This is a genomic window from Proteus terrae (assembly GCF_003144325.1).
GTDB classification, from domain to species: domain Bacteria; phylum Pseudomonadota; class Gammaproteobacteria; order Enterobacterales; family Enterobacteriaceae; genus Proteus; species Proteus terrae.
In genome coordinates this window covers 173,015-288,357 of sequence record NZ_PENS01000006.1, presented here as the reverse complement: position 1 = coordinate 288,357, position 115,343 = coordinate 173,015, and the positions used below count along the sequence as shown (strand labels likewise).

102 protein-coding genes, 10 tRNA genes and 2 pseudogenes (1 of these 114 cut by a window edge) are annotated in these 115,343 nt (G+C 37.9%); 74 read left to right on the top strand and 40 right to left on the bottom strand.

Going from position 1 to position 115,343, the window contains the following annotated elements; all coding sequences use genetic code 11:
- The 6 genes from lepB to acpS all read left to right on the top strand — a co-directional run.
- A protein-coding gene (gene lepB, locus DK857_RS07610; RefSeq protein WP_109392972.1) for a signal peptidase I crosses the window boundary here: on the top strand, positions 1-42 show its final stretch. 930 nt of this gene lie to the left of the window's left edge; only the last 42 of its 972 coding nucleotides appear in the window; its start codon lies beyond the left edge, outside the window; its stop codon occupies positions 40-42.
- A 195-nt stretch (positions 43-237) separates the two neighbouring features.
- A complete protein-coding gene (gene rnc / locus DK857_RS07605; protein WP_069367822.1) occupies positions 238-918 on the top strand; it encodes a ribonuclease III in 681 nt (226 codons plus the stop codon).
- Positions 915-1,823 (top strand): GTPase Era, encoded by a 909-nt coding sequence (gene era / locus DK857_RS07600; RefSeq protein WP_109392973.1) that lies wholly within the window; start codon positions 915-917, stop codon positions 1,821-1,823. The genes rnc and era overlap by 4 nt, the downstream gene beginning before the upstream one ends.
- Positions 1,824-1,832: 9 nt before the next feature.
- On the top strand, positions 1,833-2,573 hold the full coding sequence (gene recO, locus DK857_RS07595) for a DNA repair protein RecO (protein WP_109392974.1): 741 nt from the start codon (positions 1,833-1,835) through the stop codon (positions 2,571-2,573).
- Positions 2,574-2,642: 69 nt separating this feature from the next.
- Positions 2,643-3,374: a pyridoxine 5'-phosphate synthase gene (gene pdxJ / locus DK857_RS07590; RefSeq protein ID WP_109401889.1), complete on the top strand. Its 732-nt coding sequence runs from the start codon at positions 2,643-2,645 to the stop codon at positions 3,372-3,374.
- Positions 3,374-3,754 carry a holo-ACP synthase gene (acpS, locus tag DK857_RS07585; RefSeq protein WP_098942282.1) on the top strand — a complete coding sequence of 127 codons (381 nt, stop codon included), beginning with the start codon at positions 3,374-3,376 and terminating at the stop codon, positions 3,752-3,754. The genes pdxJ and acpS overlap by 1 nt, the downstream gene beginning before the upstream one ends.
- A 41-nt stretch (positions 3,755-3,795) precedes the next feature.
- Here the strand turns inward: acpS and DK857_RS07580 are convergent, their stop codons facing one another.
- Both DK857_RS07580 and DK857_RS07575 read right to left on the bottom strand, forming a co-directional pair.
- The gene (locus DK857_RS07580) at positions 3,796-4,056 is read right to left on the bottom strand and encodes a YfhL family 4Fe-4S dicluster ferredoxin (RefSeq protein WP_075673672.1); all 261 of its coding nucleotides are present in this window, start codon (positions 4,054-4,056) and stop codon (positions 3,796-3,798) included.
- Positions 4,057-4,412: 356 nt separating this feature from the next.
- Positions 4,413-4,589: pseudogene (locus tag DK857_RS07575) on the bottom strand (type II toxin-antitoxin system HicA family toxin); the annotation flags it as partial.
- Positions 4,590-4,786: 197 nt separating this feature from the next.
- Between DK857_RS07575 and DK857_RS07570 the strand changes: the two are divergent.
- Together DK857_RS07570 and tadA are read left to right on the top strand one after the other, a co-directional pair.
- On the top strand, positions 4,787-5,422 hold the full coding sequence (locus DK857_RS07570; protein WP_109401888.1) for a LysE family translocator: 636 nt from the start codon (positions 4,787-4,789) through the stop codon (positions 5,420-5,422).
- 107 nt (positions 5,423-5,529) lie between these two features.
- Positions 5,530-6,060, top strand: coding sequence for a tRNA adenosine(34) deaminase TadA (gene tadA, locus DK857_RS07565; RefSeq protein WP_109392977.1), 531 nt, complete (start codon positions 5,530-5,532; stop codon positions 6,058-6,060).
- Between the two features lie 3 nt (positions 6,061-6,063).
- On the opposite strand, the gene DK857_RS07560 is transcribed toward tadA, so the two are convergent.
- The 6 genes from DK857_RS07560 to mltF form a co-directional block, all read right to left on the bottom strand.
- Positions 6,064-6,612, bottom strand: a complete 549-nt coding sequence (locus DK857_RS07560) for a fimbrial protein (protein ID WP_109392978.1) — start codon at positions 6,610-6,612, stop codon at positions 6,064-6,066.
- A complete protein-coding gene (locus DK857_RS07555; RefSeq protein WP_109392979.1) occupies positions 6,612-7,682 on the bottom strand; it encodes a fimbrial protein in 1,071 nt (356 codons plus the stop codon). The genes DK857_RS07560 and DK857_RS07555 overlap by 1 nt, the downstream gene beginning before the upstream one ends.
- A 25-nt stretch (positions 7,683-7,707) precedes the next feature.
- A complete protein-coding gene (locus DK857_RS07550) occupies positions 7,708-8,472 on the bottom strand; it encodes a fimbrial biogenesis chaperone (RefSeq protein WP_109392980.1) in 765 nt (254 codons plus the stop codon).
- Between the two features lie 30 nt (positions 8,473-8,502).
- Positions 8,503-10,989 (bottom strand): fimbria/pilus outer membrane usher protein, encoded by a 2,487-nt coding sequence (locus DK857_RS07545; RefSeq protein WP_109401887.1) that lies wholly within the window; start codon positions 10,987-10,989, stop codon positions 8,503-8,505.
- Between the two features lie 193 nt (positions 10,990-11,182).
- Positions 11,183-11,731, bottom strand: coding sequence for a fimbrial protein (locus DK857_RS07540; protein ID WP_109370973.1), 549 nt, complete (start codon positions 11,729-11,731; stop codon positions 11,183-11,185).
- An 812-nt stretch (positions 11,732-12,543) separates the two neighbouring features.
- The gene (gene mltF / locus DK857_RS07535) at positions 12,544-14,016 is read right to left on the bottom strand and encodes a membrane-bound lytic murein transglycosylase MltF (RefSeq protein ID WP_075670448.1); all 1,473 of its coding nucleotides are present in this window, start codon (positions 14,014-14,016) and stop codon (positions 12,544-12,546) included.
- A 264-nt stretch (positions 14,017-14,280) separates the two neighbouring features.
- On the opposite strand from mltF, the gene purL reads away from it, so the two are divergent.
- From purL to DK857_RS07500, 7 genes are all read left to right on the top strand, one after another.
- A complete protein-coding gene (purL, locus tag DK857_RS07530; RefSeq protein WP_109401886.1) occupies positions 14,281-18,171 on the top strand; it encodes a phosphoribosylformylglycinamidine synthase in 3,891 nt (1,296 codons plus the stop codon).
- A 691-nt stretch (positions 18,172-18,862) separates the two neighbouring features.
- Positions 18,863-20,311: a sensor histidine kinase gene (locus DK857_RS07525; protein WP_161711343.1), complete on the top strand. Its 1,449-nt coding sequence runs from the start codon at positions 18,863-18,865 to the stop codon at positions 20,309-20,311.
- On the top strand, positions 20,311-21,354 hold the full coding sequence (gene qseG / locus DK857_RS07520) for a two-component system QseEF-associated lipoprotein QseG (protein ID WP_227003134.1): 1,044 nt from the start codon (positions 20,311-20,313) through the stop codon (positions 21,352-21,354). Before DK857_RS07525 ends, qseG begins: the two co-directional genes overlap by 1 nt.
- Before the next feature lie 11 nt (positions 21,355-21,365).
- Complete coding sequence (gene glrR / locus DK857_RS07515) at positions 21,366-22,703, top strand: two-component system response regulator GlrR (protein WP_023581612.1); 1,338 nt, start codon at positions 21,366-21,368, stop codon at positions 22,701-22,703.
- A 73-nt stretch (positions 22,704-22,776) separates the two neighbouring features.
- Positions 22,777-24,393 carry an NAD+ synthase gene (locus DK857_RS07510; RefSeq protein WP_109392984.1) on the top strand — a complete coding sequence of 539 codons (1,617 nt, stop codon included), beginning with the start codon at positions 22,777-22,779 and terminating at the stop codon, positions 24,391-24,393.
- Positions 24,394-24,408: 15 nt separating this feature from the next.
- Positions 24,409-24,747: a nitrogen regulatory protein P-II gene (gene glnB, locus DK857_RS07505; RefSeq protein ID WP_109392985.1), complete on the top strand. Its 339-nt coding sequence runs from the start codon at positions 24,409-24,411 to the stop codon at positions 24,745-24,747.
- A 267-nt stretch (positions 24,748-25,014) separates the two neighbouring features.
- Complete coding sequence (locus DK857_RS07500) at positions 25,015-25,662, top strand: hypothetical protein (protein ID WP_109401885.1); 648 nt, start codon at positions 25,015-25,017, stop codon at positions 25,660-25,662.
- Between the two features lie 89 nt (positions 25,663-25,751).
- Here the strand turns inward: DK857_RS07500 and hmpA are convergent, their stop codons facing one another.
- A complete protein-coding gene (gene hmpA / locus DK857_RS07495) occupies positions 25,752-26,951 on the bottom strand; it encodes an NO-inducible flavohemoprotein (RefSeq protein ID WP_109401884.1) in 1,200 nt (399 codons plus the stop codon).
- A 366-nt stretch (positions 26,952-27,317) separates the two neighbouring features.
- On the opposite strand from hmpA, the gene glyA reads away from it, so the two are divergent.
- From glyA to DK857_RS07475, 4 genes are all read left to right on the top strand, one after another.
- Positions 27,318-28,571: a serine hydroxymethyltransferase gene (gene glyA / locus DK857_RS07490; protein ID WP_109392988.1), complete on the top strand. Its 1,254-nt coding sequence runs from the start codon at positions 27,318-27,320 to the stop codon at positions 28,569-28,571.
- A gap of 92 nt (positions 28,572-28,663) precedes the next feature.
- On the top strand, positions 28,664-29,818 hold the full coding sequence (locus DK857_RS07485; protein ID WP_167394832.1) for a 3-phenylpropionate MFS transporter: 1,155 nt from the start codon (positions 28,664-28,666) through the stop codon (positions 29,816-29,818).
- Positions 29,819-29,986: 168 nt separating this feature from the next.
- The gene (locus DK857_RS07480) at positions 29,987-31,255 is read left to right on the top strand and encodes a M24 family metallopeptidase (protein WP_109401904.1); all 1,269 of its coding nucleotides are present in this window, start codon (positions 29,987-29,989) and stop codon (positions 31,253-31,255) included.
- Positions 31,256-31,281: 26 nt separating this feature from the next.
- On the top strand, positions 31,282-31,953 hold the full coding sequence (locus tag DK857_RS07475; RefSeq protein ID WP_109401882.1) for a CerR family C-terminal domain-containing protein: 672 nt from the start codon (positions 31,282-31,284) through the stop codon (positions 31,951-31,953).
- A gap of 64 nt (positions 31,954-32,017) precedes the next feature.
- On the opposite strand, the gene suhB is transcribed toward DK857_RS07475, so the two are convergent.
- Positions 32,018-32,821: an inositol-1-monophosphatase gene (gene suhB / locus DK857_RS07470; protein WP_023581619.1), complete on the bottom strand. Its 804-nt coding sequence runs from the start codon at positions 32,819-32,821 to the stop codon at positions 32,018-32,020.
- 124 nt (positions 32,822-32,945) lie between these two features.
- On the opposite strand from suhB, the gene trmJ reads away from it, so the two are divergent.
- The 23 genes from trmJ (at position 32,946) to DK857_RS07355 (ending at position 59,325) form a co-directional block, all read left to right on the top strand.
- A complete protein-coding gene (gene trmJ / locus DK857_RS07465; RefSeq protein ID WP_088495051.1) occupies positions 32,946-33,674 on the top strand; it encodes a tRNA (cytosine(32)/uridine(32)-2'-O)-methyltransferase TrmJ in 729 nt (242 codons plus the stop codon).
- Positions 33,675-33,805: 131 nt separating this feature from the next.
- Complete coding sequence (gene iscR / locus DK857_RS07460; RefSeq protein WP_006533450.1) at positions 33,806-34,300, top strand: Fe-S cluster assembly transcriptional regulator IscR; 495 nt, start codon at positions 33,806-33,808, stop codon at positions 34,298-34,300.
- 68 nt (positions 34,301-34,368) lie between these two features.
- Positions 34,369-35,583, top strand: a complete 1,215-nt coding sequence (locus DK857_RS07455; RefSeq protein WP_072063243.1) for an IscS subfamily cysteine desulfurase — start codon at positions 34,369-34,371, stop codon at positions 35,581-35,583.
- Between the two features lie 24 nt (positions 35,584-35,607).
- Positions 35,608-35,994 (top strand): Fe-S cluster assembly scaffold IscU, encoded by a 387-nt coding sequence (iscU, locus tag DK857_RS07450; protein ID WP_023581622.1) that lies wholly within the window; start codon positions 35,608-35,610, stop codon positions 35,992-35,994.
- Between the two features lie 89 nt (positions 35,995-36,083).
- Entirely contained in the window at positions 36,084-36,407 is a 324-nt protein-coding gene (iscA, locus tag DK857_RS07445; protein ID WP_006533446.1) for an iron-sulfur cluster assembly protein IscA, read from the top strand.
- A gap of 48 nt (positions 36,408-36,455) precedes the next feature.
- Complete coding sequence (hscB, locus tag DK857_RS07440; protein WP_109392991.1) at positions 36,456-36,977, top strand: co-chaperone HscB; 522 nt, start codon at positions 36,456-36,458, stop codon at positions 36,975-36,977.
- A gap of 11 nt (positions 36,978-36,988) precedes the next feature.
- Positions 36,989-38,839, top strand: coding sequence for a Fe-S protein assembly chaperone HscA (gene hscA, locus DK857_RS07435; protein ID WP_109392992.1), 1,851 nt, complete (start codon positions 36,989-36,991; stop codon positions 38,837-38,839).
- Positions 38,840-38,841: 2 nt separating this feature from the next.
- On the top strand, positions 38,842-39,177 hold the full coding sequence (gene fdx, locus DK857_RS07430) for an ISC system 2Fe-2S type ferredoxin (protein ID WP_006533442.1): 336 nt from the start codon (positions 38,842-38,844) through the stop codon (positions 39,175-39,177).
- Between the two features lie 15 nt (positions 39,178-39,192).
- Complete coding sequence (gene iscX, locus DK857_RS07425; protein WP_006533441.1) at positions 39,193-39,387, top strand: Fe-S cluster assembly protein IscX; 195 nt, start codon at positions 39,193-39,195, stop codon at positions 39,385-39,387.
- 273 nt (positions 39,388-39,660) lie between these two features.
- The gene (gene pepB, locus DK857_RS07420; RefSeq protein WP_109392993.1) at positions 39,661-40,956 is read left to right on the top strand and encodes an aminopeptidase PepB; all 1,296 of its coding nucleotides are present in this window, start codon (positions 39,661-39,663) and stop codon (positions 40,954-40,956) included.
- Positions 40,957-40,983: 27 nt separating this feature from the next.
- A complete protein-coding gene (locus DK857_RS07415; protein ID WP_098942299.1) occupies positions 40,984-41,409 on the top strand; it encodes an enhanced serine sensitivity protein SseB C-terminal domain-containing protein in 426 nt (141 codons plus the stop codon).
- A gap of 294 nt (positions 41,410-41,703) precedes the next feature.
- Entirely contained in the window at positions 41,704-46,791 is a 5,088-nt protein-coding gene (locus DK857_RS07410; protein WP_455749988.1) for an alpha-2-macroglobulin family protein, read from the top strand.
- 48 nt (positions 46,792-46,839) lie between these two features.
- Positions 46,840-49,161 carry a peptidoglycan glycosyltransferase PbpC gene (gene pbpC, locus DK857_RS07405; protein ID WP_109401880.1) on the top strand — a complete coding sequence of 774 codons (2,322 nt, stop codon included), beginning with the start codon at positions 46,840-46,842 and terminating at the stop codon, positions 49,159-49,161.
- 345 nt (positions 49,162-49,506) lie between these two features.
- Positions 49,507-49,932: a nucleoside-diphosphate kinase gene (ndk, locus tag DK857_RS07400; protein ID WP_023581630.1), complete on the top strand. Its 426-nt coding sequence runs from the start codon at positions 49,507-49,509 to the stop codon at positions 49,930-49,932.
- A 156-nt stretch (positions 49,933-50,088) separates the two neighbouring features.
- The gene (locus DK857_RS07395; RefSeq protein ID WP_023581631.1) at positions 50,089-51,270 is read left to right on the top strand and encodes a bifunctional tRNA (adenosine(37)-C2)-methyltransferase TrmG/ribosomal RNA large subunit methyltransferase RlmN; all 1,182 of its coding nucleotides are present in this window, start codon (positions 50,089-50,091) and stop codon (positions 51,268-51,270) included.
- A gap of 88 nt (positions 51,271-51,358) precedes the next feature.
- On the top strand, positions 51,359-51,793 hold the full coding sequence (locus DK857_RS07390) for a hypothetical protein (protein ID WP_109401879.1): 435 nt from the start codon (positions 51,359-51,361) through the stop codon (positions 51,791-51,793).
- A gap of 74 nt (positions 51,794-51,867) precedes the next feature.
- Entirely contained in the window at positions 51,868-52,839 is a 972-nt protein-coding gene (rodZ, locus tag DK857_RS07385; protein WP_109392998.1) for a cytoskeleton protein RodZ, read from the top strand.
- Positions 52,840-52,885: 46 nt separating this feature from the next.
- Positions 52,886-54,007 carry a flavodoxin-dependent (E)-4-hydroxy-3-methylbut-2-enyl-diphosphate synthase gene (gene ispG, locus DK857_RS07380; protein ID WP_023581634.1) on the top strand — a complete coding sequence of 374 codons (1,122 nt, stop codon included), beginning with the start codon at positions 52,886-52,888 and terminating at the stop codon, positions 54,005-54,007.
- A 122-nt stretch (positions 54,008-54,129) separates the two neighbouring features.
- Complete coding sequence (gene hisS / locus DK857_RS07375; RefSeq protein WP_075670494.1) at positions 54,130-55,413, top strand: histidine--tRNA ligase; 1,284 nt, start codon at positions 54,130-54,132, stop codon at positions 55,411-55,413.
- Positions 55,414-55,423: 10 nt separating this feature from the next.
- Positions 55,424-56,044, top strand: coding sequence for a YfgM family protein (locus tag DK857_RS07370; RefSeq protein WP_109393000.1), 621 nt, complete (start codon positions 55,424-55,426; stop codon positions 56,042-56,044).
- A 14-nt stretch (positions 56,045-56,058) separates the two neighbouring features.
- The gene (bamB, locus tag DK857_RS07365) at positions 56,059-57,231 is read left to right on the top strand and encodes an outer membrane protein assembly factor BamB (protein ID WP_109393001.1); all 1,173 of its coding nucleotides are present in this window, start codon (positions 56,059-56,061) and stop codon (positions 57,229-57,231) included.
- A gap of 119 nt (positions 57,232-57,350) precedes the next feature.
- Positions 57,351-58,841 carry a ribosome biogenesis GTPase Der gene (gene der, locus DK857_RS07360; protein ID WP_098942308.1) on the top strand — a complete coding sequence of 497 codons (1,491 nt, stop codon included), beginning with the start codon at positions 57,351-57,353 and terminating at the stop codon, positions 58,839-58,841.
- A gap of 136 nt (positions 58,842-58,977) precedes the next feature.
- Positions 58,978-59,325: a hypothetical protein gene (locus DK857_RS07355; protein ID WP_227003133.1), complete on the top strand. Its 348-nt coding sequence runs from the start codon at positions 58,978-58,980 to the stop codon at positions 59,323-59,325.
- Between the two features lie 89 nt (positions 59,326-59,414).
- Here the strand turns inward: DK857_RS07355 and hemF are convergent, their stop codons facing one another.
- Positions 59,415-60,323, bottom strand: a complete 909-nt coding sequence (gene hemF, locus DK857_RS07350) for an oxygen-dependent coproporphyrinogen oxidase (protein ID WP_109393002.1) — start codon at positions 60,321-60,323, stop codon at positions 59,415-59,417.
- Between the two features lie 133 nt (positions 60,324-60,456).
- On the opposite strand from hemF, the gene DK857_RS07345 reads away from it, so the two are divergent.
- The 8 genes from DK857_RS07345 to cysM all read left to right on the top strand — a co-directional run bounded on the left by DK857_RS07345 (position 60,457) and on the right by cysM (position 67,976).
- Entirely contained in the window at positions 60,457-60,894 is a 438-nt protein-coding gene (locus DK857_RS07345) for a GNAT family acetyltransferase (RefSeq protein ID WP_109401878.1), read from the top strand.
- A 334-nt stretch (positions 60,895-61,228) separates the two neighbouring features.
- Positions 61,229-61,846: an RpoE-regulated lipoprotein gene (locus DK857_RS07340; protein ID WP_227003132.1), complete on the top strand. Its 618-nt coding sequence runs from the start codon at positions 61,229-61,231 to the stop codon at positions 61,844-61,846.
- 120 nt (positions 61,847-61,966) lie between these two features.
- Positions 61,967-62,863 carry a Dyp-type peroxidase gene (locus DK857_RS07335; RefSeq protein WP_109401877.1) on the top strand — a complete coding sequence of 299 codons (897 nt, stop codon included), beginning with the start codon at positions 61,967-61,969 and terminating at the stop codon, positions 62,861-62,863.
- A 237-nt stretch (positions 62,864-63,100) separates the two neighbouring features.
- A complete protein-coding gene (cysP, locus tag DK857_RS07330) occupies positions 63,101-64,120 on the top strand; it encodes a thiosulfate ABC transporter substrate-binding protein CysP (protein ID WP_109401876.1) in 1,020 nt (339 codons plus the stop codon).
- Complete coding sequence (cysT, locus tag DK857_RS07325) at positions 64,120-64,953, top strand: sulfate/thiosulfate ABC transporter permease CysT (protein ID WP_109393005.1); 834 nt, start codon at positions 64,120-64,122, stop codon at positions 64,951-64,953. Before cysP ends, cysT begins: the two co-directional genes overlap by 1 nt.
- Positions 64,953-65,795: a sulfate/thiosulfate ABC transporter permease CysW gene (cysW, locus tag DK857_RS07320; RefSeq protein ID WP_109393006.1), complete on the top strand. Its 843-nt coding sequence runs from the start codon at positions 64,953-64,955 to the stop codon at positions 65,793-65,795. The genes cysT and cysW overlap by 1 nt, the downstream gene beginning before the upstream one ends.
- Before the next feature lie 30 nt (positions 65,796-65,825).
- Entirely contained in the window at positions 65,826-66,914 is a 1,089-nt protein-coding gene (gene cysA, locus DK857_RS07315) for a sulfate/thiosulfate ABC transporter ATP-binding protein CysA (protein WP_109401875.1), read from the top strand.
- Positions 66,915-67,091: 177 nt separating this feature from the next.
- A complete protein-coding gene (cysM, locus tag DK857_RS07310; RefSeq protein ID WP_109393008.1) occupies positions 67,092-67,976 on the top strand; it encodes a cysteine synthase CysM in 885 nt (294 codons plus the stop codon).
- Between the two features lie 200 nt (positions 67,977-68,176).
- Here the strand turns inward: cysM and crr are convergent, their stop codons facing one another.
- The 4 genes from crr to cysK all read right to left on the bottom strand — a co-directional run bounded on the left by crr (position 68,177) and on the right by cysK (position 72,147).
- A complete protein-coding gene (crr, locus tag DK857_RS07305; protein ID WP_036935451.1) occupies positions 68,177-68,686 on the bottom strand; it encodes a PTS glucose transporter subunit IIA in 510 nt (169 codons plus the stop codon).
- A 49-nt stretch (positions 68,687-68,735) separates the two neighbouring features.
- Positions 68,736-70,463 carry a phosphoenolpyruvate-protein phosphotransferase PtsI gene (ptsI, locus tag DK857_RS07300; RefSeq protein ID WP_109393009.1) on the bottom strand — a complete coding sequence of 576 codons (1,728 nt, stop codon included), beginning with the start codon at positions 70,461-70,463 and terminating at the stop codon, positions 68,736-68,738.
- A 141-nt stretch (positions 70,464-70,604) separates the two neighbouring features.
- Entirely contained in the window at positions 70,605-70,862 is a 258-nt protein-coding gene (gene ptsH / locus DK857_RS07295; RefSeq protein WP_006533407.1) for a phosphocarrier protein Hpr, read from the bottom strand.
- Positions 70,863-71,193: 331 nt separating this feature from the next.
- Positions 71,194-72,147 carry a cysteine synthase A gene (cysK, locus tag DK857_RS07290; protein WP_109393010.1) on the bottom strand — a complete coding sequence of 318 codons (954 nt, stop codon included), beginning with the start codon at positions 72,145-72,147 and terminating at the stop codon, positions 71,194-71,196.
- Positions 72,148-72,382: 235 nt separating this feature from the next.
- On the opposite strand from cysK, the gene DK857_RS07285 reads away from it, so the two are divergent.
- Positions 72,383-72,913 (top strand): hypothetical protein, encoded by a 531-nt coding sequence (locus tag DK857_RS07285; protein WP_109401901.1) that lies wholly within the window; start codon positions 72,383-72,385, stop codon positions 72,911-72,913.
- A 112-nt stretch (positions 72,914-73,025) separates the two neighbouring features.
- Here the strand turns inward: DK857_RS07285 and cysZ are convergent, their stop codons facing one another.
- Positions 73,026-73,796: a sulfate transporter CysZ gene (gene cysZ / locus DK857_RS07280; protein WP_088495075.1), complete on the bottom strand. Its 771-nt coding sequence runs from the start codon at positions 73,794-73,796 to the stop codon at positions 73,026-73,028.
- Between the two features lie 223 nt (positions 73,797-74,019).
- Between cysZ and zipA the strand changes: the two genes are divergently transcribed.
- The 4 genes from zipA to DK857_RS07260 all read left to right on the top strand — a co-directional run bounded on the left by zipA (position 74,020) and on the right by DK857_RS07260 (position 78,928).
- Positions 74,020-75,048, top strand: coding sequence for a cell division protein ZipA (gene zipA / locus DK857_RS07275; protein ID WP_109401874.1), 1,029 nt, complete (start codon positions 74,020-74,022; stop codon positions 75,046-75,048).
- A gap of 57 nt (positions 75,049-75,105) precedes the next feature.
- Positions 75,106-77,133 (top strand): NAD-dependent DNA ligase LigA, encoded by a 2,028-nt coding sequence (gene ligA / locus DK857_RS07270; RefSeq protein WP_109401873.1) that lies wholly within the window; start codon positions 75,106-75,108, stop codon positions 77,131-77,133.
- Positions 77,134-77,361: 228 nt separating this feature from the next.
- Positions 77,362-78,546, top strand: a complete 1,185-nt coding sequence (locus tag DK857_RS07265; RefSeq protein ID WP_069367879.1) for a NupC/NupG family nucleoside CNT transporter — start codon at positions 77,362-77,364, stop codon at positions 78,544-78,546.
- Positions 78,547-78,712: 166 nt separating this feature from the next.
- On the top strand, positions 78,713-78,928 hold the full coding sequence (locus DK857_RS07260) for a DUF3820 family protein (RefSeq protein ID WP_023581656.1): 216 nt from the start codon (positions 78,713-78,715) through the stop codon (positions 78,926-78,928).
- Between the two features lie 2 nt (positions 78,929-78,930).
- On the opposite strand, the gene DK857_RS07255 is transcribed toward DK857_RS07260, so the two are convergent.
- A complete protein-coding gene (locus DK857_RS07255) occupies positions 78,931-79,371 on the bottom strand; it encodes a MarR family winged helix-turn-helix transcriptional regulator (protein WP_109393013.1) in 441 nt (146 codons plus the stop codon).
- A gap of 183 nt (positions 79,372-79,554) precedes the next feature.
- On the opposite strand from DK857_RS07255, the gene DK857_RS07250 reads away from it, so the two are divergent.
- Positions 79,555-80,307 carry an SDR family NAD(P)-dependent oxidoreductase gene (locus DK857_RS07250; RefSeq protein ID WP_109393087.1) on the top strand — a complete coding sequence of 251 codons (753 nt, stop codon included), beginning with the start codon at positions 79,555-79,557 and terminating at the stop codon, positions 80,305-80,307.
- A 68-nt stretch (positions 80,308-80,375) separates the two neighbouring features.
- On the opposite strand, the gene DK857_RS07245 is transcribed toward DK857_RS07250, so the two are convergent.
- The 3 genes from DK857_RS07245 to gltX form a co-directional block, all read right to left on the bottom strand.
- Positions 80,376-80,451, bottom strand: a tRNA-Ala gene (locus DK857_RS07245).
- Positions 80,452-80,478: 27 nt separating this feature from the next.
- Positions 80,479-80,554 (bottom strand) — tRNA-Ala (locus DK857_RS07240).
- A 157-nt stretch (positions 80,555-80,711) separates the two neighbouring features.
- Positions 80,712-82,130: a glutamate--tRNA ligase gene (gene gltX, locus DK857_RS07235; RefSeq protein WP_109393014.1), complete on the bottom strand. Its 1,419-nt coding sequence runs from the start codon at positions 82,128-82,130 to the stop codon at positions 80,712-80,714.
- A gap of 321 nt (positions 82,131-82,451) precedes the next feature.
- Here gltX and DK857_RS07230 point away from each other — a divergent pair.
- The 8 genes from DK857_RS07230 (at position 82,452) to DK857_RS07195 (ending at position 85,684) form a co-directional block, all read left to right on the top strand.
- A tRNA-Val gene (locus DK857_RS07230) sits at positions 82,452-82,527 on the top strand.
- 39 nt (positions 82,528-82,566) lie between these two features.
- Positions 82,567-82,642, top strand: a tRNA-Val gene (locus DK857_RS07225).
- A gap of 43 nt (positions 82,643-82,685) precedes the next feature.
- Positions 82,686-82,761: transfer RNA gene (locus tag DK857_RS07220), tRNA-Val, on the top strand.
- A gap of 41 nt (positions 82,762-82,802) precedes the next feature.
- Positions 82,803-82,878, top strand: a tRNA-Lys gene (locus tag DK857_RS07215).
- 38 nt (positions 82,879-82,916) lie between these two features.
- A tRNA-Lys gene (locus DK857_RS07210) sits at positions 82,917-82,992 on the top strand.
- Between the two features lie 40 nt (positions 82,993-83,032).
- Positions 83,033-83,108, top strand: a tRNA-Lys gene (locus DK857_RS07205).
- Between the two features lie 14 nt (positions 83,109-83,122).
- Positions 83,123-83,198, top strand: a tRNA-Val gene (locus tag DK857_RS07200).
- 2,183 nt (positions 83,199-85,381) lie between these two features.
- A complete protein-coding gene (locus DK857_RS07195; protein WP_109393015.1) occupies positions 85,382-85,684 on the top strand; it encodes a helix-turn-helix domain-containing protein in 303 nt (100 codons plus the stop codon).
- A gap of 597 nt (positions 85,685-86,281) precedes the next feature.
- Here DK857_RS07195 and DK857_RS07190 read toward each other — a convergent pair.
- From DK857_RS07190 to DK857_RS07165, 6 genes are all read right to left on the bottom strand, one after another.
- Positions 86,282-87,328 (bottom strand): ABC transporter substrate-binding protein, encoded by a 1,047-nt coding sequence (locus DK857_RS07190; RefSeq protein ID WP_109401872.1) that lies wholly within the window; start codon positions 87,326-87,328, stop codon positions 86,282-86,284.
- 12 nt (positions 87,329-87,340) lie between these two features.
- Positions 87,341-89,482 (bottom strand): TonB-dependent receptor, encoded by a 2,142-nt coding sequence (locus DK857_RS07185; RefSeq protein WP_227003131.1) that lies wholly within the window; start codon positions 89,480-89,482, stop codon positions 87,341-87,343.
- A 270-nt stretch (positions 89,483-89,752) separates the two neighbouring features.
- Complete coding sequence (phsC, locus tag DK857_RS07180) at positions 89,753-90,532, bottom strand: thiosulfate reductase cytochrome B subunit (RefSeq protein WP_109393018.1); 780 nt, start codon at positions 90,530-90,532, stop codon at positions 89,753-89,755.
- Positions 90,529-91,107 (bottom strand): 4Fe-4S dicluster domain-containing protein, encoded by a 579-nt coding sequence (locus DK857_RS07175; RefSeq protein WP_023581663.1) that lies wholly within the window; start codon positions 91,105-91,107, stop codon positions 90,529-90,531. Before DK857_RS07175 ends, phsC begins: the two co-directional genes overlap by 4 nt.
- A 14-nt stretch (positions 91,108-91,121) precedes the next feature.
- Positions 91,122-93,401, bottom strand: a complete 2,280-nt coding sequence (gene phsA, locus DK857_RS07170) for a thiosulfate reductase PhsA (protein WP_109401870.1) — start codon at positions 93,399-93,401, stop codon at positions 91,122-91,124.
- Positions 93,402-94,274: 873 nt separating this feature from the next.
- On the bottom strand, positions 94,275-95,078 hold the full coding sequence (locus DK857_RS07165) for a sulfite exporter TauE/SafE family protein (protein ID WP_109401869.1): 804 nt from the start codon (positions 95,076-95,078) through the stop codon (positions 94,275-94,277).
- Positions 95,079-95,182: 104 nt separating this feature from the next.
- Here DK857_RS07165 and DK857_RS07160 point away from each other — a divergent pair, with 104 nt between their 5' ends.
- From DK857_RS07160 to DK857_RS07150, 3 genes are all read left to right on the top strand, one after another.
- The gene (locus tag DK857_RS07160; RefSeq protein WP_109401868.1) at positions 95,183-95,959 is read left to right on the top strand and encodes an AraC family transcriptional regulator; all 777 of its coding nucleotides are present in this window, start codon (positions 95,183-95,185) and stop codon (positions 95,957-95,959) included.
- A gap of 195 nt (positions 95,960-96,154) precedes the next feature.
- Positions 96,155-96,229: transfer RNA gene (locus DK857_RS07155), tRNA-Arg, on the top strand.
- A gap of 164 nt (positions 96,230-96,393) precedes the next feature.
- Positions 96,394-97,560 (top strand): tyrosine-type recombinase/integrase, encoded by a 1,167-nt coding sequence (locus tag DK857_RS07150; protein ID WP_109401867.1) that lies wholly within the window; start codon positions 96,394-96,396, stop codon positions 97,558-97,560.
- Here DK857_RS07150 and DK857_RS07145 read toward each other — a convergent pair.
- From DK857_RS07145 to DK857_RS07100, 12 genes are all read right to left on the bottom strand, one after another.
- Positions 97,557-98,312 carry an LA2681 family HEPN domain-containing protein gene (locus DK857_RS07145; RefSeq protein ID WP_109401866.1) on the bottom strand — a complete coding sequence of 252 codons (756 nt, stop codon included), beginning with the start codon at positions 98,310-98,312 and terminating at the stop codon, positions 97,557-97,559. The genes DK857_RS07150 and DK857_RS07145 overlap by 4 nt on opposite strands.
- Positions 98,313-98,505: 193 nt before the next feature.
- Positions 98,506-99,129 carry a hypothetical protein gene (locus DK857_RS07140; RefSeq protein ID WP_109401865.1) on the bottom strand — a complete coding sequence of 208 codons (624 nt, stop codon included), beginning with the start codon at positions 99,127-99,129 and terminating at the stop codon, positions 98,506-98,508.
- A gap of 149 nt (positions 99,130-99,278) precedes the next feature.
- Positions 99,279-99,428, bottom strand: coding sequence for a hypothetical protein (locus tag DK857_RS19130; protein WP_157957599.1), 150 nt, complete (start codon positions 99,426-99,428; stop codon positions 99,279-99,281).
- A 316-nt stretch (positions 99,429-99,744) separates the two neighbouring features.
- Entirely contained in the window at positions 99,745-99,900 is a 156-nt protein-coding gene (locus DK857_RS19125) for a hypothetical protein (protein ID WP_157957598.1), read from the bottom strand.
- On the bottom strand, positions 99,890-100,117 hold the full coding sequence (locus tag DK857_RS07135; protein ID WP_227003130.1) for an ogr/Delta-like zinc finger family protein: 228 nt from the start codon (positions 100,115-100,117) through the stop codon (positions 99,890-99,892). The genes DK857_RS19125 and DK857_RS07135 overlap by 11 nt, the downstream gene beginning before the upstream one ends.
- Positions 100,118-100,404: 287 nt before the next feature.
- A complete protein-coding gene (locus DK857_RS07130; protein WP_109401864.1) occupies positions 100,405-103,107 on the bottom strand; it encodes a DUF927 domain-containing protein in 2,703 nt (900 codons plus the stop codon).
- Positions 103,104-103,334, bottom strand: a complete 231-nt coding sequence (locus DK857_RS07125; RefSeq protein ID WP_109401863.1) for a hypothetical protein — start codon at positions 103,332-103,334, stop codon at positions 103,104-103,106. Before DK857_RS07125 ends, DK857_RS07130 begins: the two co-directional genes overlap by 4 nt.
- A complete protein-coding gene (locus DK857_RS07120; protein WP_109401899.1) occupies positions 103,331-103,813 on the bottom strand; it encodes a host cell division inhibitor Icd-like protein in 483 nt (160 codons plus the stop codon). Before DK857_RS07120 ends, DK857_RS07125 begins: the two co-directional genes overlap by 4 nt.
- Before the next feature lie 88 nt (positions 103,814-103,901).
- Entirely contained in the window at positions 103,902-104,432 is a 531-nt protein-coding gene (locus tag DK857_RS07115; protein WP_109401862.1) for a GPO family capsid scaffolding protein, read from the bottom strand.
- Entirely contained in the window at positions 104,429-105,442 is a 1,014-nt protein-coding gene (locus tag DK857_RS07110) for a P2 family phage major capsid protein (RefSeq protein WP_109401861.1), read from the bottom strand. The genes DK857_RS07115 and DK857_RS07110 overlap by 4 nt, the downstream gene beginning before the upstream one ends.
- Positions 105,443-105,471: 29 nt before the next feature.
- Positions 105,472-106,329, bottom strand: coding sequence for a hypothetical protein (locus tag DK857_RS07105; RefSeq protein WP_109401860.1), 858 nt, complete (start codon positions 106,327-106,329; stop codon positions 105,472-105,474).
- Positions 106,319-106,549 (bottom strand): AlpA family transcriptional regulator, encoded by a 231-nt coding sequence (locus tag DK857_RS07100; protein ID WP_109401859.1) that lies wholly within the window; start codon positions 106,547-106,549, stop codon positions 106,319-106,321. The genes DK857_RS07105 and DK857_RS07100 overlap by 11 nt, the downstream gene beginning before the upstream one ends.
- Before the next feature lie 1,294 nt (positions 106,550-107,843).
- Here DK857_RS07100 and DK857_RS19565 point away from each other — a divergent pair.
- The 3 genes from DK857_RS19565 to DK857_RS07085 are packed head-to-tail and all read left to right on the top strand — an operon-like array spanning position 107,844 to position 110,233.
- The gene (locus DK857_RS19565; protein WP_227003136.1) at positions 107,844-108,092 is read left to right on the top strand and encodes a phage antirepressor N-terminal domain-containing protein; all 249 of its coding nucleotides are present in this window, start codon (positions 107,844-107,846) and stop codon (positions 108,090-108,092) included.
- 18 nt (positions 108,093-108,110) lie between these two features.
- A complete protein-coding gene (locus DK857_RS07090) occupies positions 108,111-109,970 on the top strand; it encodes a colicin-like bacteriocin tRNase domain-containing protein (protein WP_109401857.1) in 1,860 nt (619 codons plus the stop codon).
- Positions 109,970-110,233 carry an immunity protein gene (locus tag DK857_RS07085; RefSeq protein WP_075670550.1) on the top strand — a complete coding sequence of 88 codons (264 nt, stop codon included), beginning with the start codon at positions 109,970-109,972 and terminating at the stop codon, positions 110,231-110,233. The genes DK857_RS07090 and DK857_RS07085 overlap by 1 nt, the downstream gene beginning before the upstream one ends.
- Positions 110,234-110,235: 2 nt before the next feature.
- Here DK857_RS07085 and DK857_RS07080 read toward each other — a convergent pair.
- Positions 110,236-110,437 (bottom strand): annotated as a pseudogene (locus DK857_RS07080) (DNA polymerase III subunit theta).
- A gap of 322 nt (positions 110,438-110,759) precedes the next feature.
- Between DK857_RS07080 and DK857_RS07075 the strand changes: the two are divergent.
- From DK857_RS07075 to mlaA, 4 genes are all read left to right on the top strand, one after another.
- Positions 110,760-111,335 (top strand): fused DSP-PTPase phosphatase/NAD kinase-like protein, encoded by a 576-nt coding sequence (locus DK857_RS07075; protein WP_109401856.1) that lies wholly within the window; start codon positions 110,760-110,762, stop codon positions 111,333-111,335.
- 82 nt (positions 111,336-111,417) lie between these two features.
- Positions 111,418-111,600 carry a GDCCVxC domain-containing (seleno)protein gene (locus DK857_RS07070; protein WP_109401855.1) on the top strand — a complete coding sequence of 61 codons (183 nt, stop codon included), beginning with the start codon at positions 111,418-111,420 and terminating at the stop codon, positions 111,598-111,600.
- A gap of 296 nt (positions 111,601-111,896) precedes the next feature.
- Positions 111,897-112,793, top strand: coding sequence for an AAA family ATPase (locus DK857_RS07065; RefSeq protein ID WP_227003129.1), 897 nt, complete (start codon positions 111,897-111,899; stop codon positions 112,791-112,793).
- Positions 112,794-113,000: 207 nt separating this feature from the next.
- Positions 113,001-113,741: a phospholipid-binding lipoprotein MlaA gene (gene mlaA, locus DK857_RS07060; protein WP_075670556.1), complete on the top strand. Its 741-nt coding sequence runs from the start codon at positions 113,001-113,003 to the stop codon at positions 113,739-113,741.
- 84 nt (positions 113,742-113,825) lie between these two features.
- Here mlaA and fadL read toward each other — a convergent pair whose 3' ends face one another.
- Positions 113,826-115,181, bottom strand: a complete 1,356-nt coding sequence (gene fadL / locus DK857_RS07055; protein ID WP_109401854.1) for a long-chain fatty acid transporter FadL — start codon at positions 115,179-115,181, stop codon at positions 113,826-113,828.
- Between the last annotated feature and the right edge of the window lie 162 nt (positions 115,182-115,343).

Here is a 115,343-nt window from a genome sequence, read left to right as displayed (position 1 = left end):
CCAACAGGCGTTCGTTTTAGCCGTATCGGTGGCATTAAGTAATAATTAACAAAATAGCGACAGCATTCTTTCTTATCTAAGTGTAGAATATGTCGCTTCTTTAAATATGATTGGCCCTTGTTATTGGCAGGGGTCAGTGCAAACGCAACAGTTCTGTTATCCAACTCGATAATTTCTCGTTGTCTTAAACAGATTTGTTGCGTGTGCTTCAAATTAAGTTATGGAAATTGATCGCACATGAATACTTTATTAGTAAACCAGTTACAAAAGAAACTGGGCTATACTTTTACGCAAAATGAATTATTACTGCAGGCTTTAACGCATCGTAGTGCCAGCAGTAAACATAATGAACGTTTAGAATTTTTAGGTGATTCAATTCTAAGCTATGTGATTGCTAATGCACTTTATCATCGCTTTCCTCGTGTTGATGAAGGTGATATGAGCCGAATGAGAGCAACGCTTGTTCGTGGGAATACACTCGCTGAGTTAGCGCGTGAATTTGAACTAGGCGAATGTCTACGTTTAGGCCCAGGGGAGTTAAAAAGTGGCGGTTTTCGTCGTGAATCAATTTTAGCGGATACGGTGGAAGCTTTAATTGGTGCCATTTTCCTCGATAGTGATATTCAAAATATCGAAAAAATTATTTTAAATTGGTATGAAAATCGTTTGGCTGAAATCAGTCCGGGCGATAAGCAAAAAGATCCTAAAACTCGTTTGCAAGAGTATCTGCAAGGCCGTCATTTACCATTACCTTCTTATATTGTGGTACAGGTTCGTGGCGAAGCCCATGATCAAGAGTTTACGATCCATTGTCAGATAAGCGGTATCGAACAACCTGTCAAAGGGATGGGTACAAGCCGTCGTAAAGCTGAACAGGCCGCTGCTGAACAGGCATTAATACAACTGGAGCTTGAATGAGCGAAGAACAAACCTATTGCGGATTTATTGCGATAGTCGGTCGCCCAAATGTGGGAAAATCAACACTGCTGAACCAATTACTGGGGCAGAAAGTTTCTATTACATCACGTAAACCGCAAACTACGCGTCACCGTATCATGGGTATTGATACAGACGGTGCTTACCAAGCGATTTATGTGGATACACCGGGCTTACATATTGAAGAGAAGCGAGCCATCAACAGACTGATGAACCGTGCAGCAAGCAGTTCAATTGGTGATGTTGAATTGGTTATTTTCGTTGTTGAAGGCACCAACTGGACGCCTGACGATGAAATGGTATTAAATAAATTAAAATCATTACGTTGCCCTGTTTTATTAGCAATTAATAAAGTGGATAACGTGATTGACAAAACCAAGTTACTTCCACACATTGGCTTTTTAAGTCAACAAATGGATTTTCTTGATGTTGTACCAATCAGTGCTGAAAAAGACATGAATATCGATACGATCGCGAAAATCGTACGTAAATGTTTACCAGAAGCGACTCATCATTTCCCTGAAGATTATATTACTGATCGCTCTCAGCGTTTTATGGCGTCAGAAATTATTCGTGAGAAACTGATGCGCTTTTTAGGTGAAGAATTACCTTATTCTGTCACGGTTGAAATCGAACAATTCGTTACCAATGAGCGTGGTGGTTATGATATCCACGGATTAATTCTGGTTGAGCGTGAAGGCCAGAAGAAAATGGTTATTGGTAATAAAGGTGTGAAAATCAAGAAAATTGGTACTGAAGCCCGTATGGACATGGAAGACTTATTTGAAAACAAAGTTCACTTAGAACTTTGGGTGAAAGTCAAAGCTGGTTGGGCTGATGATGAACGTGCTTTACGTAGCCTTGGCTATGTGGACGATTTAAAGTAGGTAACTGAGGTGGATGGCTGGCAACGTGCATTTGTTATCCATGCTCGACCTTACAGTGAAACGAGTTTGTTACTCGATTTTTTCACTGAAAATGAAGGGCGAGTACGCATATTGTCGAAAGGTGCGCGAGGCCGTCGTTCACCCTTAAAAGGGGCACTTCAACCTTTTACTCCTTTGCTCATTCGTTGGAGTGGGCGAGGAGAAATAAAAACACTTCGTGATGCTGAACCTATCTCTTTAGCATTACCTCTGACAGGCTCTGTACTATACAGTGGCTTGTATCTCAATGAGTTATTATCTCGTGTTTTAGAAAATGGTACGTCTTATAGTGTACTTTTTTTTGAATACCTTTCCTGTTTGCAAATTCTTGCTGCTAGCGATACTACACCTGAAGCTGCACTGAGACGCTTTGAACTCGCGTTATTAACACAACTTGGCTATGGTTTAGATTTTTTGCATTGTGCGGGAAGTGGAGAGCCAGTTTCAGATTCGATGACTTATCGTTATCGAGAAGAAAAAGGCTTTATTGCGAGTTTAGTGGTTGATCATAATAGTTTTACTGGATTTGAATTAAAATCCTTAGCCAGTCGCGAATTTCCTACTGTTGAAACATTAAAAGCGGCGAAAAGGTTTACTCGAATGGCATTGAAGCCCTATTTAGGCGGAAAACCATTAAAAAGTAGAGAACTTTTTAGACAATTTGCCATTAAAAAAGCCCCAAAGAAAAGAGCATTGATGGCAGAACAGTAATATTGTCTTTTTCTTCTCTATGGAATGTGTAAACTAAGGTAATGCAACGTTATTTTTCAGGAGAAGAGCATGTCTGATATTCTACTTGGCGTTAATATTGACCATATCGCCACCCTTCGTAATGCCCGTGGCACAACTTATCCCGATCCTGTTCAAGCGGCTTTTATTGCAGAACAAGCTGGTGCTGATGGTATTACTATCCATTTACGTGAAGATAGACGTCATATTACTGATCGTGATTTAATGCTGATAAGCCAAACGGTTCAGACAAGATTAAATCTGGAAATGGCAGTCACTGAAGAGATGATCGAGATTGCTTGTCAAACTCAGCCTGATTTTTGCTGTTTGGTACCTGAAAAACGCCAAGAAGTGACAACAGAAGGTGGTTTAGATGTTGTTGGCAATGAAGATAAAGTTGCTGAGGCAATTAAACGCTTATCTTTAGCAGATATCAAAGTTTCTCTATTTATTGATCCTGACCATGAGCAAATTAACGCAGCCGACCGTGTTGGTGCGCCTTTTATTGAGATCCACACTGGCGCTTATGCTGATGCTGAAGATGAAATGGCTCAAGAAAAAGAGTTTGTCCGTATTCGTGATGCAGTTACTTATGCCGCATCTAAAGGTTTAAAAGTGAATGCAGGACATGGTCTGCACTATCACAACGTGCAACGTATTGCTGCATTACCTGAACTGTATGAACTGAATATTGGTCACGCTATTATTGGTAGAGCAGTATTTAGTGGGTTAGCGCCAGCGGTTGAAGAAATGAAACGCTTAATGCGAGAAGCGCGTCGCTAATGGCTATTGTTGGTTTAGGTATGGATATTGTCGAGATATCACGTATCGAAGAGATTATAGGGCGTTCTGGTGAACGCCTTGCTCGTCGTATTCTTACTGATACTGAATGGGAAATTTATCAATCCCATAAACAGCCAATACGTTTTTTAGCTAAGCGATTTGCAGTAAAAGAGGCAGCGGCAAAAGCATTAGGAACAGGTATTCGTTTAGGATTAGCTTTCAACCATTTTGAAGTGCGTAATGATGAGTTAGGTAAACCCACATTGCATTTTTTAGCGGTTGCAAAAGAGATGGCAGAGAAAGCGGGGATAAACTCTATTCACGTAACACTTGCTGATGAACAGCGTTATGCTTGTGCGACAGTTATTTTAGAAAAATAGCTCTCTTAGATTTATCACCCACAAAATCCATCGATTAAGGTTTAGATCTTATCTGCGTGGTGGATCAACACAAATTTTTCCCATAATTCATCTTGAGATTCAGTATGAGCAGGATCAGTGATGATCGTGTTAGTAATCGGACAAACCGATTGGCAAGTTGGTTTATCGTAATGTCCTACACATTCAGTGCAAAGATCAGGATTAATTTCATAAATTTCATCCCCCATTGAAATCGCATCATTTGGACACTCTGGTTCACACATATCGCAATTGATGCATTTCTTCGTAATTAGTAAAGCCATATCAGTCACTTAATATATAAATTATTAAATTTCAGTAACTTATATCTTGCACTTATATGTTACTCTTGGTCTTTTGCTTGCTTTCTATAATACATAGGTCACTTTTAAAGAGAATAAAGTGTTTATATAAAATAAATATACAAGCATATGCATAAAAATTGGGTTATTACGTCAAAAAAATCTCAAAACATATCAATAGAGAAAGGGAGATTATCATATACACTGAGTATTCTAAATATATGGTTTTGAAAGAGTGAAAATTAACATTTTTTAGGTGAATAAAAAAATGCCGCCTTTGCCTCTAAGCAAAGGTGGAATAAAGTTAATTGGAAATAAGTTCGTGGCGGGGGATTATATCCCCGCCGATTTTTTATGGATTTAACAGTGCCAATCGGTAAGTCTTTTTTGGGATGAGAAACAGGAAATGTTTTTTCTGTTATTGGAGACCACTAGATCTGATGGCTTCCTCCATTATGCCGTTTTAACTCATAATTTGCGGCTATGAACTCCTTTATCAGGTCAGCTGATCTCATATAACCTCCTAACCTAAAATCATTTCACACACATATACACAATGAGAGTTTTTTGTGACCTAATTTTTTCAATAAAACAATAAATAGGAGCATCTTTCTTTTTTTTCTACATGAAGGAAATAGTATTTTTTGTGGTATCCCGCACATCTAACACTCTGTTATTGATGTTAAATAATGCAATAAATAAGGGGTATGCTATGCCAACATTGTTCAATATGTGGACATTTGCGCTTTTGTCCTTGGGTTTGGTACTAACTCCAGGCCCTAATATGATTTATCTGATTTCACGCTCAATCTCTCAAGGGAAAAAAGCTGGATTTATTTCATTAATTGGTGTGGCTGTTGGCTATATTTTTTATATGTTATTAGCTGCATTTGGTATTACAGCTATTTTTATGGCTGTGCCTTATGCTTACGATACATTAAAAATTTGTGGTGCTATTTATCTTTTTTATATTGCTTGGCAATCTATTAAACCCGGTGGACGCTCTATCTTTCATCCCCAAAAATTACTTTCAGGTAATACAACAAAGCTCTTTGTAATGGGCTTTATCACTAATCTGCTAAATCCTAAAATTGCATTAATGTACTTATCACTGTTACCTCAATTTATTAGCCTTCCAAATGGCAGTGTTTTAAATCAATCATTAGTGCTAGGTAGCATTCAAATTATTATTAGCATTGTAGTAAATGCATTGATTGTTATTGCTGCGGGTTCTATTGCAGGATTCTTTATGCAAAGGCCTCGTTGGGCATTGGTTCAACGTTGGTTTATGGCGACAATCTTAGGCACTTTAGCTGTCAAATTAGCCACAGAAGCTCGCGTAAACTAAAGTTTCATCTTGCTATCTTTGTCATAAACAATTCAAGACAATCTCTTTAGTTATCAATAGAAAACAGGGTACAATATCCCGCTATATGATAATGAAGAGATATCCTTGTGAATAAAGTTAAAGATGATATTTATTGGATGCATAAAGCGATTGAGCAAGCGCAAAAAGCACAAGAAATCGGTGAAATACCAGTGGGCGCAGTATTAGTCGTTGATAATAAAATCATTGCTAAAGGATGGAATCATTCAATTATCGATAACGATCCCACTGCACACGCTGAGATTATGGCGTTACGCAAAGGGGGAAAGCATTTACAAAATTATCGCCTACTCGATGCAACTCTTTATATTACTCTTGAGCCTTGTGTGATGTGTGCGGGAGCGATTGTTCATAGTCGGGTAAAACGCGTGGTTTATGGTGCCTCAGATTTAAAAACAGGTGCGGCTGGTTCATTTATTGATATCTTGCAGCATCCCGGGATGAACCATAAAGTTGAGATAACTTCAGGTGTATTAGGTGAAGAATGTTCGCAGCTTTTAAGTCAGTTTTTTAAAATGAGAAGGGCTGAAAAGAAACAGCTTAAAAAGCAAAAAAACAGTCCAGCCATAATCAATACTGAAACAGCAATAAAAGAATAATATTTACTGATAATTAAGGGTATACGTTGCTTGGGCTTGGAAAGGGCCTGTTAGTAAAGTTTGATTTTTTAGTGCAGAGGGCGATGCCTCAACATACGTCATAAAATTAAATTGAATACGTTTATTATTAAGAAGTCGAGTTGAGCTCGGTTTTTTTAATTGAATAACATTGTGTTGAACATCTGTAAATACAATCCCGATACTTTTAGGATCTTCAGATCCTGTGCCGACAACAGCAAGATGATTGGGCATTGTAGGATGTTCTTTTCCATCTAGCGTAATCGTGACGCTTCTATAAATGTCCTGACTGCAATTTTCTAAACTAATACTAAAAGCAACGGGTTCACTTTTTTGAAAGGTATAGAGATCTTTGGCAGATATCTGTTTAAAATCGATTACTTTATTTTCATCACCAGCAACAATGGTACAACCATGCGCAACCACAACACCTTTAAATTCCATATCACCGCCAATAAGCTCTGTCACAGCAAAGGCAGAAGGTGAAAGTAATAATAAAAGAGAAATAGCCGATTTTATTATTGAGTTTTTCATTACATAAACTCCGCAACTAATGTGGCATGTGCTGAAAACTCACCTTCTGTAATTTTGCTCCCTGCCTTTGCAATAGGAGCAGCAGTAACTTCCCAATTACCTTTAAAATTATTCAGCTTCCCAACAGAGAAATATTGATTAGGTGGCACAATCGTTCCTGATTTGTCTCTTAAAACAATACCTAGATTTGTTCTATCTACAGGTCCTGTTGTACCAAGATAATTAGGGTTAAAGCTAGCAACACCTGAGCTTCCTGTTTGAATTTTAAACATAATTCGACTGTTAGGATTAGTAAAACTACCACCTTCACATTTTATTGGAATATTGCGAGTGATCTTGTAGTTTTGACCATTCAAATAGTCAGAAGTATTACCGACATTGCCAAAATCAAAGGTAATTGGAGAGCCATTATTAAATGTGCATTTATCTTCAGTGGTTAGTATTCCAGAGCTAATCACTAATTTTGAAATTGGTTCCGGGCCATACTCTCGATATAAGCCATTGCCCACACGGGCATACATTTGAGCTACAGCTTGCCCTGTTAATGAAACCCCATTAATAATCGGTTTTTTTAGACGAAATACTAATACACCGCTACTTCCTGATGACATGTTGGGTTTTGGTGATTCAGGAACGCGACAACCTTGTTGCCCATTTCGATTGTTAGGTTTTTCAATAAAAGGAACAGTAGGAAGTGATTCAGGACCCCAAATAGAAAACTTGATCTGAACATCAACGTATTCATTAAGTTCATAGTAATTATTGCCTAAATAGCGTAGGTCAGAATTCGCCATATAATAAGTGCGAGAATTAGGAACTAAGGGATCTTTAGGGCAATAAACTGTCGCTAAATATCTATCAGGTAAAGAGAAATTTACTCTGGCAGTTTCACCTGGTCTGTTATTAGGAAATGTTGCGTTATTTAACTCAACTCTAAAGATATTAGGGCCACCAACGGTACGAACCTCACCATGAATGTATGCGGAAGCAACAATTGGAGTACATAACATTGCGCCAGTAAAAAGTAATCTTAGCGTATTGAAATAAAAATTTGCTGTCGTTAATTTCATTTTATTCCTACCGGCGTCAAGTTAATTAGTATTTGGGTTGTTGTTCTTTTGGTGCCGCTGTACAGCTATTTTGTTGGCAAACAAATTTTAATTCTGGATGTCCACCGTAGTCATTTACATACATCATGTAAAATTGATTGACGCCATTGGTTTTAACTGGAATTTCCAGTGATGATTTAGGTGCAACCATTAATCCGGGGAATGTGGTTAACTTATCGCTATCTTCACCATTCAATTTATTGGAAAGACCAATAATAGTGATGTAGTAAGGTGTAGGATTTTCGGCAATAAATTGATTACCTTGTTTTTTAAATACCAACTGGTCTTGCCAAATCATGCCCGGTTTTTCAGGAATAATGGCAGTTGGGCGGTAGAATAATTTAATGCGAGACTGCATTGCCATTTGTAGCACGTTAGCTTGTTTTGGTGCTGGTGGGATTTCACGCACATTTAAATAGAACAGTGATTCTCTGTCTTGTGGTAAAAGTCCAACTTCTGCTGTTTTGGTTATTCTAACAACCCCTTTTTGATCACCATCAAGACGCTGTAAAGGTGGCAATGCCACTAAAGGAGAGGCAATTTTTTGACCGTGTTCATTTTCAACCCATGATTGAGCTAAAAAAGGAATGTCAGGGCTAGTATTTTTTAGATTTACGCTAGCTGAATTCTCGTTGCCTGTTAATACAATACGAGTTCTATCTAATGACACGCCCGCTTGAGTTGTACTCACTATGCTGAGTGCAATTAATGAGCCACAAAAAAGCGTTTTGAGTGTGTTGAATGAGTTCATACAATTATCTCTAGTAATTCATTTTGTTCATTAAAATCCCTGACATAATAACAACTCACGTTTTAGTGGATCGTTAATTGCCGCTGGAATTGTAATCGTACACTGGGTTTTACCACCCCAAATCACGTTTAAGGATTCATTAAGGTTAACACCGGCGATATAAACTAAACCATCTTCCATCACCATTCCCATATTTTCACCGTTTTTATTGGTGACTTCGGCACCAAATGGCGGGTATTTTTGATCGGTAGTTTGTAAGATAGCCATTAGGCGCTCACCTTGGCGAACAGGGAATTTATAGTATCCAATCGCGCCTTCAGTTAATGTTGCAGAAGTAATGGCTTTGTGTGTTTCAATATCTGAATCCATTTTATCAACATCAATACGAGCATCAACATTGTTATAACTAGTTAAGTCAGTTAATACCCCTATACCAAATAGATTTGTAGTCGTACTTTGATTATTAAATGGTACGCCTGAAACTCCGCCTGTATCAACCATCATGCGGGCAGTACTTGATGTCATGCTACTACTATGTAATGCAGCACCATGGCGCGTTGCAGTAAATCCGCCTTTAACTGTTGCTCCCACTGCAATGTAATTATCTTGTTGATAGCTTGCATTGGCGTTAATTTCTGCATATTGCGAACGATGTTGATAATAACCATCAGTATTGGCTTTATTGTCTGAGCTTAAACCTGCACGGACACGCCAAAGATTATTATAATTGCTATTATCAGAATAAGAGGCCATTTGGTTAACTTTACCGTTACTATCTTGTAAGCTATAACCAATGCTTTTACCGCTTCCTAACGGAACTGAAATATTGAAAGAAATACTATCATCAGTATTTCCCTTATGCTGAGTACGGAATGCAGATAAGTTAGTATTAATCTGTTCTATACCCATAATAGAAAAATTCCGGCTTACAGTAACACCATATTGCTCTTGTGTATTTTTATCCCAATAGTTTTGGTGTCGATAAGAGAGGTAAAGTGTTGTCGATTTTTCAATATCATCAGCCCAAAAAGTTTTGTTACCTGTAATGGTATACATCTCTTTTTCATAACCATTGTTATTAATATCGTTATAACGCTCATCTATATATTGAGAGAAAGATCGGAATGTTTTCTCTGAAAATCGGTAACCTGCAAAAGTAATCGTACTATGGTATTCATCGAATGTTTTAGCGTAGTTCAGTTTGAATGACATCCCGTTGATATTCTCATTATCATAAGTTTTGCTATAAGACTGAGTAATATCACCTGAGAGTGTACCTAAACGACCCATATCGTGACCTAATCCTAATGACCAAGCATTGTAATCTTTAGCCGTCAACAAAACCCCGCCATACAGCGACCATGTGTTGTTCATACCCCATGAAAAATCACCTTGATAAAAAATAGGGCCTTGCATTTTATGGTTATTGAGCGATGACTGACCCATTGATGTGTTATAACGCACAGAGCCAGGACGCGTCATATAAGGTAGATTGGCGGTCTGTACTTGGAATTCGTTTACCTTACCGTTTTGCTCTTCGACTCTAACATTTAATTGACCTTGTACTGTGTCTTGTAAATGTTTAATAGCAAAAGGGCCCGCAGGTACTGTGGTTTCATAAATTAAGCGGCCATTTTGAGTTACTGTCACTTTAGCATTGGTGTTTGCGATGCCGTGGATTTCAGGTGCATAACCTTGTAAAGAAGGTGGCAACATTCTTTCATCACTTTGTATATTGGCACCGGTAAAACGGAAACTATCAAAAACTTGAGAGTTTAAATAAGTTTCACCCAGCGTTAGTTTTGCTGCTTGGTTAGGTAATGGTTTATAGGCGTAAATCTGATTCCAATCAAAGCTATTATTTGATGAATATTCAGATGAATAGTTTCCTTGATATTCAGCACGTAGTCGCCATTCACCAAAGTTAATTCCAGCCTGTCCATAACCTGTTAATGAGTTGTTATTATTGCCTTTATTCGGACGAGTTGATGTACCCGTTAAGGTATAGTCAACTAATAACCCAGATACACCTGGATCCCACAATTCAGGGGGTGTCCAATCGGTATCTTCATATTTCATTAATGAACGAGGCATAACAATATCAAGAATACCGCCATCATTTTTGATGGAGATACCCGGTAATTGACTAATATCGAAACAATCTGGCGAGATTTCTTCGATAAATTTTTGATTTTCTTCGTTAACTGTTAACTTTTTTAGAAGAGTAGGGTCAATACAGGCAATGGAGTAATTGGGTTTAACTTCAATATAATTAATGTTTTGGCGAGGAAAGTCACGGTCATTTATACGGATATCTAAGTAGTACATACCCGGAATAATGTAATTAGAGGTTGCAAAACGAGATAAATCGACATTATCTCTGTCTTCGGCATCTAGCATATGAATGTTAAATTCCACAGAATCATCTTGCTCGGCTTGAGCGAAAAACGCTAAGCACAATAGCAAAATGGCACAAATGTTTTTCCATATTGTGCTGTGAAAAAAAGAAATTAACATGAATAAACGCCTAATTATTAATTAAATAAAAACTAATTAAATAAAAACTAATTAAATAATGAATATTTATTTAATTAGTTTTTATTTTATTCTTATTAAATTGAAGTGTTTTATCAAATTTAACGCAGAGGAAGTCCTCTGCGTTAATGCAGTAATTAATCTATTATTTAATTAATTTAAATAAATAAAACGATTACTGATAATCAACTTGGAAGTTGATGACGGCTTGGAATTCACCTGGAGTTACAGTAGCGTCTGCTGATTCAGCTTGAACATAAGCAACGAATGGGATCTTAGAAACACCATTAACTAATTGTACAGGTGTTGTTGCTGTGTTCCATTTTACTGACTTGCTGCCTGCATCCATTAAGCCAATACCTGCGCCAGAAGCTGAGCCAGATACGAAAGATGCTAAGTCTTTATTTGTTGCATTAACAACGCTTGGTGTATAGCTAACAGTAGCTGTTTTTGCTACGGTAGTATCACAATCTTGTAATTCGATATCTTTTTTAACGTTACCTGCTTTCTGCATATTTGCTAATGCAGAAGTTGGGATTTCACTGAAATCAACAATAACAGGACTTGAAGAAGCTGCTAATCCACAAGCTGAATTAACAATTTCACCTTTTAATTGAATTTCGCCTTTAGTTGCGCCAACTTTTGGTGCAGAAGTTTCAGCAGTTGCAACAGAATTAATACCAAATACTAAAGCAGCAGCTAAAGCAATTTTACTCAGTTTCATTATAGATAATCCCTTGAAGATCGTGCGTATTATTATTTATAGAAAAATAATATTAATGTCGGAATATAAAAATTGATTTGCATTATATTTCGAGTTGTTTCGAATAATGACTGGTTTATATGATATCAACAAAGGCGCTCTATTTGATATAACATTTTGTTGATTTCCTCAATTTTCATATTTAATCTTGCCTATTCCATATTAATAGAGTTTTATGTAGATTTATTCTTTTTATTACTCAATTTATGGGTGAAAAAGTTTATCAGGCAGATAAATTTAATAGACAATATAATTAACATTACTTTAACTTTACAAAAAGTAATGTTATTAACATTAGGTTAAGAAAATTAATAAAATCAATTATAGATTATCATAATATATATAATTCAATAAGTTAGATGTTAACAAAGACCTATTTAGGTTAATTCTTATTGCAAAAAAAGTTCCTCCAAAAATTATAATCATAAAATGAATAATAACTAATGAGATAATTCCTACGTATTTAAGTTAATTTTTTCTTATATTTCACTTATTCTGATAGTCTTAAAATGACTAGTTGGATCGTTTTAAATACAATTTACTCATTAGCTGAGTGTTTTAGCTAATGAGTGTTACATTTTTTAACACATGTGTTTTTCCTATTTTGGATAAAAAGTAGGATGAAAAAATGTAACAATTTTTAATATTAAGAAAATATTAATTTGGGGGTTGCTTTAATGGTTGGAGCGATTTTTTTGAATAGTAGAAAGAAAATAAATAAGCCTCTGTAAAAGAGGCTAGGTTGTTTAATAGACTGTTTTTAATTACAAAAATTATTGATAAGCCATATCTTGAGTTAATGACAATGATGATCTTTCTTGTTCTTCATCGTTATCACTCTCTTTATCTTTAGATAATATTTTGTTTTTGCTCTCTTTAGCTTGAAGGTAACCGACAAGGCTGAGCTGATATCGTCGAATGTTTTCAACGTAGCGATAAGCCTCATGGCCTCTGGCATAGCCGTAAGGGAGGTCAGCATAATATTTCTTTTGGCTAAGTAGAGGTAATCTTGATTTTACATCTAACCAACTGTCAGGATCGGCATTTTGTTGCTCAGTAAGCCTTCTGGCATCAAGCATATGACCAAATCCCATATTATATGCCGCTAATGCAAACCAAATTCTTTCATCTTCAGGAATAGAATCGGGTAAGCGCGAAAGAAGATGTTTAAGGTATTGCGCTCCTCCTCGAACACTCTCTTCAGGATCAAGCCTATCAGTAACGCCCATACTTGATGCAGTAGGGCGAGTCAACATCATCAATCCTCTAACACCCGTTGGTGATGTAGCATGAGGATCCCAATGTGATTCTTGCCATGCCATCGCTGCCAATAAGCGCCAATCGAAGGTATCTGCATACTTTTCAAAAAGAGGCTGATAATTTGGCAAAATAGAATCTATCGCTGTAATAAAAGAGATAGTATCGAAGTAATCAAACGAACCAACATGGCCAAAATACTTTTCTTCAAGTCTTGCTAATACATCTTCTTGAGATAATTGATTAAAGTAATCGAGCATCGCTGCATATAAGCTATTATCTTCACCATCTGGCAGATACCATGTTAATGGACGGCTTTCAGTGACTTCAAATCCTACGGCAACATTAGGATGAATGCGCTGTTGTACTGCAACACTGATTGAGTCTGCTAATACATAGGTTATTTTGCCTTCCGATAATGCTTCTAGCAGTTGTGAGGTTGTCTGATTATCTGATTCTTCCCATTCAAGCTCGGGATATTGCGTTTCTTTTAATGTTCGCAATAAACTTGCATGAGCAGAGCCAGCAGTGACAACAAGGCGCCCATCTAACGCATCAAAGCTACGTGGTCTTAATGTCCCTTTACGGTAAATAAGCTGTTGAGAAACTGAAAAGTAAGCAGGGCCACTGCGTGTCGTTTCTAATCTTTCTTTATTGTAAAGTAATCCGGCGGCGATAAAGTCAGCTTTATTATTCTCCAGATCATCAAACATTTGGTTGATATTTGTCCGCATATTAACGACAAGTTTCACGCCTAGGTAATCTGCAAAGCGCTTCACTAATTCATAATCGAAACCTACGGGGTCCTTTTTATCGTTCATCGTTATCAATGGTGAAGGTATCGTACTAATTCTTAACTCACCACGAGATAAAATCTTATTTATCTGCGCTTTTTGCCTATCCGGCCATGTAATATTCAACGCGATAATAGCCGCTGAAAAGAGCGCTATGATAACGATAACGAAATAGTTTATCCTTATATTATTCAATAGGTTGGTTCTCGTTAACGTTGTTTATTGTTGTGTGTAAAACAGTCATTTTAACATGGATAAATTTCCAGTAATCGAGCATTTTGCTTAACATATTGGCAAGACGCAACTTGATTACACCAATTAATCATTAAAACACTCTAAGTCAAATGCCGTTATTTTGTTCACGCAAACGGTTTCGTCTGAGCAGTTATTCTATTATACTAGGCGCGTTTCCCCTGAATGATTGATCAGGTTAGCTGCTAAAAGAGAGAACTCAATACTATGGAAATCCTGCGTGGCTCCCCCGCTTTATCCGCGTTTCGTATTAATAAATTACTCACTCTATGTCAGGAAAATGATCTTCCTGTACAAGGTATATACGCGGAATTTGTCCATTTCGCGAAAGTGGAAGGGCAGTTATCTGAAGATGATCAAATTAAATTACGTCAACTATTGCATTATGGGCCTTCATTAACAGAACATGAGCCTGTTGGGGAAATGCGAGTTGTTACGCCTCGCCCAGGAACAATTTCACCTTGGTCTTCTAAAGCAACAGATATTGCACATAACTGTGGTTTAGCCAAGGTGGTTAGAATTGAACGTGGTATCGCCTACTTTATTGAATGCGGTACGATGACAGACACTCAATGGCAACAACTTTATGGTTTTATTCATGATCGAATGATGGAAACCATCTTCTTAAATTATCAAGATGTAAATGCACTTTTTGCTGAGCAAACTCCAGCGCCACTAAAAACTATTGATGTGCTTGCAAAAGGCAAAGATGCATTAGCAAAAGCGAATATCGAAATGGGGTTAGCACTTGCAGACGATGAGGTTGATTACTTAGTCGATGCGTTTAACCGCTTACACCGTAATCCAACAGATGTTGAGCTTTACATGTTTGCACAAGCTAACTCTGAACACTGTCGCCACAAAATATTTAATGCTGATTGGATTATTGATGGTAAGGCTCAAGATAAATCATTATTCAAAATGATTAAAAATACATTTGAGCAAACACCAGACTATGTCATGTCAGCTTATAAAGATAATGCAGCAGTAATGGAAGGCTCTGTAGCGGGTCGTTTTTATCCTGATACAGAAAAGGGGCATTATCACTATCACCAAGAACCTGTACATATCTTGATGAAAGTAGAAACACACAACCATCCAACGGCTATTTCACCTTGGCCAGGTGCGGCAACAGGTTCTGGTGGTGAAATTCGAGATGAAGGTGCAACTGGACGTGGTGCAAAACCTAAAGCAGGTCTAGTTGGATTTTCAGTTTCTAACCTGCGTATTCCCGGATTTGAGCAGCCTTGGGAAGAAGATTTTGGTAAGCCAGAGCGCATTGTTAATGCATTAGACATTATGACTGAAGGCCCATTAGGTGGTGCTGCATTTAATAATGAGTTTGGTCGCCCTGCATTACTAGGCTATTTCAGAACCTATGAAGAACAAGTTAATAGCCACAATGGTGTTGAAATTCGCGGTTACCATAAACCAATTATGCTTGCAGGTGGTATTGGTAATATTCGTGAAGATCACGTACAAAAAGGTGAAATCACGGTTGGCGCTAAGTTGATTGTACTTGGCGGGCCTTCAATGAACATCGGTCTAGGAGGTGGTGCTGCTTCTTCTATGACATCCGGTCAATCAGATGCGGATTTAGATTTCGCCTCTGTTCAGCGTGATAACCCAGAGATGGAACGCCGTTGCCAAGAAGTTATCGACCGTTGTTGGCAATTAGGTGACGATAACCCGATCTTATTTATTCATGACGTTGGTGCTGGTGGTCTTTCTAATGCTATGCCCGAATTAGTCAATGATGGTGGTCGTGGTGGTCGTTTTGAATTACGTGATGTTCTTAATGATGAGCCGGGTATGAGCCCACTTGAGATCTGGTGTAATGAATCTCAAGAACGTTATGTGTTAGCGGTATCGCCAGAAAAAATGCCTCTATTTGATGCTTTATGTCAACGTGAAAGAGCGCCTTATGCCGTTATTGGTGAAGCAACGCAAGAGCGTGAATTAGTCTTAAACGATACACACTTTGATAATAAACCGATTGATATGCCATTAGACATATTATTAGGTAAAGCACCTAAAATGTTGCGTGATGTAAAATCACTGAAAACAGAAGGCGAATATCTCTCTCGTAAAGATATCGATTTAAAAGATGCAGTTTATCGTGTTCTTCATTTACCTGCCGTTGCTGAAAAAACCTTCTTAATTACTATTGGTGACCGCACTGTAACGGGTATGGTCGCGCGTGATCAGATGGTTGGTCCTTGGCAAATTCCTGTTGCTAACTGTGCTGTTACCACAGCAACATTAGATAGCTATTATGGCGAAGCGATGTCCATTGGTGAACGAGCACCGATCGCACTGTTAGATTTTGCTGCATCAGCACGTATGGCTGTTGGTGAAGCACTAACGAATATGGCAGGTTGTGATGTAGAAGCACTTAATCGTATTAAGCTTTCCGCTAACTGGATGTCAGCAGCTGGTCATCCTGGTGAAGATGCAGGTTTATATGACGCAGTAAAAGCCATTGGTGAAGAGTTATGTCCAGAGTTAGGCATTACTATTCCTGTGGGCAAAGATTCGATGTCAATGAAGACGCGCTGGCAAGATAAAGATGGAAAAACTAAAGAGGTTACTTCTCCGTTGTCTTTAGTTATTACGGCATTCTCTCGTGTTGAAGATGTGCGTAAAACAGTAACACCAGAATTATCAACACAAGCAGGAAACCGCTTGTATTTGATTGATTTGGGCAATGGTCATAACGCATTAGGTGCAACGGCACTAGCACAAGTTTATCGTCAATTAGGCCAAAAAGCTGCAGACCTTCGTGATGTTGAGCAGTTGAAACAGTTCTTCAATGTGATGCAACAATTAGTTAATGATGGAAAATTGTTGGCCTATCACGATCGCTCTGATGGTGGATTATTTGTCACACTCGCTGAAATGGCATTTACAGGTCATTGTGGCTTACACGTTGATATCAGCGCTTATGACGAAGATATTTTAGCGGGACTCTTTAACGAAGAGCTAGGTGGTGTAATCCAAATTAGTGCTGAACATCAAGAGGCTGTAGAAGCATTATTTGCTGAATATGGTTTATCGGATTGTTTACATTATTTAGGCCAAGCAACAGAAAATGACGCCATTATTATCCAAAGCCGTGAAACCGAAGTTTACAATGAAAAGCGTAGCACATTACGTCTTTGGTGGGCTGAAACAACATGGCAAATGCAACGCTTACGTGATAATCCTGAGTGTGCAGATGAAGAGCATCAGGCAAAACAAGATCTCAACGATCCAGGTTTAAATGTGAATTTAACCTTTGATCCAAATGAAGATATTGCAGCTCCTTATATTGCAACAGGAAGTCGTCCTCGTATTGCAGTATTAAGAGAGCAAGGTGTTAACTCTCATGTTGAAATGGCGGCTGCTTTCGACAGAGCTGGTTTTGATGCTATCGACGTTCATATGAGCGATTTGCATTCCGCCCGACGTTCACTGAGTGATTTTGATGTGTTGGTGGCTTGTGGTGGATTCTCGTACGGTGACGTATTAGGTGCTGGCGAAGGTTGGGCGAAGTCTATTTTATTTAATTCTCGTTTACGGGATGAGTTTGCTCAATTCTTTGAACGCCAAGATACTTTATCTCTTGGTGTCTGTAATGGTTGCCAAATGATGTCAACATTATCAGAGCTTATTCCGGGTGCAGATTTATGGCCTCGTTTTGTTCGCAACCGCTCTGAGCGTTTTGAGGCGCGCTTTAGTTTAGTGAAAGTGACAGAGAGTCCATCATTATTGTTACAAGGTATGGTGGGTTCACAAATGCCTATTGCTGTTTCTCATGGTGAAGGTTTTGCTGAATTCCGTAATGCTGAGCAATTAGCACAATTAGAAGCTCAAAATTTAGTGGGATTACGTTTTGTGGATCACTACGGTAATCCAACAGAACAATATCCATTAAATCCTAATGGCTCTGTAAAAGGGATCACCGCTGTCACTACAAAAGATGGTCGTTCAACCATTATGATGCCTCACCCAGAACGTGTGTTTAGAACTGTTAGTAATTCTTGGCATCCAGATAACTGGGGGGAAGACAGTCCTTGGATGCGTTTATTCCGCAATGCAAGAAAACAATTTGATTAATCAAATGTAACACTACCTTAGTGATAAACACATAAAGCCTCTACATTGCTAGAGGCTTTATTTTATTGATAATAAAAGAATTATTTTTTGTTGTGTAAAAAAGACGACACCTATTGTTTTTGATGTCTCTTTTTGGCGACATTTAATTAATTGAAATATAAGTAATTATTAAATTTAGGGTAACTCTGTCTGGATATGGAGACAGCTTGGTTGTTTTATAACTAGATAAAAAAGAGCTATAAATAAAATATTAGATGTGTGTTTTTATTTTTTGTTATTTTTCAATTTGTTAGATTTGTTTTTTAAAAGTTGGCACGCCTTGTGCATTATATAAATCAGTTGCTCATTCAACTTTTTATGTCGGTCCACAATATGGGTGGGAACATACCACATAAGCCAGGAATGACGCCAGAGTAAGGTGCCTACCGTCCAACATCATGATACTCGTCTTCGGACCTTATCAAACACAGGGCGACACGTGGAGTGAGGCACCACCTTCATTCTCTTTTAGAGAAAAAAGAGATGAAATATTGACGAGCGGAATATCTCAATAAGATATTCCGCTCTCCCACTTCTAGAGCCTGTCAAATTTCCTCGTCTGTGTTTGTTCTCTATGCCTGATTTTCCCAATGTCGGACTTTTTTCTTGTTATCAAGTCATGTAGCATCGCATTACTCTAATAGGTGTTGAGATGATTTCATTGAAAAAGTGGCGTATTTTCCCTCGTTCTTTAAGACAGCTCGTGATAATGGCATTTTGGATGGTGCTATTACCTTTGCTTGTACTTGCTTATCAGGCTTATCAAAGTCTTGATCAACTAAGTAATCAGGCGGCTATTACTAATAAAAATGCACTTGCAGATACTGAACGTAGTGAAGTGATGCGAAATCTAGCGATTGAAATGGAAGGAAACTATCGTCGATATTGTGTTTTACGGGATAAAACCGATGATGATATGTATCAGCAACGCTACCAGCAATACACCAAACTCTTCTCGACATTACAACAAACCATTATTTCTCTTTCTGCCTCTAAAGAAGCGAATGTGCTTAATACTTCTCTTGAAAAATTAAAATCCATTCAATGCGAAAGTAGCGAACCAACAAAAGAGATGCAACAAGCCCTAGAACAGTTCTCTTATGCCAATAACCGTATTGTTGTATTAACTAAAGAGATTATTTTTAGCCGTGGCGAACAACTCCAGATGGCAATCGCTGAGAAAGGGCGCTATTTCGGTTGGCAAAGTCTTATCGTTTTTGTTTTTAGCCTGATCCTCATTGCGTTATTTACTCGAATGATTATTGGCCCTGTTAAAGGGATCGAAAAGATGATTAATCGATTAGGTGAAGGTCGAACACTTAGTAATAATTTAGATACTTTCCAAGGGCCACGAGAACTACGTTCATTAGCACAACGTATTATTTGGTTAAGTGAGCGTTTAGCATGGCTTGAATCGCAACGTCATGAATTTTTGCGTCATATTTCTCATGAGTTGAAAACACCGTTAGCCAGTATGCGAGAAGGTACGGAATTATTAGCTGATGAAGTTGCGGGCCCTTTAACTCTTGATCAAAAAGAAGTCGTTTCAATTCTCGATAATAGCAGTAAGCAGTTACAGTTATTAATTGAACAACTACTTGATTATAATCGTAAACTATCTGAAGTTCCTCAACAAATCGAAGAGATTAATTTGACTCAATTAGTGAATGATGTGGTGTTAGCCCACAGTTTACCTGCGAGAGCTAAAGATATTAAAACGATAATTTCGCTTAATCTAACCACTTGTCGAGCAGAAGCAACATTATTATCACGAGTTATCGACAATCTCTACTCGAATGCGGTGCACTATGGTGCTGAATCAGGTAATATCTGGATCTCCAGTTATCAAGTTGAACAGAAAATAGTTATTGATATAGCCAATAAAGGAACACCTATTCCTGAATCTGAACAAAAAATGATTTTTGAACCCTTTTTCCAAGGGTCTTTGCTACGCAAAGGAGCTGTAAAAGGAAGTGGTTTAGGTTTAAGTATTGCTCATGACTGCATCAAGAGAATGGAAGGTGAATTAAGTGTTGTTCCTTCTGACTATGCCGATGTCTGTTTTCGTATTGAATTACCGCTACTTTCTGAGATTAAATAATGCATATCAGGTCACAAAAACAAGCATCTCCTCATCATGAGTATAAAAAAATAAATAAGAAGATGCTTGGTATTGAATTGTTATCTATGGCCCCTGCATCAACTAGAAAAATCGCATTAAATTGGAAGCAGTGTTTCTTGTTTATTATGTTTCCACTGGTCCTTTCTGGGTGTACACCAAAGTCGCTAACGGAGGCACAAGAGCCAGAGCCAGAAATCCCCGTTGTTAAACAAAAAACGATTGATTATCGTTGGGCTGAATGTAAAACATTAAGCTCATTTTATGATGAAGGCATCAATAACGCACTTTATTGGTTACGAGCCATTGAATGTACAAACCGCATAATGACGACGGAAGCACAACGCCAAGCAAACAGTGTTGTTGTTACTGGGTGGGATGATGCATTTTATAAAAGTATTTTATTAGAGCGTGCTGGAATGACGATTGCCGATCGTCGAACACAATTAGTGTTATTAGAAAGCTATAAATTACAATTTCCGAGTTCTGTGCGAGTTCTATTATCGACATGGATTGAGAACCAAACGCTCATTCTCTCTTTAGCGGAAGAAAAGAATCGTTATCGTCGTTTAACTACAGAAACAGATAATAAAATTGATGCGCTAAGAAAAGAGAATAATGCATTACAGCATGAACTAAGTATTACACTGAAAAAGCTTGAAAGCCTTACCCAAATTGAACGGCAGTTATCGAATAGAAAACAGAGTGGCTCTGTTGATTCGCTATCGCAAAATGAAGATTTAGCGGAAAGTGCAACAGCAGCATCTGCGGAAACAGAAAAAGTGAATGCAAATAAACCTGTTACCGAAAAAACTATTACTGAAAAACCAATTGTTGAAAAACCTGTTTCGACGCAATCGATAACAGAGAAGCCAAAGGGTGAGGAAAAACAACCTTCTGCGACAGCGGTTAAACCAGAGCCTTCAAAACCAGAATCTACGAAATCCGAGGCGATAAAACCAGAGCCAGTCAAAACTAACACTGACACACAAAGCTCAAAACCGACTGAAGCAGGATCTAAATAAGGAGAATGTGCATGGCTGGCCATAAATCAGCAAATCTTTTACTTGTCGATGACGATCCTGGGTTATTAAAATTACTTGGTATGCGATTAACAAGTGAAGGTTTCCATATCTTCACTGCTGAAAGTGGACAAGAAGCACTAAAACTTCTCTTAAAAGAAAAAATAGACCTTGTTATCAGTGATCTCCGAATGGATGAAATGGACGGTATGGCGCTGTTTGCTGAGATACAACGCCAACAGCCCGGTATGCCGGTGATCATTCTCACAGCACATGGCTCTATTCCTGATGCCGTGGCTGCAACGCAGCAAGGTGTATTTAGCTTCTTAACTAAACCTGTTGATAGAGACGCACTTTATAAAGCGATTGATGAAGCGCTGGAACTTGTAACTATTGTTTCAGATGAAGAGTGGTCAAAAGATATCGTGACACGTAGCCCACAAATGCTACGTTTATTAGAGCAAGCAAAGCTAGTTGCTCAATCTGATGTCAGCGTGCTTATTAATGGTCAAAGTGGTACAGGTAAAGAAGTCCTTGCTCAAGCCATTCATCGCGCAAGCCCTAGGGCGAAAAAACCCTTTATTGCCATTAACTGTGGTGCCTTACCTGAGCAACTTTTAGAATCTGAACTATTTGGTCATGCGAAAGGTGCTTTTACAGGAGCAGTGAGTAGTCGTGAAGGGTTATTTCAGGCAGCCGAAGGTGGCACACTATTTTTAGATGAAATTGGCGACATGCCAATGGCATTGCAAGTTAAATTATTGCGTGTTTTACAAGAGCGAAAAGTTCGCCCATTAGGCAGTAATCGCGATATTGATATTGATGTACGTATCCTTTCTGCAACACATCGTGATTTACCTAAAGCGATGGAACGTAATGAATTTCGTGAAGATCTGTTCTATCGTTTAAATGTGGTTAATTTACGTATTCCTACATTAAGTGAGAGAGCTGAAGATATTCCTATTCTTGCTAATCATTTATTGAGAGAGTCTGCTAAACGCCATAAACCTTTTGTTCGAAGCTTTTCAACTGATGCGATGAAATGCTTAATGACAGCAAGTTGGCCGGGTAATGTGCGTCAATTGGTTAACGTTATTGAGCAATGTGTTGCGTTAACAACAGCCCCTGTGATTAGTGAAGCGCTTGTAACACAGGCCTTACAAGGTGAAAATACGGCTCTGCCCACATTTGCAGAAGCAAGAGGACATTTTGAAATGACCTATTTGAGAAAGCTTTTGCAAATGACAAAAGGCAATGTGACTCAAGCTGCACGTATGGCTGGGCGCAATCGAACTGAGTTTTATAAATTGTTATCTCGCCATGAGCTAGATGCGAATGATTTTAAAGAATAACCTTTGCAGATAACGAATATATTTTTAAACTAACTTTCTTTTTATGCGGAAGATAGCGGAGAGACTAATATTTATGAGTCGAAAACTAAAACTCGCCATGGCTCAACTTAATTGGGTTGTTGGTGATATTGAAGGTAACTGCGAACGCATGTTATCTACCGTTAAAGCACAAGAAGAGGCCGATCTGGTCATGTTTTCTGAGCTGGCTTTATGCGGTTACTCTCCTGAAGATCTGCTATTTCGTCCTGATTTCCAACAGCGTTGTGAAACACAACTTACGCGTTTAGAACAAGCAAGCAAAAAAATAGCGATTGTTGTTGGACATCCTTGGTGGCAAAACGGCAAAATTTATAACGCACTTTCATTTTTCTATAAAGGTGAATTACAAGCGCGTTATTTCAAACAGCAATTACCTAATTATGGTGTGTTTGATGAGAAGCGTTATTTCCAACAAGGAAATGAGCGTTGTGTGGTACCGTTTAAAGGTTATCACCTAGGTTTGTTAATTTGTGAAGATATCTGGATCAATGAACCTATTGATGCATTAAAACAAGCGGGTGCTGATCTCGTTCTATCTATTAATGCTTCACCTTATAATCGTGAAAAACCTCATGTTCGTACACAGCTAATTAAAGAACATTGCCAAAGAACACACCTTCCAGTGATCTATCTTAACCAAATTGGTGGTCAGGATGAGTTGGTATTTGATGGTTGTTCAAAAGTATTTGATGAACGGGGGGCTATTACACATCGTTTAGCTGCATTTGATGAACAGACTGCTATTGTTGAATTCGACGAATTAAACATTATTCCAATGGCAGATCCTGCTCCGGAACTTTCACCTTTAGCGCAAGTTTATCAAGCATTAGTGCTTGCAACACGTGATTACGTCACTAAGAACGGTTTTAAAGGGGCAATTCTAGGGTTATCTGGTGGTATTGATTCTGGGTTAACCGTTGCTATCGCAGCTGATGCCTTAGGCAAAGAGAGTGTTCAGGCTGTTATGATGCCATTTCGTTATACTTCAGAAATGAGTATTCATGACGCTAAAGAACAAGCCGATTTATTAGGTGTTGAGTTTGATACGGTTTCTATTGAACCTATGTTTGATGCTTTCATGGCGCAGCTTGCACCTATGTTTAAAGATACTGCCGCAGATACTACAGAAGAAAATCTACAAGCACGTTGCCGCGCTGTTATTTTAATGGCAATGTCGAATAAACGCCGTCGTTTAGTGTTAACTACAAGCAATAAAAGCGAATCAGCTGTGGGTTATTCCACATTGTATGGTGATATGGCTGGTGGTTTTGATGTACTAAAAGATGTGCCTAAAACATTGGTTTTTGAGCTTTCTAAATATCGTAATACGCTTTCGCCGGCTATTCCTCAACGCGTTATTGATAGACCGCCATCAGCAGAACTTGCACCGGGACAAACAGACCAAGATAATTTGCCTCCTTATGATATTTTGGATGCGATCCTTGAGGGCTATGTTGAGCAAGATAAATCTGTATCTGATTTAGTTGAGGCTGGATTTGATGAAGCGACAGTCCGTAAAGTGATAAAATTAGTCGATATTAATGAATACAAGCGACGTCAAGCCCCTGTTGGGCCACGTATTACAAGTCGTAATTTTGGTAAAGATCGCAGATACCCAATTACAAGCGGTTTTGGTCGCCACAACTGGTAATAGCAGGATAATACGATGAAAAAAATTGAAGCGATAATTAAGCCGTTTAAATTAGATGATGTAAGAGAAGCACTCGGCGAAGTGGGTATCACGGGAATGACCGTAACAGAAGTAAAAGGTTTTGGTCGTCAAAAAGGGCATACTGAACTTTACCGTGGTGCGGAATACATGGTCGATTTTTTACCTAAAGTAAAAATTGAAATTGTTGTTGCTGACGAAATTGTTGAAACCTGTGTAGATACAATTATGACAACAGCACAAACAGGTAAAATTGGTGACGGTAAGATTTTTGTTTTTGATGTGAATCGTGTTATTCGTATTCGTACTGGCGAGCAAGACGAAGAAGCTATTTAATTATTGTTCAAACTTAAGCTAAATAGTTACATTATTTATTTTTATTAAAGCCTGATATTTTTTAATCAAAATATCGGGCTTTTTCATTTTATTGCGCATAATTAATTTTTTTATGTTTTACCTAAAATGCTATTTATATCTTATGCAAGTCTATTGATGATTATTAACAATTTATTTTACTATTTTTTATAAATTTTAAGGCACAAAATGTTATTCAATAACTTTTAAGTAAAGTTATTATCATCGACATTAAAAAATTATTAAGGTATGGGCAAAATAATGTTTAATTATTTATTAAAGCGTCTTGCTTTATTTTTATGTGCAGCAGTGTTAATCGCCATCACTACGGGGTTTATTTTTCTTGATATTTTGGTTTTTGATAATGGTATTTCTGAAACGTCAGTAACTGAATTAGGTCAAGAAATCATCGTCGCCATTATTTGCTTATTCTTTTTTATTAAAGCATGTCAAAACAGTGAACAACGGGGAGCGTTCACGCTTATTATGGGCTTTTTCTTGTGTATTTTAATTCGTGAGTTAGATGGCGTTTTTGATCAGATTGCTCACGGTTCTTGGGTTTGGTTTGCTCTAACGGTGACATTTATTTGTATTGCTATCGCAATTAGAGAAGGTAAGAGAACGTTAAAAGGCTTAATTCACTTTATTACTCATCCAAGCCATGGGATGTTAGTTGCTGGCCTATTATGTGTTTTACTGTTCTCTCGTCTATTTGGTATGGGAATACTTTGGCATAAATTATTGGGTGAGGATTATAATCGCGCCGTTAAAAATATGGTGGAAGAGGGCAGTGAACTATTTGGTTATACGCTCTGTTTAGTTAGTGTTATTTGGTACGGTTTTTCTGCTAAATATCATGTTATTCCTGCTGCGATTGAAAATAAATATCGATCATAAGAAGGCAGTGAAATAACCAAGAAAAGCGCTGATAAATATAATCAGCGCTTTTTTGTTTAATTTAAAATTGAACGTTAATGAAGGTATTTTTATTGTAAGTCTTGTGTAATAACAGCATGAGGACCAAAACATTCATAATGAAGTTTTTCACTATTAATACCTAGTTCAATAAGTTGTTTAGCAATAGATTGCATAAAAGGTAAGGGGCCACAAAAATAGAAATGCATATCAGGAATCGTTAGCCAATCTTCAACTTGTTTTAATGTCATTAAGCCTTCGAATTGATAATCTTTATTTTGTACATCTTCAGTGCGTGGCACGCGATACCATATCGCTTGTTGGTAGTGTGAAAGTTGATTGCCAGCTTGATTAACTTCATCTTTAAACGCATGGACACCACCATGTTCAGCCGCATGTAACCAATTAATATTAGCTTGATGAGCTGAAAGCGTGTGCAACATAGACAGCATTGGTGTTAAACCCACACCTGCTGAAATTAAAGTTACTGGTGTTGTTGGTGATATATCTAAATAGAAATCGCCCCCTGGTGTGGCAACTTGTAAAGTATCACCTTCTTGAATATAGTCATGAAGAAAATTCGATAAAATACCTTTCTCTTCGCGTTTTACTGCAATGCGATAGGTTTTATTATTTGAGGATTGAGTTAATGAATATTGACGTATTTCTTGATTTTCAAGACGCTCATGACGGATATAAAGGCTTAAATATTGGCCGGATCGATAAGGAGTAACAGCGAGTCCATCTTCAGGCTCTAATTCAAAACTGGTAATGACATCACTTTGTTTTATTTTATGTTTAACTTTAAAGTTCCGTAATCCTCTCCAACCCCCGTTTGTTTGTTCTTTTTGCTGATAAATTTGCTCTTCACGATTGATAAAGACATCTGCCAATACTTGATAAGCGGCACCCCAAGCATCTAATACTTCTTGCCCAGGACTAAACATCTCATCAATTGTTGCTAATAAATTTTCACCAACGATGGGATAGTGCTCAGGAAGAATATTTAAACTGACATGTTTTTGTGCAATTTTCTCAACGGCAGGCAATATAGTGGCTAAGTTTTCAATATTCGTCGCATAAGCGCAAATCGCATTAAATAGGGCTTCGCGTTGTGCACCACTGCTTTGATGGCTCATGGTGAAAATATCTTTTAATTCTGGATGGCGAGAGAACATTCGGTCATAAAAGTGGGCGGTTAATGCAGGGCCTGTTTTAGCAATGAGGGGAATGGTCGATTTAATTGTCGCGATAGTTTGTGCATCTAACATAATTGCTCCTGAAAAATTTTCAGTTTATTGTGAATTTTTATAAATTGCATTTTATATGCAACTTATCTCTTTTTGATTATTTTGTAAATCCCTGATTTTATTTTTTAACAAAAAATCTCAATTCTTAGCGAATGATGCGGGGTGTTTGCAAAATAAGGCGAGATGTGCCTCAAAAAGGGAAATAAGCACAGGATAAAATGAGGTTGTTAAAAAGTAATAATATGCTGTTATAGTTGGATGGCAAACGATTGCGTATTTTTTCATTAGGGGCTATCTCAATGAAGAAAAAGAGTTTACACTGTATGCCATTCTTTCTCCCGCATGGGAGTTTGTCTTTAGTGAAGTTAGCTGAGTCAGGAGATGTGAATGTTAAAACGTGAAATGAATATTGCTGATTACGATCCAGAATTATGGAATGCAATGGAAGGTGAAGTGACTCGTCAAGAAGAGCACATCGAACTTATTGCTTCTGAAAACTATACCAGTCCTCGTGTTATGCAGGCGCAGGGATCTCAGCTGACAAATAAATATGCTGAAGGCTATCCGGGTAAACGTTACTATGGCGGTTGTGAGTATGTGGATGTTGTAGAGCAACTGGCTATCGATCGTGCAAAAGAATTATTTGGTGCAGATTACGCTAACGTACAGCCTCACTCAGGCTCTCAAGCGAATGCGGCTGTCTATATGGCATTGTTAAAACCAGGTGATACCGTTTTAGGTATGAACTTAGCACAAGGTGGTCACTTAACTCATGGTTCACCAGTTAACTTCTCTGGTAAACTGTATAATATCGTACCTTACGGTATTGATGAATCAGGTAAAATTGATTACGAAGACATCGCTATTCAAGCTAAAAAACATCAACCAAAAATGATCATTGGCGGATTCTCTGCTTATTCTGGTATGGTTGACTGGGCTAAAATGCGCGAAATCGCAGACAGTATTGGTGCATTCTTATTTGTTGATATGGCACACGTTGCGGGTATGGTTGCAGCAGGTGTTTATCCTAACCCTGTTCCTCATGCACATGTTGTTACAACAACAACCCATAAAACCTTAGCAGGTCCACGAGGTGGTCTTATCCTTGCTAAAGGTGGCGATGAAGAGTTTTATAAAAAACTGAACTCTGCTGTATTCCCAGGCTCTCAAGGTGGCCCTTTAATGCATGTTATTGCAGGTAAAGCGGTTGCATTAAAAGAAGCTATGGAGCCAGGATTTAAAGTTTATCAGCAACAAGTTGCTAAAAACTCGAAAGCAATGGTAGAAGTTTTCTTAGATCGCGGTTATAAAGTAGTGTCTGGCGGAACTGAAAACCACCTGTTTTTATTAGATTTAGTTGATAAAGATATTACAGGTAAAGATGCAGATGCTGCACTGGGTCGTGCAAATATCACTGTTAACAAAAACAGCGTACCAAATGATCCACGTAGCCCATTTGTAACTTCTGGGGTTCGTATCGGTTCTCCAGCGATTACACGTCGTGGTTTTAAAGAAGCGGAAGCTCGTGAATTAGCCGGTTGGATGTGTGATGTCCTTGATAATATCAATGATGAAGCGAACATTGAGAAAGTGAAACAAAAAGTCTTGGATATCTGCGCTAAATTTCCAGTTTACGCATAAGTTTGTAACGATATAATAAAACCCGTTGTACAAGCCCGCTTCGAGAACTTGTTCTTGGCGGGTTTTTTTGCATCTTAAAAATGGGGGATTGGATGGTTATTCCATCAACATTGTGGCTTGCCTTAGATTATTTTACCTATTTCTTTTCATACGGCATCTTTTTACCCTTTTGGTCCATATGGCTAAAAGGAGAGGGCGTCGATCCGGCAATGATAGGTCTGTTATTAGGTGTAGGTTTAACCGCACGTTTTGTTGGTAGCCTAATTTTAACGCCTGCGGTAAAGGATCCGTCAAAACTTATCACTGCATTGAGGTTGTTTGCTTTTCTCTCATTACTTTTTACTGTTGCATTTATGATGGGTAGCCATTGGGCATGGTTATTCTTTGTGATGACAGGATTTAACGTTTTCTTTTCACCGATGGTGCCTTTAGGGGATTCTCTAGCTGGAACGTGGCAAAAACAGTTTCCTTTAGACTATGGGAAAATCCGCGTTTGGGGCTCAATTGCTTTTATTATTAGCTCATCATTGCTAGGTGTTTTAATTGATGTTTTTGGGCATCCCATTATTCTTTATGGATTGATTGCCAGTACTTTTGCACTATTTCTAACATCTATGCTCCGCCCTAAAGTTATGCCACAGGGTAAAGTAAAAAAAGCAGAACACAGCAATGTATCCTTTATGAAACTCATTTCAGATGGACCAGTTTGGCGTTTTCTGTTGTGTGTCTCTTTACTGCAAGGTGCGCACGCTGCTTATTATGGTTTTAGTGCACTTTATTGGGAAAAAGCAGGGTATGACACCGCAACAATCGGCTATCTTTGGTCATTAGGTGTGGTTTCAGAGGTGGTTGTTTTTATGTTGAGCCACCGCTTATTCCGTCGCTGGAGCGCAAGAAATCTGCTCTTACTTTCCGCTTTTGCTGGGCTTCTACGTTGGGGATTAATGGGGAGTTTTACCGCATTACCCGCGCTTATTGTTGTTCAAATCTTACATAGTGGTACGTTTACGGTGTGCCATTTAGCGGCAATGCGCTTTATTAGCGCACGTCAAGAGCACGAAATTATTCGTCTACAAGCGGTATATTCGGCTTTAGCGATGGGCGGAAGTATTGCGATCATGACTATTGTCTCTGGTTGGTTGTATGAAAAACTTCCTAATCAAGAGTCGTTGATCTTCTGGTTAATGGCAGCATTAACGATCCCTGCTATGTTTATTAGACCAAGAGTACAACCTCAAAATACCTAATTCCTCTATTTCATAAAAATTAAGATCTGTAATGTTCTTTGATATTACAGATCTTTTTCTTTTCTCCTTTAAAATGCGCATTTTTTGATCAAGCAAATAATTGACCATTCTAAATATTAGGTTTAGATTTAATTCATTCAAATGAATGAATGTGGAAAAGGTATTATTATGAGCAATAAATCGGTGATCCCAGCCAGTTTTTCTTTACAAGAAAGAGACAGACGCTGGCAGTTAGCTAGAGATATTATGAAAGATAATCAGTTAGATACATTGATTGTCTATGGTGATAGAGAATCCGCCGCACCAGCGCCATTTTGTATTGACCACTATTTTACAAATGACCGACTAGGGTCGGTTGTTATTTTTCATGAAGATAAAAAACCATTGATAGTCACTTTTGCACCAATGATGATCGCTGATCACATGCAGGCAAAACTACGTGGTGATTTACAGTGGATTGATGAAAACAATCTTGTTGTAGGAAAAACAGGGCGTAATATTGCTCAATTACTGAAAGAAATGGGGGTGCAACAAAATGCACATATTGGTGTTATTGGCTTAGAGCCTTATCCTCCATTCTATTTTGATGGTGCAATGCCATTTAATACTCTAAACGGTATTAAGGATGCATTCCCTTATGCGAAATTTAGCTGTGTTTATCGTGATTTCTTTAAACGTGCATCCGTTAAAAGTGAAGAAGAACTGACATATGTAAGATATGCTGCTGCTATTGGTGAAGCAATGAGTGAAGCAATGCGCGTCACAACCAGACCAGGGGCGACAGAAGCCGATCTTGCGGCAGCTATTACTGCAACTTGCTTATCCAGAGGTGGGTTTACGGCTGAAATTCTAATGGGATCAGGCTCTGAATATATCGGTTGGGGTCCTCCAGCTTGGCAATATCGCTCACAAGCACCACGTGAAATTCAAATGGGCGACATTGTATTATCAGAAATTTTCGCTTTATATGGAATGTATGAAACACAACACCAAGCCGCTGTTGCAGTGGGTAAAATTCATGAGAATTTAGAAAAAGCCGCTTTGGTTGCTCGAGAATGTTATGAAATAGGTGTTGAGCATTTAAAAGCGGGCGTTACTTTTGGTGAAGTGGTTGATTTAATGGAAAAACCATTATTACAATCAGGAGGATGGCATGTGCATCCACTTATCCATAGCATCAATCCTTATGGACCTATTGGTTTTGGTACTGCTCCGGGTATCGAATCATTACCATTGGCGAGTCGTTATAAACAAATTGAACGATTACCAAATCCAGGTCGAGAGCTTGTATTACAAGAAGGTATGACGTTTGCGTTTGAGCCTAACTGTGGCTTTGGTCATCACTTATGTAACTTAGGTGGTACGGTTGTAGTTGGTAAAAGTAAAGGGATTGAGTTAAATTCAAACTCAACACAATTAATGCGGGCTGATTTATAAGCCTAATAATAAATAGTTAATAAATAATGAAAAACACCAGTAAAACCGCGATAAGTACAGAACAGACTCAAGAAAAGTTAGTACAAGAAGGTATTAAGCTTTTTGCACTACATGGAATTAGTGGGTTGAGAACGAGACAACTTGCGCAGGATGCTGGTGTTAATCAATCAGCAATTCCTTATCATTTTGGTGGAAAACTAGGCGTTTATACCGCCGTTATTCAATATATTGCGACAGAATTAGCGTCAGAAATTCATTTTGACCAATTTGATAATAGGCTTCAGTTTTTATTAAAAGAAAATAAGTTAGATCGTGAATTACTTGCTTCTCTGATCTCTTTATTAGTCACGGGATTAACGCGCGCTTTATTAGCACCTGAACGTCATTATTACAGTCAGTTGATTTTACGTGAGCAATTGGAACCAACTGAAAATTATGAGTTGATTTATCATAACTTAATTGAGCCTTTTCATTTGCGGCTCTCTCATCTCATCGAATTAATCGATAAAAAGAGTGATACATTAACTACTACTATTCGTGCTCATGCAGTTATTGGGCAAATACTTGGGTTTGTGATCGCAAGAAAAGCATTTTTATTACGTATTGATAAACAAGAAATGACATCGCAATTATTAGATAAAATAGCCCAAGAAATTAGCCAATTATCAGTAAATGCACTATTAACGATAAATCAGTAGGCAATAAAAAAGACCATAATATTATGGTCTTTTTCTCTTATATTTTTTATTCGTATCAACGAAATTAACGTTTTAATGCGTCTGTCAATTCACTACGAATTTCAGCTAATAGTGCTCTGACAACGCGTGGGTTACCTGCAACGATATTACCTGTTTGTAGGTAGCCATGATTACCAGTAAAGTCAGAAACGATAGCACCTGCTTCACGAGCGATTAATTCGCCACCTAAGAAATCCCAAGGTTTTAAGCCAATCTCAAAGAAACCATCAACACGGCCTGCTGCAACATAAGCTAAATCTAAAGCCGCTGAACCTGTGCGACGGAAATCAGCACAAGGTACAAACAGTTTGCCTAACATATTCATGTAAGCGGCTGAATGTTGCTTACTTTTGAATGGGAAACCAGTCGCAAGAACAGCACCATCTAAATCGCGAGCGTTAGAGCCACGTAGACGATAACCATTTAACTGCGCACCTTGACCACGAACAGCTGAGAATAATTCGTTACGCATAGGATCGTAAACAACAGCCACTTCAGTACGGCCTTTAATGCGTACAGCAATAGAAACAGAGAAGTGTGGAAGACGTTTGATGAAGTTAGTAGTGCCATCAAGTGGATCAATAACCCATTGTATGTCGTGATCTTCACCGAGTAACTCGCCACTTTCTTCCGTAATGATGGTGTGTTTTGGATAAGATTTACGGATGATTTCAATGATTGCTTGTTCCGCGTCACGGTCAACGTTAGTGACAAAATCATTGGTACCTTTCTGATTAGTTTCTACAGATTCAGGGTTTTCGTAATTTTTGGCGATTAAATTACCAGCCTTACGTGCGGCACGTATGGCAATATTCAGCATCGGATGCATGGTTATCTTCCACAAGATGTTAAAGAACGGGGATAAAAAACGTGCGAGAGTATAACAGGCATTCGTGTTTCTGGCTACAATTGTGATAAAATAGATGGATCACAAAGCAATTAACAAGAAATCAATGTTAGAAAATATTCGCATCATCCTTGTAGAAACCTCGCATACAGGCAATATGGGCTCTACAGCTCGTGCCATGAAAACCATGGGATTAACCAATCTTTATTTTGTTAATCCAAAAGAAAAACCAGATTCACATTCTATTGCCCTATCTGCAGGTGCAAGTGATGTTATTGGCAATGCACATATTGTTAATAGTATCGATGAAGCGATTGAAGGCTGTGGTTTAGTCATAGGAACAAGTGCCCGTAGCCGTACACTTTCTTGGCCAATGCTTGCACCTCGTGAATGTGGTGAACGTTGTGTTATGGAAGCTAAAAATAAGCCTGTTGCTGTTATTTTTGGTCGCGAGCGCACGGGCTTAACCAATGAAGAATTACAAAAATGTGATTTTCATCTATATGTTCCGACTAATCCAGAATATGGTTCTTTAAATTTAGCAATGGCAGTTCAGCTTGTTAGTTATGAAATTCGTATGGCAGCACTTGCCCAAGAAGAAAAACAAGAGGAAAATAGCCCATCAGAGATTGATTATCCACCAGCAGACGATATAGAACGTTTTTACGTTCACTTAGAGCAGGTGCTTAATGAATCTGGCTTTATTCGTCCTAAACATCCGGGACAAGTGATGAGCCGTTTACGCCGTCTATTTACGCGTGCACGTCCAGAAACACAAGAGCTTCATATCTTACGTGGTATCCTAACGTCAGTTGAGAAATGGGCTAAGAAATAGAGGGCAAAGTTGATTAACTTAAGTCAACTTTTGGCTGAGTATAATACTTGACTAAAACACTCGGATAAATAGTTGACTAAATTACTCGGGAATGACACAATTTGATTATTGTTCACCACGGAGTATTTGTTATGAGACTGACATCAAAAGGGCGTTACGCAGTTACTGCAATGCTTGATGTTGCATTGCATTCACAGCAAGGCCCTGTCCCCCTCGCTGATATTTCAGAGCGTCAAGGGATTTCCCTTTCTTATCTTGAGCAGCTTTTCTCACGTTTGCGCAAAAATGAATTAGTCGCAAGTGTTCGTGGTCCTGGAGGCGGTTATTTATTAGGCCGTGATGCAGGGCAAATTTTTGTTGCTCAAGTTATTTCTGCGGTTGATGAATCTGTCGATGCTACCCGTTGTCAGGGTAACAAAGAAGGTTGTCAAGGTGGCGATCGTTGCCTGACTCATACTTTGTGGCGTGATTTAAGTGATCGTATAACCAGTTTCCTAAGCAGTATCAGCCTTGAAGAGTTAGTTAATAACGAAGAGGTTATGGATGTCGCCGATCGTCAAGACAATGAAAAACGCCATGCTATCAATGGCCGTTTACAAGAAACCATTGTTAATATGCGAGTTTAACGGCGCTCTCTAGGTAGGCAAAAACAAAATTATTAAAGAAGATCCGTCGTCTTTGGAGTTAGTGAGCAATGAAATTACCCATTTATCTAGATTATTCAGCAACCACTCCTGTTGATCCACGAGTTGCTGAAAAAATGATGCAATGCCTGACTATTGATGGCATTTTTGGTAACCCAGCCTCTCGTTCACACCGTTTTGGTTGGCAAGCAGAAGAAGCTATTGATATTGCACGTAATCAGATCGCTGATTTAATCGGTGCAGATCCTCGTGAAATCGTATTCACATCAGGCGCGACTGAAGCTGATAACCTCGCACTAAAAGGTGTTGCTAACTTTTACCAGAAAAAAGGTAAGCACATCATCACTTCTAAAACCGAACATAAAGCCATTTTAGACACTTGTCGTCAACTTGAGCGTGAAGGTTTTGAAGTCACTTATTTAGCACCAAAAAGTGATGGTCTGATTGACCTGAAAGAGCTTGAAGAAGCGATGCGTGAAGATACTATTTTAGTTTCTATCATGCATGTAAATAACGAAATTGGTGTTGTACAAGATATTGCTGCTATCGGTGAATTATGCCGTAGCAAAGGTATTATTTACCACGTAGACGCAACACAAAGTGTTGGTAAATTACCGATTGATCTTTCTAAGTTAAAAGTTGATTTACTTTCTCTTTCTGCACATAAAGTTTACGGTCCTATGGGTATCGGTGCACTTTATGTTCGTCGTAAACCACGTATTCGTTTAGAAGCACAAATGCATGGTGGCGGACATGAGCGTGGTATGCGTTCAGGCACATTAGCCGTTCACCAAATTGTGGGCATGGGCGAAGCTTACCGTATTTTGAAAGAAGAAATGGCTGATGAAACTAAACGCTTAAACGAACTACGTTTACGTTTATGGAATGGCATTAAAGATATCGAAGAAGTTTATATCAACGGTTCTTTAGAACACACTGCGCCAAACATTCTTAATGTGAGCTTCAACTATGTTGAAGGTGAATCATTAATGATGGCACTGAAAGATCTTGCTGTCTCTTCAGGCTCAGCCTGTACTTCAGCAAGTTTAGAACCTTCTTATGTACTGCGTGCGTTAGGTTTAACTGATGAACTTGCACACAGTTCTATTCGCTTCTCACTGGGTCGTTTCACCACAGAAGAAGAAATAGATTATGCAATTGAACAAATACACAGTGCGATTGGTCGCTTACGTGATCTTTCTCCACTTTGGGATATGCATAAACAAGGTGTTGATATCAACAGTATCGAATGGTCTCACCATTAATCAGACGTTTTCAGGAGTTAAATCATGGCTTATAGCGATAAAGTAATTGATCATTATGAAAACCCTCGTAATGTGGGATCATTTGATAATAATGACCCTACTGTAGGGAGTGGTATGGTTGGCGCACCTGCTTGTGGTGACGTTATGAAACTGCAAATCAAAGTTGACGATAATGGCGTAATTGAAGATGCGCGTTTTAAAACTTATGGTTGTGGTTCCGCAATTGCATCAAGTTCACTGGTAACAGAATGGATGAAAGGCAAAACATTAGATGAAGCCGAATCTATTAAGAACACAGCAATTGCAGAAGAATTAGAATTACCACCAGTGAAAATTCACTGTTCAATTCTTGCAGAAGATGCAATAAAAGCAGCGATTGCAGACTATAAAAGCAAACGCCAAGGCAAGTAATTGTCTTTTATAATAAAAAAATAAAATATTGGCGGATGCTGAAACTTTTTTTCAGTATCCGCTTTCGTTCTTTATGAGTGAGGTGTGCCATGTCAATTTCCCTTACAGAATCCGCCGCTAATCGTGTTCGCTCTTTCCTGTCTAACCGTGGAAAAGGTGAAGGTTTACGTTTAGGCGTAAGAACATCCGGTTGTTCTGGAATGGCTTATGTTCTTGAGTTTGCTGATGTCATCAATGACGAAGATACTGTTTTTGAAGACAAAGGTGTGAAAGTTATCGTTGATGGTAAAAGCATGGTCTATTTAGATGGAACAGAGCTTGATTTCGTCAAAGAAGGATTAAACGAAGGCTTTAAATTTAACAACCCAAATGTATCGAATGAGTGTGGTTGTGGTGAAAGCTTCACTGTGTAATTTGTGTTAAAACACAGTATTAACGTTAATTAATCCAAGAGTAGATGTATGGACTATTTCACACTATTAGGCATGCCTAATCGTTTCGATATTGATAAACAGCAACTTGCTACACGTTATCAAGATATGCAGCGTCAATATCACCCAGATCGTTTTGCAGGTCAGTCTGAAAAAGAACAGGCTCAAGCAATCTCGCTTGCTTCAACCATCAATCAGGCTTATCAGACCTTAAAAAATCCACTCTCAAGAGCTGAATACATGCTCTCATTACACGGTATCGATATTGCTAATGAGCAACAAACGATGCACGATACTGCTTTTTTAATGGAGCAACTCACATTACGTGAAGAGCTGGATAACATCGAACATAGTGCTGAAGCCGAAAGTTTGTTAACCGACTTTTCTGCGCGTTTAGAAAAAATGTACATAGTACGCCATGATGAAATGGTTAAAACGCTAGAGGATCAAACTTGGGATGTTGCTGCAGATAATGTGAGAAAATTACGTTTTCTCGCGAAATTAAAAGAGCAAGTAGAACAACTTGAAGAACGCTTGTTTGATGGTTTTTAAGGGAAATAGTTATGTCATTATTACAAATTAGTGAACCAGGTCAAACGCCTGCACCGCATCAACGCCGGCTCGCAGCGGGTATTGATTTAGGTACGACACACTCATTAGTTGCCACTGTGCGTAGTGGGCAAGCCGAAGCGCTTTCTGACAGCGAAGGTCGCTATTTATTGCCATCTGTCGTGCAGTATCAAGTTGATAATATCAATGTTGGCTGGAATGCTAAAAAAGAAGCAGAAAAAGATCCTGCAAACACGATAAGCTCAATTAAAAGAATGGTGGGTCGCTCACTGAGTGATGTGACAAGCCGTTACCCAAATCTTCCTTATCATTTTCATGAAAATGACAATGGTTTACCACTGATCAAAACAGCGGCAGGTATCGTTGATCCTATTCAAGTCTCTTCTGACATCTTAAAAACATTGGCTGAGCGTGCAACGCAATCATTAGGTGGAGAACTTGATGGTGTAGTTGTCACAGTACCTGCTTATTTCGATGATGCTCAACGTCAAGGCACAAAAGAAGCCGCTCGCCGCGCTGGTTTGCATGTTTTACGTTTATTAAACGAACCTACAGCAGCCGCTATTGCTTATGGCCTAGATTCAGGAAAAGAAGGCACCATCGTTGTTTATGACTTAGGTGGTGGTACTTTTGATATCTCTGTTCTTCGTTTAACTAAAGGTGTTTTTGAAGTCTTAGCGACTGGCGGTGATACTGCGTTAGGTGGCGATGATTTTGATATGATGCTGGCAGATTGGATAAGAGAACGTGCCGGTTTTGGACATCAGAAAGACGCTGTATTACAACGTCAATTACTGGATGTTGCATCAGAAACTAAAATTGCACTGAGTGATAACGATGTTGCAGATATCAACATTAATGGATGGAAAGGTGAGATCACGCGTGCTGAGTTTGAATCATTAATTCAATCATTAGTGAAGCGTACACTATTATCTGTTCGCCGGGCCTTAAAAGACGCAGATGTCGAAATAGATGAAGTTTTAGAAGTGGTTATGGTTGGTGGTTCAACGCGTGTACCATTGGTTCGTCAAATGGTTGGTGATTATTTTAAACGTGAACCTTTAACCTCTATCGATCCAGATAAAGTGGTTGCCATTGGTGCTTCAATCCAAGCTGATATTTTGGTGGGTAATAAACCTGATAGCGAAATGCTATTACTGGATGTTATTCCTCTTTCTCTTGGTCTTGAAACAATGGGGGGATTAGTTGAGAAAGTGATCCCTCGCAATACCACTATTCCTGTTGCTAGAGCGCAGGAGTTTACGACATTCAAAGATGGTCAAACCGCAATGAGTGTTCACGTCGTTCAAGGTGAGCGTGAAATGGTGAGCGATTGCCGTTCTCTTGCTCGTTTTACACTGCGTGGAATTCCGCCAATGGCTGCTGGTGGCGCACATATTCGTGTCACATTCCAAGTTGATGCTGATGGCTTACTCAGTGTTAGTGCAATGGAAAAATCAACGGGTGTTGAAGCCTCAGTACAGGTCAAGCCTTCTTATGGTCTTAGTGATACTGAAATCGCTAAGATGATCCAATCTTCGATGGAAAATGCCCAAGAAGATTTACAAGCTCGTCGTTTAGCCGAGCAAAAAGTCGAAGCAGCTCGTGTGTTAGAAAGTTTAACCGCAGCATTAGAAGAAGATGCTCATCTGTTAAATGAAGATGAGAAAATGGCTATCGACAAAGTTGTAGATACCTTAATAGAGAGCGTTGAAGGAACAGATCCTGTTGCTATTGAAAACGCGATTAAACTACTGGATAAGCAAACTCAGGATTTTGCAGCGCGTCGTATGGATTCATCTATTCGACAAGCGTTGGCAGGTCATTCTGTGGATGAGATATAACTATGCCTAAAATTGTATTTTTACCCCATAGCACACTGTGCCCTGAAGGTGCTGTTGTTGACGCAACAGAAGGTGAGTCTATTCTAGATGTCGCATTACGCAATGGTATCGAGATTGAACATGCTTGTGAAATGTCTTGTGCATGTACAACTTGTCACTGTGTAGTGCGTGAAGGTTTTGATTCACTCGAAGAGAGCTCTGAGCTTGAAGACGACATGTTAGATAAAGCATGGGGTTTAGAGCCAGAAAGTCGCTTAAGCTGCCAAGCAAAAGTGACTGACGAAGATTTAGTTGTTGAGATCCCTAAATATTCGATTAACCACGCAAGAGAGCATTAATTTTAGGAGTCGAGTATGAAATGGAGTGACACGCGTGAAATAGGGGAAGCGTTATTTGATCTTTACCCTGACACTGATCCTAAAACAGTACGCTTTACTGATATGCATCAGTGGATTTGTGATTTAGAAGATTTTGATGATGATCCACAGAAATCTAATGAAAAAATTCTTGAGGCTATTTTACTTGTTTGGCTTGATGAATTTGAATAATTGACGACATCGTAAATTTAAAAGACTGGCTTATTGCCGGTCTTTTTGCATTATGACCTTTTACCTTGTCACTGATTTAAAAATAACCATAAAGTTGGTAGTAGAGATATTTTGTTATGCGATCTTCTTCGAGGAATATCATGTAAATACGGAAGATCACTGGATGATAATGGTGACCTCTTGGTTTTTGCAGTAAATTGATCACGCTAAACGCTAAATATCTGGTAGTCTGAATAGGTTAACTGCCACCAGTAATAATAAGTGAGACAATAAATGAATAAACAAATTATGCCTATCATGCTGTCAAATGAACCAGCTGCTGCATGTTGGGGTGAAAAAGCACTAATTAGCACTAGCGAAACCGGCATGACAATCCACTTAACGGAGGAAAACCGTTTAGGCGCTATTCAGCGTGGTGGACGTAAAGTTGATGGTCAAGGCATTCGTAATGTTGCACTTGTTGGCGACGGCTGGGATTTAGAACGTAGTTGGGCTTTCTGGTTAGGTTTTAGGGCACCTAAAGGCGCTCGTTCAATCGAATGGCCACAATTAAATGATGCAGATAAACACGAACTAGAATCACGTATTCGCATTGTTGATTGGGTTAGAGATACTATCAATACACCTGCTGAAGAATTAGGACCAGAACAACTAGCACAACGTACAGTTGATCTTTTCTGTGGTCTTGATAAAGAAGATATTAGCTATAAGATCACCAAAGGTGTTGATCTACGCGATCAAAACTATGCAGGTATCTATACAGTAGGTCGCGGTTCTTCTCGTGATCCAGTCTATTTAGCGTTAGATTTCAATCCAACCAAAGATAGCAATGCCCCTGTATTTGCTTGCTTAGTCGGTAAAGGTATTACTTTTGACTCAGGTGGTTATAGCATCAAACCTTCATCATCCATGAATTCAATGAAAGCTGATATGGGTGGTGCAGCAACGTTAGCGGGTGCTTTGGCATTAGCGGTTACTCGTGGTTTAAATAAGCGCGTAAAATTACTTCTCTGTATTGCAGATAACATGGTTAGCGGTAATGCCTTTAAATTAGGTGATATTATCCGTTACCGTAATGGTAAATCAGTTGAAATCATGAATACCGATGCTGAAGGCCGTTTAGTTTTAGCGGATGGTTTAATTGATGCAAGCAATATTGCACCAGAATTGATTATCGATGCAGCAACATTAACAGGTGCTGCTAAAGTTGCAGTAGGTAATGATTACCACTCTGTATTGAGCTTTGATGATAAATTGGCAGCAGAGTTACTGACTAGTGCTGAACAAGAAAATGAATTGTTCTGGCGTCTACCATTAGCGGATTTCCATCGTAGCCAATTACCTTCTAGTTTTGCTGATTTAAACAATATCGCTGCACCTTCTCATACTGCGGGTGCAAGTACAGCCGCTGCATTCTTATCGCACTTTGTAACTAACTACAAAAAAGGTTGGGTTCATATCGATTGTTCTGCAACGTACAGAAAATCTTCTGTAGAGCAATGGGCAGCAGGCGCGACGGGTTACGGTGTGCGTTCTATCGCGAATCTGTTATTAGCAAAAGCAAAATAATAAACGTTATTTGATTTGGAGTTTGTAATGGGTGTATCTGAACAATTTGAGACACAAGAAATTGTTTCTGTTGAAGGTTCTTCTTTAAAGTTAAGCGTTCTAGAACCACAACCTGAAAAATTAACAACCGCACTTAGCGAGTTCTTTGGTGAGCATAAACCGATCCGCCGTGCCTTTATTGTTAATGCTCAGGAGCAAGATAATGAAGAGTCGTTTTATCTTATTGGTTTAGAGATAACAGGTGAAGAAGAGGTGATTGCACAGATACTCCCACAAGCGGCTGAATCAGCTTTTGAATATTTAGAAGAAGGGCAATCTCTAGATTTTTGCTTTGTGGATAAAGATGAAAAAGGTGTAAGTCATTTTATGATCCACCACGTATCACCTTTTTATCAACGCAAACTTGGGGGATTCTTAAGAAAAGGTATCCCAATAGTTAATCTGGATAGTTAATTTAGCCCTCTAAATTTAGGCGATATCTCATCAGATATCGCTTTTTTTTATCCTATAATAGAGAATTGACTAAATTAGCAAATTGTTTGCATTTTTATATAATGCTTTGTTTTAGATAAACTTTGTTTTTAAAGTAAAAATAAGGCGATTTTGTATAGTAAATTATTTTGTTTTACGCGATAAAAAATAGCTTATCTCGTTATTTTTTATCTTATTAGAATGAAGAAATACATATATTATCTCTGCCTGCATAAAACATCGCATTATTCAGGGGTTGAATTAAAGGAAATGGATATGAACCAAAACCAGTTTAGACAATATACAGAAAAGAGAGGTTATCGTTGGAGCTCTCTTGCTGTTGTATTGGCATCAGCATTAGCTCTTACAGGTTGTGATGATAAAGCGGATGAAAATGCACCATCTGCTGATAAGACACAAAATACACCAGTTGCCGAGCAAAAAGACACTGCTCAGAGCACATCAGGCACCGCGACTCAAACAAGCGAAAAACTTGCAGTTACAACAAAAACGAATAACGAAACTGCATTAAAAAGCAAAGAAGTCCGTGATGAGTTGGCAATGCGTTTTGCAGGCAAAGAAGTCACCGTATTAGATGCATCAGAGTTACAACGTGATGGTGCGAGTACTATGGTTGTGACTTTCTCTGTGCCGCTTGATCCTGACCAAAAGTTTGATGATGTTATTCATCTTGTTGATACCAAAAAAGGGAAGTTAGAAGGTGCGTGGGAGTTATCGGATAACTTAATGGAACTGCGTTTCCGCCATTTACCTCCATCAACAGAATTAAACTTAACGATTGATGAAAAAATCAAAGGTATTAATGAACGTACATTAACGACACCTTTTAGCCAGAAATTAACGACAGAAGAAATTTTCCCATCTGTTGGTTTCACTAGTAAAGGATCGTTACTACCACTTGAAGCGGCTGAAGGCCTACCGATTATTGCGCTAAATGTGGGGCAAGTTGATGTAAACTTTTTCCGCGTTAAAGATGAGCAACTAGCTCAATTCTTAACGCAATGGGAAAGCCGTTCTAATATTAACTATTGGGAATCAGATGAGTTTCTATCCCAAGCTGATTTGGTTTATACCGGTCGTTTCGAATTAAACACAGAAACAAATACCCGTGAAAACGTATTGTTACCGCTAAAATCGATAGATGCCTTGAAAAAAGAGGGTGCCTACATTGCAGTTATGCAACAAGCGGGTAAATACTCTTATACAGTGCCAGCAACGGTATTCACATTTAGTGATATCGGGCTGTCAATGCACAGTTATCTCGATACGTTAGATATCTTTACCCAATCACTTAAAAATGGCTCAGCGTTAGATAAAGTAGAAATTCGTCTGTTAGATGAAAAAGGCGGCTTGATTTCTAAAGCGCAAACCGATAGCCAAGGGCATGCCACACTTGAGAAGAGTGATAAAGCACGTTTATTAATGGCTATTCGTGATGGGCAAACCAGTATGATTGATTTGCGTAAACCTGCGCTTGATCTTTCTGAGTTTGATATTGGTGGGCCACAAGGTTATAGCAAACAATTTTTTGCTTTTGGTCCTCGTGATCTCTATCGCCCCGGTGAAACATTAATCGTTAATGCATTGCTACGTGATGGTGATGGTAATCCTATTAAAGAGCAGCCTGTTAAAGTCGATCTACTTAAAACAGACGGGCAAGTTTCTCGTAGTCTTGTTTGGCAACCAGAGAATGGTCTTTACCAATTAAAATTAGTTATTCCTGCTGATGAAAATACTGGTACACGTACCTTACGTTTTGATGTAGGCGATGGTACTCCTCGTTTCTATGAGTTTCAGGTCGAAGATTTTATGCCAGAACGTATGGCATTAGAAATCACGGGTATGAAGGGGATTATACTAAGCGGTCATGACGCTTACTTTGACATTAAAGGTCGCTATCTTTATGGCGCACCAGCTGCCGATAATCGTTTACAAGGGCAAGTTTTCTTAAAAGCCTCTCGTGAAGCTGTCAGTAAATTACCGGGCTATGAATTTGGTACTGTAAAAGATGAAAACTTCAGCCGTTTACTGGATGAGTTTGAACTTAATTTAGACTCTGATGGTGAGGGTGGAGTGAATGTTGATAGTGAACGCTATGAAGAGCTGAAATCACCTATCAATATTATTTTACAAGCAAGCTTACTTGAAGCTGGCGGACGCCCTGTTACACGTCGCTATCAACAAGCTGTTTGGCCTGCTACTCATCTTGCTGGTATTCGCCCAGTCTTCCCTAAAAAAGAAGTCTATGACTATCGTACGGACAAATATAAATCAGGTTACAGCGTTGATGAAAATTCAATGGCTGAATTTGAAATTGTCTATACAGACCAAGATGGTAAGAAACTACCTGCTAATGATCTTAAAGTGAAGTTTATCTATGAACGTCATGATTATTACTGGCGTTGGTCTAGTTCGAATGGTTGGGAATCTGGCTATAACGAAAAAGATCTTCAAATGGATGAGCAAACAATCAAGATTGCAAAAGATGGCACTGCAAAAGTGGCATTTCCTGTTGAATGGGGTTCTTATCGTATCGAAGTTGTCGATCCTAAAACAGAACTAGTTAGTAGCCTACGTTTCTGGGCGGGTTATTCTTGGATGGATAACACCGGCGGAACAGGTGCGGTAAGACCAGACCAAGTTAAGCTTAAACTGGATAAAGAAGGTTATTTACCGGGTGAAAAAGTTAAGTTAAATATTGTTGCACCTCATCCGGGTAAAGGTTATGTATTACTAGAATCAAGTAATGGGCCTTTATGGTGGCAGGAAATTGATGTGCCAGAAAAAGGGCTTGATGTTGAAGTACCTATTAATAAAGAGTGGGCAAGACACGATCTCTATCTGACTTCTGTTGTCGTAAGACCGGGAGATACGTCAAAACAAGCGACAGTAAAACGTGCTGTGGGTATTTTGCATTTACCATTGCAGGATAAAAACCGTCGTATTGATATCTCACTTGATGCACCTGAAAAAATTCGCCCTAACCAAGATTTAAAAATCCGCATTAAAGCGAATCCAGTTGCAGGTCAACCATTACCTGAAAATATTAATGTATTAGTTTCTGCGGTTGATACTGGTGTATTAAACATCACAGAGTATAAAACGCCGGATCCTTACGATGCTTTCTTTGGTCGTAAACGTTACAGCATCGACCAATATGATGTTTACGGGCAATTAATTGAAGGGCAAGGGCGTTTAGCTAATTTGCGCTTTGGTGGTGATGGTGGTGAAGCTGCTGCATTATCTCGTGGTGGTAAAAAACCATTAACTGATGTGCAAATCATTGCCCAACAAACGGCTCCAGTAAAATTAAATGCACAAGGTGAAGGTGAAGTTTCTTTACCTATTCCTGAGTTTAATGGTGAAGTTCGTTTAATGGCACAAGCTTGGACTGCAGATAAATTTGGTAGCCAAGAAGGTAAAGTTGTTATTGCAGCACCATTAGTCACTCAGCTTTCATTACCTCGCTTTATGGCTGGTGGTGATAATGCACTTTTATCTTTAGATTTAACTAATCTAACGGATGATGCGCAATCTATTACCTTAAACTATACCGCTTCAGGTTTGGTGGGATTAGATGGCGCTGAAAGCAAAACTGTTTCGCTAACGAAAGGTGAACGTACTCAAGTTCAAATTCCAGTAAAAGCGAAACATGGTTTTGGGCAAGGTGAATTCTCACTGTCTATTTATGGTATTAAAGTACCAGGTGAAGAGATTAAACCTTACCACAATACATGGAATATTGGTGTTCGCCCTGCATTCCCAGCAGAAACTATTCACTATGCAAGTACATTGCAAGATGGTGATACTTGGCGTTTACCATCAGAAATTTTAAGTCGCTTTAATAGCTCAACGCTTGAAGGTGAATTATTACTGACAAGTCGTCCTCCGTTGCAGGTGGCGCGTTATGTTAGAGAGCTGTTTGCTTATCCTTATGGTTGTTTAGAACAAACAGTCAGTGGGCTTTATCCTTCACTGTATTCAACAGAAAAAGAGTTGAAACAGTTGGGAATTAAAACGCAAACTGATGCTGATAGAAAATTAGCTATCGAGAAAGGGATTGCTCATCTACTGACGATGCAAAAATCAGAAGGTGGATTCTCTTTATGGGATCAGGGTGGACGTGAAGAATATTGGTTAACTGCGTATGCAACCGACTTCTTATTCCGTGCATCACAACAAGGTTACTCAGTTCCTGCTGATTCATTAAAACGTGCGAACGATCGTTTATTACGTTATTTACAAGATAAAAACTTAGTTAACTATGAATATGTAGTTAACCAAGATGCAGCGCGATTCTCAGCAAGGGCTTATGCTGCGTTAGTATTAGCAAATCAGCAAAAAGCACCTTTAGGTGAATTACGTCGTCTCTATCTTGAGCGTAATCAAGCAGGAAGTGGCTTAGCTTTAGTTCAGTTAGGTATCGCATTAAAATTAATGGGTGATAGCAGCCGCGCTGAAAGCTTGATTGCTGAAGGTGTGACAACAACACGTAAATATAATTATGGATTGGGTGATTATGGTAGCACCATTCGTGACCAAGCATTAATTATTGCATTGTTAAGTGAAAATAACCTTGAAACACAATCTCGTGATGCAAGTGTGATTGCACTATCTGATAACTTAACTAGCCGTGAATGGTTCTCAACCCAAGAAAGTAACTCATTATACCTTGCTGGACGCTTCTTTATTAATATGGCGGAACAGCCTTGGGAAGTTGCTGTTAATCGTCAAGTCCCTGCAATCAGTAGCGATCGAGCAGTCAATGAGACATTAACATCAGCACAATTACAAGAAGGCTTAGAGCTAAATAACCGTGGTGGTGCCGCGATTTATTCTCGTATGAATATCGTGGGTTATCCGAAAGTTGCTCCTGCTCCTTATAGTAATGTATTAAATGTTCATCGTAGTTACTATGATTTGAAAGGAAACCGCGTTCATCCTAATCGCTTACAAAGTGGTGAAATGCTGGTGGTTAAACTGGAAGTTTCTGCTGATAGAGACGTACCTGATGCATTAGTTGTTGATTTATTACCAGCAGGTCTGGAAATCGAAAACCAAAACTTAGCATCAAGTAGTGCAAGCTTAAGTGATAGTGCGGCAGACTTGCAGGAATTTATCGACGATATGGGACAAGCCAATATCAAACACCTCGAATATCGTGATGATAGATTTGTTGCCGCTATCTCTGTTGATAAATATCGCCCAACAACATTGCTCTATTTAGCAAGAGCCGTAACACCGGGTAGCTATCAAGTACCACCACCACAAGTTGAATCTATGTATGTACCTTACTGGCGTGCAATAGGATCAACAGAAGCTAAGATTGACGTTGTTCCTTAAGTCTTGTAGCCCTTTCTTCGGAAAGGGCTTTTTCCTTTGAGTGAATGAATGAAACTAGGATATAAACGGCTTATTGCTGTTATCATTATTTTTTTGCTAGCAACACCTATTTTAGTCTGGATCGCAGATAAAATTTGTCCCCTCCCTGATCCTGAACCTCAAATTGCGACTATTGTTACAGCGCAAGATGGTACACCTCTTTGGCGCTTTGCCGATAAAGAAGGGGTATGGCGTTATCATGTCAAACTCACTGATGTCTCTCCTGAATATTTAGAAGCCTTAATTACTTATGAAGATCGCTGGTTTTATCAACATCCCGGTGTTAATCCGATGGCGATATTACGTGCAGCATGGCAAAACTTAAGTTCAGGAAGAATTGTGTCAGGCGGAAGTACGCTATCAATGCAAGTGGCTCGCCTTGTTGATCCTCACTCTCGTACTTTAGGGGGGAAAATCAAACAGCTTTGGCGCACCTTGCAATTAGAGTGGTATTACTCAAAAGATGAAATTCTGGAGATTTACCTCAATAGAGCACCCTTTGGCGGCACGTTAGAAGGTATTGGTGCGGCAAGCTGGGCTTATTTAGGTAAGTCACCCGCTGATTTATCTGCGGGAGAAGCGACTTTGATGGCGGTATTACCACAAGCGCCAAGCCGTTTACGACCAGATAGATATCCTGAACGCGCTCAAGCTGCACGGGATAAAGTATTAGATAGACTGGCAGAATATCTAATATGGCCACAAGAAAAAGTTGATGAAATTAAGGAAGAGCAGGTTTTATTAGCACCAAGGCAAACACCACAATTAGCACCATTGCTGGCTCGTCGTATGTATAACGAAAAGCGAGAACCTGTTATTACAACAACGATTGATATCAATATTCAACGACAGCTCGAAGATATTGCGAATCAATGGAAGTATCAATTAGCGGATAAAACATCCTTAGCTATCTTAGTTGTTGATCATACGGATATGAGTGTGAAAGGGTATGTCGGCTCTGCTGATTTTAATGATAATTCGCGCTTTGGTCATGTTGATATGATCAGTGCATGGCGCTCGCCGGGTTCAACATTAAAGCCATTTATTTATGCACTTGCATTAGATGAAGGACTTATTCATGCAGAATCGCTTTTACAAGATGTTCCTCGTCGATTTGATAATTATCGTCCTGGTAATTTTGACTCCGATTTTAATGGAGCCGTCAGTGCCAGTGAAGCATTAAGTCGCTCTCTGAATCTGCCAGCGGTACAACTTATTGAAGTGTATGGTGCAAAGAAATTTGCAGCAAAATTACGTCATAATCATCTTGAAATGCGCTTTCCTTATGGTTCAGAGCCAAACTTAGCACTGATCTTAGGAGGAACTGCGACGCGAATGGATGAGCTTGTTTCTGCCTTTAGCGCATTAGCAAGGCAAGGAAAAACAGCACCGTTACGTTTTAAACCGGAACAAATAATAGAAGACCGAGTATTGATGTCACAAGGAGCAGCATGGATTATTAGACGTATCTTAGCCGGAGAAGCCAGACCTCGTCCAGATAGCGCAATTTCGCCTGTTGTTCCTTTGGCTTGGAAAACAGGTACAAGTTATGGCTATCGTGATGCATGGTCTATTGGTGTGAATGCACGCTATACCATAGGTGTTTGGGTAGGTAGACCTGATGGAACACCTGTTGCAGGACAGTTTGGTTTTGCGACAGCAGTTCCTATTATGAATCAGGTCAATAACTTATTAACGGGCTACTTCTATCAAAATAAGCAAAGACCACCAACAGATTTACGCCCTAACAGTGTAACGGCAGCCACTATTTGTTGGCCGACAGGTAAGGCATTACCAAAAGAAGATAGCAACTGTAGAGTCAGTCGTCGAAGCTGGATCTTAGATAATACCATTCCACCAACTTTGTTAAATGATAGCCAAGAAGGTATTTTGGGGATCAACGAAAAAATTTGGTTAGATAATGAAGGCAAACGCACAGGGCCTAATTGCCCTAATGCAGAGTTAAAAGATATCGCCTTGTGGCCGATAGCATTAGAAGCATGGTTGCCTGAGAAAGAACGCAGAGCAAAACGACTGCCACCGATTTCTGAAACTTGTCCGCCAATTAAAGAAGATATTATTCCTCTGTTTATCTCGGGTATTCGTGCAGGTGATTTATTAAGACCATTACCTGGCGAAACTACTCTTGAAATAACTGTTTCTACACAAGGTGGAAGTGGTATGCAATGGTGGTTTTTAAATGGTGAGCAAATAGGTAAGACAGAAAACGGAGAAACATTCTCTTATTTATTAGAGAAACGAGGTAAATACCAACTTTCAGTGCTTGATCTAAGTGGTCAAACGGATATGGTTAATTTTATATTTCGTTAAACTAAAACGATAAAATAAACGAGAACTGAGTGATTTTTCACTAAATTAGTTTTTTCGATAAAGATAAAGAGACTATTTATCGTGTTTCATTTCGGTTCTTTTTTTATTCTTATTTTCAAGTTTGAACATGGAAACCGTCAAAAATGTGATTAGATCGATAATTTATAACTTTTTTGCCACAGTTTTTTAAAAAAAAAGGATATTCAATCTGTGCAATTCATTTTTATCCTCCTATAATCGAGCCCTATTTTTTGCAGGGAATGCGGTTTTTGATTCGTTTTTCCATGATCTGCGATAAAAGAGATAACAAAAGTTATCATTAATAAAATAATTTAGAGGTAAGACATGGCTATTCAGCGCACATTTTCTATTATCAAACCAAACGCAGTGAAAAAAAATGTTATCGGTGCTATCTATCACCGTTTTGAAAGCGCAGGCTTTAGCATCATTGGTGCTAAAATGTTGCATTTAACGCGCGAACAAGCTGAAGGCTTTTATGAAGAACACAAAGGCCGTCCTTTCTTTGACGGTTTAGTTGAATTTATGACTTCGGGCCCAATCATGGTTCAAGTGTTAGAAGGTGAAAACGCGATCCAACGTCACCGTGATCTGATGGGTGCAACTAATCCAGACAACGCATTAGCGGGTACATTACGTGCTGACTACGCTGATAGCTTTACTGAAAATGCGGTACATGGTTCAGATTCAGAAGCTTCTGCTGCTCGCGAAATTGCATACTTCTTCACTGAAAACGAAGTTTGCGCGCGCTAATTTATTAGCATCTCTACGCGAAAAACAGTACAATGCGACGCCCTGTTTGATAATTAACAGGGCGTTTTTTATTATTGTTTAATTATACAAATATATAAGTATCCCATTAGCATCAATGCTAATGCAGGCCGCATAGTGTAACAACGAGGCAATGTCATGACCCAATCTACCACCCCAGCGCCAAGCGCTTCTGTCGCTGTTTCTAAAGAAAATACTGTGAATCAAAAAACTAAAATTAATCTGTTAGATTTAAATCGTAAACAGATGCGTGAGCTTTTTGTCTCTATGGGCGAAAAACCTTTCCGTGCTGACCAAATTATGAAGTGGATGTACCACTACTGTTATGACGATTTTGATCAAATGACAGATATCAACAAGGTGTTACGCAATAAATTAAAAGAAATTGCTGAAATTAAAGCACCTGAAGTTTCTGAAGAACAACGTTCAACAGATGGCACGATTAAATGGGCAATTAAAGTTGGCGATCAACAAGTAGAAACTGTGTATATCCCAGAAGATGATCGCGCAACATTATGTGTTTCTTCACAAGTTGGTTGTGCTTTAGAGTGCAAGTTCTGTTCAACTGCGCAGCAAGGCTTTAACCGTAACTTGAAAGTATCTGAAATTATTGGGCAAGTTTGGCGTGCAGCTAAAATTATTGGCTCATTAAAAGAGACAGGCCGTCGTCCTATTACTAACGTTGTTATGATGGGAATGGGTGAGCCATTACTGAATTTAAATAATGTTATTCCAGCACTTGAAATCATGATGGATGATTTCGGTTTTGGTCTATCTAAACGTCGTGTTACTGTTTCTACATCAGGTGTTGTACCTGCATTAGATAAACTAGGTGATGCAGTTGATGTGGCTTTAGCCATTTCATTACATGCACCAACAGATGAAATTCGTGATGAGATCGTTCCAATAAACAAGAAATATAATATTGAAATGTTTCTTGAAGGTGTTCGCCGTTATATTGCTAAATCAAACGCGAACCAAGGGCGAGTGACTATTGAGTACGTCATGCTTGATCATATAAATGACAGCACAGATCAAGCTCATCAATTAGCTGAACTTTTAAAAGACACGCCATGTAAAATTAACTTAATTCCATGGAACCCGTTCCCGGGTGCGCCATACGGACGTAGTTCTAATAGCCGAATTGACCGTTTCTCTAAAGTATTAATGGAATATGGCTTTACGACAATTGTACGTAAAACGCGTGGCGATGATATTGATGCGGCTTGTGGGCAATTAGCGGGTGATGTTATTGACCGTACAAAACGCACACTGAAAAAACGCCAACAAGGTGAACTAATTTCAGTAAAAGCAGTCTGATACAGTTGGATATCTCTTTCTTTGTGAGGTGTATTACACAATTTCAATGTAAAGAGAACAAGGATGAATTTATTTAAGGAATATAACGATGATAAGGATATTATCAGTAGTTATAACTATTGGCTTGATGTTATTGACACTAGGTTGTCAATCATCAGCCAATCAAGAGCGTGTTGCAGTGTCTACACGTTTACAATTAGGTGATGCTTATTTAGCTGAAAGACAATATCAAATAGCACAATATCATTTCCAAAAAGTGTTATCGGTGATGCCAAATCACTCCGATGCAAATTTAGGAATGGCGTTAACATCGCAGTTATTGGGAAATTCTATTCAAGCGTTAGATTATTACAAAATAGCGATGAACTCGAAGCCAGTAAATGTTAATGTATTAAGGCTTTATGGTAATTTCCTTTGTGAACAAAAACTATTAAACAATAATAGTGTGTTAATTGAGGATATACCGCCAGATTATTTGGTCTGTCAGCAAAGTGATAATAAAATATCAAAAAATTCGCGGTGATACGTTAAGGTACTTTGTGCTTTTGCGAGTTCATCAATGTTAAACATCCAATAGCCACAGTGCCTAGATTGCTAATGAATACTGAAAACAAAACCGAAGAAGTGAAATTAACAGCAGGTCAACTTTTACGCCAGGCACGAGAAAAGGTGGGGCTAACACAACAAACTGTTGCTGATCGACTTTGTTTGAAGTTATCGACAGTTCGCGAAATTGAAACAGACTCAGTTTCTTCTGATATTGCACCAACATTTTTACGCGGATACATGCGTTCTTACGCTAAGTTAGTTGGCGTTCCTGAAAAAGATATCCTTGGTTTTATCGACCAGCAAGCTCCTGTCAAACAAATTAGAATGACAACCACACAAAATTACTCATTAGGCAAACGTCATAAAAAACGTGAAGGTTGGCTGATGAAACTCACATGGGTGATTCTGATTGTTATGGTTGCTTTTGTGGGGGTTTGGTGGTGGCAAGGTCATCAGGCTGATCAACAAGAATTAGTCTCTATGGCTTCTCAAGACATAGGGCAAAATAGTACTCAAGAAAACACCAACACGATAGATTCTCCTTTAGCAGCCACCTTAGATAATACGTCAACATCTGAAGGTGATAATTTACAAGTACCTGCGTCGCCATTAGTTGATAATCAGACGAATAATGTTGCTATATCACCAACGACTGAAACGACGTCACCAGCATCAACAGAAGTGAGAACGGTTCCATTACCCGTATCACCTCTAACAACATCAACAACTTCTCGTGCAAATTCAGCACAAGAAGCTACCTCATCAGAAGCAACTGCTATTGCGAATCAATTGGTTCTTATGTTTGATGGTGAATGTTGGTTAGAAATTCGTAATGCTCAAAATAAAGTCTTATTTAATGGTATTAAGAAAGCGGGTGATCGTTTGGAATTTGATGGTGAGCAACCTTATAAACTAAAAATAGGCGCCCCTTCTGTTACTCGCTTACAGTTTAATGGTGAATCAGTTGATTTAAGCCGTTTTACTGGAAAAATAGCAAAAATAACAGTACCGAGCGCTTAATCTGACACACATTTGAGCAAGCATGGAAGCATGGGAGAATTAATCAATGCATAAAGAATCACCTATTATTCGTCGCAAATCGACACGAATTTATGTGGGTAATGTACCTATTGGCGATGGGGCTCCTATCGCGGTACAGTCGATGACGAATACACGAACGACAGACGTAGAAGCGACTGTTCGCCAGATAAAATCACTGGAACGTGTTGGGGTTGATATTGTTCGTGTTTCTGTACCAACAATGGATGCTGCGGAAGCATTCAAGTTAATTAAGCAGCAAGTTAATGTACCTTTAGTTGCTGATATTCACTTTGATTACCGTATCGCATTAAAAGTCGCTGAATATGGTGTTGATTGTTTACGCATCAATCCAGGTAATATTGGTAGTGAAGAACGTATTCGCCAAGTTGTTGATTGTGCTCGTCACAACAATATTCCTATTCGTATTGGTGTAAACGGTGGTTCGCTTGAAAAAGATATTCAAGAGAAATACGGCGAGCCGACACCAGAAGCGTTAGTTGAATCAGCCATGCGTCATGTGGATATTCTAGATAGACTAAATTTCGAACAGTTTAAAGTCAGTGTAAAAGCTTCTGATGTTTTTCTTGCCGTTGATTCATACCGCTTGTTAGCGAAAAAAATAGATCAACCACTGCATCTTGGGATCACCGAAGCTGGTGGTGCAAGAGCAGGATCGGTTAAATCAGCGATTGGTCTTGGGATCTTATTATCAGAAGGTATCGGCGATACATTAAGGATCTCATTAGCTGCAGATCCGGTTGAAGAAGTTAAAGTTGGTTTTGATATCTTAAAATCATTACGCATTCGCTCTCGCGGAATTAACTTTATTGCTTGCCCAACGTGTTCACGTCAAGAATTTGATGTCATTGGAACAGTCAATGAATTAGAGCAGCGTCTGGAAGATATCATCACACCTATGGATGTTTCTATTATTGGCTGTGTGGTTAATGGACCAGGTGAAGCTGAAGTTTCAACGTTAGGTGTAACGGGCGCTAAAACACGTAGTGGTTTTTATGAAGATGGCGTGAGACAAAAAGAGCGTCTTGATAACGTTAATATGATTGATTTATTAGAAGCGAAAATTCGCGCTAAGGCATCAATGCTTGATGACAGTATGCGTATAAATATAAATCAATTGGACAAATAATACTCAAAAAACTGGCTCATTAATCAATGAGCCAGTTTTACTATTGATTTCACATTGAATACTGATTGATTTCGCTTCTATAATCAGCCTAACAATCAATTAATAACTATTAGAGAAGAAAAGTGGCACAAAAAATCCAAGCCATTCGTGGTATGAACGACTATCTACCTGCTGACACTCGTGTATGGCAGAAAATTGAAAATACGCTAAAACAAATTTTAGCGGGTTACGGCTTTAGTGAAATCAGAACACCTATCGTAGAGCATACCCCTCTATTTCAGCGAGCAATTGGTGAAGTGACCGATGTTGTTGAAAAAGAAATGTATACTTTTACCGATCGCGGTGAAGATGCCCAAAGCCTGACATTACGCCCAGAAAATACAGCGGGTTGTGTTCGTGCGGGTATTGAGCATGGTTTACTTTATAACCAAGAACAACGTTTATGGTATTTGGGGCCAATGTTCCGCTATGAGCGTCCTCAAAAAGGTCGTTATCGTCAATTCCATCAGTTAGGTGCAGAAGTGTTTGGTCTACAAGGTCCAGATATTGATGCGGAATTAATTATGTTAACTGCGCGCTGGTGGAAAGCGTTAGGTATCGCAGAGCACGTAACATTAGAACTTAACTCTATTGGTTCATTAGAAGCGCGTGCTAATTACCGTGAAGCATTAGTGGCTTTCTTAGAACAGCATGTTGATAAGCTAGATGAAGACTGCAAACGTCGTATGTATTCTAACCCATTACGTGTTTTAGACTCAAAAAATCCAGAAATTCAGACTTTATTGAATGATGCTCCTGAACTTTTCGATTATCTTGATGACGAATCAAGAGCGCACTTTGATGGTCTTTGTGCACTACTTGACGCTGTTGGTATTACATACCGTGTTAATCAGCGTTTAGTTCGAGGTTTAGATTATTATAACCGTACTGTTTTTGAGTGGGTTACTAGTGCATTAGGTTCGCAAGGAACAGTGTGTGCTGGTGGCCGTTATGATGGTCTTGTAAAGCAACTTGGTGGACATCCAACACCAGCTGTAGGTTTTGCAATGGGTATGGAGCGCATGATCTTATTGGTTCAAGCGGTTAACCCTGAATTTGTTGCAGACACCAATGTGGCTGATGTTTATCTTGCCTCATTTGGCGATAAGAGCCAAAGCGCAGCGTTAATGCTGGCTGAAGAAATTCGTGATCAATTACCAACATTACGTTTAATGACGAATCACGGTAATGGTAACTTTAAAAAGCAGTTAGGGCGAGCTGATAAACAAGGCGCTAAAATTGCGCTGATTTTAGGCGAAGATGAAATTAATGCCGGCACTGTTGCAGTGAAAGATTTGCGTTCAGGGGAACAAACAATCGTTGCTCGCAATGAGCTCGCTCAGCAATTGACTCTGTTATTAGGTTAAGGAGAGACTTGTGGAAGTTTATAGCACCGAAAACGAACAAGTTGATGCAATTAAACAGTTCTTTAAAAACTACGGCTTAACTATCGTTTTAGCCGCTGTTATTGGTTTTGGTGGTGTGTTTGGTTGGAAATACTGGCAATCGCATCAATCTAATCGTCTGCAAGAAAGTGCGGGTGCTTTTGCAACTGTCAGTGAGGCACTTGCTAAGCCTACACCTGAAAATATTGCATTAGCTGAAAAATTTGTTACTGATACGAATGATATCTATGGCGCTTTAGCTTCATTAGAGCTTGCCCAAATCGCTATCGATGCTAATGATTTAGTTACCGGTGAACGTCATCTAACTAATGCTGTGGCAAAAGTAAAAAATGACGCATTTGCAGATATGCTTAATCTTCGTTTAGCTCGCGTACAATTAGCATTAGATAAAACAGATGTTGCTTTAGTTTCGTTAGAGCAAGTGAAAGGCAAAGCATGGAATGGAATGAAAAATTATATCCGTGGTGATGTCTTAGCGAAAAAAGGCGATAACGCAGGTGCAGCAACCGCTTATCGTAGCGCATTAACCGATGAAAATGCGGGTGCTATTCGTTCACTGGTTGAACTTAAACTCAATAATTTATCCAATTAAAGGGATCTTCAGACATGCAACTGCGTAAAACTCTCCTGGTTGGTCTACTAGCATCTGCTTTGTTGGCAGGATGTTCTAGTGAACAGGATAATGTGACAATGTCTCCATTGCCTGAGGTGCAGAGCCAATTTACACCTAAAGCGGTTTGGGACAAATCAGTTGGAAATGGTATTGGTAAATACTATTCTCACTTGTCACCTACATGGGATGGCGCAGTTGTTTATGTCGCTGATCGCCATGGTTTAGTTAAAGCATTAGAGGTAGAAACAGGTAAAGAGCTTTGGTCACAAGATCTCTCTATTAAAACAGGTTTTCTTTCATCCAATGAGTCTGCATTACTTTCTGGTGGATTAACCGTTTCAGGTACTCGCGTTTTTGTGGGAACTGAGAAGGCGAAAGTATATGCACTGAACATTGAGGATGGCTCTATTGATTGGGAAGCAGATGTTGCTGGTGAAGCCATTTCAAAACCTGTTGTGAGTGATGGTTTAGTACTTATTCATACCAGTAATGGCATGTTGCAAGGACTCGATTTATTAACGGGTGAAATTTCGTGGACTATTAACTTAGATACTCCATCATTATCTCTGCGTGGTGAGTCTGCTCCTGCTGTCGCTTATGGTGCAGCTATCATTGGTGCAGATAATGGTCGCGTCAGTGCAGTTGTTCTTTCTCAAGGACAATTAATTTGGCAACAAAATATTTCACAAATTAAAGGCTCTACTGAAATTAGCCGATTAAATGATGTGGATATCACACCAATCATTGATGAAAATACCGTTTATGCAATGGCGTATAACGGTAATTTAGTTAGCCTTGATATGCGTTCAGGACAAATCCTTTGGAAACGTGATTTAGGCTCAGTCAATGATATGGTGCTGTTAGGTGATAATCTTTACCTTGTTGACCAAAATGACCGAGTTTTATCTGTTCGTAAATCTGATGGTGTGACATTATGGACACAAGAAGATTTATTGCATCGTAATTTAACTGCACCAGCTATTTTTGATGGCTATTTAGTGGTTGGCGATGCAGAAGGTTATCTCCATTGGATTGATACCAACACAGGTAAATTTATTGCACAAAACCAAGTGAACAGTTCAGGTTTGTTAAGTCGCCCTCAAGCGGTACAAGATAAACTGATGATCCAAGCTCGTGACGGTAAGCTTTATCTTTATAGTCGGTAATTAATTGCTGACAAATCTATTTATTTTACGGCTCCTTTAAAGGAGCCGTTTCGTCTTTTTAGTAATTACATGTAAAATACAATCAGGTTCGTGATTGTATTTTTATGAGGCATCAAAAAATGATACCCGTTATTGCCTTAGTAGGGCGCCCTAACGTGGGTAAATCCACGTTATTTAATCGACTAACACGCACAAGAGACGCATTAGTTGCTGATTTTCCAGGCCTCACCCGTGACCGTAAATATGGCCGAGCAGAGTTAGAAGGCGAAGAATTTATTATTATTGATACCGGTGGTATTGATGGTGCTGAAGAGGGTGTTGAAACCCATATGGCATCACAATCGCTACAGGCTATTCAAGAAGCTGACATCGTACTGTTTTTAGTTGATGCACGTGCGGGTTTGATGCCCGCAGACCAAGGTATTGCAAAACACCTTCGTGGTGTTGAGAAAAAAACGTATTTAGTTGCGAATAAAACTGACGGTATCGATATTGATACTGCATTAGCTGATTTTTATTCTTTAGGTTTAGGTGAGATCTTCCCTATCGCGGCATCCCATGGTCGTGGTGTTGCTCAATTGATTGAACAAGCACTATTACCAATTACAGGTAAAGTGGTGGAAGAAGAGCTAGAGCTAACTGAAGAAGAAGAGAATGCGGCTTATTGGGCTGCCTTAGAAGCAGAACAAGAAGCACAAGCATTAGAAGAGGAAGAAGACGACTTCGATCCTTCTACATTACCAGTAAAATTAGCGATTGTTGGTCGTCCTAATGTTGGGAAATCAACACTGACAAACCGTATGCTTGGTGAAGACCGTGTGGTTGTTTACGATATGCCGGGTACAACGCGTGATAGTATCTATATCCCAATGGAACGTGATGAGAAAGAATATATCATCATTGATACTGCGGGTGTTCGTAAACGCGGTAAAGTAAAAGAAACAGTAGAAAAATTCTCTGTTATCAAAACGCTACAAGCTATTGAAGATTCTAACGTTGCATTACTGGTTATTGATGCTCGTGAAGGTATTTCAGATCAGGATCTTTCATTATTAGGTTATATTCTGAATGCTGGCCGCTCATTAGTTATTGCTGTCAATAAATGGGATGGAATGACACAAGACGATCGCGAACAAGTTAAAGCAATGCTTGATCTTAAATTGGGCTTTGTTGACTTTGCGCGTGTTCACTTTATTTCTGCATTACATGGTAGTGGCGTGGGTAATCTTTTTGAATCTATTCAAGAGGCTTATGTCTGTGCAACGCGTCGCGTAGGGACTTCTATGCTGACTCGTATCATGAAGATGGCAGAAGATGATCATCAGCCACCGATTGTCCGTGGACGTCGCGTAAAAATGAAATATGCACACGCCGGCGGTTATAATCCACCAGTTGTGGTTATCCATGGTAATCAGGTAACTGATTTACCAGATAGCTATAAGCGCTATTTGATGAACTATTTCCGTCGTACTCTGCAAGTTATGGGTACGCCGATCCGTATTCAATTTAAAGAGGGTGAAAACCCTTATGCGGATAAGAAAAATAAATTAACACAATCTCAGTTGCGTAAACGTAAGCGTTTAATGTCACATTTGAAGAAATCGAAATAAGATAATTAAATTTCTTATTTAAATGAAAAGCCACATTTTTATGTGGCTTTTTTATATTTCATAAAAGCTTAATTTAATTTTTTAAATAATAATTTAAAATGTAATTAATCCCTATTCGTATTAATGAGCTATTACTTTGAAAAAAACAATTATCATTATATCAATTTTAATGCTTTCTGCTTGTGCAACATCCGAAAAATGGGAAGCAAACACCAGCACACCATCTCCTTTAGATATCGCTAAAAATATGTGTATGCAAGAAGCCAATACGCGATATCCTGCGAGATATGTGGCTTCAAGTCAGCCTTCTTTTGCTCCAATGAAAATAAATGGTAAAGATATTCCAAATTCAGGGGCTGGGACATCTTTTTCTTCAGATGCGAATGAATGGCAGCGTAGGGATTATTTTAATACCTGTATGAGAGGAGAAGGCTGGGAAAATAAAAATAAAGTTACAGGGGTATTGGCGTTTTTGTTTAATTAATTTTAGAAAATTTTTGTCATTAAACCTGTAGTTTTACTTCAATAAAACCACACTTATAATGTGGCTTTATCGTTAATGATTTATTTTCTCTACACCCACTCTTTTTGGATCAAAAAGTCACTGTATAACTTTGCTTCTGGGGTATTTGGTTCAGGGGAGTAATCATATTCAAAACGGACTAAAGGTGGCATAGACATTAAGATTGACTCTGTTCTACCGCCACTTTGCAAACCAAATAATGTACCTCTATCCCAGACTAAATTGAATTCAACATAACGACCACGGCGGTAGAGTTGGAATTGGCGTTCACGCTCACTCCAAGGCATTGATTTCCGCTTTTCAACAATAGGTAAATAGGCATCAAGATAACCAAGTCCTACATGTTGGACAAACTCGAAACAGTGGTCAAAATCAGGGGTATTTAAATCATCAAAGAAAAGACCACCTACACCACGAGGTTCATTGCGGTGTTTAATATAAAAGTAATCATCACACCATTTTTTATAACGAGGGTAATAATCCTCACTGAAAGGTGTACAAACTGATTTAGCAACCTTATGCCAATGAATGACGTCCTCTTCAAATCCATAATAAGGGGTTAAGTCAAAACCACCACCAAACCACCATACAGGCTCCTCACCGTCTTTTTCAGCAATAAAAAAACGGACATTGGCATGAGAAGTCGGAATATAAGGATTAAGAGGGTGAATAACTAAGGAAACACCCATTGCTTGAAAACGGCGTCCCGCCAATTCAGGACGATGTGCCGTGGCAGATTTTGGTAATGTGTCGCCATAAACATGCGAAAAATTAACACCAGCTTGTTCAAAAAGAGCACCATTGGTTAAAACGCGAGTACGACCGCCACCTCCTTCTTTTCTTTCCCAGTTATCTTGCTGAAAAGTGGCTTTTTGGTCTATGTTTTCAAGAGAGTGACAAATCGTATCTTGTAGTGATAAGAAAAACTCTTTAACGCGATGAATATCAGGTAAATTCATAATAACCTACAATTTTTATCATATTTATTAAAAATAGAACTCCATATTGTCTATGTTCTCATTTTCAAGTTGATTCATAAACCAAACAAGCGATAATAAATTCAGATTTATATGACCGATAATGGGCAAAACCATGGAAATACGTGTATTTCGCCAAGATGATTTTGAGGCAATTATTACACTTTGGGAGCGTTGCGATTTGATATCGCCTGATAACGATCCTGAAATTGATATTGAAAGAAAATTAAACCACTCACCCGATTTATTTCTGATAGCAGAAGTGGCTGGTGAGATTGTGGGTACTGTGATGGGAGGCTACGATGGTCATCGTGGCTCTTTATACTATTTAGGCGTTCACCCAGACTTTCGAGGAAGAGGCATTGCGAATGCATTGATTTCTCGATTAGAGAAAAAGCTAATAGCGAAAGGGTGTCCTCAAATTACATTAGTTGTACCAGAAGAAAATGATGCAACAATTTGTATGTTTGAGAAGTTGTTGTATGAAGATCAAAACCAAGAAAGCACAACTTATACTAAGCGATTAATTGTTGATCAGGATTTTGATCTTTAATTGTATTTAAAGCCCCTGATATCTTTAGGGGTTATTTCTCTTTTTTTCTATTTATCTCTTTTTTCTTTGTTTCTATTCTTACCTTTGTACCCCTCATTTTATGCGTAAAATCTGATATTACCTTTTCTGTGGAACAAAATGTTCTGTTAATGGTCGTAACTAGGCTTTCTTTTCATGTGGTTATCTAAGATCAAATCAGTAGATATTTTGTTATGCTGACTTAGTGCGACTGTTTTAGCCTGATGATTGAGGTGATACAAAGAGTAAGATAAGGTGTGTTTAATACCTCAGTATCTATTTTAATGTGTGACGAAGAAGTTTAACGGAGAAACAAATGATGCCTAAGTTTTGGTTACCCTTGTGTTTAAGCGCAAGTGTTTTGCTATTAAGTGGCTGTTCATCCATGGGAGGAATGTCTTTTTCTGCATTAAATCCGATGAATTGGTTTTCAAATAATACGCTAACTGTTTCTGCCAATGGATTAGGTAATATCACCAATTCGACAAAAATAACAGAAAGTGAAATAAAAAATGAGCTAGGCGGTAGCTTCAATTATCGTGAAGGTATGGAGATGCAAGGTAGTGATATTATTGTTGTCATCCAAGCTCTCGAAGATAAGAACGTTCAAGTGGCTTTCTATGGCAAAGAGAAAGGTACTGTTGAAAAAATAGAAGTCTTTGATGCCAAAGCAACGACGGATTGGGGCACAACGATGGGTACACCATTTAAAGATATCTATAAAAAAGCATTTGGTGCATGTAGCAAAGGCCCTAAAGATGAAAAACAGAGAACTATTTTATGCCAATCCGCAGAAGCGAAATCAGTGAGTTATGTCTTTAGTGGTCAATGGGATGGCCCTGATGGATTAATGCCACCTGATGAAGTTTTAGCTAACTGGACATTAACGCAAATTATTTGGCAGAACAAATCACCTTCACGCTATTCCTTATAAAATAAGGAAGATTTTATAATTAGACTGCCCGATTTTTGTTAAAAGGCAAATCTTCAGGAAAAAATATTCGATATAATCTGCATCATTCTAGGTGTTTTGATTATTGATTAGGAAAGCAATATGTCTCATGCACAAAGTGGCATTTTAGTCGCACATAGTAAATTTGGTCTTTTTATCGAAGCAATGGTCATAGGTGAATTAGAAGCTTTGCGTGAAGGATGCCAGAAATTCATGCAATCATTATCTGATTTACAAAAGCAATTTCCTGATGCATCGCTAGGCGCAGTTGTTGCATTTGGCTCTGATCTTTGGAAAAAACTTTCCGATGAAAATAGCGCACCAGAACTGAAACCTTTTCGCCCTTTAGGCAAAGGTTTAGCGCCTGCAACACAGCGTGATCTTCTGATTCATATTCAATCTATGCGTCATGATGTCAATTTCTCATTAGCACAAGCGGCAATTGCAGCCTTTGGTGATGCAATCAAAGTTGAAGAAGAAATCCATGGTTTCCGTTGGATAGAAGAACGTGATTTAAGTGGTTTTATTGATGGTACAGAAAATCCACAAGATGATGAGCGTTATGGTGTTGCACTGATTAATGATGGTATTGATGCTGGTGGTAGTTATGTTTTAGTTCAACGTTATGAGCACAATCTGAAGAAATGGGCTCGTTTTAGTGAATCAGATCAAGAAAAAATGATCGGTCGTACTAAAAAAGACAGTGTTGAACTTGATGAATCTGAACGAAATGTCACATCTCACGTTTCTCGTGTTGTGATTGAAGAAGATGGTGAAGAATTAGCCATTCTACGTCACAGCCTACCTTACGGTACAGCAAGCGGTAAACATGGTTTATATTTTTTAGCTTACTGTGGTCGTTTATATAATATCGAACAACAACTATTGAGTATGTTTGGTGAATTAGATGGCAAACATGATGATCTCTTACGTATGAGTAAACCTGTAACAGGAAGTTATTACTTCGCACCTTCTTATGAAGTATTAAAAGCGCTGTAATCATTATCTCGTGCTAAATACGTTTTTATTAATGAAATGCCTGCTTTAAATGCGGGCATTTTTGTCTGAATTTTTTTCACGTTAATAACAATCGATGTAAATTTAATTAATTAGCCTGAGTTTTATTCAGTTTTGATAACTTATAGTTATATCAAATAACAAAAGCTAACTACACTGTTATAAATAAAGTCGATAGAGTAACCATTAGAACAAAACTTACAATGATGGGTACTTTTGATGAAGAAAAACACAATTAGAACCTTTGCATTACAAGCAACCGCAGCATTGTCTTTGGTTGTTAGTAGTTATGCTGGAGCTGCTCAATTACTTAATAGCTCTTACGATATCGCAAGAGAGTTATTTACACAGCTAAATAGCGATTTTAAAACGCAATGGGATGCTCAACATCCTGATGATAAAGTCACCATCAAACAATCACATGCAGGCTCATCTAAGCAGGCACTTGCAATATTACAAGGTTTACCCGCAGATGTAGTGACCTATAACCAAGTTACAGATGTGCAAATTCTGCATGATAAAGGCAAATTAATTCCTGCTGATTGGCAACAACGCCTTCCTAATAATAGCTCACCTTATTATTCCACTATGGCGTATTTAGTACGCAAAGGAAATCCAAAGAACATTACTTCATGGGAAGATTTAACACGTGAAGATATCAAAGTGGTTTTCCCTAATCCTAAAACCTCTGGCAATGGTCGCTACACTTATTTAGCGGCGTGGGGTGCTTTCGAAAAAGCTTATGGTAATGATGAGAAGACACAGGAAGCGATGAAGAAATTCCTCAAGAATGTTGAGGTATTTGATACAGGAGGACGTGGCGCCACAACCTCTTTTATTGAGCGTGGGCTTGGGGATGTGCTAATCAGTTTTGAATCCGAAGTTAATAATATTCGCCAGCAATATGGTGAAGATGAATATCAAGTTATTGTGCCACCTGTAGATATTCTAGCTGAGTTTCCAGTCGCTTGGATTGATAAAAATGTGCAACGTAATGATACAGAAACATTGGCAAAAGCTTACCTCAATTATTTATACAGTCCTAAAGCACAAGAGATCATCACGCAATTTAATTATCGCGTAAATGATAAAGCGGTCATGGCGCAAAAATCCGCACAGTTCCCAGCAACATCATTATTTACGATTGAAGAGGTATTTGGTGACTGGAATAACGTGATGAAAACACATTTCACGACAGATGGCATACTTGATAAGTTGTTAGCGCAAGGACGTCAATAATGTTTACTACAGCCAGCAAACGGGTATTACCAGGATTTGGATTAAGTTTAGGTGGAACACTGTTTTACACCTGCTTGATCTTACTGTTACCAATGAGTGCGCTGGTTGTACAACTTTCTGATATGAGTTGGCCTCAGTATTGGGCGGTGATAACGCATCCCCAAATTGTGGCTGCTTATAAAGTCACATTACTCGCAGCAGGCGTTGCCAGTATTTTTAATGCAGTTTTCGGTATGTTGCTTGCGTGGATCATTACTCGTTACCGTTTTCCAGGTAGACAACTGCTTGATGGTTTAATGGATTTACCTTTTGCTTTGCCTACGGCTGTTGCTGGCCTCACGCTTGCGACGCTTTTTTCAACACAAGGCTGGTACGGTTTTGTATTGGATAAATTTGATATCAAAGTTATTAATACATGGATTGGGATAGCTGTTGCGATGGCTTTTACCAGTTTACCTTTTGTTGTAAGAACCGTTCAGCCAGTGCTTGAAGAATTAGGCCCTGAGTATGAAGAAGCTGCTGAAACGCTAGGAGCAAGTCGTTGGCAAACATTTCGTAAGGTTGTATTACCTGAGTTATCACCAGCACTAATAGCGGGAACCGCACTCTCTTTTACACGCAGTTTAGGTGAGTTTGGTGCTGTTATTTTTATTGCTGGCAATATTGCATGGCAAACAGAAGTTGTTTCCTTGATGATTTTTATTCGATTACAAGAATTTGATTATCCTGCGGCAAGTGCTGTTGCTTCTGTGATTTTACTTGTTTCATTAGTCTTACTGTTTTCAATTAATGGATTGCAAAGCCGATTTGGCCAACGGTTGAGGGGGCATTGATGTCAGATATTATGCAACAACGCTCTGTTGATTGTCGTAAAATTGATTGGGTGAAGTGGGGATTAATCCTTACCGGTGTTGTGTTATCCATTTTATTTTTAGTTGTGCCTATTGCGTGGATCTTTATGACCGCGTTTTCAAAAGGTATTGAAATATTTACTGAGAACTTATTGGACAGCGATATGTTACATGCTGTCTGGTTAACCGTACTCATCGCGTTAATCACCGTACCTGTCAATATGTTGTTTGGTGTCAGCATGGCATGGCTCGTCACACGTTTTCGTTTCCCGGGGCGCCAGCTATTAATGACATTGATTGATATTCCATTTGCAGTGTCTCCAGTGGTTGCTGGATTACTTTATCTGCTTTTTTACGGTAGCAATGGATGGGCAGGGCAATGGTTATCTCAGTTTGATATCCAACTTATGTTCTCATGGCCAGGAATGGTATTAGTTACGGTATTTGTCACTTGTCCTTTTGTGGTGAGAGAACTGGTGCCCGTGATGATGAGCCAAGGCAGTCAAGAAGATGAAGCCGCCGTGTTATTGGGAGCGAGCGGTTGGAAAATGTTTTGGCGAGTGACGTTACCAAATATTCGCTGGGCATTGTTATATGGCGTGGTATTAACCAACGCTAGGGCCATCGGTGAATTTGGTGCAGTTTCTGTGGTCTCTGGTGCTATTCGTGGCGAAACCTATTCACTACCGTTACAAGTTGAATTACTGCATCAAGATTACAATACCGTTGGGGCATTTACTGCGGCTGCATTACTCGCCATGATGGCGATATTCACCTTAATGTTTAAAAGTGCATTGCAATGGCATTTAGCTCGTCAGCAATGACATCATATTTTCACAAAGTAGAGGCAAAATATGAGTATTGAAATTAATAGTGTCACAAAATATTTTGATCGCACTGAAGTGTTGCATGATGTCAACCTTGATGTAGCCTCAGGTGAAATGGTGGCGCTGTTAGGGCCTTCAGGATCAGGTAAAACAACGCTTTTGCGTATTATTGCAGGCCTTGAACATCAAACCCAAGGAAGTATTTGTTTTGAGGGGCAAGATGTTAGTCGATTACATGCTCGGGATCGCAAAGTTGGTTTTGTTTTTCAGCACTATGCGCTGTTTCGCCATATGACTGTATTTGAGAATATCGCTTTTGGTCTAACGGTATTGCCTCGACGAGAGCGTCCTAACAAAGAAGCTATTTATAAAAAAGTGCAGCAGTTGTTAGAGATGATCCAATTACCTCATTTAGCGCAACGTTATCCAGCACAATTATCTGGTGGACAAAAACAGCGTGTCGCTTTAGCAAGAGCTTTGGCTGTCGAACCTCAAATCTTATTACTCGATGAGCCTTTTGGCGCTTTAGATGCCAAGGTAAGAACGGAATTACGCCGTTGGTTACGTGAATTGCATGAAGAGCTTAAATTTACCAGTGTCTTTGTTACTCATGATCAACAAGAAGCAATGGAAGTGGCTGATCGCATTGTGATTATGGGAAATGGTAAAATAGAGCAAGTAGGTACACCACAAGAAGTATGGCAATCACCAAAAAGTCGCTTTGTTTTAGAGTTTTTAGGTGATGTGAATCATCTACAAGGCGAAATTAATGGCGCTCAATTACAGATTGGCGGATATCACTTGCCATTATCGGTGACACCGCTTTATCAAGGTTCAGTAGATGTGTTTTTACGTCCTTGGGAAATAGCATTAAGTGTACATGCCAATAGTGTTTGCCGATTGCCTGTTAAGGTTATTGAGGTCTCACCAAAAGGGCATTATTGGCAGTTGATTTTACAGCCATTAGGATGGAGTGAAGCACCGATTACTGCAGTCTGGAATGATATTTCTTCGGCTCCAACAAAAGGAAATACCTATTATATGGGAGGTGCTCAAGCCCGTTTATATACGGGGGATACTACCTTAAATACGGTGTCGTTAGCCTATACCGCCTAATTTTATTATTAATCTATCATTTCATTTCGCGATTTTTCACCCATGCTTATTTTGGCATGGGTATTTTAGTTTCTATGAAAACAAAGAGACTTGTCGAATTACGTTAATATTATTGCGTTAATAAGTTAAATGTGATTTCTTCATTAATACAGACAAACAAATGAGCAGGAACTTATTGTGGCAGGGTTAGAACAATTTATTGGTAATACACCATTAGTAAAACTACAACGACTTACACAAGAGGTAGATGCTGAAATCTGGGTTAAGCTTGAAGGCAATAATCCCGCAGGTTCAGTAAAAGACAGAGCTGCATTATCGATGATAGAACAAGCGGAATTACGCGGTGAGATAAAACCGGGTGATACGCTGATAGAAGCAACCAGTGGTAATACAGGTATTGCCTTGGCGATGATTGCAGCGGTAAAAGGTTACCGTTTAAAGCTGTTAATGCCTGAAAATATGAGTAAAGAGCGTCAAGCATCAATGCAAGCTTATGGCGCAGAGTTGATTTTAGTGAGTCGTGAAGTCGGTATGGAAGGTGCGCGAGATCTCGCACAACAGATGGAACAACGGGGCGAAGGTAAGGTATTAGACCAATTTAATAACCCAGATAATCCAAGGGCTCATTTTATTTCCACTGGCCCTGAAATTTGGCAACAAACACAAGGTCGTATTACGCATTTTGTTTCGAGTATGGGAACAACAGGGACGATCACTGGTGTGGGTAGTTATTTAAAAACACAATCTGATAGCGTGCAAATTATTGGTCTTCAGCCTGAGGAAAAAAGTCAGATCCCAGGTATTCGTCGTTGGTCACCGGCTTATTTGCCGGGAATCTTTAAAAAAGAGCTGGTGGATAGTGTGATAGATATGTCACAAACCGAAGCAGAATCAACAATGCGCCTTTTAGCCAGACAAGAGGGTATCTTCTGTGGAGTAAGCTCTGGAGGAGCTGTTGCTGGCGCTCTGCGCGTTGCAAGAGAGAATCCTGGTGCGGTGATTGTTGCGATTGTTTGTGATAGGGGGGATCGTTATTTGTCGACAGGCGTTTACTCGTCATAATTTAAGTTGTAGCGTTGTTGACTGCGCTCATTCGCACTAGTCACATACTTGAGTATGTGACTAGCGACTTGTTCCCTTGTCGCCTAGCTACATCTTGAATTATTTAGAGTCTTTGGTCTTTGGTCTTTGGTCTTGGGGTTTTGAGTATAAAAAAACCGCCACATATGGGTGGCGGTTTAAATAGAGAACTTTACAGAAAATTATTTTTTAATCTGAATTATAACGGTTTCACCAACAGTAACTGGGCCTGTCATTTTGGTTAAACCTTGGATTTCATCCATATTAGAGATAACAACTGGCGTTAGAACTGATTTTGCTTTTTCTTCTAAGACAGCCAAGTCAAATTCTAAAATAGTATCACCGACTTTTACTTGCTGACCTTCTTCAGCGATACGTTTAAACCCTTCACCTTTCAGTTCAACAGTGTCGATACCGAAGTGGACAAATAACTCGATACCGTTGTCAGACTCAATAGAGAAAGCATGGTTAGTCTCGAAAATTTTACCGATAGTACCATCGACTGGCGCAACAATTTTATTACCAGCAGGTTTGATAGCAATACCGTCACCTACGATTTTTTCAGCGAAAACAACATCAGGAACATCTTCGATATTGACGATTTCACCAGAAAGTGGTGCAACAATATCAATCGTGCCACTGCCTTTCTTTTCCTCTGAAACCAGTGATTTTAATTTATCAAACAGACCCATGAATCTTCTCCTAATTATTGTAGTTGGGACCGGGCTCTGGCTAATGCGATTAGCACAGTGTCTTTTCTTTAGTAAAAGTTTCTACTAAGTCCATCAATTCTTTTGCAGTTGGCTGAGCAAGTGCTTGTTCTGCCAGTGCTTTAGCATCATCGTAATTCGCATTACGGATCACTTTTTTGATGCGAGGAATTGAAATAGCACTCATACTAAACTCATCTAATCCCATGCCGAGAAGGAGCAATGTTGCTCGTTCATCTCCAGCAAGTTCACCACACATTCCAGTCCATTTACCTTCTGCATGTGATGCATCAATCACCTGTTTAATCAGGTTGAGTACTGCAGGTGACATTGGATTATATAGATGAGATATCAGCTCATTTCCACGGTCTACAGCCAGAGTATATTGTGTTAGATCGTTAGTCCCAATACTAAAAAAGTCAACTTCTTTTGCCATATGACGAGCCATTACTGCTGCGGCTGGGGTTTCTACCATCACACCGACTTCAATAGATTCATCAAAAGCTTTCTTTTCTTCACGAAGCTGGCTTTTCAGTATCTCAAGTTCTGCTTTCAATGCACGGATCTCTTCAACAGAGATAATCATTGGAAACATAATGCGTAGTTTACCAAAAGCAGATGCTCTTAAGATAGCACGTAATTGCGAATGAAGGATCTCTTTACGGTCAAGACAAATACGAATTGCACGCCAACCTAAGAATGGGTTCTCTTCTTTTGGTAGGTTCATGTAAGGTAAGTCTTTATCACCGCCAATATCCATAGTACGAATAATGACCGCAGGACTTCCAACAGCTTCTGCTACCGCTTTATAGGCTTGGAATTGCTCATCTTCTGTTGGTAAAGAGTCTCTATCCATAAATAAGAATTCGGTACGATACAGACCAACACCTTCAGCACCGTTACGTTCAGCACCAGCAACATCTCGAACTGTACCAATATTAGCGCAAACTTCGACTTGATGCCCATCAAGTGTAATAGCAGGTAAATCTTTGAGTTTTGCTAATTCTTCTTTTTCGTGCAGGTACTCTTCTTTGATAGCTTTTAATGTTTCTAGTTCCTCATCTGATGGATTAATAATGATTTTGTTATTAATCGCATCAAGAACGAGATAATCGTCTTTTTTAATGGTTTGTGTCGCATTAGATGTTCCCACAATCGCTGGAATTTCTAATGAACGAGCCATGATAGAAGTGTGAGATGTTCTACCACCTAAGTCAGTGATAAAACCTAATACGTTGTCTAAGCTTAATTGTGCAGTTTCAGAAGGGGTAAGGTCAGTTGCAACTAAAATCACTTTTTCTGAGATAGCGCTTAAATCGATAATTGGCATCTCTAAGATATTGCGCATTAAGCGTTTACCAATATCGCGAACATCAGCAGCACGTTCTTTTAGGTATTCATCGTCTAATGCTTCTAATGCAGTTGCTTGATCTTCAATAACAGATTGAACTGCAGCTTCAGCGGTTTTTTTGTCGCTTTTGATGAGAGTAACAATTTCTTGTTCTAACTCTTCATCTTCTAGCAACATGATATGGCCTTCAAAAATTTCGGCTTTATCCGCACCAAGGTTCTTTTCTGCACGCTCTTTAATGATTTCTAGTTGTTGTGCAGATTTGTTACGACCGTCTTTAAAGCGTTCGATTTGATTCTCAATCTCATCACTTTGGATCTTACGTTGGCTAATGATGATAGGTTCTTCTTTGAGGAGAAGGGTTTGACCAAATGCGATACCGGGTGATGCTAAAATTCCTGAAATCATAATTTATCCTACGACTTGCTGGTGATAATCTTAAAAGAATAGGATTGCAAAATACTGTTGTTTTAAAATCATCATTGAGATTATTAATCTCCCCTGAATAGTTTCAGGGGAATAAGTACTGTGTTAAAGCTTAATCGCGAATTACTCTAATTCCGCCATTAATTTTACTAACGCTTCAACAGCTTGTTTTTCATCTTCGCCTTCAGCAGAGATAGTCACTACAGTACCTTGGGTTAAGCCTAAAGTTTGTAATTTGAAAAGGCTCTTAGCGCTGGCAGATTTACCGCTAGAGATAAGTGTGATATCAGAAGAGAATGTTTTGGCTTCTTTTACAAATTGTGCCGCAGGACGAGTATGTAAGCCGTTTGGTGCTGTAATAGTAACTTCTTGCTGGTACATAGGATTTTTTCCTTTTATAACTCAATTGTTCACATTAAGTCAGGACTTAGTAAGTGTAGATGAATTTGTCCTGCTTTGCGTAGCAATATCAGATAATATTAAGTCGTAAAGCGTCATCTGATAAAAATAGTGTTCAGAAAGATAAAAGAGTTTGTTTTTGTCATCTCGGTTATTTTCTGATTAATTTCGACCTTCGAAATAATTAATTGATTAAATACTAAACTCGAAGAAATAAATCACCTGTCTGGATGACAAACTTTGATCTCTACCACAAAAAAAGCACCATTTAGGTGCTTTTTTAATAAATATTTTACAATTGAGATGACGGGATTTAGCTGTCAGAAATATCAGCAAAAAGTGGGGTGCTTAAATAACGCTCACCTGATGAAGGCAAAATAACCACGATTTCTTTGTTTGCAAATTCTGGCTCTTTTGCGAGTTTTACTGCTGCTGCAATCGCTGCACCAGAAGAAATGCCTGCGAGAATACCTTCTTTAGTCATTAGTTCACGAGCTGTATCAAAGGCTTCTTCGTTAGTGATTTGAATAACACGATCCAGTAACGATAAATCTAGGTTTTCAGGAATAAAACCAGCACCAATACCTTGGATTTTATGTGGACCTGGTTTAATTTCTTCACCAGCTAAGGCTTGTGTAATAACAGGGGAGCCTGTAGGTTCAACCGCAACCATTGTTACCGCTTTACCTTGAGTCTTTTTCAAATAGCGACCAATACCCGTAATTGTACCACCAGTACCAACGCCAGCAATAACCGCAGCCACTTCACCATCTGTATCATTCCAGATCTCTGGGCCTGTGGTTTTTTCATGGATTTCAGGGTTAGCTGGGTTGCTAAATTGTTGTAGTAAAAGAAAACGCTTAGGATCGCTATCGCGAATTTCATTGGCTTTATCAATGGCACCTTTCATGCCTTTAGCGCCTTCAGTCAGCACTAAATTAGCGCCCAATGCTTTGAGTAATTTACGACGTTCTACACTCATGGTATCTGGCATGGTCAGTGTTAATTTGTAGCCACGAGCCGCTGCAACATAAGCAAGAGCAATCCCTGTATTACCACTGGTAGGTTCTACAAGTTCAACGCCTTCTTTAAGAATACCTTTCTTTTCTGCATCCCAAATCATGTTGGCACCGATACGGCATTTTACACTGAAGCTTGGGTTACGAGATTCCACTTTAGCCAGAATGTTACCATTTCCGAAATGCTTTAAGCGAATTAAGGGAGTGTGTCCAATAGTTTGCGAGTTGTCTTCGAAAATCTTGCTCATTTTTATCCTCGGTACATGATTTTTATAAGGTCAGATGAAAATACCATACGCCATCAAGCTAAAGATGGAAATAAGCTTTATGAATATACTTATAACTTTTTCATCTTTTTATTCCAAAAGGTTCTAATCAAGAGTCAGTGAGACGATTCACAAATTAATAAATCAAGAGATGTACAGTATATTGATGGCTGATAATCTATTTTTAACTACATTTATTGCAAATACAGGGGTCATAATGGAAACCATTGAAGAGTTGATTAGCGTACTTGAACTCGCTGTACCTGAATTAGACGCGCAAGCTTTGCGTGAAAATTTACCCGAGTCAGATGCTCAAGAAGATGTCCTTAATTGGTTATATGAATCACTCTCAGCTCAAGGATTAATGGACTATGTGGAGTGGACAGAATATTTTGGTGATATTCCGGATCTAAAATCGTTAGAGCATATCTCTTTGCCTGAATCACCGAGTGCATTGATTTTATCTCAAGTTGAAAATATTGATTGGGATGAGGTGAGTGTAGACCCTTATATGTTGCCTTATGAATTGCCTTATCTTGAATATATTAACCACTTTTTGACAGATAAAGAATTACGATTAGTGGATCTCACACCATTTGAAAATGCTTATATTTTCTGTATTCGAGATGATGAAGAAATTATGGAAAAATTAGATGGTGCATTAAATATTTTTGAAATGGGCATTAATGAGCGTGAGCCAATGGATAGGGAAGAAACGAAAGACTATATACGCTCATTAATTGAGTAATGCACTCATAACTAAATAAACCAAACTACAATTTAGAAAAAAACGATAAAATAAAACCCCGTCTTAATAAAACGGGGTTTTTCTCATTTATCAATAAGTCGTTAAATTAAATTTACCACTGTCCATCTTGTACATGCTGTTTACGATAACGATCGCACCACATTGCGGTTGCACCACAAATTGCAACCGGCATGATGACTAAATTTAGAATAGGGATCATAGTAAAAATATTAATAACCATACCAAATTGAAGATTATTCCATTTGTCTTGTTTCAGCGAAGATTTCATCGCTGCAAATGAAATTTTATGGTTATCAAATGGGAAGTCATTATATTGAATTGCCATCATCCAAGCACCAAAAGCAAACCATAAAACAGGGGCAACAGTTTGTCCGATAGCAGGAATAAAATAGAGCAATAACAAGACAATAGCACGAGGCAAATAATAAGCTATTTTAGTTAGCTCACGTTTTAAAATACGTGGAACATCCTTCAATATACCTGCAACGCCCGTATCTGGTGGTGCAATGCCAGTTATTTGACCTTCTAACTTTTCAGCCAACAATCCATTAAATGGGGAAGCAATAATATTGGCTAAAGTACTAAAGAAATAAGTAAACACTAATAAAATAAAAATAACGGATAATGGCCAGATTAAATAACTCAGCCACTGCAACCAATCCGGGACTTTTTCCATCATCCAATTGACCATGCCACCTATTTGACCATATAACCACCAAAAGGCACTTCCGAGAATAATAATATTGGCAAGTAGGGGTAAGATAACAAAACGTTTTAGCCCTTTGCGTGTGATTAAACGCCAACCAAGAGCAAAATAATGAAATCCATTTAAATTTTTATTCGTTTCTGTCAAATTTGTCATACTTCCTATTCTCTCCAATGAGGGCAAGCTAGTATCATATAGGGAGATAATCAGCCTTACTAGTCATGAATTGTCTAAAAAATGCGCATAAGAGATTGATGTGTGTATCTTTGTGACAAGAAAATTAAGTATTGGCTTGCACTTATGAGCATTGGCAAATACTCTTAGTAAAAAGTAATATTTGCCAACGTGGCTATTAAACCTCAAGACAACAGAGATAGAAATGATGCAGCAAAATTTGCGTCTGATATTAATCGTTGTTGGTGCGATTTTAATCATAGCTTTGTTATTACACGGCTTATGGATTGGTCGAAAAGAGCGTTCTAAGCTTTTCCGTAATCGCCCAGTAAAACGTCAGAAACAGAATTATCAGTCAGATGAGAACGATGACGAACCGCAATACGCTGAGGTTAGTCATCAGACATCAACTTTATCCTCTACTGAAAAGCGGGAGAGTGAGCCACCGATAAAATCGGAGCCTCTGCATGAACCTGAAATTTCAGTGGCTGATAGAGATCCATTAATGTCTGAACCCCAAACAAAAGGGAGCTCTCACGATACTTCATTACAGCAAGAGCCTAGTCTTGGTGTTTTTGATGTGATTGAAAAAGAGCCTGAACCCATTGTTAGGGATGAGCCAAAACAAGCACCTGCGGCTAATGTTACTAGTGAAATAAAATCACATGTTAATACAGTAAGCCCATCAGCGAGTTTTGAGCCTTCAATTTCAGAGACTGGAGCTCACGTGACTCCTGTTGAAACTGAGGTTACGCATGATGCACCAGTTGAAGAGCCTAAAGCTGAATCAGCTTCGCAAGCAACAGAAGCGGAGAAAGAACTGGTTATTGTTTTAAATGTAAGTGCACATCATGGACAAATGTTAGATGGTGAGTTATTGATGCAAAGTATCATTCAGGCTGGATTCCAGTTTGGTGAAATGAATATTTTCCATCGCCATCTTAATCCAACAGCGAATGGTCCTGTTTTGTTTAGTTTAGCGAATATGGTGAAACCGGGAACATTTAACATTGATACTATGGCTGAATTAACCACACCTGGCGTATCTATGTTTATGATGGTGCCATCTTATGGTGATGCTAATCAAAACTTCAAATTGATGTTACTTACGGCTCAGCGTATAGCATCTGATGTAGGTGGTGTTGTGCTAGATGATGAACGTAAACTCTTAACGCCACAAAGAATCGAGCTTTATAAATCTAGGATCCGCAGGACGCTGGATTTAAATCAATAGCTTTTGTCTGTAAAAAAAGCCCCCGCTTGCGGGGGTTTTTCTTCTTTGGTGATAATCATGAATAAAAACACTCAACAAAAAATTGATAAACTTCGCATTACTCTACGTCACCATGAATATCTCTATCATGTCATGGACGCACCTGAAATACCTGATGCTGAATACGATCGCTTAATGAATGAGCTAAAAGCATTAGAAGCGGAACACCCTGAATTAATTACTTCTGATTCTCCAACACAGCGGGTCGGCGCCTTACCCCTGACAGCATTTGAGCAAGTCAGACATGAAATTCCAATGCTCTCTTTGGATAATGCTTTTGATGAAACAAGCTATCTGGCTTTCGATAAGCGTTTACGTGATCGTTTAAAGAATAGTGAAGAGATCACTTTCTGCTGTGAATTAAAATTAGATGGATTGGCAGTCAGTTTACTTTATGAAAATGGAGTATTAGTACAAGCTGCAACGCGTGGTGATGGTACTACAGGGGAAAATATCACCGAGAATGTGAGAACAATTAAGGCTATTCCACTGCGCTTATACGGTGAAGATATCCCTGCTCGCATTGAAATTCGTGGCGAAGTTTTTATGAATGAAAAAGGCTTTGAATATTTAAACGAGGAAGCGCGACGTACAGGTGGAAAAGTTTTTGCTAACCCTCGTAATGCCGCAGCTGGCTCATTAAGACAGCTTGATCCTCGTATTACAGCAAAACGTCCATTAACCTTTTTCTGTTATGGTGTTGGTGTACTCGAAGGTGGCGAATTGCCAACAAGCCACTATGAGCGCCTACAGCAATTTAAAAAATGGGGATTACCCGTTAGCGATGCTGTAAAACTTTGCACTGGTAGAAAAGCAGTCCTTGATTTTTATCACCATGTAGAAGAAATTCGCCCTAATTTAGGTTTTGATATTGATGGTGTTGTTATCAAAGTTGATGATATTGCACTGCAAGAAGAACTGGGTTTTGTATCAAGAGCACCACGTTGGGCTATTGCTTATAAATTCCAAGCTCAAGAGCAAATGACGATTATCAAAGATGTTGAATTCCAAGTAGGGCGTACTGGTGCTATTACACCTGTTGCACGTTTAGAGCCTGTTCAAGTCGCGGGGGTGGTTGTGAGTAATGCAACGTTACACAATGCTGATGAAATTGAACGCTTAGGGATACGCATTGGCGATACCGTGGTTATTCGCCGAGCCGGTGATGTTATTCCTCAGGTTGTCAGTGTGATTGAAGAAAAACGTCCTGATGATGCTCAAGAAATTATCTTTCCGACACATTGCCCTATTTGTGATTCTGATGTTGAGCGCATTGAAGGTGAAGCTGTTGCACGTTGTACTGGTGGTTTAATTTGTGGCGCGCAACGTAAAGAAGCACTTAAACATTTTGTTTCACGTCGAGCCATGGATGTAGATGGAATGGGCGATAAAATTATTGACCAACTGGTTGATAAAGAATACGTCAAAACGCCAGCTGACCTTTTCCGTTTAGATGAAAAAATTCTGTCTGGTTTAGAGCGAATGGGTGAAAAATCAGCTAAAAAATTGATCGCAGCTTTAGATAAGGCTAAATCAACAACATTTGCACGTTTTATTTATGCATTGGGTATTCGAGAAGTCGGTGAAGCAACAGCAAGTGGATTAACAACACATTTCTCAACACTTGATGCATTACGAAATGCAGATGTTGAAGCACTAAAATCTGTTCCTGATGTGGGCGATGTTGTGGCTAAGCATGTCGTTAATTTCTTCCAAGAAGAACACAATAGAACGGTTATTGATCAATTGATCAATGATGCCGGTATTACATGGCAAGCGCCTGTTATTGTGACTCATGAAGCGGGTGATAATCCTTTTGCGGGTAAAACTGTTGTGTTAACTGGATCGCTTTCACAGTTAACGCGTGATGAAGCAAAAGATAGATTAGCTGCATTAGGTGCAAAAGTGAGCGGAAGTGTTTCTAAAAAAACCGATATGGTGATTGCTGGTGAAGCAGCAGGCTCTAAGTTAGTGAAAGCTAACGAATTAGGGATAACCGTTATCGATGAAGATGAAATGATACGATTACTTGATCAATCGAAATAATCATTCTACTATTTAATAAATGCTACTGGGAAAACCTTCTCAGTGGCATTTTTACTTAAGCTAAATTTACATTTAATGTTTCTTAAGTAACTCACAAAGTGTGATCAACCTATCTTATTTAATAAATAGTGTGTATGCGGTTTCATGAGATTGTGACAATAGTCACATCCTAATGTTACGCGTTACATAAAATGCTCTACAAGATTTATTTTTATTTTTGGAGCATGCATGTCCTCTATCATTCACTTCGTTTTAGCACTCGCCGTTATTGGCGCATTAGCTTTCGTTGCGAGTAACAATCGCAAAGGGATCCGTCTGCGTTATATCGTGCAGTTATTAGTTATTGAAATCGCATTAGCATGGTTCTTCCTCAACTCTGATGTTGGTGAAGGCTTTGTTCGTGGCTTCGCTGGATTATTTGATCACTTATTAGGTTATGCCGCACAAGGTACTGAATTCGTATTCGGTGGCATGATGAAAGGTGGTTTAGCATTCTTCTTCCTGAATGTCTTATGTCCAATTATCTTTATTTCTGCATTAATTGGTATTCTTCAACATATCAAAGTATTACCTTTCGTGATCCGCATTATCGGTACTGTGCTTTCTAAAGTGAACGGTATGGGAAAACTGGAATCATTCAACGCAGTGAGCTCACTAGTTCTTGGTCAATCAGAGAACTTTATTGCCTATAAAGATGTATTAGGCAAAATGTCTCAGCGTCGTATGTACACCATGGCTGCAACAGCAATGTCGACAGTATCAATGTCGATTGTTGGTGCATACATGACAATGTTAGATCCAAAATACGTTGTTGCTGCTCTAGTACTGAATATGTTCAGTACCTTTATCGTCCTTTCTGTGATTAACCCATACTCTGTTGAAAATGAAGAAGAGATCCAAATGGGTAATCTGCATGAAGGTCAAAGCTTCTTTGAAATGTTAGGTGAATACATCTTAGCAGGTTTCAAAGTTGCATTAATCGTTGCTGCAATGCTGATTGGTTTCATTGCATTAATCGCTGCTGTGAATGCGATTTTCAGCATGATTTTCGGTATTAGCTTCCAAGATTGCTTAGGTTACGTTTTCTATCCATTAGCATGGGTAATTGGTGTACCAGAGCAAGATGCATTACGTGTTGGTAGTGTTATGGCAACTAAATTAGTGTCTAACGAATTCGTTGCAATGGGTAGCTTACAAGATATCGCTGCGGAAATTTCACCGCGCTCTGTAGGTATCTTATCTGTATTCTTAGTTTCATTTGCTAACTTTTCTTCAATCGGAATTGTTGCTGGTGCGATTAAAGGTCTAAACGAAGTACAAGGTAACGTTGTTTCTCGTTTCGGTCTAAAATTACTGTTCGGTTCTACATTAGTTAGCTTCTTATCGGCAGCTATCGCAGGTTTGTTTGTTTAATCTTTGAAGATAAAACAGATGGCATGTGAATAAAATAACAATGTAAACAGAGTCACTTGTTAATCAAGTAACAGAAAATCAAGCAGTACCTCTGGGTACTGCTTTTTTTATCTTTAATTTACCCTATAATCAGTTTTATCCCTCCAATGACGACGTGGTAGAGAACATGTTAGAGAAACAGCACCTTATCGATATAGCAAACACACAAATGCCATTTGGCAAGTACAAAGGACGTATGCTGGTTGATTTACCTGAAGAGTATCTATTGTGGTTTGCAAAGAAAGGCGAGTTTCCTGAAGGTAAGCTTGGTCAACTCATGGAGATGACCTTAGCAATTAAAATTGAAGGTTTAGAAGGGTTATTAAAACCATTAAAGCGGTGATGTTAATCATTATCCATAGCTGATTTATCAGGTGCTAATGCATTAATGATTTTCTGACTTAATTCAATAAATAATGTTTGCTCTCCGAGTGTTAAGCATTCACTTATTTTCTCAGCATTTTGTTTTCGACCTAATGCCGCTCTTGCTAGAAAAGCGTGACCCTCATCAGTTAAATGAGTAATAAGCTCACGCTTGTCTTTTTCAGAACGATACTGCGCAATAAATCCTAAGGATTTTAATCCTCGCATAAATTTCGATAAATTCTGTCTTGAAATCGCCAATGAATTACTTAATTGAGAAGGGGTTAAGTCACCTCGTAAGCGCAATAATTCTAAAATATCATATTGACCCCAAGTGACTTGTTCTGGGGTATAACGAGTTCGTTGCGCGACTAATGTGCATTGTAATAATGACAATGCGTTTTCTAATTCACACTTCTCCATAAATACGCTATCTCATAAATTATGTTAACTAAAGTTAATATTATCAGGTCATTCATTGCGAATAAACTTTATATTGATTAACTAAAGTTAATTAAATAAGATGATGTATAGTTAACTTTGGTTAACTACTTTATGGTTGGCCGATAAAACTTGACGCAGTTGATAAGAGGTGAAGTCGAAATGATGGACTATTTTAAAGATAAAGTGATTTTAGTCACAGGAGCAAGTACAGGTGTGGGTGAAGGTATTGCACAATTGCTATTCCAACGTGGTGCAACGGTTTTCATTACTGGTCGGCATTTAGAGGAAATAACAAAAACAGCACGTTCAATTGATATAACGGGCAAAAAAGTTATCGCTTTGCAGGCGGATATGACCTCATTTTCTCAAGTTGAAAAAATGATTGAAACTATTATCGCTCAAGTTGGAGCATTACATGGTTTAGTTAATAATGCAGGGATCACGGGACCTCATAATACATCTATTGTCGATTATGAGATTGAAGATTGGAAGGCAGTCATTGATACGGACATTAATGGCGTATTTTATGGTTTGAAATATGGCATACCTGCAATATTAAAAAGTGGGGGAGGGAGTATTGTGAATCTTTCTTCATCTAATGGCATTGTGGGGATTGCGGGTATTTCAGCATATACAGCAGCTAAACATGCCGTATTAGGGATCACTCGTTCAGCTGCACTTGAGTTTGCAGACAAAGGAATAAGGATCAATGCAATTGGGCCTGGCTATGTCGATACACCAAGAATGCAAATGCTACCCGATGAAGTACGTGAATGGATGGCAAATACACATCCAATGAAACGAATGGCAACCAGAGAAGAAGTCGCTAAAACGGTTGCATTTTTACTTTCAGATGAAAGCAGTTTCTCAACAGGGGCATTTTATGCCATTGATGGGGGTTATACAGCACAATAAAAATAAATAAAGAGGGAGGAGTCGAAAACAAAAAATCCTGAAGATTTCTCTTCAGGATCTTAAAATTCTGGTGGAGCTAAACGGGATCGAACCGTTGACCTCTTGCATGCCATGCAAGCGCTCTCCCAACTGAGCTATAACCCCACATATTGGATTGTTCTAGAAGTATATTGGTGGAGCTAAGCGGGATCGAACCGCTGACCTCTTGCATGCCATGCAAGCGCTCTCCCAACTGAGCTATAGCCCCAACATACTGGAACGGGCTTGATAATAGGCAACAAGCACAATACTGTCAATCAGTTAATCTCACATTATTTATTGATTGCTGAAAAAGAGTACAAAAAAAAGATACATTTCCTACTTTAGGAATGTATCTTTCTTAATAAGCAAGATTAACGAGTAAATTAAGCTTGTTTTTCTCTTTCAGTAATAAAGTCTAATGCTTTATTAATGCGCGCAACGCTACGAGTCTTACCAATAGCGTGAACGGTAACATCTAAGCCAGGAGATTGACCTGCGCCTGTTACAGCAACACGTAATGGCATACCTACTTTACCCATACCCACTTCCAATTCATTAGCGGTATCTTGAATTGCTTGGTGAACATTTTCAGCTGTCCACTCTGTAATTGCTGATAATTTATCGCGAACGACTTCTAATGGTTGACGAGCAACTGGACGTAAATGTTTTTTCGCTGCTGTTTCTTCAAAGGTGTCAAAATCAATATAGAAGTAATGGCAACTTTCAGCCATCTCTTTTAATGTTTTGCAACGTTCGCCTAATAATTTGATCAGCTCAACTAATGATGGGCCATTACTGGTATCAATATTTTGTTGTTTGACATGCCAATCCAAATGAACAGCAACTTTCTCTGCTGGCAGTGTATTGATGTAGTGATGGTTTAACCAAAGCAGTTTATCAGTATTAAACGCACTTGCTGATTTACTGATAGCTTCTAAAGTGAAATGCTCAATCATTTCATCAATAGTAAAGATCTCTTGGTCACCGTGAGACCAGCCTAAACGAACTAAGTAGTTTAATAATGCTTCCGGTAAATAGCCGTCATCACGATATTGCATTACGCTGACCGCGTTATAACGTTTAGAAAGTTTTTTACCATCATCACCTAAAATCATTGATACGTGAGCATATTCAGGCACAGGTGCACCTAATGCTTTGAGAATATTGATTTGGCGAGGCGTGTTGTTGATATGATCTTCACCACGAATAACGTGAGTGATTTCCATATCCCAGTCATCAATAACAACACAGAAGTTATAAGTTGGAGAACCATCAGTACGACGAATAATCAGATCGTCAAGCTCTTGGTTACTAAATTCAATTGGACCACGAATTTTGTCATCAAAAATGACAGAACCTTCTTGTGGGTTTAAGAAACGCACAACATGAGGTTCATCAGCGCTGTGATTATGGTTACCACCACGGCAACAACCATCGTAACGAGGTTTTTCACCTTTCGCCATTTGATCTTCGCGCAGTTGCTCTAAACGCTCTTTAGAGCAATAGCAACGGTATGCAGTACCCGCAGATAGCATTTGATCAATCACTTGGTTATAGCGTTCGAAGCGTTTAGTCTGATAATAAGGACCTTCATCCCAATTCAGATTTAACCAATTCATACCGTCCATGATTGCATCGATGGCTGGCTGTGTAGAACGTTCTAAGTCGGTATCTTCTATACGCAGTACAAATTCGCCCTTATTGTGACGGCTATATAACCAGGAATAAAGTGCGGTACGCGCACCACCAACATGTAGATAGCCAGTAGGACTTGGTGCAAAACGGGTTTTTATTTTACTCATTGGGATTGCCTTTGTACGTCTTACTTATATATAGATAAGTAATCGTGATTATCAAAAAAACGAAATGGTTGCCTTATTTTATCACTGGATGCTAATTCCTCAATGCCATTAAGCTTTTAACAGAGATAAAATTTTCAAATTAATGATTTTTTGTTTGACGAAGAGTATCCGTGGGATTACTTTGGTTAATTGCTGTGTCACTTATGGTGCTAAAAAAAGCATCTTGACTAAAAATAAAACGAACGATCATTTTCACGATAAAAAACTGATAAAAATCGTTGACTCATAGCGCAGTATCCCTATAATGCACCCCATCACGACGGGCGGTTAGCTCAGTTGGTAGAGCATCTCCCTTACAAGGAGGAGGTCGTTGGTTCGAGCCCAATACCGCCCACCATTATTTTCGTTGTGATAAGTTGTATGATTTAGTGTAATTGGGCGGTTAGCTCAGTTGGTAGAGCATCTCCCTTACAAGGAGGAGGTCGTTGGTTCGAGCCCAATACCGCCCACCAATTACATTAAAGCGTGGTAGTGAGAATTTAGTCATCATGAAGTGGGCGGTTAGCTCAGTTGGTAGAGCATCTCCCTTACAAGGAGGAGGTCGTTGGTTCGAGCCCAATACCGCCCACCACTTCATTCGGTTATTTCGCGCAATATCACACAGTTAGGTATGGGTCGTTAGCTCAGTCGGTAGAGCAGTTGACTTTTAATCAATTGGTCGGGCGTTCGAATCGCCCACGACCCACCATCCCTAAAAATACAACATAAAGTAGTGAACATTGTGACGGGTCGTTAGCTCAGTCGGTAGAGCAGTTGACTTTTAATCAATTGGTCGGGCGTTCGAATCGCCCACGACCCACCATTCACAAAGCTACTTACAGATTTACGCAAAATTATTAAATGGGTCGTTAGCTCAGTCGGTAGAGCAGTTGACTTTTAATCAATTGGTCGGGCGTTCGAATCGCCCACGACCCACCATTTAATAATAAAGCGGGCGGTTAGCTCAGTTGGTAGAGCATCTCCCTTACAAGGAGGAGGTCGTTGGTTCGAGCCCAATACCGCCCACCACTTCTTTATCTCTTCGTTGTACCTCCTTATTTACTTCCCTAGTATTTTTCTAAAAGAATTAATAATAGTTATTTGGTTTCTAATACCTGCGCTATTGCTGCTAGTTGCATTCTTTGAGCCTTAATCTTGTTCTTTGTGTGTACTGTTCTATTACGTTGCTCGTTGCTTCACTTATGGCTACATATCCCTATAGACATGCTTTCCTTGTCCCTTATATTGGCATTATCTCTTTATCCTCACTTAGCTACTTATTTTGTTCCCTTGGAGCTCTTAGTTTCTAAGATTGCTTTAACTTATTATTGCATTGTGCTTGTTGTGAAGAAGACTCATAAGTCAGTTTCTTTATTACGCTTTTTTACATCCTGTCATATTTTTACCATTTAAATGGGGCCACTTAAAAAAAGAAAAGGTTCTTCTACTGTTAAGTCAATCATTTTAGATGAGGGATTGCGCTCAGTAGAAAATATGTATCTATTATTGAACGGGAGGAAAGTTTTGATCTGAAAATATTAAAAAAATTACTCTAATTGAAAAAGAAAGATCTACTCCTTTTGAGTGTAGATATAGGAATTTTCAATTTTTTAATAAAATTAAATAACCTTAGGCGTACTGTGATAAATTATTTTTTCATTTTTTATGAGCAATATCTCTCATAAAATGAGCAAGTTAAAACATTTTGAGTCAGAATTGAAAAATATGTGGCACTCATTTTTTAAGAAAAAATACAGAAGATTAAAAGATAAAAATTGGGCTTTATAGTTAATCTTTCTTACTTTTTATAAATCATTGATCGTGCTAATAAGAATAAAGATTAAATATAATGATGTTTTATCTTCTTTTTTGAAGGGATGATATAGCAAGGGATTTTGCATAACTGTTTGATTTAAAATAAAATAAATTCAAAATTTGATATTTATCAATCTTTACATCATAATGAACTAGATAGTAAATGATATAAAGCAAAAAGAACTTATTTCATCAGTAATTGATTTGTCCTGAAGTGGTTAATTTCATTTTTTACGAAAAATAGAGAAATTTGTGCATTTAGCAGGAATATAAATTATATAAAAATATTAATGTTTATTTTCTCCTAAGAATAACTCTTATATGGAGTACGTGTAATTACTTAGGATGTAAAAAGATTAATTTTTGTTTTTTTTAACAAAATTAGATCATACTAAAGTTGATATTTAACAGCTCATTTCTTTGTGAATTTAACTTAAGATGTGATTATTGTTCTGTTTTTATAACGTGCCAAATGCGCGTATTTGAGTGAAAAAGAAAGAATAGTATTACATGGTCATAAAAAGAACGTTTTTTATAATAATACGCTTAGCCTTCAAATAACCTACTGATAAAACAAAAATATTTATATTAAGACTTACTTTTTTTCTATTTCATAAAGAAGATTTTTAATCTAATTGAAAATTAAAATAAGTTATTCATTAATAAAAATTCAAAAAAAATGAGTAATTAAATCTATTATCTATTTATTCTAGAGTAATAAAGAATTGTGGATCTTGAAATATATTTAGTTGAAAGAGTAAGGGTTTATGCTTATATAAATTAATTAACAAATGTTTAAAATGTGATTCATATCTATTTTTCAGTGTAATTAATGTAAGTTTTTGATATAAAAACATAATGTTGGCTTATTTGTAAACTAATCAGATTTCATTGATATTACTTAAGCAATTTAATAAAAATAAGAAAATCGTTACCTTTAGGAGGTTAATTTATTATTTTAAATAAATTAGACTGATATAAGTTGATTTATTTTTGCACAACTCAAACAATCACACTTTAAATTAAGCTTGTACTAGATGAAAATTCTAATTAATGAGTAAAGTTTAAGAAAAAAAAAGCGTAATTTTATAAGTAAAATATTTTAACTATATGAAAACAAAGGGTATATAGTGCTCTCCTAGGTATTGTTAACTAGTATGAGTAAATCATTGTACTTGCACTGTCTTTTTTTGACTAGTTGAAAGTATTTAAATGCGTAGTATATTATTTACATATGATAAGTCATGTTATGAATTGTAATATTTCTTATCTACTAAAAATAATATTTTATTAAAACAAAAAGGTGTCCTCGATAATATATAGTTTTACATATTATTGCGCGGGAACACACCATTATAAATTAGATATCAATCAAAGTGAAAAGCGAGAACAATATTATGAGTAGCAAGTATCCAGTCGCTTATGCAGTTGGACAAAAAATTAAGTCATTAAGAAAATCTCAAGGTTATACTGTATTTCAGTTAGCAAAAGAGATTGATATTAGTGAACAACAGTTATTTCGTTATGAGCGTGGTGTAAACCGTATTGATATTGATTGCTTAGTTAGAGTACTTGAAGTACTAGGCGTTAATATTGGTAGCTTCTTTGAAGAAGTTACAGGTGGAATGACTCAAGAAACTGAGCATAATGAACAACATATTCCAGCTCATTTCGATAGCAAGGCTCTTTCTATCTTCTAATAATATTCTTAAATTAGAAAGTAACTCATTTTAGAATAACTAAACTGAGTAAGATAATTCTTATATGTAGGCGTTTCTCTTTAACTAGTTAATAATAAGAATTTTCTTAATAGATGATATAAAGCCTCTATATGAAATAAATGCCCTTATTAGGGCATTTTATGTTTATAGGGAATGATAATTTTTATTTTTCACAAAAAAAAGAATAATTATATTGCATATGAACCGAGACTTTCATGCTCGGAGAAATATATTCTCGTATTTATTTGTATGATAAAAAACAGCTAATCAATGCTTGCTTAGAATAAGCTATTCATAAAATTACCACTTATATTACCTACCATGATTTTACCTCTTGATAACATTTTTGAAGCTATTAAACCTATGACTTATGCGTTTCATACCAATAAATTCGAAAAGAGTGAATCCTAATATGATAAAAGCAAAATGTGTGCATTGGTGAAAATGTGTTATCAGATCAAAATTTACGTATTTATCATTAAATGACTATGTATAGAGAACGAGTGGTAATATCAAAATAGAAGTAGTATGGGTTATTGTTACCTCTTCATCGTAAATATGAAGAGGCGGTAACAATTAGTCTTTGAGGGGGTTAAGAATATGTTTGAGCTGCTGATCGGTGAGGGTGATATTAAAAAATGTTTTATAAAATTGTTGAGTCTCTTTAGAGATATCAATATGCTTTGTTTGTTCTGGATATAAAACAGTCGCTAACCATAAAAATTGTAAAGCTTCCTCTGTAGTTTCACGGCACCACCAAAATAAGCCTTTAGGGTTTGTGTAAACTCGGCCTTCACGTACGGCAGTGATGGATTGCCATTCAGGTGTATTCTTAATGATTTCAGTATCTCTTGCATACATAGTGACAATGACATCAGGATTGGCATGAATAACTTGTTCTAAGGAAACATCACCAGCTCGGCTTGGTACATTATCAAACCAATGTTCTGCAACGTTAACACCGCCTGCAAGTGTTATCCAATCATGATTTAACGAAGGTGCGCCAGATGTTCTTAATGGCGAACCAAAAGCATGATAGACCTTCATTGGTTTATTGGTGCTTATCTCGTTTACCGCACTTTTTACAAGTTCTTTATTTCGCTGAAAGTAAGCTAAATAATCTTTTGCTAATTGGTGACTACTTGAACCTAAAATCTCACCAGTGATCAACGTTCTTTCTAACAATGCATCCATTGAACCTGATTTTAATAATGCAACACTGATCCTTGCATTTTTTAGCTCTGTCATTTGTGCATCAGATAGTTTTCCTGTTGCAAAAAAGATTTGAGGCTGGCTAACAATTAATGTTTCGATATTCAGTGTGTCATTATTACCTTTACTAGAAATTGAAGCCGTTTTTATAGCGGGAACAATCTCGGTAAAAAAGGGAATAGTTTTGACTAAATCGGTTGTGGAAACAATTTTATCTCCAGCACCAAGCATAGCAAGTATCGCATTTTGAGCATTCCAACTCGTGGCGACTCTTTCGGGGGAGTCAGGAATAGTAATGGATTGATTTTGATAATATTGAACAACTCGTTGTGCTTGTACATTAAAGGAGATACTGAGAGCCGAAGCTCCCAGTAACGCAATGCACAGAGTTTTGAAAAAAACTTTATACATTTCGTTTTCCTCTTAGAGCTCAATGCTTACAGAAGCGGAAACTTGGCGAGGTGTACCTAAGAAAGCATTTGCTCCCCCAATTGCGCCATTTTGGTTACCAGAGAAAATAGATGCCCAATAATGCTCATTAGTCGCGTTATCTAAATTGAGGCGGAAAGTGGTTTTCCTATCCCAATATTGTGTTTGATAACGCGCACCCAGATCGAGTGTGGTATAGGCTTTTGCCCACATCGTATTGGTGGTATTTGCTGCGCGTTTACCTGTGTAGTGAACATTGGCGCTATAGATAACATTTGGCAAGGTAGGGTAATGGTATTCAGCTAATAAATTAGCTTGATATTTTGGTACACCTACAACGTCTTTATCTTGTGTTTGAGGATTTCCTGTGTTGGTTAAAGTAGGATCTAACCAAGTCATGCTACTAAAAACGAAAAGCTCATCAGTGACTTTTCCGTTAGCGATAAGCTCTAACCCACGGTTACGTTGTTTACCTTGTTCTTTAAAGATATTGTCGTTACCCACATAGGCAAAAGGGCGCTCTAATTGGAAAATAACCGCATTTAAATTAAGATCGCCAATTTGTGATTTAATCCCCATTTCCCATTGTTCGCTACGATAAGGTTTTAGTGCTTCATTTTTGTTGTCGGCAGTGTTTGGTGCTGAATCCCCTTCTTCTAATGAATCAGCATAAGAAACATAAGTCATCACTTCAGGAATAGGCTTAAACATTAATGCGACAGCAGGACTTAATCCATTTTCGGTGTGATTTCCACCACCAGCACGATAAGACGTTTCTTTGATCCAGTTTTGGCTTAGCGATCCCATTACTGACCATTGAGGATTAAAGGTAATGGTGTCACCTAGAGTAAAGGATTGAACTTGTGAGCGACTGTTTTTAGTACGAGCAGAGCCAGTGTAAAAGCCTTCATGAGAAGGATCATCGTAACGATGTGGATTATTAATATCTTGAGTTGGTAATGTGAATTTTTGATCATCACCATTTGCGCCATAAATATCCCAACGATAACCGCTAGTGGCGAGAATTAAATCATGAGATAGTGCGCCAGTCATCACATGACCATTAACATTGACAGAATTGCTTAAAACAGTAAAACGACCATAAGTTGTCGGTACTGATAACGTTGGTGTAAATTGCTTACCATCATGACTTAATTGGTTAGAAACAGAACGGAATCCGCGATCAGCCGTTTGATAACCAATTGCTACACTGATTTGCCAATCTTCGTTAAAATCATGTTTTAGTCGGCTACTTACTGTTCTGGTATGAAGATCAACGCCGGCAAAAGCTTGACCATAGCCAGCTTTAGTTGGATCTGGTGCATCGGGTAATGCACTAACTTTTGGTCCATAAGAGAATGCACCAGGGTAACCCATTTTTTTAAACCAATAATCACTAAAATTCACTTCTAACACAGTATCAGACGAGATATTCCAATCAAATGTGGTACTGATTAGCTGGCGACGTGTTTTGCTACCTGTGACGTAACCTTTACCTTCATCATGCATTAGATTAATGCGATAACCAAAAGTGTTGTTATCATCAATAAAACCACCTAAATCAAGATGGCCTTTAAATTGGTTATCATTGACATAAGTTGCATTAAGTGACGTTAAGCGTTTTAAAGTTGGACGTTTTTGTGTGAAATTGAATTGCCCACTTGGGCTTGCTGGTCCATAAAGTGAACCTGTTAGACCATTGATAATATCTACACGCTCAAGCATTTCGATAGGAAAGGCTGTAGTAGAAATAATATTCATACCATCTAAACGAGAGTTAGCAACAACATTGCCCTGCATTCCGCGGTTTTGAGGACGGCCAACATCCATACCGCCACGTGCTTGCATTTGAGAAGAGGCATTATATTTTAAGATATCTGCAACACTAGTGACTTGTTGATTTTCAATCATAGATTGAGTAAAAGTATTTGTTGTATAAGGGGTATCTAACCATTTTTTCTCGCCTAATGGCCCCATATCAACTTCACGAGTAACAAATCCCGCACCTGCTTCACTATTATTTACTGGTTGTGCAGTAACGACGATTTTTTCAGCATTATCAGCGGCTACACTTGCTGATACAGCTAATGTTTGTGCTATAGCACAAGCTATTGTCGAAATGATAAATTTCTTCACGATAGATTCCCAAAATGTATTTTTTAGTTATATAAACCCATCGATATTAAAAAATTTATATAACGATATATATCGCGAATGCAATGTATATCATTGTATAAAATTATATATAACGAGGGTGGGCGCCGACTATACACCGAATAACATGTAAATAAAATGATATATTTGCTAATAATAAAATTATGAAATTGTTTCTGAATTTAGATCAAAAAATGCCCGCTTAAGCGGGCATTTGAGGAAATGGATCGTAACAGAAGGGATCTTGAGAAATTAATGCTCTGTTTTTTCTGTTATTGAACTATGATCATCATGTTTTTGGTGACGGTGATGACCATCGATCATACTGCGGAATGTTTGAGTAAAAGTGTCACCCAGTGTACATAAGTAGAAGTGCGCACAAATAAACATTAATGCCACGATCCCTAATACTAAGTGTGCTTTTAGCATCCAATAGCCTTCACCAAGTACTTCAGGATATAAACATAATAATCCAGTAACCAATAACAGCGGCACTAAACCAAACATCACACCTAAGTAAGCGAGTTGTTGAAGAGGGTTAAACTTGTCAGTTTCAGTTGCTGCAAAAGGATGAGGTTCGCCTTTCATTATGCCATAAAGATAAAAGCGAGCTTGTTTGATGCAACGACCAATTAGCCCACTAAATCTTACTTTGTAATGTACACCATTACTAGTTGTTAGATTGATAAGGATAAAACCAATCCAAAATGCAATCAGTACAAAGCCACAGATCTTATGTAATAGCACCATTGAAGTGACATTACCGATAGAGAAGTGCCCTAAAAATCCACTTAATAGTAATAGGATAAACAGTAAAGCATTACCCCAGTGCCAAAAACGAATTGCTTTAGAGTATAAATAAACGCGTTCTTCTTCATAATGACCAGAATGTTTTGGTGCAAGGGCATAGCGTAGTAAGCCATGAATAACTAATACTGCTATCATAGCAACAATTAATAAACCAGCTGCCATTAACCATACAGGCCAATAATCTGGCGTATAATGGAGTTCTGCTCCCCAGATACTAGTCATGCTTTATCTCCCTGATGGATTTCTTTACGACGGAATAAACTTGGTTTTCCGACATTATCTAATTGGTATTGATAAACGGATTTTTGTTTGATCCAAGCCTGAATTTCAGGTGAGTCAATGCGACCAAAAGCAAGTGCATCTGTTGGGCATACCGATACACATGCAGGTAATTCACCTTCAGCTAATCGAGTATCAGAACAGAAGTTACATTTATCTGCGATATGCGTCATTGGGTTGATATAACGAACATGGTAAGGGCAAGCACCAACACAGTAATCGCAGCCGATACACAGCTCTTTTTTCACCTGAACGATACCATTCTCATCAATAAAAGAGGCACCAGTAGGGCAAACAGAAACACAAGGTGCATCTTCACAATGCTGGCAAGAAACACGGAAAAATTGGTAATGTGGATTACCCGCTTCGTCGTCATGAGGGCCTTGAATTTGGACTTGAAGCCGGCTAAATCCTTCAGGAATGTCATTGATGACTTTACACGCAACAGTACAAGCTTGGCAGCCAATACAACGTTTCTCATCATGTAACATGACAAATTGTTTATCATTATTGTTCATTGTTATTTTTTTCCTTAAGCCCGACTAATTCTGACACCTGATGTATGCACATCAGTACCTGATACAGGACTAATTTCATGAGGTAATAAGTTGCCACAGTGAACGCCTGTTGTAGTCGCTGCTGTTCTCGCACCTGCTTTTGCACCTGATCCCATATAAACAAATACAGTGTCAGGGCGAATGCCTTCCGTTATCAAAGCATGTGCTTTTTCTTTGCCTATACTGTTTTCCAGAATGATTTCATCACCATGTTTAATTCCATGGTTTTTAGCTGTTTCAGGGTGAAGCCAAACAGGGTTTTCCCACATTAATTCAGCTAATAACGGTACATATTGTGTTGCACCATTAGTATGAACGGCGACTTTACCTTGTATAAAATAAAGCTCGTTTTTTTCTTTTAATGGGAAGTTGTGGAAGCGTGGAATACCGTAGTTTTCTAAACGGCTTTCTAATTCTTCAGAGTAGATTTCAATTAAGCCACTTGGTGATTTAAAGGAGAGGGCTTTTTCCATTGTATTGTTGCTATCAACATGCTTAATTGCATCTGGATATTGCTCAACAAAGGCTTTTACATAAGAAGGTTCGCGTAATAACAGTGGAATACCATAAGAGATATAGCCTTTTTTATGCATCTCTTTATAAAGTTCTTCACTACCATTAACTTGATAAAGCTGTCTTACTCCCATATTTTCCCAAGGGAAACAGGCTTCTAATCCTAATGCTTTACCTAATTCCATCCAAATTAACCAACTTGGTTTAGTATCACCAATCGGTTCGACAACTTGCTGGCGTAATGCATAAGCTGGGTTTAACCCTGAAACATCAGCAACTTCTTCATCACGTTCTAAATAGGTACATTCAGGTAAAAGATAATCGGCATAAGCGGCACTTTCACTTAAATACACATCACAGCTAACAATTAAGTCTAATTTCTGTGCGGCTTTCTCTAGATCAGGACGACAACTCACTGTTTGGAATGGGTTATGACGAGACATAATCCATGCTCGTGTTTGATACGGCACGCCTTCTAATGTTGAATCGATAATTGATTGAACAATACCGCCACCTTTATTGATGTACTTAAATTGAGGAGCTGTAGCATCAATACGTTTTGCGGTAATTTCAGGCATACCTTTAACGCTTGGTTTCGCTAATTCAGGCGCAACATTAATACCTGCTAATTTATTGTATTTTGTCGCTGCTTTTTTCTGATACATACCGCCTTCACGTTCAATGTTGCCAAGTAACGCATTGAAGGTGAAGATCATTCTACGCATATTAATTTCTTCTTTATTAAAGGTTGCGCGGTGACCTGGCATAATCAGTGCGTGAGGTGCTTTTGCTGCAATCTCACGAGCAATACGAACAATATCTTTAGCTGGAACATCAGAATGTGCTTGAGCCCATTCAGGGGTTGTGTCTTGTAGAACCTCTTTTAATTGTGGGAAACCTACCGTAAATTTCTCAATAAACGCTTTATCGTAGAGATCTTCTTTAATTAAGATATGGCACATTGCCATTAGAACTGGCAGATCGCCGCCAGGACGGATTGCGAACCACTCATCTGCTTTACTTGAAACAACTGATAAACGAGGATCAAAACTGACTAATTTTGCACCACGCTCTTGCGCTGTCATTAACTCATGTGTTTCAGCAACTTCAATGCCTTCATAAAGGTTGTGACCAAAAGAGAGAATATATTTAGAGTTCGCTAAATCCATCTTAAGATCGCCACCCATCATAACGGATGCTGCAATGGCTTTGCCTGCCGGGCAAGTAGATGCGTGTGTAAAGGTATTTGGAGAGCCAAAAGCGGCAGCCAAATGGAAAAGATGAGAAGAGAGTGAACCTGATTTAGATGAAAAAGAGATACTTTCTGCACCATAATTTTGTTTTATGGCGTTCATCTTTTCTGCAATTTCTTTATAAGCTTGTTCCCAGCTTATCACTTCCCACTCACCAGCGCCTCGTGGGCCTTTGTGTTTCATTGGTTTGACAATACGATTTGGATCGTTAACGAGGCTAACGCCACTTCCACCTCTTGCACAAACTCGGCTACTTTGATGCTCTGCGTTTCTGTTTCCTTGGATAAATACAGTTTTATTGTTAACAACCTGAGCTTCTATCGGGCAACGATAAGAACACATTTCACATAGGCTAGGTGTTAATGTTGACTGACCCTTAAGAAAATCTACAGGATTAAATGCAAGTGCACCTGGTGGTAAACTACTCACGGTACAACCCACACATCCTATCCCCATCCCCTTAATGAAAGAACGACGACTAATACTCATATAACCTCCAGTTTCTTCTTATAGCTAAATATTATATACGGACGATTAAATAAATATTTGAAGGCGCCTCCATTTTATTAATCCATAAGTGATGAGTTAGTTGTAAATAATAAATAATAGAGAATAAGAAGTTAATAAATATCACTAAATAAATTAACTAAAATAGACAAAATTAAATGATAATTATTTTCTTCTATTAAATGCTATTATAAAAATCTGGGGAAGGAATAGGGGATTTTAAGGGATAAGGGATTGATGGATAGTTCTTTTAAATTCACGGGCTTATATGATTAATTTGTTTTATTAAAGTGTATTTAAAATATATGATTAATAATAATTAAAATTTGACAAAAAAGCCTATCGATATATAATTATTTATATATCGAAATGACATTATATTGTAATTAACTTGTTATTTAAAAATCATAATAAATAATACTTTTGATGTTATTTAAATCCAGTTTCTTCTTAAATTATCTTCTTCTGAAAAATAGCTAACTTATTATTATGATGATAAATGAAAATAAAATAGAAAAATAAATAGGTGTTTTTTTATACAAAAAATATTCATCGAGACGTGATCAGATTGATACTAAAAATGAGACAATTTATAAATTATTGTTCATTATGTTTAAATATTAATTAATGATATTAATCGTTATGGAGCTGTGTCGTGATTGTCAAAAAGAGATGTTTTTTGTTTTATGTGTCTCAATAACATTAATGCTAGGTGAAGATGCGTAGGAAAAAGATGAGGTGAAATGTTAAAAAATGGCGACTCTTTTGAATACTCAAAGTCACCATCTTATGTGTAGTCGTTATTGTTTTTTCCGTTATTTATTGTCTTGGTATTGTCTATATAGAAGAAAGGATTTAAAACAGCATGACAATTAAAACAAGACTCAATAACAGAGGATAAACTCTTGCGTACCATTTATCAGGAATGCGAGATAAAAAGCGTTCAGAGATCTTCAAGCCAACCCAAGTACTACAAATCAGAATAAGTGCAGCTTTTAACCAAATATAACCAATAAAACCTGATTCACTATTTAAAGGTGACGTAAAAGAAAGAGCGACATAAGTAAATGTTGCCGTGAGAGCTAAAGGTAAGGTTAATGTATTTGCCATTGCTGCTGATTGTGCCATGGGGGTTCCTCTACGACGCAATAAAGGTACTGTCATCACACTCCCTCCAACGCCTAAAAAAGCAGCGATAATACCAATTACTGTGCCATTAACCGTTTCTCTTGCTTTAATCACTTTTTTTGAGTTGTGAGTCGGAGCCATAAAACCGGGGCGAAAATAACAATCTAAAATAGTGATAAAAAGATAACCAATAAAGATCCATTTGATCCACGTACCTTCAACTGTTAATGCGAGAAGAGCACCTAAGATCCCACCAAAAGCGATACCCATAAACAGAATGGACATGATATTCCAATCAAGCCTTTTGGCTTTATGGTGTTTAATGGTTGTGACTGTCGCAGAAAACAACATAATTAATGCAGAGGTAGCAACTGCGATTTGCATAGCATGTTCGGCAGGTAAACTGTCTATTCCCCAAAGTGTCAGAATAAGTGTATAGAGTAAGGGAACAGTAATAAAACCTCCGCCAAAGCCAAATAACCATGTTGTGATGCCTGAAATTAAACCAAAAGAAATCAGCCAGAGTGTCATTTCAAATCTCCTGTTGAGTCAGGAGATTAACAATATAGAATAAAGTGATGGCTTACCCACGCGATAATGACAAGTTTATACGAATTTAGGACAATTTAAATATTATGCGTAATATCGATATCAACAGTGTGGATGATCTTCCTCGTGATATTTTGGCATTAGGCTCTGATTATCCTTATGACACATTACTTGAAGCTCATCATCATCGGCGTGCGCAATTTTTATATGCCCCTAGTGGGGTAATGAAAGTCAAAACAGAAGATGGTCAATGGATTGTATTGCCTTACAGTGGTGTATGGATCCCCGCAGAAAAAGTACATCAAGTGCTAATGTTGGGTAGTAGTACTTATAGTCTCTATATTGAGCCTAATAAAATTCCTCGCCATTCAGAATGTTGTGAGGTTTTACAAGTTTCCCCTCTGCTTCATCAGTTATTACTTTCTGCCAATGAACTTCCTTTACTTTATGATTTAGGCGGGCGAGATAGCGCATTATTGACTTTGCTTTGTCATGAATTATCCCAAGCTAAGCCATTACCTTATTTTACGCCATTACCGCAACATGCTTTATTAGATGAATTGTGTACTGAATTTATGTCACGACCTAATATTCGCACAACACCAGAAATGTGGGCTGAAAAATTAAATAAGAGCCTACGTACATTTACTCGTCTTTTTCACAAGGAGACTGGACTTTCTTTTCGAGATTGGCGCCAAAAAGCGTGTTTAATGTATGCGTTAACCGCTTTAAAGAAAGGAGATTCAGTTACTGAAGTTGCTTTAGAGCTGGGTTATGAAAATCCGAGTGCTTTTAGTGCAATGTTTAATAAAGAGATGGGATATTCACCGAAATTGTTTTTAAAACGATTGAAAGAGTTTTAATAAAACAGACATATATAAGAGTAAACATAATCAATGATAATGATATTTATCAGATACTTTTTAAGTCAAATTGTATTGTTCAAAAAAGAAACAAAAAAATTCCTTCCAATATCAGTGCGTTAAAACTTGATTAATAGAGAGTGAGGGGGGTAAAATGTAGCCCGTCCATAAGTCATGCTTTATCTTCCTACGTATGTTCCCTTAGTTAAATGGATATAACAAGCCCCTCCTAAGGGCTAGTTACAGGTTCGATTCCTGTAGGGAACGCCATCTATACATCTCATGATGTTCTATAATGTATTAAATAATAATTTAAACAATAGGTTATTTAAAATTAGTGTTCAGTAATGTTCTAAGATGTTTACTGGAATCCAGCCACTAATGTGTATAAAATTGAGTGTACTTCTAGATTCAATGGAAAAACTATACACATTATGCCATTAACAGATATTCAAATCCGCAAAGCTAATCCCAAAGAAAAGCCGTATACATTGAATGATGGTAACGGATTATCTCTATTGGTTGAACCTAATGGCTCTAAAGGATGGCGTTTCCGTTATCGTTTTGCGGGCAAACCTAAAATGATTTCGTTGGGCGTATATGGGCAAGTCACACTAGCTGAAGCAAGAAAGAAACGTGATGAAGCTAAAAAACAGTTAGCTGAGAATATTAATCCAAGCGATGCCCGTAAATCAGAAAAGATAGCGTTAAGATACGCAACAGAAAATACGTTTTATGCGGTAGCGATGGAGTGGCATAGCTCTAAATGCTCTACATGGAGTGATGGTTATGCAAGCGAGATATTGCGTTGTTTTGAAAATGATATTTTTCCCTATATAGGAAAGCGACCTATCGACCAAATTGCTCCCTTAGAATTATTAGCTGTACTTCAAAAAATTGAGAAAAGAGGTGCATTAGAACAAGCAAATAAAATCCGTAGGCGCTGTGGTGAGGTTTTTCGTTATGCGGTCATAACGGGTAGGGTAAAATATAATCCTGCCCCTGATTTAGCGGGAGCAATGAATAAGCCTGAAACTAAACACTTCCCATTTTTACGTGAAGATGAGATCCCTGATTTTGTTAAAGCGTTAAATAACTATCAAGGCAGTAAAATAACGAAGTATGCCACCCAGCTGTTAATGCTGACAGGTGTTAGGACTGTTGAATTGAGACTAGCTGAATGGTCAGAATTTGATTTCGATAATGCTATTTGGGAAATACCCAAAGAGAGAATGAAAAAGCGCCGTCCTCATTTAGTACCATTATCCCCACAAGTTATTGCGATACTCAATGAGTTAAAAGTAATTACAGGATATTACCCATTATTATTTCCTGGTCGAAATGATGTAAGAAAACCAATCAGTGAAGCGAGTATTAATAAAGTTATTGAAAAGATAGGTTATAAAGGCAGATTAACAGGGCATGGCTTTCGCCATATGATGAGTACCATTTTACATGAAAAAGGTTTTGATAGTGCATGGATAGAGTTACAGCTTGCTCATGTTGATAAAAATTCCATCCGTGGAATTTATAATCATGCTTTGTATTTAGAAGGAAGAACAGACATGATGAATTACTATAGTTCAACTATACTTAGTTAAATTATCTTTTTATTTATAGTGTTTTTAAAGCTAATATTTTTATTTTTCTCTAAATTTTCATTCCCTTTATGGCGTATAGCAAAAACAAATGAAAAAATAGCAGAACGAGTAATGTTTATTAATAGTTTAAAATTTTCCAAAAAATCCTTTTCATTTATAAATTCTATATCATTGAAATAAGAATATGAATCATATAAATCTTCAGTGCTATTTCCGCTATATATTATTATAAACTTATGTTCTAATGCATTTCGCCAATTTCTAAAAAAACCTAGTTCTCCTTCTTTATTGTTTAAATCCATTGCAATGCTAAATAAAGAAAGTAATCCTGGTGATTTAATTGATTCAAAGAAAACTTTTCTATTATTATCACCTAACTCCCAAAAGTTGTGAAAATAAAATGATTTTTTGTTTTTTATATTATAAGCCTTGCTTATGGCTACGGCTATTTTATCAAATATACCAAAACAAAGTCTAAATGAAGATTTTAATTTTTCAATGTTAATATTTAAAAGCTCACTGTTATATAGCTCTGAATAAAATTCATCATCATATGAATAATAATTATTGATGCTTTCAATGTATTCAAAGTATTGTTTTCTTGCTAAATAATATTCAGACTTTAATCTATTAAGAGCCATTTCCATTGATGGAATAAAATCTCCAATCACTCCACCAGCTTGAGGAATAATAGATAAATCATCTTCAGAGGCATTTATGCAATTACAATATAGCGAATGTTCAGATAGCATCAACCTATTATCTAAGCAAAATTTCTTGTAATCAGATAATTTATTATATTCATCTATTGTTTGTAATTCATCCTCTATGTTGTCTGGGATTTTATTATCTTTTTTTATTTTTTTTATTTTATCATCTATCCAAGAAATGCATTCTTTGTAAAATTTATTAAAATCTGTATTGTTCTTATTTATAATACATGATTTAACATAACCTTTTTATTTCTTCTAATTGTTTTATTGAATATGAATTAGAAATGTTGTTTAACATAAATAATGTTTCAGAACGATTAATCCAAGATTGAAATATACTTCCATTTTCATTATTTACTATGTCGTAATAATTTATTGACTCAACTAATCTAAACTGTAATTTCAGAGTGTTAGCTAAATTTACTAGTAACTCCGGCTTAACTTCTTTGTTTTCAAGATATGATTCTTTGTATGATTTCCAGTAAAGATTTTTAACTTCATTAATTTTTATAATGTCGTCAAAATTCATGTCATCTTGTTTTTTCTTATTGATTAGAGAGAGTTTTGCATTAGCTAAATTATATGTATATTCGTGCTCTGGTATTGTTTTTTTTATGATTTCACTGTTTTCTGTTAAAATATTCAGTCCCTCATTTATAATTTTCATGTCACGGGATAAATGACCTATATCTATTAAGAATGAAGCTATATTGCTAATATATAATGATTTTATTTTTTCATTATGTATTTTTTCTGATTCTTCCATTAGTTTCTTTGTTTTTACATAAGCTTCTTCTAGTTTAAAATTAGTTATTTGTAGGTTTATTTCTTCAAATAAGTTGAGTTTATTTTTCATTATCAATTCCAAGATAAAATTTTACTATTGTAACTATATACTAAATGATTTTTATGTTTAGATATAAGAAAAATTAGCAGGTAAGGTGTCGATAAAACCTTTCATTTACACAGTATTATTTTTTATAAAATTATTTTTAAACTTTATGCTTATTTATCTGAATACCTTCTTTCATGCCATTCTACAACGTTATTTCCCTCTAACACTACCCAATATCCATAATTAAAACTCGCTTGCCTACATTCATTACAACGCCAGCTAGAGCCACGACGTAAAATAAAATATGACGTAAAATGCACTACACCGCACCCGCCTGCACAATTTGGATCTTAAAATTATTTCAGTTTGAATTTTTTACAAAACATATCGCGAGAGCGCATGGTAACTGGGTTCTTTGCATCAGCGTCAAACTGAAATGATTGAAAAAGATTTCAGGTTATTTCAGTTTGACGAAAAAAAGAGAGAATCAAGCAGGCTTGTAATATCATGAAAATAAAAGAATTTTCATACTTTACGTGAGAATTGTTTTTAATGTAAACCCCACATGAAAAACTGAAATGCCTAATTCATGCGGGTTCACAGAAAATTCAAACTGAAATCGAATGAAAAAACAAATCAGGAGTAGGGTGGTAACAATGGATGTTTTACTTGTTCTGATACGAGAGCTTGAATAATTTTTATTGCATCCTCAGCACTAAATCCAGATAAATTAATCACCATTGAATTTTGGTTCACTTCGACAGAAATAGACGGTGTTGTTTTAAATAACATGACTATTTTCTCCTTGTTCAATGGAAGGATGAGATTGCGTTAATTTACTGGGATTCAATGTGTGTGAAAAAGTGACATCTAAAACAAACGTCATGCCACACTCCAAGTCATTACAAGCACAATACAATTCAGGGTCATTGTTTTCGCCTTTCATTTTAATGTAATGGATCTTCGCTTTTGCTGAACATGCAGGACAAAGCACTTTTATTAATTTCACCTTGTTTCTCCTTATCGGGCGCTATGCCCGCCAGAAAAAAGCCAATTAAATACATCTCTTGCTATTTTGAGGTGTAACAGGTGTAACAGGTGTTACACCGTTGAATTATAAGACTTTATTTTGTTACACTTTCAAAAAACAGAGGTGTAACAGGTGTAACAAATCGGCTGTGTTACACCTTGTTACCCATTTAAAAACAAAAGGTGTAACAGATAAAAACCTTTAAAATCAATCTTGTAACACCTGTTACACCTGTTACACCAAAAACATAAGACGGTCAGTTTTTCTTACTCTATTTCGGAACAGCCTAAAACGTCGCTATTAAAGACATAAACCCGTTTAACGCCTATTTCTGGCAGGCGAATACTGGTTTGCGTTTTTCCATCCTTACCCGTTTCCAGCCACCCTTTTTCAACACACAAACGCACCACTTTACGGGCATCAAACCCTTTACAGATTTCTTTCCATGCAGTGGGTAACACATAAAAGGTAATACTGCTTTCACCATTACCCGTGTCTTTTTCAACACGCCTAAAACCCATCATGCTTGCAGGTCGGCTGTATTCATCGTACCAATCCGCAAAACGGCTAAATTGATGTCGAGAAATAAAATCACTAACTTGCTCCAATGCGGTCATATCTTCCTGATTTGCCGTATGCCCGCGTTCTTTCATCCATGCAGATAAGCATTTCTTAGCCGATATAAACGCTTCGCCTTCTTTCCAGCCTGTAATACCTGCACGTGTGGCCATTTCTCCCGCCATAGCGACTAACGCAAAGCGTGTAATAGCACGACCCACTTGATTCCCTGCATTTTCAGGCATCAATTTTGTGGTGTACTCTTTCAATAAGGCTTTGGCGGTATTCGACACATCAGATAAATTGTTAGTGATATATTTGAGCCAGTCGCGAAAGGGCGTACCGTGATAGCGCGTGACGGCATGTTCAAGGTATTCGGCAATTGCTTTACCACTGGTAAAGTGGTGTAGGTCTTCAAAAACACCGTATTTACCAGAGTCACTCGGAATTTGTATCATCCGCACTTCAACCCCCGCATAAGTGCGTTCGCCTGCGTTTGAAGCGTGTTCAACAAGCGAGAGTTCCCCTGTTGATAGGAATAAGAGATTCCAACGGTTAGTCTCTCGGACACTGCCGTCTGTTTTGGCGCGCGCTTTTCCTTGTCCGTTTGCCAGCATATAAGCAATGTTACCCGCTTCGCGTCCGTCTACTTCCCTGATTTCATCTAACATCAACGTGGCATCATTACGACGGCAAGCCGTTCCTTCAAGGGCATTCCCCGTAGCACGCCATGTATACCAATAATCCGTACCGCCACACACTGACGATGCCACTTTCATTGTGGTTGTTTTACCGTCTGTGGATTCACCTTTTAAGTGATAACCGCCACCGCCTACACCTGCTAACCGTAATAAAGGAGAAGCAAAGGCAAGGCTCACCGAAAAGGCAAGGCGAGCATTACCGACACAATATTTACCAATATGCTCACGCCATTGTTCGCTTGTGCCTGAGACTCTAAAGTCTTTACCTTGAACACTGGATGTTTGTAAAATTACCGAGTCCGCCCCGTTGCCGACCACTTCATCTTGCAGAACGTATACATTGCCATGCCAACCTGTTTTATTTACACAAGTGACTTTTCTCTCTGGACGACAAAGGGAGATATACTCCATTAAATGGGCGCGCGCCTGTCCTGAGATATTGATATAAGATAATCCGTTCACCAAAAGCACACGGCGTAACTCTTCACCACTTCCGCTTAACATCTCCATGGGCATTGCCCATTTACGGCAATTACCGTAAGTGTCTTCCCATTCCAATAAACGCCCGTAGTTACTCCCATCCGCATCACACGTAATCGCGGTAACTTTTATTGGACTGCTGATTTTGATGTTTCTGACTTCGATATCACCGTCTGACTTGGTGATTTGTTTATCAAACCACAGATATTCTTGCGTGAGACGAAAACCTTGCGGTAAGCGAGTACGGTCTTTGCCGTAATACGTCATTTCCTCAAAGAACGCTTCTTTGAGTTTTTCAAGGCTATTTTCTTGTCGGAAATCATCCCAATCGGCTTTATAGTGCGTTGGCGGTAATGTCACCCATCCGTCAACCGCTTTCCCTGCACGCTCCGCCCACATTTTTCCCGTGTTGTCTTTACCATCCACAAAGTCATTATCCCCTGCGATAATTATCTTCGCGTCAGGGTATTGCGCCCGTAGCTGTTGAGCGACTTTCACTAAGTTAGTCGCGGAAACACTCGCCACAATGAGCGCATCAAGGCATTTTGAGAGACTTAATCCCGTGGCAAAGCCTTCTGTAATAACGATTTGCTCTAAAGGCTTCTTCTCTGGCTGGCGAACGATAATAAAAGAGCCCGAAAGAGTTGAGCCTGATAACAGACTTTTTTCACCGTTTAGGCTAATCAGTTGCCCGCCTTTAATCACCGAATCAGTATCAACCAACGGAAGCAATAAAGAGCCCACTGGAAAGCTAAACTCACCCTGTGTATACTGTTGGCGAGTTATTAAGCATTGATGGTTGGCGAACCCTTTATTGATTAAATACTGACTTTCACCTAAAGAGGAGAATGCTTTTATTTTTTCATAATGTTCAATGCCTTTCTTAGCGCTAACTTTTTTAATCTGGGTTGGCGCTATTTCTTTAAATGTAGGTAATAAAATTATTTTACTCACTTCCTGACACGCCGTTTTCGTCTCTTTCCCTGTTACCAATTTAACTAAATCTAACCCGTCACCGTGCCCACATTGATTACAAAACCATGTGCCTTTGCCGTTCTTATCATCAAAACGAAATCGGTCCTTACCTCCACATTTAGGACAAGCACCGTGTTTATGGTTATCAGGTACGGTAATACCGAGATTAGTTAGGATATAGAGCCAGCGTCCTTGTGACGCTTTCACAATATCGGTGACAGAGGGTGTTTCTGATGAAAAATGAGTCTGAGTCATGACTTGATCTCCTCATTCATTAAACTGCTTTCTTGAATAATGGATTCCATTTGCTCAGAAAGGCATTCCATCAGTGCGCCCATACCTTCACAAGATACGACTTCGCTTCCTGTCATGCTGTGGCTGACTAAAAGTTCAGAAATAAATGCAGTAACTTGTGCCGTGCGAATGAGTTGCTTTTCACCCACAGAAGACAGCGTAGTCAATTGAGATAAACCTTTTTTCATTGTGCATTTCCTCCTGTGTGCAGAGGAATTTGCCCCGCAAATGATAAAACATAATCACGAGAGAGAGACAAACGGGCATCATGTTCATTAGATGCTGTTACTTCAAGACGACAAGGTTTAGCCGTGGTATCTGCGCGTTTAACGCTCAAAAAGAGGAATTTAAATTGAGTTAGGGTAGGGATAGCCATCATGATGATGATCTCCTTGTACTTGATAAAGGAGTCACCGCAAGAGTTTCCACGCTCAATAGGGGCGGTGACGTTATCAGAGGTGGAAATACTGGTGTACAAGGTAACCAGCCACCCTTTCGGGTGCTCCAATAACGCCACCATAGAATCTGTATAGGCGCAATTCGCCATAAGGTAGGCATTATCAACGACATAAAAAAAGACGCATGTGGCGTCTATTGTCGCCTTGTACATTTTCAGGTTTCCACGCCTGACGTTAGATTTTGCTAACGCGTCAACAATATAGCCCATCCATTTAAAGGTATGCAACACTTTTATTATCCTTAAAAAAGTTGAATAGGGGATAAAATGAAAAGCCCAGCCAAAACTGGGCATAGCATTAACCCGCGGAGATAGCGGAAAACCAGAGGTTTTTAGATTGAGTTAATCCTTTCTTTAAATTAAACGCAGTGGGTGAACTTAAACTTAATTCACGTTTTCTTCGTGAAAAGTGCGTACGATTAATACTAAAATCGAGGCGATTTGTTCCTACACTGGATGGATCATCTGTAACCGCCAGCCCTCCTAAGTAGTAAATTCCTTTGCCTTGAAAATCTTTTTCCACTTCAATTGAGCAAAAGAGTTTTTGTCCTTGTGCGTTATATTGAAGTAGTTTGATATTCGGTCTTAAACGTGCATACAGCTTTGTTTCACCGTCTGTTTGTTCTATTTTCAGGGCTAATACTTCCCCTAAGTTATCGAGTTTACGATTATGCTCTTCCCAGATTAATGCTGTGTAGTAGGCAGGATCGTAATGTTGCGCCATAGCAAAGAGCCATTCAGGTTTTATAAAACGACCATCAAGCGTCTGTCCTGATGTAGCAATACAAAGCCACACCGTAGTAAGTTGTGACTCTTCGTTATCACTCATAAGGAATAGACTCCCTCTTCAATCTCAATGGCACTTTCATCAACCGCAGCATATAAATTGATATCACCTAAGCCATAACCCTCCTGACGTAAATAACTATGCTCATAGACTTTACGTTCCCCGACAAATTCGGCTCTAAATAAACGGGTTCCTTTTTGTGTGTAGATATGCAAATTATCGAGCGTGGTGACAACAATGCGTCGCCCAGGCATAAAGGGAGGAACAATAGCCAGGCGACCTGCTATAGAACTAAGCATTTTTTGACTGGCATTTAAATCGGATGGACTGTTAGAACCATTAAATAAAGAAGTCCGATACATGCCTGCTAATTCAGCGCCTACAAGCACCACTAAGCGCGGGTCTTCGCGGTATTCTTCGGGAATTTTTTGCATAATAAGGTAATTCACCAACGCATCTAAATTAGGAAATTTTCCATCCTTACCTAATGTCATTTTGTCAGTAATAATTTGAGCGCCTTCATTAGTCGCTTTAGCAATTGCATGCCAACCGATATTGACATCTTGCCCTTTAGGGAATTTTTGCGGGTTAGTTGGATAATTACGAAAGTACCCATTAAAGCCAATGCGTAACATATCTAAAGCAATCGCTTTTGACATATAGTCGGACATGGTTTTATTGACATGGTCATCATCCCCACTGCCACTATTACAAATTAGGGATAATTGTTGGTATGTTAACGAACAGCAAGTATCTGTTTCTTCTAACGTAAAAGGCGTACCATTAAAATCAATATTTTTATAGAAACGTCCTTCCAGTTCTCTCCCTGTATGCAGTGAGTTATCCCCTAAATTAACAGTATCCCCTTTTTCTTCATCTACATCGGCAACAGTTAATTGCTTAATTAACCAATTAGAATCCATCAACGCCACACGTATTAAATTTGTTGATGGTTCTGATAATGAAAAATAACGACCTGAAAGGGTATATTTGACACCTCGGGTAAAATTCTCATGAAAAACCCTTGCGCCTTGAGGTACAATAATAGACATAATTAATTTCCTTATTTTTAAATAATAGATTAAGACATCAAATACATTTTATGATTTATTTCTTTTTCTTGAGCTAAAATATAACTCACATATTCCTTGGCGCTAAAAATAGCTTTTATATTCCAATCTGACTGAGCGTAATAATATTGATACAACTCAACACTTCGTTGATTTTCCCACTGACGTAATACATAACTGTCGTTAGAAGGTGTACACATATTAATAATATGTGAGATGTTCTTTTTTAATTTATCAAATTCAACATCAATATAATTGAATGGTTCTTTATAATCCCAATACTCAGCTTTTCTTAAACGAGATTCAAACTTGTAAGATTTATACTCTTCGTTTGGAATAAGACTAATTAATTTTTTGTTTATTTTTGTTACCGTATCATTAGGTAATGTAGACATAATTATTTTCAATAACCCAAAAATACTATTGAATTCGAGCAGTTTTTCTTTTGCATCTTCAAGATTACTCTCACAACGACTTTCCCTTGCTAATAAATCAGTTCTCCATGCGCGCCATGATGGAACATTAGACGGTTTTTGAGTTTTTCCATCTTCTGCCATTAGAACCATTTGTTGGGCGACAGAAAATTCTTGTGTTAACTCATCAACCACCTTGCCTTTTTGTTCTGAAATAATCTTTCCGCGTTCAATTAGGGCAATAATTTCTTCTAATGAAGGTTCAATATTATCTATGGTTAATCCTGTAAGTTCTTGGAGTCGTGTTAATTGTTTTTTAATTTGAGCAAACTTAAATAACTCAATAACACGGATAATAAAGCCATTGTCTTTGTAATCTTTATTAAATGGTATGGCTTTATAATTTTCAATGGCGTGTAAGTTTTCATCTTTATAAAACTTTATTTCATTTATCATTATTTTTTCCTTTTGTTAATTTATCATTAATCCACTCATATATATCTGCTTCAAGCCAAGCGATAGATCGCTCTCCTATTTGTATTTTTGGTGGGAATTCTTTCTTCTTCATTTTGAAATAAATAGAAGAACGAGATAAGCCTGTTAGTGAAATAACATCTGGCATCCTTATTAGCCGACTTTTTTTAGGGTGAAGGCTACCCTCAGATAATAAGCTCATGGCTTTTCCTTGATATAAAATTAGACGTTATTGTATTTTGTTGAATATTATTACATCTCATTGAATGAGGTGATGTTTACATATAATCAGTAAATGGTAAACCCGTTAAAAATATCGTGAAATAGTTTTTTTACGAATAAAAAAATTGCCAAAGATACAAATAGAGCTAAATAGAACCAAATAGTGTTAACCTTAGTTAACCGTTGTTTATTTATGCTAATAAATATGCATATTTATTTGTTTGTAAATAAATGTAAAAAAATCATGTGCTAAGTTATGACTTTTAAAAATTAAATCAGACATTGCTAAATTTTATTAAACGCTATTGCATCTCTTTGGATAAAACAATATTTGCATATAACTACCTAAGGGTAAAGTAGCTCAAACTATAATCAAATCATCTATTCTTGCATAAAGAAAACGATGATTTCACGAATAAGACTGAATAAAACTGAATACTACTGGATTAAATTAATAATCGGGTATTTATGTAAACTTTGTGAATAAAATTACTTTGTAAAAAAATGTAAATTTAGTGGTTGTAACCATTTTATGGTTTTCCTAATACTAGTTTGGATATCTTTGTTGTTTCTTAAATGTTATTGCATCTTGTTGGATGAAATAATCTTTGCATAGAAATCAGAAGGGGTAAAGTAGCTAAAATTACTCACTTTTTTGCATAAAAAAAATCATATGATCGCAAATAATGATAAATATTATTCAATATTGGTGAATTAAAATAAAAAGTGTTTATTATCTTAAAATTATTGATTTTTTATTCATTGTAAGGAATTGTAAATTATATTGTGTGATTTTAAAATAAGTTTACTAACTCTAGAGAGTTTTTTGTGTGTAGTTTTGTGTGTAGGTATATTTTATGTTTTTTTAATGGTTTTTTAATTCAATGTGTTATTTATATTGTTCGATTCCTGTAGGGAACGCTCTGAATCCATTCGCATTAGTTCGCCTTTGTTCGTAAAATCCCACAAAATTCAATATACACAATAATTTCCTTTCCGTTGTGGTTCTTATTAGTTCGTTGGAAAACTTCTATCTTTATTGGATAAATTTTTTCTCCAGCGAGATTTTACCCAAAATGTTAACTGTAAAGCAGACATCATCATTTAAAGCAAAAGATAAACCGTATAAGGGCTCTGGTGGTATCTATTTGTGTCGGTAACACATCAAACATTCAATTTCATGGACAATAAATAATTACTGCGATGGTAGAAAGTATTGTTTATGTAGCAATGAAGTCGATTGTAGAAAATCTTGGTATGAGTTGGTTGATTAAATCAAAAAAATCAATAAAAACAATAATAAATACAACTTTGTTCATATGAATATGGTCGTTATAGATAAAGAATTACGTAATATTTTATGTATGGCATTAAAGAAATTAAATGGTTGGCTGCTCAGGATTAACTCATCTAAGGTGAAAGAAGGTATCCGTAACTATTCCGACTATAGCCGAAATCAGACGATTGTTTTGCAATTATTATTGAATGCACTGTATTTGTATACAGTGATTGTGTGCTGTTAAATATAAAAAGGAATTTATATGAGTGATAATGAAGATAGAGATATTCGGATTGAAATAACCGATGGCGTCAGTAGTCATGATTACTATGATTATGATGAAGATGATAATTCAAATTACACAGATAATGACAATGAAGATCGAGACAGAAACGAAAGAGAAAGAGATATTCAAGATGCCTCTGATATTGATTTAAACCAATATCCTGAAAAGTTAGTAATGGCATCAGCTGGCCTCCCTGCTTTAGGTTTCCTTACCTATCAAGGTGTTCTTAGTTTTAGATCAAGTCCATTTGTTTCCGCTAATATTAAGAGTGTCTTTTCTAAGTCATTGACAGCGTTAAAAGCTAGCACATTAGAAGCAATTTCTGTTGCTCCAAAACTGGCTAGAGTTACAGGTGTCGGAATTGCAATCGAAGGAGTGTGGCCAAGTAGTAATATTATGTCTACTCAAGCTGAAATGGCTCTGCTGGAAAAATACGGTGTTTTAGACAGAGATATTTTTGATAGAAATAAAGCTCGTAAAGTTACAACCATGCCTGCTGATATTGTTACTAATCAAATTAGCAACATTGGTAAAAAAACATCATTAAGTATACATACTCAGGTTATGTCTGCTTTAGATAAGAATACTGGAAAGCAACGAACCATTGTATCAACGGGTCAGGCTATTAGTATTCCAATCGTAAAAGCAACAGCAACAAACACACCAAATGTTTATACCGCTCCTATTATTGCAGGCGCAAAGCCAGTGCGTATTAGCGTTTCTGAAAATAAAGCGGATAAAAACAAACAAGTAGTCATTAATTCCAAGCCTAACGTTGGATACTATATCCCTTCATCCAAATTAAAGACTCATCATGCGATTGTTGATTTTGGTGGAAAGCATGAAGCTCTTTATGTCTCTATTATCGACGTTATTGATATAAATAATGAAAAGCAAATAGTGGAAAAAGAATGGGCTGAATGGTCGACTCTATATCCTTTAGAAGCCGCATTATTAGAACTTGAAGAAGCAAAGAAAAGATTAGCTAATATTGATAAACAATATCATGCTCAAGTTGCTGTTATTAATAAACTCAAAGCTACGCCAGAAGGTTTAGCATTAGCCGATCCTGTTAAAAATCCTCTTATTTATAAAATGGATGGTAAAGAATATAAAGATGTCAAATTTGATGATCCTGAGCTATTAAAAGCCATTTTGAATAAAGAAGAAAATTTTGCGAGTATTATATCATTAAAATATAAAAATCAATTTAAAGGAGCTAAATTATTTGAAGTTGTAGTAATTTTAAGTTTTCTTGGTGATTCAATTTTAAAAACCCACGCTCAAATCGAAGATGCAAAGAAAAAACTGGCTCCCATTCTTGAATCACGAAAAAAAGCAGAAGAAAAGAAAAAAGCTGCTGAGGATAAGGTCGAGGATATAGAGAAAAAATTGGGTGCTTATGGTGAGGTAAATACCAAAGGAAAATCTAGTGGCCGTGAATTTAATAAAGATAAAGCGGGTGGACCAATTAAAGATTTAGATTGGAAAGATGTAAAAATCGATCGTGATGGCGTTGATAAAGTAAAATTACACACAGAGCGTTTTGGTGAGTCAGCTGATAACAAGGAAATGATTGATCGACTGGAAAAAATATTGCGTGGTGAAATAAAAGCTACTGATATTGACAAGCGGTTTTATACACATGAAATTAGAGAATTGGAACGGTATCGTAATTTAGGTATTAAAGATGGCGAGGTTCCGAATAATATTGATGAGGTTTGGAATAATACTCATACAGAGACACTAGAAGATTATAATATCAATGAACGGACGCAGCCTTTATATACACCAGAGGCTATCGAAGCATATGATAAATCTCAGGAGATAAGATAATGATTGATGTTGAAAGTATTTATAAAAACGAAAGCGTAGAAGATGTGCTTCTATATTTTGCCCCAAAAACGACGTACCCAAGCATTGATCGTTGTTATGTGAGATATAAATTTGAAGTTGTTGAAAAAGCTATACTTATAAAAACAATGGGTAAGCTTTTACAGGAAGGTAAATTAGCTAAAGATAAGAAGGGGCTAACAATTAAAGGTCCTAATTGGAAAGAGCCTAAATTTGTTACTCAAAAAAAATACGGAATTAAATAGATTTAAATCCATTTCGATGGATTTTTTATTTTCTCATTAAAGTACGTTCTCAAATGTGCCAGTTGTTGTTGTTGTTGTTGTTGTTGTTGTTCAACTTCGGACGCAACGACTGGCATGTTTAGACATTCTATATGCGACACCACTTGTGGCTAAATCGACATTAATCTTGTCTTTTTCTTCTTGAGTTAGATTAGCTAAGTTCATATCGGATCCAGTTAGTTTTTGGAGAGTATAGCGAGGAGGGGGATTAAAAATGAAGGGAGGGTATAAAAGTATCACCTTTCTCACAGGTTCGATCTACAAATTAACTTCACTTTTCTTGATTGGGTAAAATATTTTAAATTCTATAATTTCCACATATAAATCAATATCAATTCCATTGTTTGTGAAGTCTGTAGGGAACGCTATCTATTACCTATTTTATAAATTTAGAAATTATTCCTAGAGCAGTGTTTATCAATCCACGCTATTATCGCTATTATTTTGCTTCCTCATTCAATAACCAGTAATAAATTTAGGTTTTTATATGGATATAAAATCAATTAATGATATTCGATATTTAAAGTTTTTATTTATTACTTATTTTTTTCTGCTGGTGGGGTGTAATTCTAGGCCTACTGATGTCCTCGTACCTCCTGAAAATTTTTATCAAGCTTCAGAAAAAGTTTATCGTTCAGGACAACCAACACCCGGTGAAATGAAATGGTTAGAAGCCCAAGGTATCAAGACGATTATTAACTTACGTGAATATCATAGTGATAGTGATGATGTAAAAGGTACGCAACTAGAAACTTTTCACGTAAAAATGAATGCGGGTAGAATTACTGATAAGGACGTTATTGAGGTATTACGTAAAATAAATAGCACGCCTGATCCTGTGTTAGTGCATTGTTGGCATGGTAGTGATCGCACAGGAACTATTATAGCAATGTATCGGTTAATCTTTGAGAATTGGACAAAAGAGCAGGCAATCGCTGAATTAAGAAAAAAAGAATACGGCTATCATGAACTCTTTTTTCCTAATATTGTTCAATACTTAGAAGAAGTTGATATTTCCGCAATAAAACAGCAAGTATTTAATCAGCAAGTCATAAATAAATGATTGATTTAATACGCTATTGAAGAAATGAAAATAGCGTATTATAAATAAAAAAACGATGTTTATAAATTTTTGTGGAAATAAAATGTCAAATAATCAGATTAACTTGATGTCAGAAATCACTTGCCCGTATTGTCATACTCTATTAAACCCCCTTGAAGGCGATTGTTGTGTGTTTTGTTCTTATGGAACAGTAACTTGCCCACCGATTCAAGAAGAAAAATCATCTGGGAAAACATCATGTTGCTATCAACATGAGAGCAAATAATTATTTATCTATAACAGTTAAATAAAATAATTTTATATTCAAAGGTAAATTAAACATCAATTAATTTATTGATTTGATTTTAAAAATATATTCTTGTTTAAAAAATAAATTACTGCTAGATTTTATTTAGTCTATTTATAAGGTTTATTTTTATGTCATATATCACAACCTCTCCAGCAATTATTATTACCATCACTTAGTGGTGGGGATTGGTTGTATTAAGAACCCGCCAGATAAGCGGGTTTTTTTATTTTTAAACTCCTTATCTGGTACAAAGATAAAGATAAGGACAATAAATGTTTACTTCAGAAGAAGTTGATCAACATACCCAATCTCTAACGCAGCTAATTGTAAATGCAGACCAAGCTATTACTGACGAAAATTTTGAGTATCTAATGAGTTTTTATACTGAAAATGGCACGTTAGTGGTTAAAGATGATTTGCATGTTTCTGGTAAGCCTTCACTAAAAAAAGCATTTATGACAATTGCTGGATTTTTTAATCACTCATTACAAGTTTCTCAAGGAAGAGTGAAAGCTATTTTTGGTGAAGATTGTGCACTTGTTTTAGCACAAACACTTTTAAGTGCAAATATGCCAAATGAAGGAAAGTTTAATACAGTAAGAGAAGCCACTTATGTTTTTAAACTTATTAATGACCAATGGCTTTGTGTTATCGATAACTCTTATGGAACTGATTTATTAAAATCATCTTCTGATGCTCGTTTACATTTTTTCTGTGGAAAAATTGCTTCTGGTAAATCAACGTTAGCAAAATCATTCGCTAAATCACCCAGAACGGTATTAATCAATGAAGATGAATGGTTATCGCGACTTTACCCAAATCAAATAAAGACAGTAACTGACTATATTGAAAAAAGTGAGTTAGTGAAGGGTGTATTAAGCGAACATATTGCAGTTCTTCTTAATGCTGGAAATACCGTTATTATGGATTTTCCGGCAAATACACCAAAGCAACGAAAATGGCTAAAATCATTAGCTGATAATACGGGAATGCCTTATTTATTTCATGTTTTGAAAGTAGAAAATGCTGAGTGTAAAAAACGATTATCTTTACGTAATCAATCAGATGAGAACCCGTTTAAAACCACAGAAGTAGAGTTTGATTTTATTACACAGCATTTTTCGTACCCTGATCCAGAAGAGCGATTAGTGATAAAAGAATATAATTAAATAACATCATAGATTTTTATATTAGCCCATAATATTGGACTAATATTTTAAATCAGCTCAATAAGATAATCACAAAAACCGAATTATCTTATAAGATCAAAACCTAATAAAAGTACCACTTATCATGCATTGACAGTATTATGTGTAGAGTTTATGAATATGCGAACTATGATGCTGTCCATCATAAGATAATTAGCGGAGAACATTATGAAGTATCGCCTGTGCGGTGTTGCTCTTTCAGTCGCCTTACTTTCAGGATGTGCAAGTACCCCTAATAATGGGGAGGGGCGCTCTGACCCATTGGAAGGGTTCAACCGCCAGATGTTTGATTTTAACTACTATGTTTTAGACCCCTATATCTTACGCCCTGTTGCGGTTGTTTGGCGTGATTATGTGCCACCACCAGCAAGAAATGGCTTATCTAACTTTTTAGGTAACTTAGAAGAGCCGGCAAGTATGGTAAACAGCGTATTGCGTGGTGACTTTGAGAAGGGGGCAAAACATTTTGGTCGTTTCTGGATTAATACCGTTTTTGGTATGGGTGGCTTAATAGATGTCGCTGGTATGTCTAAAGAAACGATGGAAAAAGAAGTCCCAATGCGATTTGGTAGCACGTTAGGTCATTATGGTATGGATTATGGCCCCTATGTGGTTGTACCGGGCTATGGTAGCTTTACTGTCCGTGAAGAGGGCGGTGACTGGGCTGACTTAACGTATCCTATGCTGAGCTATTTAACTTTTTGGATGTCAGCAGGTAAGTGGGCATTAGAGGGCATTGAAACACGGGCACAATTGCTCGATTCCGATGCGATTTTACAAAACTCGTCTGATCCATATTTAATGATGCGCGAAGCTTATTTCCAGCGTAACGACTTTCAAGCTGATGGCACTGTAAAAGAAAATCCTAATGCGAAAGCTATTGAAGATGATTTAGATTCTATCGATTAGTTTATTATCTTTGTTAGCTTGATGAATAAATAAAAAAATGGTCTTAAAAAAGACCATTTTTTGTATAAAAAGCATAGTGAAAAATTAGAAGCGGTAGTTAAAATTCATACCGTATAACCATGCTTTACCTGATGATTCAAACTCATATGCAGGTAATGGTAAATCTTCAGATAATTTCTCTTTGATTGTGACTTTTTTACCGTGCATATATGCTAAGCCAACATCAACAGACATATCTTTGTTAAATGCGTAGGTTGCCCCTGCACTTAACCAGAAACGGTCTTGGTCTGGAATAGAGATTGAGCGTTTATCAGCAGGAACAGGGCTGTCATCAAAAGCAATACCAGTACGGAATGTCCAGTTATCATCGTGATAATAGGTTGTACCTAAAGCGACACGCCATGCATCACGGAAACCTTCTTCTTTCTTGAACAGTTGTTGACCATCACTCTTACGTGTTGCTCTTAGCTCTTCGAAAGCACTCCAGCTTGTATAAGCGAAGTTATAGTGTACCGCCCATTTTGGTGCTACACGGTGATAAGCGGCAAATTCCCAAATTTCAGGTAGGTTAAGGTCAAGTTTACCTTTAATGGTTTCACCGTTAGTGCCTACAATTCCCATTCCTTCGAGTTGTGGAATTGAACGTAAGTCATTTTGGTATTCACCGTCTTTAAATTTGACTTTCACTTTAGAACGGTAGGTGAAACTAATACGGTTACCTTCATCAAATTCATATAATAAACCGGCGTTCCAGCCAAAACCCCATGCATCTCCCTTCAATTGAGCAAAGCGGTCACTTGGCGATAGGCTTGATAAATAACCGCCTAATTGCTCCATGCCCGGTTTTTGTGATAAAGCACCACCTAAAACTTTACCCGCTTCACCAACATGGCGTGTAATTTCTGCATCAGCATAAAGGGCATTTAAGCCTAAACCAACACTAAATTGGTTATTAACACGGTAACCTGTGCTTAGATTTAAGTTCATGGTTTTTAAATCAGTTTTACCACCGATGAGACCCGCAGGATAATCGTTCGGAAAATCTGTTGCTAAACCAAAGTTTGTTGTACCTGATGCGCCAATGGCCCATTTATCATTGATTGGTGCTACAAAGTGGATATTAGGCACTAATGCACTTGGTGCGATGTCTTTTGCAGTGGTATCAGTACCAGTAAGAGGTGATTTACCTTTAACATCAACGCCTGGATTAATAAGGATAGCACCAACAGAGAATTCAGGGCGATCAAACATGGTAAGTGCCGCTGGGTTACGGCTACCTACGCTTGCGTCATCGGCGATAACGCCTTCCCCTGAAAATGCACGCCCTAGTGCTGAAGTAGAATATTCATTTAACTGAAAACCGGCAGCGCCTGCTTGAGAGGAAATTGCTCCTACAATGGCAGCTAGTGCTGTGCGAGTAAACAGGTTTTTACGGTTCATGACCTAAACCCTCATAATTTTTTTAAGTTAGTAACTTCTGATTAGAAGCGCTGGATTTTAGGTGCGGTTGTCGTTATGACAAATCAGACCAGTTGATTAAGTATAAAGTTGATTATCCCGAATGTTGCAAGTATGTTTTACAAATATTGCTGTTTAGATTCA

Excerpts from the sequence above, each read along its gene's own strand:
- DK857_RS07285 (WP_109401901.1), top strand. The coding sequence starts at position 72,383 with ATGGAAACCATTGAAGAGTTGATTAGCGTACTTGAACTCGCTGTACCT.
- DK857_RS07090 (WP_109401857.1), top strand. The coding sequence starts at position 108,111 with ATGAGTGATAATGAAGATAGAGATATTCGGATTGAAATAACCGATGGC.
- hmpA (WP_109401884.1), bottom strand. The coding sequence starts at position 26,951 with ATGTTAGATGCACAAACTATCGCGACAATTAAATCGACCATTCCCCTC.
- pepB (WP_109392993.1), top strand. The coding sequence starts at position 39,661 with ATGAATAAACAAATTATGCCTATCATGCTGTCAAATGAACCAGCTGCT.
- cysK (WP_109393010.1), bottom strand. The coding sequence starts at position 72,147 with ATGAGCAAGATTTTCGAAGACAACTCGCAAACTATTGGACACACTCCC.
- bamB (WP_109393001.1), top strand. The coding sequence starts at position 56,059 with ATGCAACTGCGTAAAACTCTCCTGGTTGGTCTACTAGCATCTGCTTTG.
- der (WP_098942308.1), top strand. The coding sequence starts at position 57,351 with ATGATACCCGTTATTGCCTTAGTAGGGCGCCCTAACGTGGGTAAATCC.
- suhB (WP_023581619.1), bottom strand. The coding sequence starts at position 32,821 with ATGCATCCGATGCTGAATATTGCCATACGTGCCGCACGTAAGGCTGGT.
- DK857_RS07510 (WP_109392984.1), top strand. The coding sequence starts at position 22,777 with ATGAGTCGAAAACTAAAACTCGCCATGGCTCAACTTAATTGGGTTGTT.
- DK857_RS07260 (WP_023581656.1), top strand. The coding sequence starts at position 78,713 with ATGTTAGAGAAACAGCACCTTATCGATATAGCAAACACACAAATGCCA.
- DK857_RS07555 (WP_109392979.1), bottom strand. The coding sequence starts at position 7,682 with ATGAAATTAACGACAGCAAATTTTTATTTCAATACGCTAAGATTACTT.
- cysZ (WP_088495075.1), bottom strand. The coding sequence starts at position 73,796 with ATGACAAATTTGACAGAAACGAATAAAAATTTAAATGGATTTCATTAT.
- hemF (WP_109393002.1), bottom strand. The coding sequence starts at position 60,323 with ATGAATTTACCTGATATTCATCGCGTTAAAGAGTTTTTCTTATCACTA.
- DK857_RS07125 (WP_109401863.1), bottom strand. The coding sequence starts at position 103,334 with ATGAAAAAAGGTTTATCTCAATTGACTACGCTGTCTTCTGTGGGTGAA.
- glrR (WP_023581612.1), top strand. The coding sequence starts at position 21,366 with ATGGCTGGCCATAAATCAGCAAATCTTTTACTTGTCGATGACGATCCT.
- DK857_RS07390 (WP_109401879.1), top strand. The coding sequence starts at position 51,359 with ATGATAAGGATATTATCAGTAGTTATAACTATTGGCTTGATGTTATTG.
- ispG (WP_023581634.1), top strand. The coding sequence starts at position 52,886 with ATGCATAAAGAATCACCTATTATTCGTCGCAAATCGACACGAATTTAT.
- DK857_RS07145 (WP_109401866.1), bottom strand. The coding sequence starts at position 98,312 with ATGCTATCTGAACATTCGCTATATTGTAATTGCATAAATGCCTCTGAA.
- DK857_RS07195 (WP_109393015.1), top strand. The coding sequence starts at position 85,382 with ATGAGTAGCAAGTATCCAGTCGCTTATGCAGTTGGACAAAAAATTAAG.
- DK857_RS07500 (WP_109401885.1), top strand. The coding sequence starts at position 25,015 with ATGGGCAAAATAATGTTTAATTATTTATTAAAGCGTCTTGCTTTATTT.
- DK857_RS07540 (WP_109370973.1), bottom strand. The coding sequence starts at position 11,731 with ATGAAACTGAGTAAAATTGCTTTAGCTGCTGCTTTAGTATTTGGTATT.
- DK857_RS07570 (WP_109401888.1), top strand. The coding sequence starts at position 4,787 with ATGCCAACATTGTTCAATATGTGGACATTTGCGCTTTTGTCCTTGGGT.
- pbpC (WP_109401880.1), top strand. The coding sequence starts at position 46,840 with ATGAAACTAGGATATAAACGGCTTATTGCTGTTATCATTATTTTTTTG.
- zipA (WP_109401874.1), top strand. The coding sequence starts at position 74,020 with ATGATGCAGCAAAATTTGCGTCTGATATTAATCGTTGTTGGTGCGATT.
- DK857_RS07340 (WP_227003132.1), top strand. The coding sequence starts at position 61,229 with ATGATGCCTAAGTTTTGGTTACCCTTGTGTTTAAGCGCAAGTGTTTTG.
- era (WP_109392973.1), top strand. The coding sequence starts at position 915 with ATGAGCGAAGAACAAACCTATTGCGGATTTATTGCGATAGTCGGTCGC.
- DK857_RS07190 (WP_109401872.1), bottom strand. The coding sequence starts at position 87,328 with ATGTATAAAGTTTTTTTCAAAACTCTGTGCATTGCGTTACTGGGAGCT.
- DK857_RS07560 (WP_109392978.1), bottom strand. The coding sequence starts at position 6,612 with ATGAAAAACTCAATAATAAAATCGGCTATTTCTCTTTTATTATTACTT.
- DK857_RS07475 (WP_109401882.1), top strand. The coding sequence starts at position 31,282 with ATGAAAAACACCAGTAAAACCGCGATAAGTACAGAACAGACTCAAGAA.
- DK857_RS07130 (WP_109401864.1), bottom strand. The coding sequence starts at position 103,107 with ATGACTCAGACTCATTTTTCATCAGAAACACCCTCTGTCACCGATATT.
- acpS (WP_098942282.1), top strand. The coding sequence starts at position 3,374 with ATGGCTATTGTTGGTTTAGGTATGGATATTGTCGAGATATCACGTATC.
- cysA (WP_109401875.1), top strand. The coding sequence starts at position 65,826 with ATGAGTATTGAAATTAATAGTGTCACAAAATATTTTGATCGCACTGAA.
- purL (WP_109401886.1), top strand. The coding sequence starts at position 14,281 with ATGGAAATCCTGCGTGGCTCCCCCGCTTTATCCGCGTTTCGTATTAAT.
- fadL (WP_109401854.1), bottom strand. The coding sequence starts at position 115,181 with ATGAACCGTAAAAACCTGTTTACTCGCACAGCACTAGCTGCCATTGTA.
- DK857_RS07075 (WP_109401856.1), top strand. The coding sequence starts at position 110,760 with ATGGATATAAAATCAATTAATGATATTCGATATTTAAAGTTTTTATTT.
- crr (WP_036935451.1), bottom strand. The coding sequence starts at position 68,686 with ATGGGTCTGTTTGATAAATTAAAATCACTGGTTTCAGAGGAAAAGAAA.
- DK857_RS07410 (WP_455749988.1), top strand. The coding sequence starts at position 41,704 with ATGAACCAAAACCAGTTTAGACAATATACAGAAAAGAGAGGTTATCGT.
- phsC (WP_109393018.1), bottom strand. The coding sequence starts at position 90,532 with ATGACTAGTATCTGGGGAGCAGAACTCCATTATACGCCAGATTATTGG.
- DK857_RS07545 (WP_109401887.1), bottom strand. The coding sequence starts at position 10,989 with ATGTTAATTTCTTTTTTTCACAGCACAATATGGAAAAACATTTGTGCC.
- DK857_RS07485 (WP_167394832.1), top strand. The coding sequence starts at position 28,664 with ATGGTTATTCCATCAACATTGTGGCTTGCCTTAGATTATTTTACCTAT.
- DK857_RS07415 (WP_098942299.1), top strand. The coding sequence starts at position 40,984 with ATGGGTGTATCTGAACAATTTGAGACACAAGAAATTGTTTCTGTTGAA.
- DK857_RS07175 (WP_023581663.1), bottom strand. The coding sequence starts at position 91,107 with ATGAACAATAATGATAAACAATTTGTCATGTTACATGATGAGAAACGT.
- DK857_RS07395 (WP_023581631.1), top strand. The coding sequence starts at position 50,089 with ATGACCCAATCTACCACCCCAGCGCCAAGCGCTTCTGTCGCTGTTTCT.
- DK857_RS07480 (WP_109401904.1), top strand. The coding sequence starts at position 29,987 with ATGAGCAATAAATCGGTGATCCCAGCCAGTTTTTCTTTACAAGAAAGA.
- hscB (WP_109392991.1), top strand. The coding sequence starts at position 36,456 with ATGGACTATTTCACACTATTAGGCATGCCTAATCGTTTCGATATTGAT.
- DK857_RS07115 (WP_109401862.1), bottom strand. The coding sequence starts at position 104,432 with ATGAGTGATAACGAAGAGTCACAACTTACTACGGTGTGGCTTTGTATT.
- pdxJ (WP_109401889.1), top strand. The coding sequence starts at position 2,643 with ATGTCTGATATTCTACTTGGCGTTAATATTGACCATATCGCCACCCTT.
- iscX (WP_006533441.1), top strand. The coding sequence starts at position 39,193 with ATGAAATGGAGTGACACGCGTGAAATAGGGGAAGCGTTATTTGATCTT.
- iscU (WP_023581622.1), top strand. The coding sequence starts at position 35,608 with ATGGCTTATAGCGATAAAGTAATTGATCATTATGAAAACCCTCGTAAT.
- rodZ (WP_109392998.1), top strand. The coding sequence starts at position 51,868 with ATGAATACTGAAAACAAAACCGAAGAAGTGAAATTAACAGCAGGTCAA.
- DK857_RS07265 (WP_069367879.1), top strand. The coding sequence starts at position 77,362 with ATGTCCTCTATCATTCACTTCGTTTTAGCACTCGCCGTTATTGGCGCA.
- ligA (WP_109401873.1), top strand. The coding sequence starts at position 75,106 with ATGAATAAAAACACTCAACAAAAAATTGATAAACTTCGCATTACTCTA.
- glyA (WP_109392988.1), top strand. The coding sequence starts at position 27,318 with ATGTTAAAACGTGAAATGAATATTGCTGATTACGATCCAGAATTATGG.
- cysP (WP_109401876.1), top strand. The coding sequence starts at position 63,101 with ATGAAGAAAAACACAATTAGAACCTTTGCATTACAAGCAACCGCAGCA.
- DK857_RS07580 (WP_075673672.1), bottom strand. The coding sequence starts at position 4,056 with ATGGCTTTACTAATTACGAAGAAATGCATCAATTGCGATATGTGTGAA.
- DK857_RS07165 (WP_109401869.1), bottom strand. The coding sequence starts at position 95,078 with ATGACACTCTGGCTGATTTCTTTTGGTTTAATTTCAGGCATCACAACA.
- cysT (WP_109393005.1), top strand. The coding sequence starts at position 64,120 with ATGTTTACTACAGCCAGCAAACGGGTATTACCAGGATTTGGATTAAGT.
- rnc (WP_069367822.1), top strand. The coding sequence starts at position 238 with ATGAATACTTTATTAGTAAACCAGTTACAAAAGAAACTGGGCTATACT.
- phsA (WP_109401870.1), bottom strand. The coding sequence starts at position 93,401 with ATGAGTATTAGTCGTCGTTCTTTCATTAAGGGGATGGGGATAGGATGT.
- DK857_RS07150 (WP_109401867.1), top strand. The coding sequence starts at position 96,394 with ATGCCATTAACAGATATTCAAATCCGCAAAGCTAATCCCAAAGAAAAG.
- DK857_RS07100 (WP_109401859.1), bottom strand. The coding sequence starts at position 106,549 with ATGAGCTTATTATCTGAGGGTAGCCTTCACCCTAAAAAAAGTCGGCTA.
- qseG (WP_227003134.1), top strand. The coding sequence starts at position 20,311 with ATGCATATCAGGTCACAAAAACAAGCATCTCCTCATCATGAGTATAAA.
- DK857_RS07345 (WP_109401878.1), top strand. The coding sequence starts at position 60,457 with ATGGAAATACGTGTATTTCGCCAAGATGATTTTGAGGCAATTATTACA.
- trmJ (WP_088495051.1), top strand. The coding sequence starts at position 32,946 with ATGTTAGAAAATATTCGCATCATCCTTGTAGAAACCTCGCATACAGGC.
- cysW (WP_109393006.1), top strand. The coding sequence starts at position 64,953 with ATGTCAGATATTATGCAACAACGCTCTGTTGATTGTCGTAAAATTGAT.
- DK857_RS07105 (WP_109401860.1), bottom strand. The coding sequence starts at position 106,329 with ATGATAAATGAAATAAAGTTTTATAAAGATGAAAACTTACACGCCATT.
- DK857_RS07120 (WP_109401899.1), bottom strand. The coding sequence starts at position 103,813 with ATGGGCTATATTGTTGACGCGTTAGCAAAATCTAACGTCAGGCGTGGA.
- ptsI (WP_109393009.1), bottom strand. The coding sequence starts at position 70,463 with ATGATTTCAGGAATTTTAGCATCACCCGGTATCGCATTTGGTCAAACC.
- DK857_RS07255 (WP_109393013.1), bottom strand. The coding sequence starts at position 79,371 with ATGGAGAAGTGTGAATTAGAAAACGCATTGTCATTATTACAATGCACA.
- DK857_RS19125 (WP_157957598.1), bottom strand. The coding sequence starts at position 99,900 with ATGTTATTTAAAACAACACCGTCTATTTCTGTCGAAGTGAACCAAAAT.
- DK857_RS07550 (WP_109392980.1), bottom strand. The coding sequence starts at position 8,472 with ATGAACTCATTCAACACACTCAAAACGCTTTTTTGTGGCTCATTAATT.
- fdx (WP_006533442.1), top strand. The coding sequence starts at position 38,842 with ATGCCTAAAATTGTATTTTTACCCCATAGCACACTGTGCCCTGAAGGT.
- ptsH (WP_006533407.1), bottom strand. The coding sequence starts at position 70,862 with ATGTACCAGCAAGAAGTTACTATTACAGCACCAAACGGCTTACATACT.
- mlaA (WP_075670556.1), top strand. The coding sequence starts at position 113,001 with ATGAAGTATCGCCTGTGCGGTGTTGCTCTTTCAGTCGCCTTACTTTCA.
- DK857_RS07140 (WP_109401865.1), bottom strand. The coding sequence starts at position 99,129 with ATGAAAAATAAACTCAACTTATTTGAAGAAATAAACCTACAAATAACT.
- glnB (WP_109392985.1), top strand. The coding sequence starts at position 24,409 with ATGAAAAAAATTGAAGCGATAATTAAGCCGTTTAAATTAGATGATGTA.
- DK857_RS07160 (WP_109401868.1), top strand. The coding sequence starts at position 95,183 with ATGCGTAATATCGATATCAACAGTGTGGATGATCTTCCTCGTGATATT.
- DK857_RS07335 (WP_109401877.1), top strand. The coding sequence starts at position 61,967 with ATGTCTCATGCACAAAGTGGCATTTTAGTCGCACATAGTAAATTTGGT.
- DK857_RS07110 (WP_109401861.1), bottom strand. The coding sequence starts at position 105,442 with ATGTCTATTATTGTACCTCAAGGCGCAAGGGTTTTTCATGAGAATTTT.
- gltX (WP_109393014.1), bottom strand. The coding sequence starts at position 82,130 with ATGAGTAAAATAAAAACCCGTTTTGCACCAAGTCCTACTGGCTATCTA.
- iscR (WP_006533450.1), top strand. The coding sequence starts at position 33,806 with ATGAGACTGACATCAAAAGGGCGTTACGCAGTTACTGCAATGCTTGAT.
- DK857_RS07070 (WP_109401855.1), top strand. The coding sequence starts at position 111,418 with ATGTCAAATAATCAGATTAACTTGATGTCAGAAATCACTTGCCCGTAT.
- ndk (WP_023581630.1), top strand. The coding sequence starts at position 49,507 with ATGGCTATTCAGCGCACATTTTCTATTATCAAACCAAACGCAGTGAAA.
- DK857_RS07085 (WP_075670550.1), top strand. The coding sequence starts at position 109,970 with ATGATTGATGTTGAAAGTATTTATAAAAACGAAAGCGTAGAAGATGTG.
- DK857_RS07250 (WP_109393087.1), top strand. The coding sequence starts at position 79,555 with ATGGACTATTTTAAAGATAAAGTGATTTTAGTCACAGGAGCAAGTACA.
- DK857_RS07525 (WP_161711343.1), top strand. The coding sequence starts at position 18,863 with ATGATTTCATTGAAAAAGTGGCGTATTTTCCCTCGTTCTTTAAGACAG.
- DK857_RS07455 (WP_072063243.1), top strand. The coding sequence starts at position 34,369 with ATGAAATTACCCATTTATCTAGATTATTCAGCAACCACTCCTGTTGAT.
- hscA (WP_109392992.1), top strand. The coding sequence starts at position 36,989 with ATGTCATTATTACAAATTAGTGAACCAGGTCAAACGCCTGCACCGCAT.
- iscA (WP_006533446.1), top strand. The coding sequence starts at position 36,084 with ATGTCAATTTCCCTTACAGAATCCGCCGCTAATCGTGTTCGCTCTTTC.
- DK857_RS07065 (WP_227003129.1), top strand. The coding sequence starts at position 111,897 with ATGTTTACTTCAGAAGAAGTTGATCAACATACCCAATCTCTAACGCAG.